Origin of the sequence: Brachybacterium huguangmaarense, from assembly GCF_025725725.1 — a bacterium.
Classification (GTDB): Bacteria; Actinomycetota; Actinomycetes; order Actinomycetales; family Dermabacteraceae; genus Brachybacterium; species Brachybacterium huguangmaarense.
In genome coordinates, this window is sequence record NZ_CP107020.1 from 1,882,669 (window position 1) to 1,995,795 (window position 113,127).

The following is a 113,127-nucleotide window of genomic DNA, read 5'->3' on the forward strand; positions in this document are numbered from 1 at the left end:
GGGCGTCGGAGCGGAGGGCGTCGGGGCGGCGTCCGTCGAGGCGGTCACAGCGGGATGTTCCCGTGCTTCTTGGTGGGCAGCGTCTCGCGCTTGGTGCGCAGCGCGCGCAGGGCGCGCACCACCTGGGTCCGGGTCTCCGACGGGTGGATCACGCCGTCGATCCAGCCGCGCTCGGCGGCGCTGTACGGGGTCGCGAAGCGCTCCTCGTACTCGGCCTGTAGGGTCGCGCGCTCGGCGTCGACGTCGCCGCCGTTCTCCGCGGTCGTGCGCAGCCGCTGGCGGTGCAGGATGTTGACGGCACCCTGGGCGCCCATCACCGCGATCTGCGCGGTGGGCCAGGCGAGGTTGATGTCGGCGCCGAGGTCCTTCGAGCCCATCACGATGTAGGCGCCGCCGTAGGCCTTGCGGGTGATGACGGTGACGAGCGGGACCGTGGCCTCGGCGTACGCGTACAGGAGCTTGGCGCCGCGACGGATGATGCCGCCGAACTCCTGGTCGGTGCCGGGCAGGAAGCCGGGGGTGTCCACGAAGGTCAGCACGGGCACGTTGAAGGAGTCGCACAGGCGCACGAAGCGCGCGGCCTTTTCGGAGGCGTCGATGTCGAGCGTGCCTGCGTAGTGCGAGGGCTGGTTGGCGATGATGCCCACGCTGTGGCCCTCGACGCGGCCGAAGCCGACGACGATGTTCTGCGCGAACAGCGGCTGGATCTCGAGGAACTCGCCGTCGTCGAGGACCGCCCGCAGCACCTCGAGCATGTCGTAGGGCTGGTTGGGGGAGTCGGGGATGAGGCGGTCGAGCGCCGTGTCCTCCGGCGTCGGGGTCTCGTCGAACGCCGCCGGGTAGGCCGGGGCGGGGGTCAGCGTGTTGGCGGGCAGGTAGGACAGCAGGTCCTTGACGTACTCGATCGCCTCGTCCTCGTCGGGTGCCATGTAGTGGGCGACGCCCGAGCGGGTCGAGTGGGCGCGTGCGCCGCCGAGCTCCTCGAAGCCGACGTCCTCGCCCGTGACCGTGCGGATCACGTCGGGGCCCGTGATGAACATGTGCGACGTCTTCTCGACCATGACGATCATGTCGGTGAGCGCGGGGGAGTAGACGGCGCCGCCCGCGGCGGGGCCCATCACGAGGGAGATCTGGGGGATCACGCCCGAGGCGCGGGTGTTGCGCCGCATCATGCCGGCGAACGCGGCGAGCGAGGCCACGCCCTCCTGGATGCGGGCGCCGCCGCCGTCGAGGATCCCGATGATGGGCACGCCCGTGGACAGCGCGAGGTCCTGGATCTTCTGGATCTTGCGGCCGTGCGCCTCGCCGAGGGAGCCGCCGAACACGGTGAAGTCTTGGGAGTAGACGCACACCTGGCGGCCGTCGATGGTGCCGTAGCCGGTGACGATGCCGTCGCCCTCCGGGCGTCGTTGCTCCATCCCGAAGGCATGGGACTGGTGCTGGACGAACCGGTCGGTCTCGACGAAGGAGCCCTCGTCGAGCAGGTCCGCGATGCGCTCGCGGGCGGTCTTCTTGCCGCGGGCATGCTGCTTCGCGACTGCGACCTCGCCGGCGGCGGCGACAGCGCGCTGCTCCCGGTCGGACAGGTCCTCAAGTCGCTGTGCCGTGCTCACGGGCCTCGGGGCGTCGGTCACCAAAGATCTCCTTCATCTCCGCGCCCGTGGTCGTGCCCGGGATGGCGGCGGTCGAACATCGGGATACTACGCTACCGGGGTCCTGCCGCCCGGCGGGGCGCCCTGGATGTCGGAGGAGGTCACCGCGCATGTCCGAGAACCGTTCCGCCCCCGTGCCGACCCTGCTGTGGCGCGAGCGCACCGGCTCGACGCAGGACGACGCGCGGGAGCTGCTCGCCACGGGCGCGGCGCGCGCTCCGCTCGCCGTGGCGACCGACGACCAGCGCGGGGGACGCGGTCGGCTGGGCCGCGCCTGGACCACGCCGCCCGGCGCGGGGCTCGCCCTGACCGTGGCCTGGAAGCCCACGACGCCGATCGAGCGCCGCACGTGGTACCCGCTCGTGACCGGGCTCGGCGTGATCGATGCGCTCGCCGCGTCGACCGGCCTCACGCCGCACGGCCGCGGGGGAGAGGGAGGCATCGGGCTCAAATGGCCCAACGATGTGCACGACTCCCGTGGGCGCAAGCTCGCGGGCATCCTGGTCGAGGCTGATCCGGCCGGCCGCCTGCTGATCGGGATCGGGATCAACCGGGCCGGCGAGGTGCGCGACGCCGACGGCCGGCCGGTCGAGGGCGCGGTCACCCTCGAGCAGCTGATCGGCCGGCCGCCGCAGGGCGCGCGCGAGCTCGCCCGACGGGTGGCGGACGCCGTCGCCGAGCAGCTCTCCCTTCTCGATGCCGCGGGGGGCGACGCGCTGGTCAGCGGCCAGGCGGACCGCTATCGTGAGACCTGTGTCACAACGGGTCTCGCGGTGCGGGTGACCGGCATCGGAGACCGGGAGGACGTCGTGGGGCGGGCCGCCGGCATCGACGCGGCGGGCCGCCTGCTGATCGAGGATTCGTCAGGGAGCACCCGCGCGGTCGACGTGGGCGACGTCCACCATGTCCGGCCTGCCGCCTCACCGCGCGACGCGGTGTGAGACGGGACGGAGCGAGCCGGGGCACGAGCAGGGCGCAGCGCACGACAGGACACGGCAGGACGAGGACTGACGGAAGGGGCGCGGTGACGACCGACAGCGGAGCACCCGGCGAGGGCGGCGGAGTCGAGGGGACGGCGGCACCCGATGCCGATCTCGAGGCGGCGCGCGAGCTCAACCGACGCTTCGCCGAGGTGCGCCGAGCGATCGGCGCGCTTGAGAAGGTCCTCCTGCAGGGCCCGCGCCGCTACTCGCGTCGGGACCTCGCGGATGACCAGGGAGTGCCCGAGCGCCTCACGGCCGTCTACTGGCGCTCCATGGGCTTCACGGCCGTGGACCGCGACACGGTCGTGTTCACTGACGACGACGCCGACGCGATCGGCGACCTCGCCGCGCTCGTCGAGAACGGGGAGATCTCCGAGCGCACGTTCGCCAACCTCTCGCGCGGCCTCGGGTACCACATGGGACGCCTGGCGATGTGGCTCACCGAGGCTCTCGTCGACGAGGCCAAGTCGTCTCGGGGCATGACCGATGCCGAGGCGCGCCAGCGCATGCTCGAGGTGATGCCGCAGTTCCTCGAGGTGTTCGAGAACCAGACCATGTACGCGTTCCGGCGCCAGCTCGCCTCGTACTCGGCGCGCGCCGGCACCGAGGTGCTCAACAGCGTCGGCGCCGACGAGCCCGACGAGCTGTTCCCGCTCCAGCGGGCCGTCGGCTTCGCCGATCTGGTCCAGTTCACCCGGCTGGCCCAGTCGCTGAGCGGCTCCGAGCTCGCGCATGTGATCGGCGACTTCGAGGCGGTGTGCCGCGACATCGTCTCGGTCGGGGGCGGCCGCGTCGTCAAGACCGTCGGCGACGAGGTGATGTTCCTGGCCGACACGCCCGAGGACGGCGCCCAGATCGCGCTGAGCCTCTCGGAGTCGATCGAGGCCGAGCCGGGCCTGCCCGACGTGCGCGTCGGTCTCGCATGGGGGCCCATGTTCTCGCGGTACGGCGACGTGTTCGGCCCGACCGTGAATCTGGCGGCCCGGCTCGAGGGAGTGGCGCAGCCCGGGAGCGTCATCGTGGACGCGTCGACCGCACGGGCCGTCTCCGCTGCGCTGCCCGGCTCCTTCGAGACGCTCGAGAGCCAGGTGCACGATCTCCACGGGATCGGCCCGGTCGAGGTCGTCGAGCTGCGGCGGGGCAACTCCGTCCCGTTGTCGCTCACGCTCTGAGAGGCGCTGTCGGTGGGTCTCTCACGGGGCTGGAGGGTGAGTCTTGTGGGGAGTGGCGACTGAGTCTCTGACGAGGAGACGGGCGGGTGTGCCCTGCCGGCTGATCGGGCACGGGCGGCGCCACCTCTCCGTCCCTTTCGTCCCTCACGACCTTCCGTCCCTCACGCATCGGGTCCGGGTGGCGGGTGGTCCTGGGTGTCGGAGTCGTCGTCTGTGTGCAGTGGGCTGGTGGCGGTGGAGTCTGGTGGACGGTCGGCGGGATCGCTCGTGGTGCTGGTCCTGTGGGCTTCGGGGCTCCTGGCCTCGACATCTGAGGGATCGTCGGTGTTCTCACGGGGCCCGGGGGGCGTGAGGTGGCAGGTGGTGCTCGCGCCGCCAGGGCTGGTCCAGGTCACGGCGGGTGTGCCGCCACTATCGCGGGTGGGGGTGACGGTCCAGCCGGCGTGGTCCTTGAGCAGATTGCAGCGGACGCAGAGTCCCTGCGCGTTCGCGTAGGAGGTGGCGCCACCGTAGGCGTGTGGGGTGATGTGGTCGATGTGGCGGACGGTGGCGTTGCACCACGGACTGGCACACGTCGACTCCCGCCACCGGACCATCTGCTCCAGCGGCGCGGGGAATGCCCGGGCGCGGGAGTCCATGGCCACCAGCTCACCCGTTCTGGGGTGTGTGTAGAGCCGTCTCATGACGGCGCTGGTGGTGGCGTCGGGGTGCTCGTCCCACCCCGGGTTGTTCTTGTACCCCGGCGGGCTCCCACGAAGAGTGTCGGTGACGATGTGGGCCGGGATGGGGCCGTAGCCCTCCAGGTGGGCGAGCTCTCCGCCCCCGTCCGGGGCCAAGAGTGCACGGTCGGTGATGACCACGCCGATGGTGATGCGGCGGCGACGGTAACGATCCGTCGAACGGTCGCTGTGGCCGGGGAAGTCAGGGGCACGCACCTTGTACGGGCCTGAGAGGTCCTGGTCGCCACCGTGGCCCGGGCCTGGAACGTCCAGATCGCGCGTGTCATCGAGCATCACGCCGCGTCCGTCCGTGTCGAGCACGGCCGCTCCACCGGGCAGCGAAATCCCCTCGAACTCGACATCAAGCAGTGACTCGCCCGGAGCGGAGGGATCGAGTGCCCTGTCGCCGCCGGTGATCGCGTCGACCAGGGCGTCAGCCTCGAGCGCCCGGACCCCATCGATCGACCCCTGAGCACGACGGGCCTCGGCCTCGAGACGAAGGGCTTTCATCACCGCGCTGGCATCCACGGCCCGCACGGTCGCGGTCACCGCGACCATGTGGTCTTCCAGCAGGCGCGTCCGCACACAGCGTCCCCGCGCCGCCCGCGCGGCACGGTGCCGGGCATCATCCGGGTCTCTCGCGTCACGTAGAGCACGGACTTCGGCACCTAGACGGCGTGTGCCCACACCGTTCAGGCGTGCAGGGTCCGCGGTCAGGGCCTCATCGATGGACTCGGCGACATCAGGGTCCACGTCATCGAGCGCGACCGCGATCGCCCGGGCCTGCTGCTCGGTGACCCGCCCCGAGGCGAGCAGGGCGAAGGTGCCGGGGAGCTGGGTGACCAGGCGCTGCGACGCGGCCAGAGACATCGACGACGCCGACGGCGAGACTCGGCGTGCCAGGCTCAGCTCCTGCGCGGCCGCGCGGCCCTGCTCCGCCGCAGGAACACCCCGTGCGGCGTCGGCGTCGGCGATCCGGGTCGCGGCCATCACCTGCCACGTCGCATCCAGAGCCGCGAGCGTGGAGCGAAGCTGATCGATCACCCCCACCACACCCAGGGCCTCCGCGACGGAGCCGGGTTCAGTGTCGGTCAGGGCATCCCGCATCGCCACGGGAGCCTCGACCGCCGCGAGAACGCCGGTGATGATCGACGCCACGACCTCCCGTGCCGCACCATCACGGCTGAGCGTCTTCGCTTGGGTCAGGACATCTGACAGGGCATCGCCAGCCGGGACCGCGGTGTCGCCATCAGGAGCGGGAGCACCTGAAAGCGGCCGGGTTCCCGAGGGCAACGACCCGTCATTGCGCGTCGATGCCGTTCCCTTGGCGGGCATCGACCCCGCGCCTTTGCCACCCAACGGAAGGTCACCCCCTCCCGACCGCGACAGCGCAGAACCATTCGCCCCCAGCGCCCGGGCGCGGTCATCGCGCCCCGGACCCTCGGCCCTCGAATGATCCCGCATCGTCGTCATGCCCCCTATTCTTCCGAGGGGGTCTGACAAACGGGACCCGACCCCGGAGCCCTTTTCGAGAATGTGGACAACTCTGCATGGGGAGGGAATGCGGGAACTTGATTATGTCGAGGTCGAGGTCGAGGTCGAGGTCGAGGTCGAGGTCGAGGTCGAGGTCGAGGTCGAGGTCGAGGTCGAGGTCGGAGTCGGTGCGGATGCCAGTGCCGCTGGCCCGCCCGTCGGTCGACGAATCCTCGCGGTGCGCGACGTCCCGCCGGGTGCGACGAACGGCCTGGGCTGTGACGACCAGCCGCGGGTGCGATGGACGTCGTGCGCACGGCGGTGGGGAAGCGAGCACCGGGAACGGAACGGCAGGTGCTCTCGCCCACGCCATATGACGGCACTCGGGTATGGGCGCCGGGTCACTGGACAGCGATACGGGCTCCGCTGTGCCTGGAGGATGCCCCGTCGTGCTCGCGCGCCGACGCGCCGACGGTTGGGGCAGAGACGTGGAGCGCCCCGCCAAAGGCGCGTTCGCCACGGCGCCGACGACGCCTGCCCGGGCGCTGCGTGGCGTCGGAGTCGGGGGCGCGAGATCGGCGGTGCACGAGGCCCCGCCGTGTGGCATTCCCGCGCCGCGCCCTTCATCGACATCGCCCTTGTCGGCGCTATGAACCCCGCCCGGCGCATCGAGATCGTCATGTCGGGTGGAATTCCTCGAGAATTCCACCCGAAAGTGCAGACTCGACGATCGTGCCGCCGCGCCTGGTGCCAGCACGGTCCTCTCCCGCCCGCACCTCGGCCCCCGGCGACACGCGGCCCGACTTCCGCCCGCGACTCCCGTCCGCGTACCCATCCGCCGTACCCCGCACACACCCTTCTCATCCCCCTCGCAGCGCGCGGGCCCCGCCACGCGGAGCACGACCTCGTACAATCGCCGCTGTGACACGACTACTACTCGTCGAGGACGACTCCGCGATCGCCGAGCCCCTCTCCCGTGCACTGGGCCGTGACGGCTACGAGGTGTCCCGCGCCTCGCGGGGCATGGACGCCCTCGCGCTCGCCTCGACCGGCGACCCCGTCGACTTCGTGATCCTCGATCTCGGGTTGCCCGACATCGACGGCCTCGAGGTGTGCCGGCGCCTGCGCAAGGGCGGCCTCGAGGCTCCCGTGCTCATCCTCACGGCACGCGCCGACGAGGTCGACGCCGTTGTCGGCCTCGACGCGGGCGCCGACGACTACGTCACCAAGCCCTTCCGGCTGGGCGAGCTGCAGGCCCGCATCCGGGCCCTGCTGCGGCGCAGCCAGAGCCTCGGGGAGGCCTCGGACAGCTTCGACGTCAACGGCGTCCAGCTCGACGTCTCCGCCCGCCGCGCCCACGTCGACGGCGAGGAGCTGTCCCTCTCGGCCAAGGAGTACGACCTGCTGACCGTGCTCGTCCGCGAGGCGGGCAGCGTCGTGACCCGCGACGACCTCATGCGTGAGGTGTGGGGGGCCGAGTGGTGGGGGTCGACCAAGACCCTCGACATGCACATCTCGTGGCTGCGCCGCAAGCTCGGGGACGACGCCACCAGCCCCCGTCGCATTACCACCGTGCGAGGGGTGGGCTTCCGGTTCGAGACCGGTCCCGAGAGCTGACCGGTGCGCCAGCGGATCCTGCAGGCGACCCTGATCACGGTCCTGCTCTCCACGCTCATGCTCGGGATCCCGCTCGCGGTGTCCTGGCTGAGCATCGTCCAGCGCGACCTCAGCAACACGGCCTGGGAGATCCGTCGGCAGACGGTCACCACGATCGACCAGCGCATCTCCCGCGGCCAGCCGGTCGACGAGGCCATGCTGCAGTCGATCGTGTCCTCTCCCGCCAACACCAACCTGCGCTTCCGCGTCACCGTCACCATGCCCGGCCAGGAGCCCATCTCCGCGGGCGCCCCGGCGGGCCGCAACGCCACGACCGCGTCCGGGCCCGGCCTGCACTCCGACATCGTCACCGTCGCGATCCCGCAGTCGGAGGCGCGCTCCCAGACCGCGAGCGCGTGGGTGCTCATCATCGTCGCGAGCCTGGCCTCCCTGTCGATCGGCGTGTCCGTGGCGCTGTGGCAGGCCCAGCGCATCTCCGCGCCGCTCGCACGCCTGACGCTGCGCGCGGAGGCGCTCGGCACGGGCCGCACGCGCGCCCCGTGGGAGGCGAGCGGGATCCCCGAGATCGACACCGTCGCCGAGCAGCTCGCCAACTCCGGCGCCCTGCTCAACGAGCGGCTCGAGGCCGAGAGCGCGCTCGCCTCGGACGCCTCCCACCAGCTGCGCACCCCGCTGACGGCGCTCTCGATGCGGCTCGACGAGATCCTCGCGACGAGCTCCGAGGAGTGGGTGCGCGAGGAGGCCCGCATCTCCCTCGAGCAGATCGACCGCCTCACCTCGGTGGTCCACGACCTCATCAACGCCCCGCGCTCCTCCCAGCGCCGGACCCCCGGCGTGGTCGAGCTGCGCAGCGTGCTGACCCAGCAGAGCGAGGAATGGTCGCCCGCCTTCCGCGCCGCGGGGCGCGAGCTGAACATCCAGGTGCCGCGCACCGCCGCCGTGTGGGGATCCATCGGCCCCCTCACCCAGGTCGTCGCGACCCTCGTGGAGAACTCCCTCGCCCACGGCGGCGGGCGCACCCAGGTCAAGGTGCGCCGCAACGAGCGCTCGACCGTGATCGAGGTGTCCGACGAGGGGGAGGGCATCGACCCGCGCCTCGGCAAGCGCGTCTTCGAGCGCTCCATCTCGGGCGCCAAGTCCTCCGGGACGGGCGTCGGCCTCGCCCTCGCGCGCACCCTCGTCGAGGACGACGGCGGACGCCTCGAGCTGCTCTCCGAGAGCCCGGCCGTGTTCGGGGTGTTCCTCATCTCCGCGCCGGGCGACGACGGCGACGACGCGGAGGACGCCGCTCCCGCCCGCCCGTCCGAGCAGGGGAGCGTGATGCCGCGCCGCCGCGGCCGCTCCGGGCGCACCGGCGGGTCCGAGCGCCCGCACCACCGCCCCTGAGACCGCGGCCGGCGGCGCGACGTCAGGACCAACTGCACCTAGACTGGCCGGGTGCCTGAGACCGCCCGCCCCGGGAGGATCGGCGTCGTCGGCGCCGGCCAGCTCGCCCGGATGATGATCCCCGCCGCCGTCGAGCTCGATCTGCCGCTCGCCGTGCTCGCGACCGACCCCGCCGAGAGCGCCGCCGCGGTCGCCGCCGACGTCCGCCTCGGCCACCACGACGACGAGCAGGCCGTGCGCGCCCTCGCCGCGAGCTGCGACGTCCTCACCTTCGACCACGAGCACGTGCCCCAGCCGATCCTGCGCGGCATCGAGGCCGACGGCGCGACCGCCGTGCGCCCGGGCGCCGCAGCCCTCGCCCACGCCCAGGACAAGCTCGTCATGCGCGAGCGCCTGACCGCGCTGGGCCATCCGTGCCCCCGCTGGTGGCAGGCCTCCGACATCGCCTCGCTCGACCGTGCCCTGGCCGAGGCGGGCGGACGCGCGGTCGTCAAGACCCCGCGCGGCGGCTACGACGGCCACGGCGTGCGCGTGATCGAGCGCGCCGAGCAGGCCCGGGACTGGCTCGAGAGCTCGGGGACCCTGCTCGTCGAGGAGCTCGTCGACTTCACGCGCGAGCTGTCCGCGCAGGTCGCGCGCCGCCCCGGCGGCGAGGCCGTCGCCTACCCCGTCGTGCAGTCCACCCAGGCCGACGGGATCTGCTTCGAGGTGATCGCGCCGGCCCCCGGGCTCGACGCGGACCGTCAGCGGGAGATCCAGCGCCTGGCCCTGGACATCGCCGCCGACCTCGACGTGGTCGGCATGCTCGCCGTCGAGCTGTTCGAGACCGCCGACGGCGCCGTGCTGGTCAACGAGCTCGCCATGCGCCCCCACAACACCGGGCACTGGGGCATGGACGGCGCCGTGACCGGCCAGTTCGAGCAGCATCTGCGCGCCGTCGCCGACCTCCCGCTCGGCGACCCCTCGCCGCTGGCCCCGTGGGCCGTCATGGTCAACCTGCTCGGCGGCGCGCGCGAGGACCTCGCCGCCGGCGCCGCGGAGGCCATGGCCCTCGACCCCGGCGTGAAGGTCCACCTGTACGGCAAGTCCGTGCGGGCCGGCCGCAAGGTCGGGCACGTGACCGTGACCGGCGCCGACCTCGACGAGGTGCGCGGCAGGGCCCGCCGTGCCGAGCGCCTCATCGTCGACGGCATCACCCCCCGACGCCCCCGCCCCGACCGAGGAGACCGCATGACCGTGACCGACCCCCGCGACCCGTCGACCGCCCCCGCCGTGGGCATCGTGATGGGCTCGGACTCCGACTTCTCCGTGATGCGCGAGGCCGCCGACGTGCTCGCCGACTTCGGCATCGGGCTCGAGATCGACGTGGTCTCGGCCCACCGCATGCCCGAGGACATGATCCGCTGGGGTCGCGAGGCCGCCGGCCGCGGCATCCGTGTGATCATCGCGGGCGCCGGCGGCGCGGCCCACCTGCCCGGCATGCTCGCGGCCGTGACCCCGCTGCCCGTGATCGGGGTGCCCGTCCCGCTGCGCCACCTCGACGGCATGGACTCCCTGCTGTCCATCGTGCAGATGCCGTCCGGGGTGCCGGTCGCGACCGTCTCCGTCGGCGGCGCCCGCAACGCGGGGCTCCTCGCCGCGCGCATCCTCGCCGCCGGCACCGACGAGGACTCCCTGGCCCTGCGCGAGCAGATGGTGCGCTTCCAGGGGGACCTGCGGGCGGGCGCGATCCGCAAGGGCGAGTCGTTGCGATCGTCCCTGTGAGCGTCCGGCACGGCCGATAGGCTCGTCACCATGCACGACGATCCCCCCCGGGGCGAGGCCCCCACGCCGCCGTCCGCCGCCTACCGCGTCGCGCCCGGCGCCGACGTCTCCGACGACGCGACCATCGGCGAGGGCAGCGCCGTCTGGCACCTCGCGCAGGTGCGCGAGGGCGCCGTCCTCGGACGCGACTGCATCGTGGGCCGCGGCGCCTACATCGGCAGCGGCGTACACATGGGCGACGCCTGCAAGGTCCAGAACTACGCCCTCGTCTACGAGCCCGCGCAGCTCGCCGACGGCGTGTTCGTCGGCCCCGCCGCCGTGTTCACCAACGACCACTACCCGCGCGCCGTCAACCCCGACCTCACCCCGAAGTCGGCCCACGACTGGGAGCCCGTCGGCGTGACCTGCCAGGAGGGCGCCTCGATCGGCGCCCGCGCCGTGTGCGTCGCGCCCGTGACGATCGGCGCGTGGGCCCTCGTGGCCGCCGGCTCGACCGTGATCCGGGACGTGCCGCCCCACGCCCTCGTCGCTGGCGTGCCCGCCCGCCGCATCGCCTGGGTCGGCCGCGCCGGCGAGCCGCTCGAGCCCGCCTCCGACGGCACCGACGCATGGGTGTGCCCCGCCACCGGCGACTGGTACGTGCCCGACGAGACCACGGGCGGCCTGCGCCGGGCCACCGAGGCCACCGGCGCCACCACCCGCGGCGCGGAGGAGACGCCCGAGGAGGGCGCCGACCACGGCGACGCGCCCGCCCCGAGCTCCCCGCGTGCGGCCGCCTCGGCCCTCGTCGAGCGCCTCACGGGGCGTGGCTCGGACCGCCACGCCGACCGCAGGACTGCAGGCCCCCTGAACGACACTCCTGGAGAGGACGCATGAACGACGACGCGATGATCCCCGCGGCCAGGCCGCTGATCGGCGACGAGGAGCGGGAGGCCGTCGACCGCGTGCTGCGCTCGGGCATGGTGGCCCAGGGCCCCGAGGTCGCCGCCTTCGAGCAGGAGTTCTCGGCCGAGCTCGCGGGCTCCCGCGAGTGCGTGGCCGTGAACTCCGGCACCTCGGGTCAGCACCTGGGCATGCTCGCCGCCGGGCTCCGGCCGGGCGACGAGGTCATCGTCCCCTCCTTCACGTTCGCGGCGACCGCCAACGCCGTCGCCGTCTCGGGCGCGACCCCGGTGTTCGTGGACGTCGACCCCGAGACGTTCTGCATGGACCCCGCGGCGCTCGAGGCCGCGATCACCGAGCGCACCGTCGGGATCCAGCCCGTGCACCTGTACGGCCACCCCGCCCCCATGGACGCGATCGTCGCGATCGCCGAGCGGCACGGCCTGTGGATCGCCGAGGACGCCGCCCAGGCGCACGGCGCCACGTGGCAGGGGCGCCAGGTCGGCACGTTCGGCGTCTTCGGCATGTTCTCGCTGTACCCGACCAAGAACATGACCTCGGGCGAGGGCGGCATGGTCGCGTGCGAGGACCACGAGCTCGCCCGCCGCGTGCGGCTCCTGCGCAACCAGGGCATGGAGGTCCAGTACGCCAACGAGGTCGCCGGCTTCAACAACCGCATGACCGACATCCACGCCGCGATCGGCCGCGTCCAGCTCACCAAGCTCGCGGGCTGGACCGCGCAGCGCCAGGCCAACGCCGCCTTCTTCGACGTGAACCTGCGCGGCGTCGTCACGCCCATGGTGCGCGCCGACGCGACGCACGTCTACCACCAGTACACGATCCGCGTCGAGGGCGCGACGGCCGCCGAGCGCGACGCCTTCGCCGCCGCCCTGCGCGAGGAGCACAAGGTGGGCTGCGGCGTCTACTACCCGACGCCCGTGCACCGCCTGCCCTCCTACGGGCTCGACCTCGACCTGCCGGTGACCGAGACCCTCGCCCGCGAGGTGCTGGCGCTGCCGGTGCACCCGAGCCTCACGGAGACCGACCGCGAGCGCATCGTCGAGGCCGTCAACACCGTCGCGAAGGCGGGAGCATGAGCGCGCCGCTGCGCGCAGGCCTCATCGGCCTGGGCATGATGGGCCGCCACCACGCCCGCAACCTCGCGGCCCTCCCGGACGTCGAGCTCGTCGCCGTCGCCGACCCGCAGGGCGACCCGCACGGCGCCGCCCCGGGCAAGGAGATCCTGCCCGACGCGGAAGCGCTCATCGCCGCGGGCATCGACTACGCCGTGGTCGCGGTGCCCACCGCCTTCCACCGCGACGTCGCGCTCACCTTCGCCGAGGCGGGCGTGCACTGCCTCGTCGAGAAGCCGCTCGCCTTCGACATCGCCGAGGCCGAGGAGATCGCGGGCGCCTTCGAGCGGGCCGGTCTGGTCGGGGCCGTCGGCTACATCGAGCGCTACAACCCCGCCCTGCAGGCCATGCGCTCCCGCATCGGGGACGGCCAGCTCGGCGAGATCTACCAGATCACGACACGGCGCCAGGGCGGCTTCCCCGCCCGCATCGCCGACGTCGGCGTGGTCAAGGACCTCGCGACCCACGACCTCGACCTCACCGCATGGGTCGCCCAGAGCCCGTACGAGTCGGTCGCGGCGTTCTCCACCCGCCGCAGCGGGCGCGAGTCCGAGGACATGGTCTCGGCGACCGGCCGCCTGCGCGACGGCACGATCACCAACCACCTCGTCAACTGGCTGTCGCCCTTCAAGGAGCGCGTCACCGTCGTCACGGGCGAGAAGGGCTCCCTGGTCGGGGACACCCTCACGGCCGACCTGACCTTCTTCGCCAACGCCGACGCCCCCACCAACGTGTGGGAGTCCATGGCCTCGTTCCGCGGCGTGTCCGAGGGCGACATGGTCCGCTACGCCCTCACCCGCACCGAGCCGCTGCGCACCGAGCACGAGGCGTTCCGCGACGCCGTGCGCGGCGACGCCTCGAACATCGTGACCATGCGGGAGGGCCTGCACACCGTGCGCACGGTCGAGGCGGTCCTCGCCTCGGCCCGCGACGGCCGCGTCGTCGAGATCGAGGAGCGCGACGCCCGGTGAGCCTCGTGCGGCGCCTCGCCCCCGCACTGCGGCACCTGCCCGGTGCGCGGGGCGCCGCGGCCGCGTTCGTCGCCGAGCGGGCCGCGCTCGGCACGGGCCCCGCCTCGGCGCGGACCGAGCGCACGATCGACCGGCTGCTCGCCGAGGCCGACCGGGCGCTCGACGGCGGCGACCTGGAGGTGGCCGCGGACCTCGCGACCAAGGCGCAGCTGCTCGCCTTCGCCCCGGCCCGTCTCGCCGCCCTCGCCCCCCGGCACGCTCCCGCGACCGACGACGCCGTCGTCGCCCCGTTCCGTCGCAGCGTCACGGGGCGCCTCCTGCACGGGCCCCTCCCGCTCCCGCTGCCGGCCCCGCCCCCGCCGGCCCTGTCCTCGTCGTCGGAGCCGGCCGCCGGGCACGACGGGCCGCTGCGCCTGCTCGTCGTCGCCTACCGCAACCTGACCTTCATCGAGCGGGTCCTCGTGCCGCTGCGCGCGCGCGACGACGTCACCGTCCAGGTGCTCGACCTCGAGGACCTGGACCTCGCCGCGACGCTGCGCGAGGGACCGCTCACGGCCGCCCGGCTGCGCGCCGCGCGCGACGGACGGCGCCTGGCCCCGCCGCCCGCGCTGGCCGAGGCCCTCGCCGCGTGCGACGCGGTGCTCGTCGAATGGGGCCACCGCACGCTCGCCTACATGTCGCTGCTCGAGGGCGTGGGCGCGGCCGCGCACGGCGTCCCGCTGCTCACCCGCGTGCACCGCTACGAGCTCGACACGCCCTACATCCATCTCGTGGACACCGCGCGCGTCGACGACTGGATCTTCATCGCGGGCCACATCGCCCGCCGGGTCCGCCACCAGCTCGGGCTCGCCGAGGACCGCGTGCACCTCGTGCCCAACGTGGGCGACCTCGACCGCTTCGCCGCGGCCAAGGAGGCAGGGGCCGAGCGCGTGCTCGTGCACGACGGCTGGGCCCGCCCCCGCAAGGACGCGGGCTTCGCCCTCGACGTGCTCGAGGCCCTGCACGCCGACGACCCGAGCTGGCGCCTGCTGCTCCTGGGACCGCCCCCCGGGACGACCGGCACCGACGACGCCGTCCGGGCCGCGCGGGCCCTGCGGGAGCGGGTCGCGGCCCTCGGGGACGCGGTCGTCCCGCTCGGCCAGCGCGACGACATGGACGCCGTGCTCGCGCGAGCCGGCTTCGTGCTGTCGACCTCGCGCTCGGAGGGCAGCCACGAGCTCGTCGCCGAGGCCGCCGCCGCGGCGTGCGTGCCCGTCGTGCGCGACTGGCCCGACGACGTCGCCTACGGCGGCGCGGCGAGCGTGTACCCGGGCCCCTGGGTCGTCGCCGATCGCGAGGAGGCCGTCGCCCGGATCCGGGCGCTCGCCGATCCCGCGGCGCGGACGTCCGCGGGTCGCGAGGCCCGGGAACGTATCCTGGCCGATCGTGACCCGGGACGGGTCATCGAGGAGTTCCTGCGCGTCGTGCGTGCCACGGCCGCGCGCTGACCGACCGCGCCGCGCGGCCGCCCGGAGGGAGGAGAGCGCTTGGACGCCGTCGTCCCCCTCCTGCTCGCGGCCTGCCTGGTCGTGCTGCCGGGCCTGGCCTCCCTGCTCATCGTGCGGGCCCGCAGCCCCTTCGTGATCGGCTACGCCCCGCCCGTCAGCTGCCTCATGCTCCTGGTGGCCTCCGCGGTGCTGTCCGCCCTCGGCATCCCCTGGCGGCTCGGGGCCGTGCTGCTCGTGCTCGCGATCATGGTGCTCGCGCTCGGCGCGGGCGCCCTGCTCTCGGGCCGCCTGGCCCACCGCGCCCGCACGTCCCGGCCCCGCCGGGCCGGTCGCCGCCCCGACGGGCGCCCCGGCGCGCGTGACGTGGTCGCCCGGGCCGTCGACCCCGACATCGACCCCGCGGACCCGCACGCCCTCGACGAGGCGCGCCGGCGCCGCCGGCGCCGCGCACGGATCGCCGCCGCCGTGCTGCCGCTCGGCGCGCTCGCGGGATCGGCCGCGGTTGTCGTGCCCGCCCTCGCTGGCATGGGAGGCATCGACACCCTCAACGGCTCGTACGACGCGTTCTTCCACTACTCCGCTCTCGCCTTCATCCGCGCCGACGGCGACGCCTTCCCGCTCACGGCGCTCGCGCCCATGTACGGCGGTGCGCAGGCCTACTACCCGACCACGTGGCACATGGTCGCCTCCCTCCTGCCCGGCGACGTGATCACGGCCGCCAATGCGGCCGTGCTCGTCACTCTCGGCCTCGTCGCGCCGAGCACCGCGGCCCTCCTGCACACGGTCGTGCCGCGCCGCCGCGACCCCCTCCCGCGCGCGCTCGCGATCGCCGCCATCACGTGCTCGAGCGCCCTGTTCCTGAGCCTGCCGGCGACCGCGCTCGTGTTCGGCCTGTGGCCCTTCGCCTTCGCCGTCGCGCTCCTGCCCGCCGCGGTCGGGGCGCTCGCCGAGCTGCTGCACCGCGGCGAGGTGGGGCTGCGGCGCCGCGGGGCGGCCGCGCTCGTCATCTGCGGCACCGCCTCGGTGCACCCCAGCATCCTCATCACCCTCGCCGTCGTGATGGGGGCGATCGCCCTGATCGCCGCGCTCGCGCTGCTCGAGACCCGCGGCCGGCGCGTGCTGGGGGCCGCGGCCCTCGCGGCGCTGCTGGTCGGCGGCTTCGGGGTGGTGCGCGTCGTCATCGCCCATCTCGCGCCGATGGCCGAGCTCACCCACCAGGAGCCGACCAACGCCCTGACCCCGCTGCTCGTGCTGTTGGGCGACCGTCCGCGCGTGCGGGCCCTGCCGTACGAGCCGCTGTTCATGCTGCCGCTGCTCGCGCTCGCGGCAGTGGGGGCCGTCCGCGCGGTGCTCCTGCGCAGCCGCGCGCTGCTGGTCGCGCTCGTGTGCGCGGTGATCGCGGTCGTGCTGACCTATGCCACCCAGTCCCACGTGCCGGCCCTCCGGGCGCTGTCGGCCCCGTGGTACGGCGCGCGCGAGCGCATCGCGCCCCTGTTCGCGATGTCGGTCATGGTGCTCGCGTGCGGCGGCCTGCTGTGGCGCCCCCACGGGCGCACGGGCGGCATGTCGGAGCGGACCTCGCGGCGCCTGATCGCGATCGTCGCGGCCGTGCTCGTGGTCGTGACCGTGATCGGCGCCGCGGTGCCCACGCGCGTGCGGCTCGTCGGATCGCTCGCCTACGGCGCCTGGGGGCTGCACCTCCAGCCCTACGTGACGGCCCCCGAGCGGGCCTTCATCGAGCGCGCCGCCGCCGAGCTGCCGCCGGGCGCGGTCGTGCTCGGCGACCCCCGGGACGGCACCCCGCTGTTCTGGTCGCTCGGCGGGGTCGAGGTCGTCTACCCCTCGCTCGCGGGCCCGCAGACCCTCGACGGGCGCCGGGTCGCGCGCTACGGGGACGAGTACCGGGAGGACGCCAAGGTGTGCACGTCGCTCACCGACCTCCACGTCGCCTACCTGTACCGCGACGAGTCGGCGCGCGACGGCGACTACTTCGGCACGCCCGAGGAGAACCTGCTGTGGCAGGGCCTGCGGACCATGCCCGCCGGCGACCTGCGGGTCGTCGACCGCTCGGGCGACTACGTGCTCTACCGCCTCGTCCTGCCCTGCTGAGAGCGCGCCTCAGCGGCGGCGCAGCCGGGTCGCGAGCGAGGCGCCCATGAACCGCAGCGGAGCCTCCCGGTCAAGCGCGTGGCCGAGCGCACGGGGCACGAGGGTCGACGGCCGGCCGTGGCGGCGCCGCGCGACCGAGCGGGCGATGAGCACCTCCGCGTCGACGGTCGGATCGAGGCACGCGTCGAGCAGGGAGCGCTCGGCGCGCGACAGCGGCGCCTCGCAGCCGGGGGCGGCCTCGAGCAGCGCCGAGCAGTGGGCGGCGAGCGCGGTCCGCTGATCGGCGCTCCACCACGCCGGATCGGGCCGGTAGTGGACGGCGCCGAAGACGTGGATGCGCAGGATCTTCACGGCGATCGCGCGGCGGGCCGCGGGGCGCAGGCGCGCGAACCAGGCGGCCTCGAGCAGGGGCGGCACGAAGCCGATCTGCTCGTCGATCGGCCGCACCTCGTAGGTCACGCGGTCGCCCGCGTCCTCGCCGATCACGTACGGCGGGCCGCCCGCGTCGTAGGCGGTCGAGGCCTCGGCGCACAGCCGGGTCACGAAGGCGACGTCGCCGCCGACCCCCGCGCCCTCGACGAGGCGCAGCCCGAGACGGTCGAGGGCCACGCGGTCCATCAGCCCGAGCGGCGCCGAGCGGTAGGCGAGGCGGTCGCGCACGAGGTCGGTGCGCCCGCGTCGCCAGGGGCGCACCGGCGGCGTGGGCACGATCGCCCCGGGCCGGCCGAGCGCGAGACGGGTCAGGACGAGCTCGGCGCCCGTGCGCTCGCGCACGGCGAGCCAGCTCGCGACGGCACCCGGCTCGAGCCGGTCGTCCGAGCCGAGGATCGACACCAGGCGGTGACGGCTCGCGGCCAGCCCGGCGTTGAAGGGACCGGAGGCCGAGCGGTGCGCGTCGCGGTGGTGCAGGAAGCGGACGGCGTCGCGGTGCTCCGGCGCCAGCTGCGCCCGCAGCGCCTCGGGCTCGATGTTGTGGGCGACGACGGTGAGGTCGGCGACGTCGCCGTTGCCCTCGAGGACGGAGGCGACGGCCCGGGCGAGGGGACGCTCGACGCTGTGGCAGGCGATCACGACCTCGACCCGGCCCTCGCCGACGGCCCCCTCGGCGACGGCTGCCGAGCGCCCGCCGGCCCGGGGCGCGCGCTGCAGCGCGGCGGCGTAGACCTCGCCGTAGCGTCGCCCGACGGTGGCCGAGGAGAAGGCGTGTCCGATGGTCGCCGCGATCTGCGCGGCGTCGAGGTCGCGCGTGGCGGCGTCGAGGTCCATGATCGCGTCCGCGTAGGCCACGGGGTCCTGCACGTCGACGAGGCGTCCCACGCTCGCGCGCACGTACTCGCCCTGGCCGCCCGTGGCGCCGAGCACGACGGGACGTCCCGCGACGAGGGCCTCGGCCGCCGAGACGAAGAAGTTGTCGGCCCGGGTGGGGCCGAAGAACAGGTCGGCGCCGCCGAGCTCGGCGCGCACCCGCTCGCCGTCGACGTTGCCGGGCAGCTCCACCCGGTCGTCGACGCCGAGGGCGCGGGCCCGCTCGAGCGTCGCCTCGCGCAGCGGGCCGTCGCCGAGCCAGGTGAGGCGGACGTCGACGCCGCGGGCGACGAGCTCGGCGACGGTCGCGACGGCCACGAGCGGGTCCTTGCGCTCGATGAGGCCGCCCGTCGAGACGAGCCGCAGCGTGCCGTCGGCCCGGTCGCGGCGCGTCGTGAGCGGCCCCGGCTCGACGATGCACGGCACGACCGTGGTGGGGGCCGCGCCGCGCACCGCGCGGATCGGCCGGGCGAGCAGCTCGCACACGGCCGTGACCGTGTCGGGGCGGCGCAGCAGGCGCACGAGGGCGGGCAGGGCGGCGCGCGCGGGGCCGCTCAGGCTCGCGGGCGTGGTCAACGCCGACCAGTGCTCGGTGTGGATCCAGGCGGCACAGGGGTGGCGCAGCACGAAGGGCAGCACCGACGAGAGCGCCATCGTGTGCACGACGTCGGCGCCGGCCACGGCGGTGCGCAGCGCGCGGGCGGCCCGTGCGATGGACCGGGGGTCCGAGACCGTCATCGGGATGCGCAGCACCTCGATGCCCTCGTGCACGAGGCGGCGCGTGCCGTCGTCGTCGGCGGGCGGCACGAGATGGACCAGGCGCACCTCGTCGACCTCGGGCAGGGCGGCGATCGCGTGCACGTCGCGCACCACGAAGGAGCCGCGTGCGGGCGCCCGGGTGGTGGGGAACCAGGTGGTGACGGCGGTGACCCTCACGGTCTCTCCTGTCTCGGGGCGGCGCCGCGCCGCGGGGGCACGCCGGCGCGGCGGGCGAGGCGGTCGACCGGCTCGGCCCAGCCGCGCACCTGGTTCTCGGCCGACAGCTCCCGGGCGGCCGCGTCGGCGTGGGCGGCCCAGCGTGCGACGTCCTCGGGGGTGAGCGCGTCGAGGGCCCTCGCGAGCGAGGGTGCCTCGAAGTCGTCGGTCACGAGCCCGAGGTCGTGCGCGCGGACCACCGCGGCCATCTCGGGCGAGGGGGAGACGACCACGGCCAGGCGCGCCTGGACGAAGTCGAACAGCTTGTTGGGCAGGGTGTGGGCGTAGTTGAACGACACCGGCGGGATCGAGAAGACGCCCACGTCGTAGTCGGCGAGCACGTCGAGCAGCTCGGCGTAGGGCACCGGGTCGAGCACCCGCACCCGGTCCCCGGCGACCGTGCGGGCGCGCTCGCGCAGCCGCTCGATGTAGGCGGGGTCGTTGCGCGTGAGGTACAGGTCGAGCGTGAGGGGCCCCGTGACGATCCCCATCGCGTCGATCGTGCGCTCGAGGTGCCGGTCGGGCAGGGCCGCTCCGGAGTGGACCAGCCGGATCGGATCGTGCACCGCGCGCGGGGCGGCGTCGCGGTAGGGCGTCGCGTTGGTGACGACGTGCACGTCGAGGCCGAACTCGCGCCGGTACTCCGCGGCGAGGCCCTCGGCGACCGTCGTCACCGAGTCGGCGCGCGTGACGTAGCGCCGGCACAGCCAGCGCACGTACGGCGCCACGAACAGGCGCCAGCGCGGCACCCCCTCCTTCTGCCGCGGCGCGTACTCGTGCAGGTCGGCGTGCACGCCGCCGTCGGGGTGCAGCGACAGGGCCAGCGGCACCGTCTCGGCGTCGTCGGCGAGCACGACGTCGAAGCGGCGGCCCGCGAGGCGCTCGCGGGCCCAGCGCACGACCTCCTGGCGCTCCTGGGCGGCGCGGAAGCGCCGCAGGATCAGCAGGGGGCGCGAGAGGCGCCAGTTGAGCAGCTCGTCGGGGATGCGCACGTGATCGACCACGCCCTCGGGGGCGGGCCCGTAGCCGCACGTCGTGACGTCGTAGTCGGGCGCGAACAGGCGCACCTGCTTGAGCACGCGGGCATCGCCCACGATCGGCGAGAACGACAGGATCAGCAGACGCGGGCGCGGGGCGCCGCCGGGGGAGGGCGCGGCGGTCATCGGGCGCCCTCCGCGGGGTCGAGGACGCGCCGGTACAGCGCGAGCAGCTGGTCGGCCTCGTGCTCCCAGACGAGGCCGGGCGCCGCGGCGTGCGCGTGGTCGCGGTAGGCCTCGGGGCTCTCGAGCAGGGACGAGAGGGTCGCGGCGAGGTCGGCGGGCTCGTCCTCCTCGAACACGCGGCCGACGCCGAGCGAGGTCACGACCTCGCGGATGTCGGGGAGGTCCGCGGCGGCGACCGGCAGGCCCGCCCGGATCGACTCGAACAGCTTGTTGGGCAGCGAGTACTCGTACGAGAGGCACGTGGGGCGCACGTGCACGACGGAGACGTCGCCGTCGGCGAGCGCGGTCGACACCTCGTCGGGGGCCACGGGCCCGACCCGGTGCACGCGTGCGGCGACGCCGAGGGCGTCCGCGCGCTCGCCGAGGGTGCGCAGGTAGGTCTCCTCGCCGTAGCCGAGCATGACCAGGTGCACGTCCTCGGGCAGCAGGGCGAGCGCGTCGAGCGTCTCCTCGAGGCCGCGCGAGGTGGTGATGCGGCCCCCGTACGCGATCACCCGGTCGTCCGGGGCGAGTCCGGCGAGCTCGCGCAGCCGGCCGTCCTCGGGGCGCGGGGGCGCGGCGGCCGGCGGGACGTTGCGCACGAGCGTCGGGGCGACGGGCAGGGCGTAGCGGCTCTCGAGCCAGCGCACGATCGAGGGGGAGACGCTGATGACGCCCGCGGCGCGCGCCACGCCGAGGCGCTCGATCGCGGCCTCGACGTGCGGGGCGAGCCAGCGGTCGCCGCGCACGTTGCGCCGCGTCCACAGCTCGTGGGCGTCGTAGACGATGCTCGCGCCCGTCAGGGCGCGGACGGCGAGCGCCGGTGCGAGCGTGTTGCCGTCGTTGGCGTGCACCACGTCGGGGCGCCAGGCCACGGCGTCGAGGACCGCGAGCACCCAGTAGTGGCCCAGCGCGAGGGAGCGGAAGGCGCGGTCGCCGAGGTCGGCGGCGCGGCGCACGAGGGCGCTCCGCAGCCGGGCCGCGGGCAGCCGGACCGCGGGCCGCCGGGACGCGGTCCGGCCGGCGTCGGGCACGACGGCCGGTGCCACGGTGGGTGCAGCCGTGGCGATGCCGGGGGCAGGGGCGCGGCGGCCGGCCGCGGCGACACGCGCCGTGAGCGGTGCGAGCGCGGGCGCGTAGGTGCGCAGCGAGAACTCGCGCTGACGCGACAGCTCGATCCCGTCGCCGACGTGCGTGAGGCCCGGGCCGTAGCCCGCCAGGTCGCGCGCGACAGCGATGATCCGGACCTCGGCCCCCGCCGCGCGCAGCGACGCGCACTCCTTGAGCACGCGGGCGTCGTTGTGGCAGTCGTTGTAGACGAGCACGGCCACGCGCGGGGGGCGCCCGTCGGCGGTCCGCAGCGGAGCGGGCCCGTCGGCACCGGAGGGCAGGGTCGTCACAGGATCTCCGTCCGCTGGTCGGTCAGGGCGTCGGCGAGGGGGTCCGCCTCGCGGGGGTCGGGGGACGCGGTCTCGTCGAGCAGCCCGGCCAGGGCCGCCTGCCGCGCGAAGTCGGGGGCCTGCTCGACGACCTCGTCGAAGGTGCCGTGCGCGACGAGCTCGGCGTCGCGCAGGAAGCACACCTGGTCGCTGTGGCGGATCGTGGCCAGGCGGTGGGCCACGACCACGACGGTCACCTGCCCGGCGAGCTCCTTGACGGCGTCGGTCACGGCGGCCTCGGTCGAGGTGTCGAGCGCGCTCGTGGCCTCGTCCATGAACAGCACGCTCGGGGAGTCGTAGAGCGCCCGGGCGATGCCGAGGCGCTGGCGCTGCCCGCCGGACAGGGCCATGCCGCCCTCGCCGACCGTGCCCCAGATGCCGTCGGGCCGCGACTCGATCACGTCGAGCAGCTGGGCCCGTCGCAGCGCATCGCGCACCCGCTCCTCGTCGATGTTCGCGTCCTCCCACGTGAGGGCGACGTTGTGTGCGACCGAGGAGTCGAACAGGGCGACCTGCTGGGGCACGTAGCCGACCCGGCGCCGCCACGCCCGGATGCACTGGGGCAGGGGGACGCCGTCGACGTAGAGGGTGCCCGAGGACGGCGTGAGCAGGCCCAGCATGATGTCCACGAGCGTCGACTTGCCCGAGCCGGACTCGCCCACGAGCGCGAGGGTCGAGCCGAACGGCAGGGTGAGCGAGATGTCGCGCACGGCGGCGGCCTCGGAGCCCGGGTAGGTGAAGGAGACCCCGTCGAGCACGAGCTCGTGGGTCTCGCCCGCGAGCTCGGTGCCGCTCAGGGTCTCGGTGTGGGCGGCGCGGTGGGCGCGGCCGGTGCGGATCTCCTCGAGCACGCGCTCGGCGTAGGGCATGTTCGCGCCCGTCTGGCCCATGATCGTCTGGAAGCGGGTGAGGGAGGGCACGAGGCGGAAGCCGGCCACCCCGAACAGGGCGAGCGAGGTGAGCGCGCCGGGCATGCCGTTCTGCGCGTAGCCGATGCCGGCGGCGATCGCGAGGCCGCCCACGAGGGCGATCTCGAGCACGTAGCGGGGGACCGAGCCGAGGAAGGTCTGGTCGGCGCGCGACTGCGATGCGCGCCGGCGCACCGAGAGCACGACGTCCTCGACCTCCTGCGCCTTGTCGCGCAGCGTGATCTCCTTGAGCGACTGGACCATCTCGGCGACCAGGCGCACCGAGCGGGTCGAGTAGGTGCGGTTGTCGCGGCCGGCGGCGACCGCACGGCGCAGCACCCAGCGGTAGAGCAGCACCACCACGAGCGCGAAGTAGACGCCCGCGACGAGGGCGACCATGGGCTGGGCGACGACGAGCACGACGAGCACCGCGACGAACGTCGAGACCTCGCCCATGAGCTGCGTGAACGGGACCAGCACGCCCGTCACCGTCGACGCGACGCCCACGTCGGTCGAGCGCACGAGGTCCGTCGAGTTGCGCTTCAGGCGGTCGGTCCACGGGGCGTAGAAGAAGGCGTCGAGCAGCTGCGCGCCGAGCGCCTGCTCGAAGCGCGCGAAGCGGCGGGTCGAGGCGCGCTGCACGCAGATCGCCGCGACGTCCTTGGCGATGATGAGCGCGCACACGGCCACGAGGGCGCCCGCGAACTGCCCCGGCGTGCTGAGCGTCCAGCCGACGAGGGGCACGTGCACCGAGCTGCCCGAGAGCATCGGCCCGAGCAGGAGCGCGAGCAGGCCGAGCGCCGCGATGTCGAGGAAGGCGAGGGAGCCGAGGATCGCCGCGAAGACGAGGATGAAGCGCGAGGAGCCCGGGGGCAGGACCGCGAGCAGCCGGCGGATGATGGTCAGGAGCGCCTTCACGTCGGCCATGCTACGGGCCCTCGGCCCGGTACAGTCGCTCGTGTCGCACCCGTGCCCGGAAGGTGGAGGACCCGTCGCGTGAAGATCCTGTCCGTCGTGGGCGCGCGCCCGCAGTTCGTCAAGCTCGCGGCGATCGCCGACGCCGCCGCCCGCCGCCCCGACGTCGAGCATGTGATCGTGCACACGGGACAGCACTACGACGCCGCCCTGAGCGACGTGTTCTTCGCCGATCTGCGGATCCCCGCCCCGGACGTGAACCTCGCCGTCGGCTCCTCGAGCCACGGCCGCCAGACGGGCGCGATGCTCGCCGCGATGGACGACGTGCTCGAGCAGCACCGCCCCGACTGGACCCTCGTCTACGGCGACACCAACTCGACGCTCGCGGGCACCCTCGCGGCCGTCAAGCTGCACCTGCCCGTCGCCCACCTCGAGGCGGGGCTGCGCTCCTTCAACCGGCGCATGCCCGAGGAGCACAACCGGGTGCTGACCGACCACGCGGCCGACCTGCTGCTGGCCCCGACCGAGTTCGCGCGCGGGCATCTGGCCGCCGAGGGCCTCGCGGCGCGCACCCTCGTGATCGGCGACGTCATGACCGACGTGTGCCTGCGCGTCGCCCGCTCGGCGGGCGACGCCGCGCCGCGCCTGCCCGAGGGCGTGGACCCCGCGGCCGACTACGCGGTCGCGACGCTGCACCGCGCCGACAACACCGACGACCCCGCGCGCCTGCGAGCCCTCGTCGAGGCGCTGCACGCCCTGCCGCTGCCGGTCGCGCTGCTCGCGCATCCGCGCCTCGTGGCGGCGGCCGCCGCGGCCGGGGTCGAGCTCGGCGGCGGCGCCGTGCACGTGTCCGAGCCCCTGACCTACCCCGACCTGGTCCACGCCGTGCAGCGCGCACGGGCCGTCGTCACCGACTCCGGCGGCCTCCAGAAGGAGGCCTACCTGCTGGGCGTGCCCACGACGACCGTGCGCACCGAGACCGAGTGGGTCGAGACCCTCGAGGACGGCTGGAACCGCCTGGCCCCCGAGCCCGGCGACCTCGCCGCGGCCGTCGCGCGCCCCCGCCCCGAGACCGAGCGGGACGCCGTGTACGGCGACGGGCACGCCGCCGAGCGCGCGGTCGACGCCCTCCGGGAGCGTGCCCGATGAGGCGCCGCCGCGCACGGCGCGGGGAGGGCCGGCCGCACGTCGTCGTCGCGACCCGCGTGTTCACGCCCGAGCCGGTCGCTGCGGCGTTCCGCGAGGAGGCCCTGGCACGCGCCCTCGAGGAGGCCGGGGCCGACGTCACCGTGCTCACCACGCGCGACCCCGCCGCCGCTCCCGCGGTCGACCGGGTGCGCCGGGTGTCCCGCCTGCCCGTCAAGCGCGACCGCAAGGGCCAGGTGCGCGGCTACGCCTCCTACCTCAGCTTCGACCTGCCGCTCGCGCTGCGCCTGCTGCTCGTGCGGCGCGTCGACGCGATCGTGAGCGAGCCGCCGCCCACGACGGGAGCGGTCGTGATGGCGCTCGCCGCCGTGCGCCGCGTGCCCTACACGTTCTACGCGGCCGACGTGTGGTCCGATGCGACCGACAGCGTCGGCGGCGTGCCCGGCCCGGTCCGCCGGGCCGTGCGTCTCGCCGAGACCCTCGTGTGGCGCGGCGCGGCGCGCGTGCTCACGATCTCCCCGGGCGTCGACCACCGGGTCGAGGTGCTCACCGCGGGCCGCGCGCGGACCGCCATGATCGGCAACGGCATCGACACCGAGACCTTCTGCCCCGACGGCCCCGACGCGGGCGAGGCGGGCCCCTACTTCGTCTACGCCGGCACCGTCTCGGAGTGGCAGGGCGCCTCCGTGTTCGTCGAGGCCTTCGCCGCCGTGCGCCACGAGCACCCGGACGCGCGCCTGCTGTTCTTCTCCGAGGGCAGCGGCCGCGAGGAGCTCGAGACGCACGTGCGCCGGCAGGGCCTGACGGGCATCGAGTTCCGGGACAAGGTGCCGCCGGCCGAGGTGGCCCGCCACCTGCGCGGGGCCGCCGCGGGGCTGTCGTCCATCACCCCGGGGCAGGGCTACGAGTTCGCCCTGCCCACCAAGATCTACGCCGCGACCGCGACGGGCACCCCGGTGATCCATGCGGGCGAGGGCGCCGCCCACGACCGTATCGCGGCCGGCGGCCTCGGCTGGGCCTGCCGCTACGACGCCGACGAGGTCGCGAGGGCGATGCGCGGCGCCCTGCGCGGTGAGAGCCGGCCGACGCGCGAGCATCTGCGGGCGTGGACGCTCGAGAACGCCTCCCTGCACGGGTGCGCGGCCCACGGCGCCGCCGAGGTGCTCGAGACCCTCCGCTGACGCGGCCCCGGGGGGCCTCAGCCCGCGTCGCAGTCGACCTCGATCAGGCGGGAATGGCTCGTGGAGAACAGCACCGTGCCGAGCGAGGGGTCGGCGCGGTTGATGAGGTCGTAGCCCGCGTGGTACTGGTACGGCAGGCGCTCGACGTAGACGTAGCGCACGCCGGCGTCGACGAGGGTGCGGCACGCCGCGGGATCCGTCGAGGCCGTCCCGACGGCCCGCAGGAGAGCCCGGTCCTCCGACGTCGTGGCCATGCCCGCCACCGGGAAGCGCACCGTCTGCCCGTCGAGGGCGTACAGGTGCGCCGCCCCCGAGAAGGGGCTCGCGAGCAGCGTCGCGTCGTGGTCCATGTGCGGCTCGACCCGCGCGAACTGCTCGAGCTCGTCGGCCTGGAGGAAGCGCCCGCGTCCGGGGTAGTCGAGCTGGGCGTTCATGCGCGCGTGGTCGAGCCGGGAGGGGATCGAGGCGCCCGCGATCGCGACCGCGATCACGACGAGCGCGACGGTGATCGCCGCGGGGCCCCGGCCGCGACGCTCGCGGCGCGTGCCCAGGAGGCGGGAGAGCACGGCCAGGCCCGGCACCACGAGCAGGCACGTGAGCATCGTCAGCGGCATCGAGATCCGGTCCTGGCCGCGGTAGAACAGGATCGACAGGTTCGCCGTCGAGTCGATCGCGGCGTCGTAGTAGAGGACCGCGACGACGAGCCACGCGACGCTCGCCCAGCGCGCCGGGCTGCGCCACGAGACGACGAGCCCGGGCCACCACAGCACGGCGAGCACGACCCCGAGGGCCATCGGCCACACCGTGAGCAGGCCGAGGGCGATCTCGCCGATCGCCTGCCACCACGGGACCACGAGCCCGCCCACGAAGTCCGTCACCATCGACGACAGCGGCGTCCAGGTGAGCAGCGCGACGGGCACGAGCAGGGCCAGGGGCACGAGCAGGAGCAGCATGCGACGGCGGCCGCGGGTCTCGGAGAGCGCCGTGGTCGCGGTCAGGACCGCGAGCAGGAGGAGGGCCATCACGGCGCAGTTGGGCTGGAGCAGGGCCAGGCCCAGGCCGCCGAGGGCAAGCACGGCGACGGCCGCGACCGCGGTCCGCACCGGCCGTGCGGCCGCGCCCCCTGTGCGCGCGAGGAGCGCGCGCCACAGCAGCACGGCGGCCGCGAGCAGCCCGGGCAGCATCGAGAAGCCCGTCAGGTTCGGGATGGCCGACAGGTGCAGCCATTCGTCGACCGGCGTGGCCGGGGCGAGCAGGGCGGCCACGGCCGCGGCGAAGGGACCCCAGCGGTGCTGGGGCCACAGCACGCGCGCGAGGATCGCGATCCCGAGCACCCAGGGCACGACGGCCAGGACCGCGGTCGCGCCGTTGAGCAGCACCGGGATGGGCGCGCCCGGCATGAGGCTCGCGAGATCGTGGAACGCCGCGGGATACGGGACGGCGCGTCCCTCGGTGTTGGAGATCGTGCCCAGGTGCAGCGAGGAGCCGTCACCGGTCGCGCGGATGTGCCGCAGCGCCGTCAGGTGGTACAGCGTGTCCCAGCGCTCGAGCACGCCGTCGGCGCGGCCGAACGCGACCGCGAGCGGGCCGAGCGCGATCACGGCGGCCCCCGCGAGCCACCAGCGGCCGTGGGGCACCCCGGCGATGAGCGGCGCCCGGGGGTCGACCCGCAGCCCGGCGGGCGCCTCGTCCACGCGCTCCGTGTCGCGGGTGTCGAGCCCAAGGCCGGCACGCCGCGCGAGGGCGGCGAGCAGGGCGAGCACGGCCATCGTGGCGAGGAACGGCAGAAGCGACCAGCGCACACCGAGCGCCGCCGCGCCGACGGCGCCCAGCCCCGCGCCGGCGGCGCCGAGGGCGGGGGCCAGGCCCAGCATGACGAGGCGGTCGGCGCCCAGCAGGCGCAGCACGAGGGCTCCGGGCACGACGGCGCACGCGAGCACGAGGGCGGCGCTCGCCACCAGCCAGAGCAGGTCCGTCATCGGGTCGACGGGACGGCGGTCATCGACGTCATGGGCTCAGCGCTGCCCGTCCGCCGGCTCGACGGGGGCGGCCTCGACGGGGGCGGCCTCGATGGGGGCGGTCTCGAGGGGCACGGGCGTGGACGGCGGGAGGGTCGGCGGGGCGAGGACGCGCTCGCGGTAGGCCGCGGGCGGCTCGGCCTCGTCGAGCGCGAGGCGCCGCGCGAGGTACGTCGTGCGCTTCTCCTCGTTCTTGGCGCGCGCCTCCTGGACGGCGATCATGCCCAGCAGCACCACGACCGTCGCGTACAGCAGCAGGTCCGCGCCACGGCCGACCCCCACCAGGTTCGCGAGGCGCGACATGAGGCTCGGGACCATCACGGCGAACACGGCGAACACCGCGAACGCGATCGTCAGCAGCCGGCGCACCGCGAGCTGCTTGGCGCCGCGCTTCATGACGAGCCACAGCGCGATGCCGAGGATGCCGGCGATCAGCAGCAGCTGGATCACGAGCGCGCGGCCTCCCGAGCCGCTCGGCCCGAGCGCGAGGAGCACGTCATGGGGGTCCATCGGGATCAGGCGTCCTGCCCGGCCCCGGTGGTGCCGTCGCCGAGGACGAGGCGGGGGGTGCCGCGCCAGGTGTCGGCGGAGGTGATGTTGCGGCCGTCGACGACGAGGCGCACGCCGGGCACGTCGGCGGGGCCGAGGTCGCGGTACTGGGGGTGGTCGGTCTGGACGATCACGAGGTCGGCGGCCTGGCCCTCGTGCCAGGGGGCGAAGTCGAACGCGGCGAGCTCGTCGTCGGTGTACAGGGGGTCGTGCACGGCGACCTGCACGCCGCGGCGGCGCAGCGCCTCGACGGTCGGGAACACGCCCGAGAACGCGGTCTCCTTGACGCCGGCGCGGTAGGCGGCGCCGAGGACCACGGCCCTCAGACCCTCGAGGGAGCCGAGCAGGTCCTCGGCGCGGGCGACCAGGCGCTCGGGCACGGAGCTGTTCAGGGTGCGGGCGGCGCGCACGGTCGCGGCGCCGGGGTCGGTCGACAGGTACAGGCGCGGGTAGACGGGGATGCAGTGGCCGCCGACGGCGATCCCGGGCCGGTGGATGTGGCTGTAGGGCTGGGAGTTGGAGGCCTCGATCACCTTGTAGATGTCGATCCCGTGGTCCTGGGCGAAAAGGGCGAACTCGTTGGCCAGGCCGATGTTGACGTCCCGGTAGGTGGTCTCGGCGAGCTTGGCGAGCTCGGAGGCCTCGGGGGAGCCGAGGTCCCACACGCCGTTGGGGCGGGGCAGGTCGTCGCGCGCGTCGAACTGCAGGGCGTCCTCGTAGAAGGCGCGCGCCCGCGCGGTGCCGGCGTCGGAGAACGCGCCGATCAGCTTGGGGTACTTGCGGAGGTCGGCGAAGACGCGTCCGGTCAGCACGCGCTCGGCGGAGTAGGCGACGAAGAAGTCCTCGGACTCGGTCAGCTGCGAGATCTCCTCGAGCAGGGGCACGTAGCGGCTGCGGGTCGTGCCCACCGGGAGCGTCGTCTCGTAGATCACGAGGGTGCCGGGGCGCAGGTGCTCGCCGATCGAGCGGGTCGCGGCGTCCATGAAGCGGAAGTCCGGCTCCCAGGTCTCGTCGTCGACGAAGACGGGGGCGACCACGACCACGGTGTCGGCGCCGACGATGGCCTCGGCGAAGTCGGTCGTGGCGCGCAGGCGGCCCGCGGGGACGAGCTCGGCGAGGTGCTCGGCGAGGTGGGCCTCGCCGGGGAACGGCTCGCGTGCGGCGTTGATCTCGGCGACCTGCCGCTCGTTGACGTCGACGCCGACGACGTCATGGCCGCTCAGGGCGTACTGGACGGCGAGCGGGAGTCCGATCTTCCCGAGGGCGACGACGGCAGTCTTCACGGCAGGGCACCTTTCCTTGTCGCGTCGGGCGCGACGGGACGGGGGAGGCCGGAGGCTGAGCATCCGGCACGTACCGACAGGCTATCCTCCAGTTCCGGGCGTGCGTCCCAGGTGCCCCGTGCATCAGCCCACAGCGGTGACGCGCCCTCGACACCCAGCGAGCCCCGGAGGATCCATGGACGAGGCCCCCGGCGCGGACCGCACCTGGTTCGTCATCCCCCTCTACAACGAGGGGACCGTGGTCGGCGAGGTGATCCGCGCCCTGCGCGAGCGCTACCCGCTCGTCGTCGCCGTCGACGACGGGTCCTCCGACGACTCGGCCGCGGTGGCCGCCGAGGCCGGCGCCGTGGTCGTGCGCCACCCCTACAACATGGGGCAGGGAGCGGCGCTCAAGACGGGCATCGACTACGCGCTGCGGGACGTGCACATGCGCCAGATCGTGACCTTCGACGCCGACGGGCAGCACCAGGTCGACGACGCGGCGGCCATGATCGCGCTGCGCGAGGCGGAGGACGTCGACGCCGTCCTGGGGTCGCGCTTCCTGGACCAGCGCACGCGGCCCGGGCTGCTCAAGCGCCTCGTGCTGCGCGGCGCGGTCTGGTACTCCAACCTCACGAGCGGGGTGCACCTCACCGACGCCCACAACGGGCTGCGGGTGCTCGGGCGCCACGCGTGCGAGGTCATCACGATCGAGCAGAACAAGATGGCGCACGCGAGCGAGATCGTCGAGGAGCTCGGGCGCCACGACCTCTCCTACCGCGAGATGCCCGTGCACATCCTCTACACCGACTACTCGCGCTCGAAGGGACAGAGCGTGCTCAACTCGGTGAACATCGTGATCGACATGCTCTTCCGCTGAGCCCCTGAGCCCCTGAGCCCGCTGAGCCCCTGGGCCGCCGAGCCCGCTGACGGGCCGGGTCCTCAGCCGGCCGCGGGCGCGGTCGCGGTGCCGTCCTCGATCGCGGAGAAGAACGCGGCGATCTCGTCGTCGTCCGTGAGGATCGCCACCCCGGAGTTCTTCGTGTGGTAGTTCTCGTCCTCGATCGGCATGGTCAGGGTGGTCGAGTCCGCCATCGCCCGGCGCATGGCAAGGCCCATCCGGCCCAGCGTGAGGATCCCGGTCGAGTCGTCGGTGCGCAGGGCGCCCGTGCCGGCCGCGGCCAGGCGCACCTGGGCCACCGGGTTCAGCAGCACGCCCGGGCTCATGACGCGGTGCAGGAGGGCGCCGACGAACTGCTGCTGGCGCTTCTGGCGCCCGAGGTCCGCGGTCGGGTCGAAGTAGCGGGCGCGCACGAAGGCGAGCGCCTGCTCGCCGCCCGTGTCGTGGCAGCCCTTGGTCATCTTCAGACCCGACTTGGGGTCCTCGACGTCCTGGTCGATGCACAGGTTCACGGTGCCGACCGCGTCGACGAGCCCGGAGACGCCGTCGAAGCCGATCTCGACGAAGTGGTCGATCGTGAGGCCCGTGAACTCCTCGACGGTCTTGACCAGCAGGGCCGGTCCGCCGAGCGCGTAGGCGGCGTTGAGCTTGTACCTGCCCTTGCCGGGCACGTCCACGAGCGTGTCGCGCGGCAGCGACACCAGGTAGCTGTTCCCGTTGGGGGCCTTGTGCAGCAGCATCATGGTGTCGGCGCGGCCGCCCTGGGTGCCGTCGTCGGCGACGGCCGTGCCCCCGCGCTGATCCGAGCCCGCGATCAGATAGGTCGTGCCGGGCGTGTCGGCGGCGCCCGAGAGGGCGTCCACGTGCTCGATCCGGGAGTTGGCCCACAGCCCCAGGCCGGTCACCCACGCCCCCGAGACGACCACGATCAGCACGAGCACGAACACGCCCAGGCGCAGCGGGCGCGGGATCCGCGACAGGCGTCCGGCGGTCGTCGAACGTCGCCGCCGGGGCCTCGGGGAGGAGCCGTCGGCGGAGCCCGAGGGCGTGCGGAGGCTCTCGGCCTCGGCAGGATCGACGGCGTCGGGCCCGGACGCCGCATGGTGGTGCACGCCGTGGGGCCGGGAGGAGGCGCTCGGCGAGGGCGCGGCGGGCTCGCTCGGCACGGGCCGGGCGGACCCGCCGGGGCGGGCGCGGTGGCGCGCGGGGCGGCGCGGATCGCCAGGCCGCGGGGAGCGGGGCTGGTCGCGTTCGTCCACGGGGGCACCTTTCGTCACCGGTGCGGGCCGTCGCCCGCTGGGGTGCGGACAGAGTACCGGCCGTGCCCGGCGGTCCCGCGGGCCGACCGTCCACGTGCGCAGAACCTTCACGGGCGCTCGCCTCGCGCGAGCTCGATCCCCCGTGCCGCTTCCGTAGACTGCTCACGCGCAGGTCGCGCCGACACCGGACTCAGGAGGCCCCGTGAGCATCGAGCAGCCCGCCGACACGTCCGCCCACCGGGGCGCGCAGACCTCACGCGTGGTCGCCGTCGTCGTCACCTACAACCGTGAGCACCTGATCGGCGAGTGCCTCGACGCGCTCGCCGCGCAGTCCCGGCCGCTCGACGCGATCGTCGTCGTCGACAACGCTTCCTCGGACGCCTCGGGGCGCATCGCGCGGGACCACGCGGCGGGCGCCGACGTGCTGGCCCTGCACCGCAACGTCGGCGGCGCGGGCGGCTTCGCGGCGGGGATCGCGCGCGCCCTCGAGCATCACGACGCCGACTGGGTGTGGGTCATGGACGACGACACGATCCCGTCGCCGGGGGCCGTGCAGGCTCTCGTGTCCGCGCTCGCCGGCTCTCCCGTGCGCCTGTCCGTGCTCTCCTCCCGCGCCGAGTGGACCGACGGGCGCGAGCACCCCATGAACCGGCCGCGCACGCGGCTCGGGGCCACCCGGGCCGAGCGCGCCGACGCGGCCATGGCCGCACCCGGCGCCCGGCCGATCCGCACCGCGAGCTACGTCTCGGCGCTGCTCAACGCCCAGGACGTGCGCCGCCTCGGCCTGCCGTGGGCCGACTACTTCATCTGGTCCGACGACTTCGAGCACACCGGGCGCCTGCTGCGCCACGGCCGCGGCGTCCACGTGCCGGGCAGCATCGTCGAGCACCGCACCGCGACCTTCGCGAACGCGCAGGCGTCCCCGGGCGGCCGGTTCTACTACGACGTGCGCAACCGGGTGTGGGCGCTCCTGCGCACCCGCTCCTTCACCGCGACCGAGCGCGTCGTCTACGGCGGCCGCACCGTGCTGGGCTGGCTCCTCATGCTCGTGCGCACGCGCGACACCGACCTGGTCGGGATCGGGGCCCGCGCGCTGCGCGACGCGCTGGCCCGCGGGCCGCGCCGCAGCGACGTTGTCCTGGCCGCGGATCCCGCCGCGGCCGCCGACGTGCGCCGGATCGAGCGCGCGGCCGGACGATGAGCCTCCCCGCGCCCGCGCCGAGCGGCCCCGAGCCCTTCGCGGTCCTCATGCCCCTGTGGGCGGGGGACCGGGCCGACCGCTTCCGGGCCGCCGCCGCCTCCGCGACCCTCGAGCAGACCCTGCGCCCCGACCTGCTCGTGCTCACGGTCGACGGCCCGCTCGGGGACGACCTCGAGGCCGAGGTCCGGCGCATCGAGGACGGCGAGCTGGGCCCGGCGCTCGTGCTGCGCCATGCGCGCCACCAGGGGCTCGCCGCCGTGCTGCAGGACGCGCTCGAGCAGACGCCCCACGAGGTGATCGCGCGGGCCGACGCGGACGACCTGTGTCGCCCCGAGCGCTTCGCCCGCCAGCTGCCCGCGTTCGTCGAGGGCGGTCTCGACCTGCTCGGCTCGGCGATGCAGGAGTTCTCCGACGAGGTGCCCGCGGGCACCGGCCCCACGCGCCGACGCCCGTGCACCCACAAGGAGATCCTCGCCTACCTGCCGCGCCACTGCCCGCTGAACCACCCCACGGTCGTCATGCGGAGGGAGACCGCGCTCGCCGCGGGCGGCTACCGCGAGCTGCCGACCGAGGACTACTGGTTGTGGGAGCGCATGATCCTCGCCGGCGCCCGCTGCGGGAACCTGCCCGACGTGCTCGTGGACTACCGCGTCGATCCCCAGCTGTTCGCCCGCCGCGGCGGCTGGCGCATGCTCGCCGCCGACCTGCGCATGCAGCGCATCATGGTCGCGGATCACGTCGTGGGTCCCGCCGCGCTCGTCCGCAACCTGATCGAGCGCACCGCCTACCGCCTCATGCCCGGCGCCGTGCGCCGCATCGCCTACCGCCTCCTCGTCGAGCGGAGGTCCTGAGAGGCACGCGCGCGGGAGGGGGTGACGTCCGCCCCACCTCGAACGAACCGCCCGCGGATGTCGGCGACGGCGCCCGGGGCGTGGGCTAGTGTTGTCGCGATCTGTGGACTCCATCGAAAGGCGAGACGCCGTGGCGAACCCTGACCTCCTGATCGTGGGCTCCGGCCTGTTCGGCCTCACGATCGCCGAGCGCGCGGCCGTCGAGCACGACGCCAAGGTGACCATCATCGACCGGCGCGACCACATCGGGGGCAACGCCTACTCCGAGCGCGACCCGGAGACCGGCATCGAGATCCACAAGTACGGGGCGCATCTCTTCCACACCTCCAACGAGCGCGTGTGGGAGTACGTCAACCGCTTCACGTCGTTCACCGGCTACGTGCACAAGGTGTACACGAACCACGAGGGCGTCGTGTACCCGATGCCCATCAACCTCGGCACGATCAACCAGTTCTTCTCCGCCGCCTACACGCCCGACGAGGCGCGCGCCCTCGTGGCCGAGCAGGCGGGGGAGCTCGCCGGCTCGGACCCGGAGAACCTCAACGACAAGGGCATCTCGCTCATCGGGCGCCCGCTCTACGAGGCGTTCATCAAGAACTACACGGGCAAGCAGTGGCAGACCGACCCGAAGGACCTGCCCGCCTCGATCATCTCCCGCCTACCCGTGCGCTACACGTACGACAACCGGTACTTCAACGACACCTTCGAGGGGCTCCCGACCGACGGCTACACGGCGTGGCTCGAGCGCATGGCCGACCACCCCAACATCGAGGTGCGCCTGTCGACCGACTACTTCGACACCCACCAGGGCCTCAACAAAGACGCCGTGCGCGGGCGCCTCCCCGTCGTCTACACGGGCCCCATCGACCGCTACTTCGACTACGCCCACGGCGACCTCAAGTGGCGCACGATCGACCTCGAGACCGAGCACCTGTCGACCACGGGCGACTTTCAGGGCACCTCGGTCATGAACTACGCCGACGCCGGGATCCCCTTCACGCGCATCATCGAGCCGCGCCACTTCCATCCCGAGCGCGACTACCCGACCGACCGCACCGTGATCCAGCGCGAGTTCTCCCGCTTCGCCGAGCGTGACGACGAGCCCTACTACCCGGTCAACGGCACCGAGGACCGCGAGACCCTGCTGGCCTACCGCGAGCTGTCCGCGGCCGAGCCCCGCACGATCTTCGGGGGACGCCTGGGCACGTACCAGTACCTCGACATGCACATGGCCATCGGCTCGGCGCTGTCCGTGGCCGACAACAAGCTGCCCGACCTTCTGCGAGCCTGAGGAGCACCGCGATGACGACCGCCCCCGCCACCTCCGCCGACGCGGCCCCTGCCGACGCCGAGCCCGAGCAGCGCGTCCTCCAGCGCCTGATCCTCCCGCTCGAGGCGACCCCCGACATCATCCCGCTGTACATCGAGCAGCAGACCGCGCGCTCGGGCTCCGTGGACTCGAGCTTCGGCCTCGGTGACGCGGATGCTCCGCAGACGAGCGCGCCCTCGGCGAGCGGCGGCCAGAGCGGGAGCCAGGTCGACGTCTCCGAGCTGTCCCACCGGCACAGCGTGAAGATCCCCGCGCACCAGATGCGCTCCTTCGGCACCTACTTCAACGCGTTCCCCGCGAGCTACTGGCGACGCTGGACGCCCGTGCGCAGCGTGCGCCTGAGCATCCGCACCTCCGGTCGTGGCCAGATCGTCGTCTACCGCTCCAACGCGCGCGGCTCGATCCAGCGCCAGGACTTCGCGATGGTCAGCGGCGACACCGAGAGCGTGTTCGAGCTGCCGCTCACGGCCTTCGGCGACGGCGGCTGGTACTGGTTCGACGTGTACGCGGGCGCCAAGACCTTCACGGTCGCGGGCGCCGAGTGGACGACCGACGCCGCGCTCGCCCGCACCCGCGGCACCTTCTCCATCTCGATGACCACCATGAACAAGGTCGAGTACTGCCTCGAGAACATCCGCACCCTCGAGTCCAACCCGGACCTGCGCTCGGTGCTCGACGTCATGTACGTGATCGACCAGGGCTCGGACCGCCTGGGCGACCACCCCGGGGAGCTCGGCGAGCTCGAGGAGTCCCTCGGCGCGCAGCTGCAGATCATCGAGCAGGGCAACATCGGCGGCTCGGGCGGCTTCTCGCGCGGCATGTACGAGACCGTCCAGGCGGGCACGTCGACCTACGTCGTCAACTGCGACGACGACATCGTGATCGAGCCTGAGTCGCTGCTCCGGCTCGTCACCTTCGCCGACTACGCGACCACCCCCACGATCGCGGGCGCGCACATGTTCGACCTGAACAACCGCAGCGTGCTGCACACGTTCGGCGAGGTCGTCGACCCGTGGCGGATCCAGCCGGCCCTCCCGCACGAGGACAACTCCCTGGGCCACGACTTCGCTCAGCACCCGCTGCGCTCGACCCCGTGGCTGCACCGCCGCGCGGACGTCGACTACAACGGCTGGTGGATGTGCCTGATCCCCGTCGAGGCCGTGCGCGAGATCGGCCTGTCGCTGCCCGTCTTCATCAAATGGGACGACGCCGAGTACGGCCTGCGGGCCAAGAAGGCCGGCTACCATACGGTGAGCCTGCCGGGCGCCGGCGTGTGGCACGTCAGCTGGGTCGACAAGGACGACCTCGTGGGCTGGCAGGCGTACTTCCACGAGCGCAACCGCATCATCACCGCGCTCCTGCACTCCCCGTACGCGCGCGGCGGCCGGGTGGTCCGCGAGTCGCAGTACATGGACGTCAAGCACCTCATCTCGATGCAGTACTACACCGAGGCCGGCCGTCTGCTGGCCCAGCAGGACGCCCTGCGCGGCCCCGCCCCGCTGCACGCCGAGATCGGCACCAAGCTGCCCGAGATCAGAGCGATGGCCGCGGGCTACGACGACTCCCAGGCCAAGAAGGACGCCGGGGACTTCCCCGAGATCCACGTCGACAAGCCGCCGCACCGCGGGCGCCCCTACGTCGAGCCGCGGCGCACCCGCCTGCCCGCGTGGACCGCCAAGACCCTCGTCACGCAGCTCGTGCGCCCCGTCAAGGAGCGCGCCGAGCGCAACCCGCAGACCGCGATCGCGCACCAGGACGCCCGCTGGTGGCGGCTGTCGCAGTACGACAGCGCCCTCGTCTCCAACGCCGAGGGCACCCAGGTCTCGTGGTACAAGCGCGATCCGCAGCGCGTGCGGGACATGCTCGCCGCCGCCGCGCGCACCCACGCGGAGCTCTTCCGGCGCTGGCCCGAGCTGCAGCAGGAGTACCGGGACGCCGCGAAGGAGCTGACGAGCTTCGAGGCGTGGGCGCGCACGTTCCGCGAGAACCCGGCCCCGGCGCGTCCGGGTCGTGACGACGCGGGCGCCTCCGCTCCCGCCGACGGCGGAGCCACGACCGCGTGAGCGCCGTGGACGGATCGCCGTCCGTCGGCCGCCTGACCCGGGACGAGCGCGCCGAGGGCTGGCGCGCGCCGGGACAGGACCACGGGTGGCTGAACCCCCTGTACGAGCGGTTCCTGCTGCGCCTGCTCGTCAAGAAGGAGCTGCGGGTCCGCTACCGCGGCAGCGTGCTCGGCATGCTGTGGAGCTACGTCAAGCCCGCCGTCCAGTTCGTCGTCTTCTTCATCGCCCTGGGCGTGTTCCTGCAGCTGAACAAGGGCATGCCCGCCTACGCCGTCTACCTGTTCTCGGGCATCGTCGTCGTCAACCTGTTCGGCGAGGTCTTCGGCAACTGCACGCGCTCGATCACCGGCAACCAGGCGCTCGTCTCGAAGATCTACCTGCCCGGCGAGCTGTTCCCGTGGTCGAGCATGATCGTGGCCCTCGTGCACTTCGTGCCCCAGCTGCTCGTGCTCGTCATCGGCGCCCTCCTGTACGGCTGGGTGCCCTCGCCCACGGCCCTCGTGGCCTTCGTGCTCGGCATGCTCATCCTGCTGCTGCTGACGATGGGGCTGGGCATGCTCGGGGCGGCGCTCAACGCCGCCTACCGCGACATCGAGAACTTCGTCGACCTGATCACGATGGTCGCGACCTGGCTCTCCCCGGTCATGTACCGCATCACCCTGGTCAAGGACTCCCTCGGCGACTCGATCTGGTGGTGGCTGTACGCCCTGAACCCGCTCACGATCGCCGTCGAGCTGTTCCACACCGCCTTCTGGCGCTACGGGCCGCTCGTCGTCGAGGGCGCCGTCGAGGACCCCTCCCTGATCCCGCCCGAGGGGCCCTTCGGCTACTGGTGGGTGGGCCTGCTGACCGCCGCCGCGGTCTTCGCGATCGGCACCGTCGTCTTCGAGCGGTCCAAGCGCCGCTTCGCCCAGGAGCTGTGATGGCACCCACCGGCAAGGACGTCCCCGGCACCACCCCCGCGCCCGACCTGACGCGCGAGATGGTCCGCGTCGAGCACATCACCAAGCAGTTCTCGATGCGCCACGACCACTCCCTCAAGGAGCTCGTGTTCTCGGCGCTCCAGCGCAAGAAGCTCGCCGACACCTTTACGGCGCTGCACGACATCGACGTGACCGTGCACGCGGGCGAGACCGTCGGGCTCATCGGGTTCAACGGCTCGGGCAAGTCGACCCTGCTCAAGACCATCTCGGGCGTGCTGTTCCCCGACCGCGGGCGCGTGCTCCTGCGCGGGCGCGTGGCGGGCCTGATCGAGGTCGGGGCCGGCTTCCACCCGGACCTGTCGGGACGCGAGAACGTGTATCTCAACGGCGCGATCCTCGGCATGTCGCGCGAGCAGATCGACGAGAAGTTCGACGAGATCGTCGCCTTCAGCGAGATCGAGGAGTTCATCGACACCGACGTGAAGTACTACAGCTCGGGCATGTTCCTGCGCCTGGCCTTCTCGGTCGCCGTGCACACCGAGCCGGACATCTTCCTCGTCGACGAGATCCTCTCGGTCGGCGACGAGCCGTTCCAGAAGAAGTGCCTCGCCCGCATCCGCGAGCTCCAGCACGCCGGACGGACCATGGTGATCGTCTCCCACGAGCTCGAGATGCTCGAGCGCCTGTGCACCCGCATCCTCGTGCTGCGCAAGGGGCAGATCATCTTCGACGGCGACCCGGTCGAGGCGGTCGCGACCCTGCGCGCGACCTCCTGAGGGCCGGCGCGGTCACGGCGCCGCGACGCCCTCGCTCGCGGCCTGCGCCGGGTCCACGCGGGCGGCCGGCCCCACCACGAGGCCGCCGCCGGCGAGCACGGCGAGCAGCGCGGCCGCCACGGCGCCTCCCGCGGCCCCGTCGGAGGCCACGAGCACCGCGCGCGACGCCGGCCCCTCGTCCGGTGCCGGGCCGCTCCACGGCCCGAGCGGCACGCCGAGCGCGTCCCCGCTCGCCCGCACCTCCTGCGCCCAGTCCCGCGTGAGCGGCGGCAGCGGCCCCGGGAAGCGCATCGACAGGGCGACGGCCTCGAGCGCGAGCACCTCGTCGGCGTCGAGCGCCGCCTGGCCCTCGGGGGCGTCGGTCGCGACCGTGCCGCCCGAGGGCGGCGCGGCGGCCGGAGCGGCCGCGGCGTCGTCGCGACCCGGCGCGACGTGGACCTCGAGGCCGAGCGACCACCCGGCGAGGGCGAGCACGAGCCGCTTCCAGTGCGCCGGCAGATCGAGCAGCAGGCCGTCCCCGGCCGCGAGGGCGACCTCGTCGGCCAGATGGTTCACGGACTTGATGACCCACGAGGCGAGCACGTGCCCGGACAGCTCCGTGCGGCCCTCCTCGCCGTACCAGACCAGGGCGGGCCGCGGGCCCGTCGCCTCGAGGGCGTCCAGGAGCGCGGCGGGCAGGGCGGCGGGAAGTGAACGGCGGGCGGCGGTCATCGGGGCTCCTCCTCGGGTGCAGGGACGTCGGGCACAAGGACGTCGGGCACAGGGGGGATCTGCACGCGGACCTCGACCCCGCCGAGCTCGCGTGCGATCGACTCGGCACCCAGGGCGGTGCGCAACCGCTCGGCGAGCTCGCCGGCGCGCAGGCACGCCTCGGGGCGGGCGGAGGCCGCGATCACGAGCATGGCGCCGTCGGCGGCCCGCTCGACGCGGGGCCCCTCGGCCCCCGTCTCGCCCGCCGGCGCGGCGGCGTCGCCCGCGCGCGGGGTGCAGGCCACGGCGATCGCCCGGGCGATGCGTTCGTCGTCGGGCTCGGGGGACATCGCGGCGACGGGCTCGGCGTCCCCGGCCAGCCCGAGCGCCTGCCACACGGACTCGAGGCTCGGGCGCCGGAACCAGTCGTCCGGTCCCGTGCGCACGAGCTCGCGCGCCGAGGACTCCCGCCGTCCCACTCGGTCGCCGAGATGGCGCACGATCGCGACCGGGGTGCCCGTGCTCTTGCCCTTGACCAGGTCGGCGGCGCCCGCGAGCTCGTCGGCGAGGGCCCGGACCGTGACGCCGAGCGGCCGCCCCACGGCGTCGGTGCCGCCGCGCAGGTCCTGCAGCACCTCGAGACCCGCGGCGCCGAGCGCGATGTCCGTCACGCCGGTGCGCCAGATCCGCGAGGCGGTGTCGGTGAGCACGACCGCCAGGCGCAGCCCGAGCCGCCGCTCGAGGCCGTGGCGGAGCGCGCGCGCCTCCGCGTCGGGGTCCTCGGGGAGCAGCAGCAGGCCGTCGGGGGAGTTGGAGGCGTCGATCCCGGCGGCCGCGAGCACCGGTCCGCTCGTCGTCTCCACGACGCTCGTGACCACGCTGCCGTGGCGGCGCCGCAGCACCGGGCGCACGGTCGCCGCCCGGATCGCCTCGGCCTTGCGCGACGGCTCGACGACGAGCCCGCGGCACTTCGAGACGATCTTCGCCGAGACGCACAGCACGTCGCCGTCGGCGGCCGGGGCGGGGGAGTCGGGGCCGAGAGCGGCCGCGAGCAGGGCCACCAGGTCGTCGCCGCGCCGGAGCTCCGGCAGCCCGGTCACCGGGATCAACGTCACCGGCGCCGGGCACGTCTGCTGAGAGGTGTTCATCTCGCCCTTCCTCGCCGGCGGACCCTCACCCGGGGCATCCTCGCACGTCGCGCCGGGGTCGCGGTCCTGCGGGGTCCCCGCGGGGCATCGATGCGGCCGCCGCGCGCTTGACGCCCCGGAGTTACACCGGTGTACTTTAGTGGAGCCCGACCGTCATCCCATGCCCTCACGAGGAGGTCCCCCGATGGACACCGACCGCCCGGACGTGGACATCCGCCGCGAGCTGACCCTCGTGGACCTGACGGCGATCACGGACGTCGACGAGCCCGAGGCGTCCTGGCAGGAGCGCGCCCTGTGTGCGCAGACCGACCCCGAGGCCTTCTTCCCGGAGAAGGGCGGCTCGACCCGCGAGGCCAAGAAGGTGTGCGTCTCGTGCGAGGTGCGCGCCGAGTGCCTCGAGTACGCCCTGCAGAACGACGAGCGGTTCGGGATCTGGGGCGGACTGTCCGAGCGCGAGCGCCGCAAGCTGAAGCGTCGCGCGATCTGACGGAGCGCTCCGCGCGCCGTCCCTCCCCCCTGCCTGTGATTCCCCCCGTCGTCACCGCCCTCGTCCTCGTCCGCGAGGGCGACGATCCGGCGACGGTGCGTGCCGTGCTCGACGCGCTCGCCCACCAGGAGCGCCGACCCGATCACACCCTCGTCGTGGCCCTCGGCCCCGACGCCCTTGATCTCCCCGACGCACCTGGCCTCGCCGACGCGTCCGACGCCGACGCCGTGGGCACGGCGACGAGCCCCGGCCCGGATCTCGCCGCGGCCACCGCGACCGTCCTCGAGACCCTCGACGCCGAGCGCGAGGACGAGGAGAACGATGCCTGCGCGGTCTCGTGGCTCTGGTTCGTGCCGGCCGCCTCCGTGCCGGGCCGAGGCGCGCTGGGCGCCCAGCTCGCGGCGATCGAGGCCGACGAGGCCGTGGCCGTCGTCGGCGCCAAGCGCCGGTGCCGCCGCCCCCTCCACGAGGACGCCGGACAGGAGGCGGAGGACCTGCCGCAGCCGCCCGTGCCCGGCCGGACCGCCGACGACGCCGACGGACTCGTCGACGTCGGCATCACCCTGACCCACGGCGCCCGCATCGTCTCGAGCGCCGGGGCCGGCGAGATCGACCAGGGGCAGGCGGACTGGCGCCGCGACGTGCTCGCCGTGGGGATCGAGGCCCTGCTCGTCGAGGAGAGCCTGCTGCGCCGTCTCGGCTCCTTCGACCCCGCCCTCGACGACCGCTGGGCCCCGATCGAGCTGTGCCACCGGGTATGGCGCGCCGGGCGGCGCGTCGAGGTCGTCGCCGCGGCCCGCGCGCTCGAGCAGGAGCACGCCGCCCCGGCGACGGCGCCCGAGGGGGACGAGAGGAGCGCGCGCGCCCGCACGGACTCGGCCCGCTTCCGCTCGCACCGCAGCGGCCAGCTGTCGACCCGCCTGGCGACCCGTCCGCTGCTCGCAGCGCTCGTGACGCTGCTGCTCCTGCCCGTCGTCACCCTCGCGCGGATGGCCGGCGCCGTCGTCACCCACCGCCCGCGCCGGGTGCTCGACGAGCTCGCCGCCGCCTGGCGCGCCGTGCGCCGGGCCCCCGGCGTGATGGTGCGCAGCGGCCGCGCCTCGCGCCGCGCCCGGGTGCCCCGCCGCTCCCTGGCCCCGCTGTACCTCTCGCGCCGGCAGACCGTGCGTCGCGACCTCGGGGCCGCCTGGACCGCCCTGATCGCCGACGACGAGCGCAGCCGGCGCATCCGCCGCACCACGTGGGGCATCGCCGGCACCAGCCACGGGACCCGCGACGCCGACTACGGGCGCCACACCGCATGGACCCTCGCGGTCGCCGTCGCGGCGTGCGCGCTGACCCTCGTCGCCCTGCGCCCCCTGCTGCGCGCCGGCGACCTGAGCGGGCCGGGGCTCCTGCCTCTCCCGTCGCAGTGGCGCGAGACCTGGCAGGCCGCATGGAGCGACTGGATCCCCGGCGGCCTCGGCGCGCGCGGCCCCGCCGATCCGCTCGTCCGGGTGCTCGCCCACCTGCCCCTGGGCGGCGACGTGCTCGTCGAGATCCTCGTCCTGGGCGCCCTCCCGCTGTCGGCGCTCGGCGCCTGGTGGGCGGCGGGAGCCCTCACCCGTGCGGTGGGAGCCCGGCTCGTGCTGAGCGCCGCATGGGCGCTGGCCCCCTCGTCGCTCGCGGCGCTCGCCGAGGGCCGCTGGCCCCTGCTGCTCGTGCACGTGCTGCTGCCGCCCTTCGCGCTCGCCGTCGCGCGGGCCGTCGGCCTGCCCCACAAGCGCTCCCAGGCGAGCGTCTCCGCGGCCGCCGCCGCAGGACTCCTGCTCCTCGTCCTCGGCGCCGTCCAGGCCGTGCTCGTGCTGCTCGCCGCCGTCGCCCTCGTGCTCGTCGCGCTCGCGGTGCCCGGGCGCCGGCTGCGACTGGGCTGGGTGCTGCTGCCCTCGCTCGCCCTGCACGCCCCCTTCGTCCCCGCCTACGTCGGCTCGCCCCGGACCCTGCTCGCGGTCGGCGGGCAGAGCGGCGCCCCGGCCTCCGTCCCGCCGCACGAGGCGCTCCTGGCCCTGTGGCCCTCCGCGCCGCCGTCGTGGACCGTGCTCGACGGCCTGCTCGGCGCGGACGCGGCCGCCCTCGCGCCCCTGCTCGTGCTCGCCCCGATCGCGCTCGCCGCGCTCGTCGCCCCCTTCCTGGCCGCGTCCGCCGGCCGGGTGGGGCGCCTCGGCCTCGTGCTGGCGGCGCTCGCGCTCGCGCTGGCGGCCCTGAGCGGGCATGTCGCCGTCGGCGTGACCGGCACCCGGAGCGTGCCCGCGCCGCCGCACGCCCTGCTGAGCGCGGCCCTGCTCGCCGTGCTGCTGGCCGCGGGCTGCTCCTTCGACGCCCTCGCACGCCGCGACGAGGGCGTCGGCACCGCGCGCCGGGTGCTCACGGTCACCGCCGCCGTCGTGTTCGCCGCCACCACGGCGGTCTCCGTGGCCGGCTGGGCGCTCGCCCTGGGCCCCTCCCTGCAGATCACGCGCGGCGCCGCGGACGAGATCCCGGCCGCGGCCGCCGACACCGGGCGCGACGCTGCTCGCCAGCGCACCCTCGTCCTGGGCGGCGCGGACGTCGACGACTCCGCGCAGGCCGTGCCCGTGCGCCTCGTCGTCGGAGGCGGCGACAGCGTGCTCGAGCACTCCGCGTTCGAGGAGGCGCGCCGGGTCGACGCCGTCGAGGGCGGCGGCACGCCCGACGACGACCCCGCCTCCCGGGCCCTGCTCGCGGCCTCGGGCGGCCTGATCGCGGGCGACGCCGACGCGGACGCCCTACGCACCCTCGCCGTCTCCTACGTGACCGTGCCCGGCGCCCCGGACGAGCACCCGGCGCTCGTGACCGCGCTCGACAGCTCCCCGCTCCTGGAGAAGGTGACCGCGAACTCCACGGGCTCGCTCTGGCGCGTGATCGACCAGCGGCCGCGGGCCGCCCTGAGCGGCGAGGAGGAGGACGACGTCCTCATCGCGAGCGACGTCGTCGACGCGCAGGGCCGGATCGCCCCCGACCCCGACGCCCCCCGCGTCGTCGTGCTCTCCGAGCGGGCCTCGGACGCCTGGAGCGCGCACCTCGACGGCCGCCGCCTCGAGACGCTGTCCGTCGACGGCTGGGCGCAGGGCTTCGTGATCCCCGCCGGAGCCTCCGGCACGCTCGAGATCGCCGCGCCGGACCCCTGGCGCACCGCCGAGCAGGTGGCGCTGTACGCGGCCGTCGTGCTCACCGCGCTCATCGCGGTCCCGTGGCGGGGTCGGGCCCCGCGGACCGGGAGGACGACATGAGCGCCCCCGCACCCCGGCGGCGCGTGCGCCCCGTGCTCGCCGTGCTCTCGCTCGTGCCGCTGCTCGGGGCCGTCGCCCTCGCCCACGAGGCCCCGGCGACCCAGCCCGAGGACGTCACCCGCGGCAGCGCCGCGGTGGCCCCCGCCGCCGTCCAGGACTCGTGCCCCGGGCCCCTCGCCATCCCCGACGAGCTGCTCGAGACCGGCGGCGACGCCGCCCTCGCGGTGACCGCGCCCACGGACGCCGTGGCCGTGCGCTCGGTCGCCCTCGAGGCCGACTCCTCGCTCCTGTTCGGCCACCTGAGCGCCTCGGAGACCGGACGCACCGAGGAGGGCGACGTGCCCGCCCCGCAGATCGACGTGACCGGCGTCGACGGCGAGACCCTTCAGGCGGACGCCGTCGCGGGCGACCTCGGCGCGTCCGTGCTCGGGGCCGACGGCGTCGACGGTCCCGCCCGCGTCGCGATCGCCGCCGCCGGCTCCCGGGCGGCCGTGTCCGACACCCTCCAGTCGACCACGACGCCCCAGGGGGACTACCGCTCCCTCGCGCTGTCGCGGTGCGCTCCCGCGGGAGTCGACGCGCAGTTCCTCGGCGCCGCCACCACGACGGGGTCGAGCGCCTCCCTCGTGATGACCAACGACTCCGAGCGGCCCGCGACCGCGTCGGTCCAGATCGCGACCGAGGACGGGCCGGCCGACATGAAGGGGCGCAGCACCGTCGTCGTCGCCCCCGGGACCACCGAGACCGTGCTGCTCGAGTCGATCGCGCCCGGCCTGACCGCCACCGGCGTGAGCGTGACGACCATCGGGGCGCCGCTCGCGATGCACGTCCAGTCCACCGAGCGCGACGGGCTCACACCCGGCGGCGCCGAGATCCAGACGCCCCTCCCGGCCGCCGCGAGGGATCTCGTCGTGCCGGGCGTGCGCGCGAGCGCCGGCCGCGACCCCGTCGCCGTCCTGCTCAACCCCGGTGGCCACGACGTGACCGCCGACCTCACGGCCGCCGGTCCCGACGGTCCGATCGACGTGGCCGGCGCCTCGGGCGTGACCGTGCCCGCTGGCGCCCTCGTCGAGGTGCCGCTCGGCGGCCTCGACGCCGCCGCGGGGGCGGACCTGACCGTGTCCGTGCACGGCGACGGCCCCCTGACGGCCGTCGTGCGCTCGAGCGTGGCCGGTGCCGACCTGCCCGGCGACACGATCGGCGCGCCCGTGGACTTCTCGCTCGCGCCGGCGGCCGGCGCGATCGGCGGCTCGGCCGTGCTCGCCCTGCCCGCCGAGGGACCGGCCGGCAGCCTCGTGCTCGCCGCCGACGAGGACACGACCGCGACGGTCATCCCCGTGGGCGCCGACGGCGGGGCGGGGACCCCGCGCACGGTCGAGGTGACGGCCGGGTCCTCCGTCTCGGTCGCCTCGAGCTCGTGGACGGGCACGACGGGGGCTCCCGCCGCGGTCGTCATCGTGCCCGACGAGCCGGGCGTCCTGCACGGCGCCTGGGTCCAGGCCCCCGACGCGCCCGGCGTCGGCCCCCTGCTGTCCTCGGTCCCCGTCGAGCCCGCCGCGACCGGGGAGGGCTCCCGGTCGGTCACGGCCGGCTGAGACCGGCCTCAGAGCTCCCAGGCCCCCGGGTCGACGTCCTCGGGATCCATCGACAGCATCGCCCCCACCTGCTCGGCGAGCACCTGGCGCACGAGCATCTCCAGGTCGCCCGGCAGGCTCGACCGGGTCTCGATCGGCCGGCGGTACAGCACCACGCGCGGAGGATGGTCGCGATCCGGCGGCACGTAGCGGCCGAGCGGCACGGACTGCATCTCCCACGGCGTCGGGTCGCTCGGCGGGATGTCCTCGACGGTGATCGCGAGATGCTCGAGGCGGCGGCCGAACCGCTCCAGGAGAGGGCTCGCCGCGCCGAGCACCGTGTCGTCGAAGCGCTCGCGTCGCGTGAGGTGCCCAGGCAGGTGCGGGGGGATCAGGTCCCCCCGGAAGCCGCGTCCGTGGCGGTCCCGCCGACGGGGCCGACCGGGGCGCCCCCCGCCGCCCGACCGCGTGATGCCGCCGCTGTGCCCTTCGCCTCGTGCCATGGTCCGACCCTATCGACCCGCGGACCCGTATCCTGCTTCCCGTGCCTGCTCGTGAATGCTCCCGGACCGCGTGCTCCCGGCCCGCCGTCAGCACGCTGACCTATGTGTACGCGGACTCCACCGCGGTCCTGGGCCCGCTGGCGGCGACGAGCGAGCCCCACACCTACGACCTGTGCCGCGAGCACTCCGCCGGGCTGACCGTGCCGCTCGGGTGGCGGGTGATCCGCGTGGCTGGCACCGCCGAGGGCACCGACGACCTGGTCGCCCTCGCCGAGGCGGTGCGCGCCGACCGGGAGGACCGGGACGCGCCGCGCCCGCCCGCCCGCCGCGACGAGCGGGCCGCGGAGCGCCGCACCGGCACCGACCGCCACCTGCACGTGGTCCGGAACCCCCATGCATGACGGGGCCGGGGATCGCGCCGCGAGCACCGACGTCCACGACCTGTCGGCGATCGTCACCTCCTCGGACATCCGCGGCGTCGCGGGCGAGCAGCTGACGGCCGCCGTGGCCCAGGCCCTGGGCGCCGCCTTCGCCGACCACCTCGACGCCGGCGACCTGATCGTCGCCCATGACATGCGCGTCTCCTCGCCCGCCCTCGCCGCCGCCTTCGCCGACGGCGCCCGGCTCCGCGGCTCGACGGTCGCCGTCGCCGGCCTGAGCGCGACCGACCAGCTCTACTGCGCCTCCGGGCTGCACGACGCCGCCGGGGCGATGATCACCGCCTCGCACAACCCCGCCGCCGACAACGGCGTCAAGCTGTGCCGGGCGGGCGCGCGGCCCGTCGGGCGCGACACGGGCCTCGACGCGATCCGGCGCGGAGCCGAGGCCTACCTGCGCGCCGGCGTCGTCGCGGAGCGCCCCGGCGGACGGCTCGAGCACGTCGACACCCTCGCGGACTACGTCGCCCTCATGCTGCGCCTGGTCCCGGTCCCGGCCCGTCGCCCCCTGCGCGTCGTCGTCGACGCCGCCAACGCGATGGCGGCCCTGACCGTGCCCGCGGTCACCGCGCACCTCGACGCCGTGACCGTGATCCCCCTGCACTTCGAGCTCGACGGCACCTTCCCCCATCACGCGGCCAACCCGCTGGACCTCACGACCCTCGAGGAGCTGCGCGCGGCCGTGCGCCGCGAGGGCGCCGACCTGGGCCTCGCCTTCGACGGCGACGCCGACCGCTGCGTCGTCGTCGACGAGACCGGCACCCCGGTCGCGCCGTCCGCGATCACGGCGCTCATCGCGACCGGCGAGATCGCCCGCGCCCGCGCCGCGGGCGAGGAGGCCCCGGTCGTGGTCGCCAACCTCGTCTCCTCGCGCCACGTGGGCGAGGCGATCGCCGCCGCGGGCGGACGCCACGTCCGTTCCGCGGTCGGACACTCGCTCATCAAGGACCTGATGGCCTCCCATCACGCCGTGTTCGGCGGCGAGCACTCGGCCCACTACTACTTCCGGGACTTCTTCGGGGCCGACTCCGGCATGCTCGCGGCCCTGCACGTGCTCGCCGCGCTCGAGGCGACCGACGAGCCCCTCTCCCGGCTCGTCGCGCTCCACCACCCGTATGCGACGAGCGGCGAGATCAACTCCCGCGTGCCCGACGCCGCCGCGGCCCGCGCCCGGGTCCGACAGGTCGTGGGCTCGTGCCCCGGCGTCGTGATCGACGACCTGGACGGCATGACCGTCACCCACTGGGGCGACGACCTGCCCCCCGCGGAGCGCTGGTGGTTCTCGCTGCGCTCCTCCCACACCGAACCGCTGCTGCGACTGAACGTCGAGGCCGCCGAGGAGGACACCATGACCAGAGTCCGCGACGAGGTGCTCGGCCTCGTGCGATCCGAGGACACGCCCGGCACCGAGGACGAGGCGGCCTCGCTCGCCGCCCGCAGCGGCGCCCCGACCGCCGCGAGCGCCGCCGACGTGCCCGCGTGGGTGCGCGCCGCGCTGCGCTGCCCCGTGTGCCGGGGCGAGCTGCGCGACGCCCCCTCGGCGCTGACGTGCACCTCGTGCGCGCGCACCTACCCCGTGAGCGACGGCATCCCGGTCCTGATCCCCGACTACGCCGAGCAGCCCCGGGACTGACGCCCGCGTCTCCCGGTCAGCGGCGGAAGGGGAGGACCGCGACCTGCGCGGCGAGCTCCTGCTCGCGCGCGAGGTCCTCGCGCAGCCGCTGCTCGTCGCGCCGCGACCGCTCGGCGAGCACCGCCCGCAGGAACTCCTCGGGGTCCGTCCCCACGGGCGGCGGGGGAGCGACGGAGGGGACCACCCGCTGCACGAGGTCCAGCGCGATGCGTCGCCGGGACTCCGGCGCCATCACCCCCGCGCGCGGGAGGAAGGCGCGGATGTCCTGCAGCAGCGTGAGCTCGAGGCGCCCCACATCGGCCGTGGCCGCCCAGGCGCGCAGCGTCGGCGGCACCTCGGGCCGCACGGGCAGGGGCGCCCGCAGCCGCTCCTGGAGCACGAAGGTGCCGGCGAGCAGGTCGCCGAGGCGCCGCGACCGGCGGTCCACGAGCGAGACGACGAGGGCGATCGCGCCCGACGTCGACCAGATCTCGAACATCGCCATCACCGCGCGCAGCAGGCTCTGCCGAGCGTGCACGGGGCCGCCGTCGTCGCGCACGACCCGTGTGCCCAGGGCGAGCCGCCCGAGCGAGCGGCCGTTCGTGAGCAGCTCGGTCAGCACCGGGTGGCCGATGAAGGCCGCGACGGTCACCGCGACCAGGCCCGCCGCGAGGTAGCCGTCGTCGAGCCCGAACGCCGAGCCGAGGCGGACGACCGCGTAGGTCCCGCCGATCGCGATGACCAGCTCGACGAGACCGTCGATCAGGAACGAGGCGAGGCGCACCGCGAACGAGGCAGGCCGCAGATCCAGCAGGACCGCCTCCCCCGTGACGAGGGCGTCGCGGGACGCCGCGGCGTCGGTGGTGCCCGGGATCGCGTCCATGCCGCCAGTGTCCCAGGTGCGCGCAGTCACCGGGCAGGTCCCCTGGTCGACGCGGGCGGGGGCGGGCACCGACTTTCGTCTGGGGCCCGCGTGCCGGGCCCCTGCCTACCCTGAAGCGGTGGACACCGATGCCGTCATCGCCGTCAACCAGCCGTCGTGGGACCGTCTCGAGGCGCTGGTGAGGACCCGCAGCCTGGACGCCGAGCAGATCGACGAGCTGATCGGGCTCTACCAGCGCACCGCGACGGACCTGTCGACCGTCCGCTCGACCAACCCCGACCCCGTGCTCACGGCCCGGCTGTCGATGCTGCTGTCGCGCGCGCGATCGCGCATCACGGGTGCGCGGACGCCCCTGTGGTCCCACGCCCGCGCCTTCGTGCTCGAGGACTTCCCGGCCGCCCTGTGGGCGTCGCGTCGCGGGGTGCTCGTGGCCGCGGCGGTGCTCGTGGCCGCGACCCTCGGCTCGGCGCTCGCGTTCGGGCTCGACGACTCCCTGCGGGCCTCGATCGTGCCGGAGCCCGAGCAGCGACGCCTCGCGACGCGCGAGTTCACGGCGTACTACTTCCAGGGGCAGGCGGGAGGCTTCGCCGCGAACGTCTGGACCAACAACGCCTGGATCACGGTGCAGGCCGTCGTCTTCGGCGTGACGGGCGTCTGGCCGCTGTGGATGCTCGTCCAGAACGGCCTGAACCTCGGGCTGACCGGTGCGGTCATGGGGGAGTACGACCGGCTCGGCACCTTCTTCGTGCACCTGCTCCCGCACGGCCTGCTCGAGCTGACGTGCGTGGTCATCGGCGCCGGCGCGGGGCTGCGCCTGTTCTGGTCGTGGCTGCGCCCGGGGCCCCTGCCGCGGCTGTGGGCCCTCGCGCGCGCGGGCCGCTCGCTCGTGACCGTCGCGATCGGGCTCGTGCCCGTGCTCCTGGTCAGCGGGATCCTCGAGGCCTTCGTGACCCCCTCGCCGCTCCCCGCCGCGCTGCGGGTCGCGATCGGCACCGGGGTCTGGGTCGTCTTCCTCGTCTACGTCGTCGTGCTCGGGCGCCGGGCGGCGTCGCGCGGCATCACGGGCGACCTCTCCGAGGAGGTCATCGGCGACTCCGTCGCCGTCGCCGCGTGAGCGGCTCCGGGCTCAGAGCCTGCCCGCCGCCTTGAGCGCGAGGTAGCCGTCGGCGAGGGCCTGGGGCAGGGCGTCGGGCACGTCGTCGATCACGTGGGCGCCGCCGCGGGTGAGGGCCTCGCCGACCGCCGTGCGCTCCGCGCGCGCGTGCTCGGCCGCGGCCGCCCGGTAGACCGCTCCCGCGTCGCCGCGCTCGTGCGCCATGGCCGCGAGCGCGGGGTCGGCCACCGAGGCGATGACGAGCGGGTGCTCGGCCGCGAGGCGCGCCGCGACGGGCACGAGCCCCTGGTGCACGGTTCCCGGCTCGACGGGCGTCACGAGCACGACGAGCGCCCCCTTGCGGGTGCGGCGGCGGATCTGGGCCGCCGCGAGCTCCCAGTCGGTCTCGACGAGGGCCGGGTGGACGGGGGCGGTCGCGGCGACCACGTCGTGCAGCACGGTGCGCACGCTCGAGCCGGTCACCGAGACGTGGGGGATGCGATCGATGCACAGCACGTCCACGCGGTCCCCGGCCTGCGTGGCCAGGGCGGTCAGCAGGAGGGCCGCGTCGAAGGCGGCGTCCAGGCGCGGCGCGTCGCCGAGGCGGGCGGCCGCGGTGCGCGAGGTGTCCACGACGATCAGCACGTGGCGGTCCCGCTCGGGCCTCCAGGTGCGCACGACCACGCTGCGTCGGCGCGCGGTCGCCCGCCAGTCGATCGAGCGCACGTCGTCGCCGTCGACGAAGTCCCGCAGCGCGTCGAACTCGGTGCCCTCCCCGCGCTGGTGCACGGCCGCGAGGCCCTCGATCTCCCGCAGCCGGCGCACGCGGGAGGGCAGATGACGGCGCGAGCCGAAGGGGTGCAGCGCCATCAGGGCGCCGCGCACGTCGAGGTCGGCGCAGCGCCGCGCGAGCCCGAGCGGACCGATCGCGGCGATCGCGACGGTGCGCGAGGCGTGCGCGCCGCGGCGCACGGGCACGTAGCGCTGGGAGATCGCGCGGCGCTCGCCCGCGGGGACCGTGATCCTCGCCCGCTGCTCGGCCAGCCCCGCGGTCGGGTCCCACGCGTCGCGCACGAGCAGGCGCGCACGCCGGGAGGACGGGTTGGTGATCAGCAGGCGGGCGTCGACCGCCCCGCCCAGGCGCACCTGGGCGGCCATGTCCCGGCGCAGGCGCAGCGAGCGCGGGGGCACCGCCGCGAGGGCGTCGCCGAGCACGAGCACGAGGAGCACGGCGAGGCAGACGAGCACCGTGATCCACGACGGCGCCACCACGAGGGGGAGCACGCCGACGAGCGCCACGAGAGCGGCGCGCGGGGTGGGCCAGATGCGCATCGGCATGCCTCAGCGGGGGACGGGGACGGAGGCCAGCGTCGCCGCGAGCACGGCGTCGACCTGCGAGCCCTCGAGGTCGGCCTCCGTGGTCAGGCGCACGCGATGGGCCAGGGTGGCCGGCGCCATCGTCTTGACGTCGTCGGGGGTGATGAAGTCGCGTCCCTGCAGATAGGCCCATGCGCGGGCGGTGCGCAGGAGGGCGATCGCGCCGCGCGGCGAGACGCCCAGGGAGAGGCTCGGGGAGCGGCGGGTGGCGCGCGCGACGTCGACGATGTACTCGAGCACGTTCTCCTCGGCGCGCACAGCCGTCACGTCCCGCTGGGCGCGTCGCAGCGAGGCGGGGTCGGCGACCGCGCGCAGCCCCGCGGCGGCGAGGTCCGCGGTGTCGAAGCCGCCGGCGTGGCGCCGCAGCACCTCGACCTCGGTGGCGCGCTCGGGCAGCGGCATCACGGCCTTGAGCAGGAAGCGGTCGAGCTGCGCCTCGGGCAGCGGATAGGTCCCGTCGAACTCGATCGGGTTCTGGGTCGCCACCACCATGAACGGATCGGGCAGCGGGCGGGGGCGCCCGTCGATCGTCACCTGGCGCTCCTCCATCGCCTCGAGCAGCGCCGACTGGGTCTTGGGCGGGGTCCGGTTGATCTCGTCGGCCAGCAGCAGGTTCGTGAACACGGGGCCTTCGCGGAAGACGAGGTCGCTCGTGGAGTTGTCGTAGACGAGGGAGCCGGTGACGTCGCCCGGCATCATGTCGGGCGTGAACTGGACGCGGCGCATCTGCACGTCGAGGGAGGCGGCGAGGGCCCGCACGAGCAGGGTCTTGGCGACCCCGGGCACCCCCTCGAGCAGCACGTGCCCGCGGCACAGGAGGGCCACCACGAGGCTCGTCACGGCGGCGTCCTGCCCGTCGACCGCCTTGTGGATCTCGCCGCTCAGGGCGACGAGCCCCTCCCGGCTGCGCTCGTCGGGGTCCGGCGCGGCGGCCTCGGGCGTGGTCGGTGCTGTCATCGGTCGATCTCCTTCTCGAGACGGTCGAGGTCGTCGGCGAGGCGCACGAGCTCCTCGTCGGTGCGGACGGGGGTCTCGCCCAGCAGCTCGCGCAGGGCGGCCGGGCTGCGCCCGACGAGCGGCGCGGCGGCGGCGACGAGCGCGTCGAGGGACTCGCCGCGCCGGATCCCCAGGCGGGAGGCGAGGCGCACCGCGGTGGCCGAGCGCAGCGAGCGCGCGGCGCTCTCGCGCGCGCCGGCCCGGTGCATCAGACGGGCCCGCCCGGCGGTGAGCTCCTGGGCGCGCACGGTCACGGGCAGCGGCTCGACCACGACGGGGCCGCCGCGCCACATGAGCGCCACGAGCAGCACGAGCACGCACACGGCGAGCCACAGCCCGACCGGCCCCATCCAGTCGGGCAGCCGCTCGAACGCGCCCGGCTGGGTCGAGGCCATCGGATCCGCGGCCGAGGGCAGGTACCACACGACGTGCCCGTCGCCGAGCGCGTTGAGGGCGACGGCGGCGTTGTCGGCGCCGCCCACCCCGGCGTTCGTCAGGTAGCGGGCGCTGCCCAGCACGGTCACGTCGCCGCTGCGCATGATGCTCGCGCCGGCGCCGGTGCGGAAGCAACCGCGGGCGGTCTCGGGCCCGGAGTACACGATGGCCGGGGCGACCTGGTCGCCGTCGGCGTCGAGGGCGACCGGCCCGGGCCGCACCGTCCGGGCCGCGAAGGACGCGTCGGAGCACTCCGCGTCGGCGCTCAGGCGCGCGTCCTCGTCCTCGACGGTGCCGGTCGGGCGCACACCCGGGGCGAGCACCGCGAGGCCGCCGAAGTCGGGGGTCACGAGCACGAGGCGCCCGTCGCCCGCGTCGAGGGCCTCGCGCAGCGCCTCGAGCTGGGGACGGTCGAGGGTGGAGGGGGCGGTCACGAGGACCGTGTCCCCGGAGCGCAGCGCCGCGGCGGCCTCGGCCGTGCGCCGCTCGGTGCGCACCGTGGCACCGCCGTCGCGCAGCACCGTGACCACCGCCTTGGAACCCCCGGGAGCGGGGGAGGAGGGCTCGAAGGGCGCGTCGCGGTAGGCGCCGCGGGCGAGCGCCGCCCCGAGGGCGGCGACGAGGGCGGCGATCACGACGATCACCGCGATCGTGCGGGAGCGACGGTCGCCCGTCGCCGGTGCCGGTGCAGGTCCTGGTGCCGGGGCGATGCCCTGCTCGGGGGCGAGGGCGGGCGCGCTCACAGCGTCTCCAGCACGGCGCGGTCGGGCGAGGCCTGGGCGACGTACTCGGCCAGGCGCACCGCGTCGTCGGCCTGCTTGGCCGTGGCGGGTCGCCACGAGTAGGCGGCCGTGTCGAAGGCGCGGGCCGCGAGCGCGAGACGGTGGCGCAGCTCCGGGAACGCCGAGGCGGCCCCCTCGGCCGCCTCATGGGCGGTCATGCCGTCGGTGAGGTCGAGCAGCGTGCGCTCGGCGAGGTCGCGCACGAGGGCGCGGAACGCCAGGACCACGGCCTCGTCCGCGCGGGCGTCGTCGCGCGCATGCTCGGCGCGCACGCGCAGCTGGGCGGCGGTGAGGGCGGGCTCGGCGTCCAGGGCGGTCTCGGCCCGCACCACGGCGCGGCGTCGGATGCGGCCGGTGCGGCGCAGCACCAGCACGGCGAGCACGACGATGACGGCGCCGAGGGCGATCGCGATGGCGAGACCGGCGGTGCGTCCCGAGCCGGCGCCGTCGACGAGCGAGGAGACCCAGTCCTGCAGGAGCCCCAGCAGCCAGTCGATGATGCTCCCGCGGCGGTGATACTCCCCCTTGGACAGCTCCTCGAGGATCCGCCGCCGCGCCTCGTCGGGGTCGACGTCGTTCACCAGGGCCCTCCGCCGTGCGTCGCGGCCCCGCTCGGCGCCGTCGCGGCGTCACGGGCGTCCCGCGACCGGCGGGTCAGCTCGACGTCCCACGACTCCCAGCGCATGCGCTGGTCGGCGTAGAGCGCGGCCATGCCCGCGGAGCGGAAGGGCTCGCTCAGCACCGAGGCCACGTAGGCGCCGAGCATCGTGAGGACGAGCAGCACCGCCATCGCGAGCACCACGAGGCCCGGGCCGCCCGCGAGCAGGATGGCGACGTACGCGACGACGGCGACGATGCCGAAGGCCGACGCGAGCACCTGGGTGAGCACGTAGACGAGCAGGACGAGGAGCGCGCCCACGCCGAGCACCCGCCACCGGCGCCGGCCCCGGGTCAGCACGAGCGAGCGGCGGATCGCGCCGAGGGCGCCGAGCTTCTCGACGACGAGCGCGGGCGCCGTGAGGGCCGTGCGCATCCAGATCACGACCGAGCCGGCCAGGGCGAGCACGAGGGCGAGCAGGACGGGCACGATCGTCCACCAGTGCGCCTCGTCGGTGAGCAGGAGCGGCAGCAGGCCCAGGCCGACCAGCACGGCCCACAGCACGAGGGTCGCGACGGCGATGACCAGGCCCGCGAGCACCGCGGAGATTCCGTGGCGCCGGATCGTGCGCCACACCGCGGCGTCGGCCAGCGGCGTGCCGGTCGCTTCGCCGATCGCGAGCGCCGAGAGGGCGATCGTCACGAGCTGGGCGGCGACGAGCGAGACGAGGCCGGAGGCGAGCGAGGCGCCCAGGGTCACGAGCACCTCGCCGTCGCCCGGCCCGGTCACGGTCGCCCCGGCGGAGCCGTCCATGCTCGCCTGCACCTGGCCGGCCATCGGCAGGATGGAGGCGCCCGACAGCGCGGTGGTCAGGACGAAGGAGATCGCGTACACGACCGCGGCCACGAGCAGGCTGATGCGGGGCCTCAGCCGGTAGATGCGGGTGGCGGCACCGAGGATCTCGCCGACGCCGAGGGGGCGCAGCGGGAACAGCGGGGTGCGGGCCACGAGCTCGCGCTGGAGCGGGCCGGGGGCCGTCGGGCCGCCCGGGGCCGGGGACGCCGCGGCCGTGCCGACGGCTCCGCTCTCCTCGCCGTTCGTGCCCGGTGCGGTCCACGGGTTCGTCATGGCACCTCTCCCGTCGTCTCTGGTGGCGTCGTCCCTGCTGGCCGGAACACGGCCACCGTACGGGCCGCGCTCGCCGCCGCAGACCCGACGGAAGTCGATGATCGCCGCTCCTCACGGCGCGTCCCCGGGCGGGGCCCGACCCTCCCGGGGTCCGGGGCCCGGCGGAGCGGCCCGTGGGTGCGCACCCCCGGGCCTGCGACACGTCGAGCGGGCACGGTGGCACAATGTCGGCATGACGACGCCTTCACGGATCCTCGTGGTCGATGATGACGTGGCCATCGCCGAAATGGTGGGGATCGTGCTGCGCGGCAAGGGGTTCGAGGTCGTGACCGCCGCCGACGGCGCCTCCGCCCTCGACGCCGTGGACCGGATGCACCCGGACGTGGTGCTGCTCGACCTCATGCTCCCGGGCATGGACGGGATCGGCGTGTGCCGCGAGCTGCGCAAGCGCTCCGGCGTCCCGATCATCATGCTGACCGCGCGCACGGACACCGCCGACGTCGTCGAGGGCCTCGAGGCGGGCGCCGACGACTACCTCACCAAGCCGTTCGAGCCCGACGAGCTCGTCGCGCGCATCAAGGCCCGGGTCCGGCGCAGCGAGGCCCCCACCACCGAGCGCCTCGCCATCGGGGACCTCACGATCGACGTCGACGGTCACGAGGTGCGCCGCGGCCACGAGCTGATCTCCCTGACCCCCCTCGAGTTCGAGCTGCTCGTCCAGCTCGCCCGCAAGCCGTGGCAGGTGTTCACGCGCGAGGTGCTGCTGCGCGAGGTCTGGGGCTATCGCCACAGCGCCGACACGCGCCTCGTCAACGTGCACGTCCAGCGGCTGCGCGCCAAGATCGAACGGGACGTCGACAACCCGCAGGTGATCCTCACGGTGCGCGGCGTCGGGTACCGGGCCGGATCCGCGGGGTGATGCCCGGCCCGCTCCGGCGGCGCGTGCGAGGACTCCCTCTGCGCCTGGCGCGGGCCCTCGACCCGCGCGGATGGTCGCTCGCCGTCCGGGTGGTGTCGGTGACCGTGCTGCTGTCGACCGTGGCGATCCTCGCGGTCGGCGCGTACCTGTCCTCCGTGATCACCGACGGGCTGTTCGAGCAGCGTCGGGACCGGGTGGTCGCGGAGTCGCTGAGCGCGCGGGAGGGCCTGCGCGACAGCCTGCAGGAGGCCTCGGGCCGTACCGCGACCCAGCGCCTGGACGCCGTGACCCAGTTCGTCCAGACGGCGCGGGCCGGCAGCGGCGTCGGCGCCGACCGCGAGATCGCGATCGTGCCCGTCGGCGCCGAGGGCAGCGTCTCCCAGATCAGCACCGATCCGTCCCTCCAGGAGCTCGTCGACGCCGACTTCTCCGCCGCCGTGGGCCGCTCGCCCGACCGGATCAGCTACAAGAGCGTGGCCATCCCCGGCGACGGACGCGACGAGCCCGGGCTGCTCCTGGGCACGCGCGTGACGGTCGCCGGCGCGGGCAGCTACGACCTGTTCCTGCTGTACTCCCTCGAGCCCGAGCAGGAGACCCTCACCTTCATCCAGCGCGTGATCGCGGGGGGCGGCCTCGTGCTGCTCGCCCTCATGGTCGGCATCGCGATCGTGGTGGCGCGCCTCGTGTCGACGCCCCTGCGTCGCGCCGCGCTCGCCGCCGAGCGCATCGCGACGGGGGACCTGTCCAGCCGCGTGGTCGTCTCCGGCGCCGACGAGCTCGCGCGCGTGGGCACGTCCTTCAACGAGATGGCGGAGATCCTGCAGCGCCAAGTCTCGGACCTCACGGAGCTCTCGCGCGTCCAGCAGCGCTTCGTCTCGGACGTCTCCCATGAGCTGCGCACGCCGCTGACCACGATCCGGATGGCCGCCTCGGTCCTCCACGACCAGCGCGGCTCCTTCTCCCCGGACGTCGAGCGGACCGTCGAGCTGCTGTCGACGCAGGTGACCCGCTTCGACTCCCTGCTCGAGGAGCTGCTGGAGATCTCCCGCTTCGACGCGGGCGCCGCCGTGCTCGAGGCCGTCGACACCGACCTGGGCGATCTCGCCCGCCGCGCGATCGCCGACGTCGGCGCGCTCGCCGCGACCCGCGGCTGCGAGATCCGCCTCGAGTGCGGTCCCGGTTCCCTGCACGCCGTCGTCGACCCCCGCCGGATCGACCGGATCCTGCGCAACCTGCTCACCAACGCCCTCGAGCACGGCCCGGGCAGACCCGTGCGCGTCGAGGTCGCCGGCGACGCGGACGCCGTCGCGGTCGTCGTCCAGGACTCCGGTCCCGGCATCTCGCCGCGCGACGCGGCCCGGGTCTTCGACCGCTTCTGGCGCGCCGACCCCTCGCGCGCCCGGACGATCGGCGGCACCGGGCTGGGCCTCGCGATCTCGGTCGAGGACGCCCATCTGCACGACGGCTGGCTGCAGGCCTGGGGGCAGGTGGGCGCCGGCGCGGTGTTCCGCCTCACCCTGCCCCGCCGCCCCGGGGCCACGCTCGCCCGCTCCCCGCTCCCGCTCGAACGGGCGCTCGGGCCCGACGCCCCCTCGGGCATCCCCTCCGGGCTCGCCGCCCCGTCCGACCCCTGGGCGCCCGCGGAGACGGCGACACCGACCGGCCTGCCCGACCTCGGCGACCACGACCCCGCAGGAGGAGAGCATGCCCGCTGACCGTCCGTGCCCTGCGCGCCGCGTCGTCCTCCGCCTCGGGGCGGCGGGCGCGGTCGCGGCGACCGCCGCGTGCGCCCGGATCCCGCGCAGCTCCTCGGTCGACTCGACGCCCGTCGGCGATGCGCAGGACGTCGGCGCGCCCTACGTGCAGCCGCGCCCGCCCGCCGACGGCGCGAGCCCCGTCGAGATCGTGACGGGATTCGTGCAGGCCGGCGTCGGCATCGACGACGACTTCGCGGTCGCCCGCTCCTATCTCACGGCCGACGCGCGCCGGAGCTGGGAGCCGACCGCCGCCGTGACGGTGTACTCGGGGGGCCAGGAGTTCGACGCCGCGTCCACCGGCACCGGGAGCGTCAAGCTGTCCGTCGAGGCCGTGGCCCAGGTCGACGCCCAGGGCGTGCGCACCGTGCTGGCCGCGACCTCGGCGCGGGAGATCGACATCGCCCTCGAGCAGGTCGACGGGCAGTGGCGGATCAGCCGCCCGCCGGCCGGGATCTTCCTGTCCGAGCAGGCCTTCGAGATCCTGTTCACCCCGGGGCGGCTGTACTTCCCCGAGCCCCGCCGGCGCCACCTCGTGCCCGACGTGCGCTGGGTGACCTCGCAGGGGCAGGCGGCGGCGCTGCTCCGCCAGCTCGGCGGCGGCCCGGCCCCGTGGCTCGCCGCGGCGGTCGCCTCGGCCGTGCCCGCCGCCCTCGGGACCGAGCGCAGCACCGTCTCGACGGACCGTCTGGGCGCCGTGCAGGTCACGCTCCCGGCCGCGATCGCGGCGATGGACCGCCAGGAGCGCGCCGTCGCGCTGGCCCAGATCACCGCGACCCTGCGCTCCCTGCCGCTGCTGGGCGAGGCGAGCCTCGTCTCCGGCGGTGAGCAGCTCGTGGTCGACCCGGCCCTCGAGCTCGCGCGGGCCCTGCCCGGTCACCGGCCGCTCGGAGCCGGGGCCACCGGGATCGTCACCCTCGCCGAGGGCGGCGCCGCGCCCGCGCCGCTCGTCCCCGACCTCGCGGCGACCGCGCTGCGCGACCCGGCGCTGTCGTCCGCGGGCGTGCAGGCCGCCGCGCTCGCCGACGACGGCCACACCCTCCTCATCGCGACCACCGACTCCTCGGCGCCCGTGCGCACGGTCGCACCCGGGACCGTGCTCGCGGGGCCGTGCATCGACGACCTCGGCTACGTCTGGACCGCCCCGCGGGACACGAGCGGCGCCGTCGAGGCCTTCGTCGGCGCCGACGTCTCACGGGACGTGCGGCTCGACGCCCCCTGGCTCGTGGGACGCGAGCCGGTCTGGCTGCACCTGGCCCCCGACGCGACCCGGCTGGTGGTTCTCTCGGACGGCCCGGACTCCGCGCGGATCGACCTGTGCGCCGTCGCCCGGGACGCCCAGGGCACGCCGACGGCGCTCACCGAGCCGGTGACCGTGCCGACGGGCGCCGCCGACCTCACGAGCCTGGTCCAGGCCACGTGGTACGACGAGGTCGCCGTGATCCTGCTGGGCGCGGACGCCGACGGGGCGCCGCGCGCCGTCGTGGACGACCTGGCCACGGGCGCCGAGAGCCTGCCCGCCCCGCCCGTCGGCACCACCCGCCTGGCGGGCAGCGCGACGGCCGGGGTCATCTTCAGCTCGACCGACGAGCCGTCGCTGGCCCGCAGCGACGGCTCCACCTGGAGCTTCCTCTCCGAGCCCGCGAGCTGCCCCTCGTTCTACTGAGCGCCGCGGCGCCCGCCGGCCCTCCCCACGCCGGGGTCGTCCACCGGGGCCGACGCCGCGCCGCGCACGCTGCTGTGATCGGACCATGACGGACGGGGCCGAGGAGCAGGGCACGGCGCGAGGGATCTGCGCGACGCTGCGCACGGCCCTGATCCGCGCCGCGCGCGACACCGCCGGGCTCGTCGTGCCGATCGTGTGCCCGTGCGGCGTCGAGGGGACGATCCCGTGCGCCCGGTGCGCCGCGAGCCTCGCGGTCGCCCCACGACGGGTCGAGGCCGTCTGCTCCGCGCTCCAGGTGCTCACCGCCGCCGACGCCCGCGGCGGGACCGCCGACTTCTCACCCCTGCTGCCGGTGCTCGCCCTCGGCGAGCACACGGGCGATCTGCGCCGGCTCGTCCTGGCCTGGAAGAACGGCGGCCAGCTGTGCCTCGCGCGACCCTTCGGCCGGGCCCTCGCACCCGCCCTCGGACGCCTCGCAGCCGGCGCGGGGACCGCCGTGGGGACCGGCACGGCGGCCGTGGCCGGGACCGGGGGAGAGGGCGGCGTCGCGGGCCTCGCCCTCGTGCCGGTGCCCTCGAGCCTCGCGCACCGGCTGCGTCGCGGCGAGGACCACACCGCGATGCTCGCCGCCGAGATCGCACGGGAGGCGGGCGGCGAGGTCGTGCGCGCCCTCGCCCTGGGCGGCGGCACCCAGGCCGGCAAGGGCGCGCGCGAGCGCCGCGCGGGGCGCCGGGACCGGATGCGGGTGCGGCGGGCGGGGCGCGAGCCGCGGCAGGCGGTCCTCGTCGACGACGTCGTGACCACCGGGGCCACCCTGCGCGGCGCGCGCGACGCCCTGCTCGCGCACGGCTGGAGCGTGCACGGCGCCCTCGTCCTCGCCGCGGCGCGGGTGCCCGGCGGCGCCGTCGAGGTGCCCGGGACGGGCGCGGCGGACGAGGGTGTCCGGAACCTGGGAAGAAGGTGAGACGCACACCACAGGGCATGGCATGCTGGTCCTTCCAGCAGATGCCCTCGAGCTCGAGGAGGTGCCCTTCCATCCCACGCCACGCGGCCGGGCGGACGAAGCGGCCGCGACCCGAGTCAAGGAGGAAACGTCATGGAGATCAACGTCGTCGGACGCCATATGGATGTCCCCGACCGCTTTCGTCGCCACCTGGAGGACAAGCTCGACAAGGTCACCCAGCTCGCGCCCGCGGCGCTCAGGGTGGATGTCGAGGTCTCCCAGGAGAAGAACCCGCGCCAGAGCGAGCTGAGCGACCGCGTGGAGCTGACCGTCCACGACCGCGGCGCGGTGATCCGCTCCGAGGCCCGCGCCGATGACCTGTACGCCGCCCTCGACGTCGCCTACGGCAAGCTGCTCGAGCGCCTCCGCCGCGCCCGGGACCGCCGCAAGGACCACCGCCGCGGCCGTGAGCGCTCGCACTCCGCTCCCGAGACCGTGCGCACGATGACTCCCGCCGAGGGCATCGAGACGATCGGCGCCACCGCCGGGGACGAGACGACCGTGGAGGCCGTGCTCGGCGTCGACGGCGAGAGCCCGATCGTGATCCGCGAGAAGCGGCATGCCGCGACCCCCATGTCGATCGACGACGCGCTCTACCGGATGGAGCTCGTCGGCCACGACTTCTTCCTGTTCATCGACGAGGGGACCGGCAACCCCAAGGTGGTCTACCGCCGCAAGGGCTGGGACTACGGCGTGATCGAGCTCGAGGCCGGCGCCGCCGAGCCGCAGGAAGCCGACGCCTCCTGACCCGTCCGGGACGACCGACACGGCCGCGCGGACCCGGCACGGACCGGGCCGCGCGGCCGTGCCGTGTCCGGCGGCGCCCGACGCCCCGACCGTCGGAGGGCGCTGACCCCGACCGTCGGAGGGCGCTGATAGGTTCCGGCGCGTGGCACGGAAGGGGCAGATCCCGCCGTGCGCGCGCCGTCCGCGACCCGAGGAGACCTCATGCCCGACCGTGTGACCTGGGCGCAGGCCCGCCGCATCGCCCTGCGCAGCCAGGGCATCGGACGCGGCCGCCGCGAGGCGGCGCCCGACCGCCGGTCGAGCCGCGAGGCCCTGCGTCGCACGATCGCCCGCACCCACCTGCTCCAGATCGACTCGGTCAGCGTCTTCGCCCGCGCCCACCACATGCCCGTCTTCACCCGTGCCGGGCGCTGGGACCCCGCCGTGCTCGACACCGCCTCCGCGCCGGGGCCGCGCCGCCTGCTCGTCGAGTCCCTCGCGCACGAGGCCGCCTACACGACCCTGCCCGTGCACGACCTGCTCGCGTTCCGGCGCCGCCGAGCCGCCCGGAAGGACTGGGGCGCCGTGCGCCGCGCTGCGGGCGCCGACCCCGACGTGCTCGCGGGCATCGAGCGCACGATCGCCGAGCACGGCCCCGTGAGCGCCGCCGCCGTCTCGCGTCTGCGCGGCGACGACCGCAAGCCCGAGCAGGGATGGGGATGGCGACGCACCGACACCCAGTGGATCGTCGAGTACCTGTTCCGCAGCGGCCGCCTGGACTGCGTGGGCCGCAACGCGGCGTTCGAGCGCCTCTACATCCTCGCCGAGGACCGTGCGGCCGCGCCGCTCGAGCTCGACGTCGGCGCGTTCGAGCCCGATGCCCCGGACGAGGACCCGGCGGCGGTGCTCGAGCTGGCCCGGCGCGCCGCGGCGGCCCTGGGCATCGCCACGCCCGCCGACATCGCCGACTACTTCCGCCTGCCGCAGCGCGAGGTCGCCCCCGCCCTCGCGACCCTGCGCGCGAGCGGCGAGCTGCGCACGGTGGCCGTCGGCCACCCCCGCGGTGACCGGGAGATGCTGCGCTGGCACGAGGCGCCCTCGGCGGCGCCCGTCGCCGCCGAGGCCCTCGTGAGCCCCTTCGACCCCGTCGCCTTCTTCCGCCGGCGCCTCGCAGAGCTGTTCGACGTCGAGTACCGCATCGGCATCTACACGCCGCGCGAGCAGCGCACCCACGGCTACTACCCGCTGCCCTTCCTGCTCGGTGACCGCTTCGAGGCCCGCGTGGACCTGCGCGCGGACCGCGCCCGCGGCGTGCTCGAGGTGTGCGAGGTCCATCGCGAGCCGCTCGTGCACCTCGGCCGGCGCCACCGCCCCGAGCCTGCGGCCGTCGCCCGGGCGCTGGCCCGAGAGCTCGAGCGCGCGGCCGCCTGGCAGGGCCTCACCGCGATCGAGGTCAGGCCCCTCGGGGACCTCGCGCCCGGGCTCGCCGCCGCCCTCACCTGAGAGCGGTGCCCGGCGCCGTCGTCCGGAGCGGCGCAGACCCTCCCGGGGCGATGAGGCACACGCGCCGTAGGATGGACCGCGGCCCGTCTGCCACACTGGACGGCGCATCCGGGCGCGTGGACCTGCGCCCAGCTGGACACCACCGGCCGCAGCGGCCGGTCCGACGATCCGGGACGGGCCCTGCCCGGCCCGCGAATGGGGAGCACGAGTGGTCAACCTCTTCGACACCATCCTCCGCGCCGGCGAGGGCCGCGAGCTGCGCAAGCTCGAGTCCTTCGCCAAGCGGGTCTCGGCGGCCGGCGACGCCTTCGCCGACCTGAGCGACGCCGAGCTGCGCGAGGAGAGCGACCGCTTCAAAGAGCGGCTCGAGGACGGGGAGACCCTCGACGACATCGCCGTCGAGGCGTTCGCGGTGGTCCGCGAGGCCGCCGACCGCACCCTGGGCCAGCGCCCGTACGACGTGCAGGTCATGGGCGGCTACGCCCTGCACCGCGGCAAGATCGCCGAGATGAAGACCGGCGAGGGCAAGACCCTCGTGGCCACCCTGCCCGCCTACCTCAACGCGCTCGCGGGCAAGGGCGTGCACATCGTGACCGTCAACGACTACCTCGCGAGCTACCAGAGCGACATCATGGGCCGCGTGTTCCGCGCCCTCGGCCTCACGACCGGCGTCATCACGGCGGGCCTGACCCCCGAGGACCGCCGCGAGCAGTACGCCGCCGACATCACCTACGGCACGAACAACGAGTTCGGCTTCGACTACCTGCGCGACAACATGGCGGTCTCGGCGGCCGAGAAGGTCCAGCGCGGCCACTTCTTCGCGATCGTCGACGAGGTCGACTCGATCCTGATCGACGAGGCCCGCACCCCGCTCATCATCTCTGGGCCCGCCTCGGGGGACGCCAACAAGTGGTACGCCGAGTTCGCGAAGGTCGCCCAGCTGCTGCGCCGCGACCGCGACTACGAGGTCGACGAGAAGAAGCGCACCGTCGGCGTGCTCGAGGCCGGCATCGACCGGGTCGAGGACCACCTGGGCATCGACAACCTGTACGAGTCGCTCAACACGCCGCTCATCTCCTTCCTCAACAACTCCATCAAGGCCAAGGAGCTGTTCAAGCGGGACAAGGACTACGTCGTGCTCAACGGCGAGGTCATGATCGTCGACGAGCACACGGGGCGCATCCTCGCCGGCCGTCGCTACAACGAGGGCATGCACCAGGCGATCGAGGCCAAGGAGGGCGTGGCCATCAAGGCCGAGAACCAGACGCTCGCCACGATCACCCTGCAGAACTACTTCAAGCTCTACGAGAAGCTCTCGGGCATGACGGGCACCGCCGAGACCGAGGCCGCCGAGTTCATGAACACCTACAAGCTCGGCGTGATCCCGATCCCGACCAACCGGGAGATGGTCCGCAAGGATCAGGCCGACAAGGTGTTCCGCACCGAGAAGGCCAAGTTCGACGCCGTCGTCGACGACATCGTGTCCCGGCACGACCGCGGTCAGCCCGTGCTCGTGGGCACCACGAGCGTCGAGAAGTCGGAGTACCTCTCGACCCTGCTGACCAAGCGCGGCGTCGACCACGAGGTCCTCAACGCCAAGAACCACGCGCGTGAGGCCGCGATCGTCGCGATGGCGGGCGCCAAGGGCGCGGTCACGGTCGCCACCAATATGGCCGGCCGCGGCACCGACATCATGCTCGGCGGCAACGTCGAGTTCATGGCGCACGCGGAGCTCGAGCGGCGCGGGCTGGACGCCGAGCAGGATCCCGAGGGCTACGAGAGCGCGTGGGACGCGGCGATCGAGCAGGCCGAGAAGGACGTCGCGAGCCAGCACGACGACGTCGTCGAGCTCGGCGGCCTGTACGTCCTGGGCACCGAGCGCCACGAGTCGCGCCGCATCGACAACCAGCTGCGCGGCCGCTCGGGGCGCCAGGGCGACCCGGGGGAGTCGCGCTTCTACCTGTCCCTCCAGGACGACCTGATGCGCCTGTTCAACTCCGGCGCCGCGGAGACGCTGCTCGCGCGCGGCGGCGTCGACGAGTCGATCCCGCTGACCGGTCGCATGGTCTCGGGCGCCATCCAGCGCGCCCAGACCTCGATCGAGTCGCGCAACTTCGAGATCCGCAAGAACGTGCTCAAGTACGACGACGTGCTGACCAAGCAGCGTCAGACCATCTACGGCGAGCGCAACCGGATCCTCGACGGCGAGGATCTCGAGCCCCACGTCGAGCGCTTCATCGACGACGTCGTGGGCGGGTTCGTGGACAACGCGACCGCGCGCACCAACCCCGAGGACGTCGAGCTCGAGGAGCTGTGGGGCGCCCTGCGCGCCGTGTACCCCGTCTCGATCACCCCCGAGGAGCTGATCGAGGAGGTCGGCGGCAAGGAGAACCTGTCGGCCTCGCGCCTGCGCGAGGAGATCATGGACGACGCCCGCCTCGCGTTCGAGCGGCGCACGGAGGAGCTCGGCGAGGACGCGATGGCCCAGCTCGAGCGGCGCGTGCTGCTCAACGTGATCGACCGCCGCTGGCGCGAGCACCTCTACGAGATGGACTACCTCAAGGAGGGCATCGGCCTGCGCGCGATGGCCCAGCGCGACCCGCTCGTCGAGTACGAGCGCGAGGGCCACCTGATGTTCAACGACATGATCGCGGGAATCAAGGAGGACGCCGTCGGCTACCTCTTCAACCTCGACGTGCAGGTCTCCCAGCCCACCTCCGTGGTCCCGCAGGCCGTCGCCGACCTCGTCAAGGCCGCCGGCGGCGCCGGCGCCGCGCCGCTCGCGGATGCCGACGGCGCCCCGGAGGGGGACGGAGCCGACGGAGCCGGGGAGGACACGGACGACCGGGCCCGGGCCGGGGCTCCCGTCATCTCCGCCAAGGGGCTGACCGACGGCGTCAAGGCCGGGGACCTGCAGTACTCGGCCGCCACGGTTGAGCAGAATGCCCGACCGGCGTCGCGGGCCGAGCGCCGTCGCCAGGAGCGCGAGGAGCGCCGCAAGCGGACGTGACGACGCTCGGGCGCCGGGATCGCCATGTCCGAGGAGGGCGGGGCGTCCGCGGTGTCCGGCGGGACGCGGGGCGTCTGCGAAGGGGACGCAACAGAGCCTGCGGTCGCGGTGACCGACGGCCGGTGTCTCGTCTCGGTGCCGCGCGAGAGACGAGGAGGTCGTGATGGCCCGCAGACGAATCGACTGTGACGGCGAGGTCTTCGAGGTGTCGTCCGGCCCGCAGGGCACGACCCATGACACGTGGATCTCCGGCCCTCACGACGGGTACGGTTTCAGCTCGTCGAGCTCGAGCGGGCGTTCGCCGACCCCTGCCGAGCACGTGGAGAGCACCCGCGACTTTCTCGCGCTGATCGACCGCGACACCGGTTACATCGAGGACTGAGCCGACGGACGCGCAGCTCGCGGAGCTCATCCGATCTCGAGCACGGTGACCTTCCAGCCGCGCGGGCGCAGCTCCCAGCGCATGGCGATGAAGCGTGCGCGGCCGGTCTCGAGCAGGACGGCGCTCGCCTCGACCGTCGTCTCGTTGACGACACATGTGCGCACCCCGCGCAGCACGACCCGGGAGGGCAGTGCTCGCACGGCGCTCGCGCTCGTGGCCCGCAGACGGCGTGTGAGGTGCGCGCGACGCTCGAGCATCGTGGTGATCTCCGGTGTGACCAGGCGGGACAGGGTGGCCACGGGACGCTGGTCGCGGATGATCTCGACCGCGAAGCGGGCGACGGACTCGACCATGCGCTCGGCGGTGCGGGGATCCTCGAGGGGAAGGGGAACGCCGCTCGTGTCGGCGGCGACGGGACGCTGATCGGTCGCGGTCATCTCGGCTCCTGGTGGGATGCGCTCTCGGTGGCGGGGAAGCCGGCCGGGACGGTGAGCCGCTGTCCCGGTTCGATGTGGTCGGGATCGGCCCCGATCACGGTGCGGTTGGTCTCGTAGAGGATCGGCCAGGCGGCGGCCACGTCCGCGTCGGCGTCGGGCGCCGGTCCCAGCAGGTCGTCGGTGATGTCCCACAGGCAGTCGCCGCGCTCGACGACGACGATGCGCGGTGCCTGCTCGGGCCTGGCACGCCCGGGGGCCTCGGCCCGAGGCGGCATGGCCGCGTCCGACGACGTGGGGGCCTGCCCGGCATCGGGGGCCTGCCCGGGGTCGGGGGCGGGCTGCGCCCAGCCGAGAGGCGGAAGGTCCGAGCCGTCGGGCTGAGAGGGTATGGACGGGGACGGGGACGGAACTGTCGCGTCGTCCCTCTCGTCGCCGCCCGTCTCGTCGCCGTGCTCGTCGTCTGCGGGGAGAGCGGGGGCCGTCGTGCCGAGCAGGGCTGCGGAGAGAGCGGCGTGGTCGGCCAGGAGCCCGGGCGCGCGGATCGCCGCGGTGCCCGCGGTGTCGTCGAGCACGCTGCCGGCTCCGGGGTCGGCGACGGCGGCCACGGCGGGCGGCGCCGCGTCCGCGGCCGGCTCGGCGTGGGCGACGGCCACGGACAGCCCGGAGGCGGCCGAGGCCACCATCGCCGACGCGGCGATCCGGCGCGCGAGCGACGGGGCGAGCGTGCCCAGCAGCGTGAGACCCCTGCGGCCCGCGGCGCCACGGCCTCGTGATACCAGGACGACGGTCGCGAGAGTGCCGATCACGGTGAGGTAGGCGCATGCGAGCGCGGTCGCCGCGGTGAGGACGGCGAGGAGTCCGAGGAGCAGCGCCGGCTCTCCGGTGAGCGCCCCCGCCGTCACGCCGGTGCGGGCGGCCGCGGCCGCCGCGATCACGGAGCCTGCCGCGGCGAGCAGCGTGCCGGCCACGGTCGCCGTCGTCCGCGCGAAGACCGACGCGGCCGTCTCGGACGCACCCCGGGATCCGTTCATCCTGCCCCACCCCCATCGTGTCGTTTGATGCAGTTTGATGTCATGTGATGTTGAATGGACCCTAGCCGCGCGTGATCGTGTGCACAAGAGGGCTGACGGCTCGGGGCATCGATCGGACACCTCGCCGCCGACGGGGACACACCTGGTCGCCGCTACAGTGAACGCGTGTCGATGGACGGGATGTTCGAGGATCTCGAGGGGCGCCTCGCGCATCTCGAGGATCAGCAGATGCGGGCGACCGCCGAGGACCTCGCCCGGGCCGAGCGGAGCCAGGTGGCGCTCGTCGACCGGCTCCGCGCCGCCGAGGGGCTGCCGCTCGTCGTGCATCTCACGGTGGGAGGCTCCGTCGAGGGACCGGTCGCGGAGATCGGCCGCACCTGGATGATGCTGGGCCGCGAGCACGATCGTGGGGCGCGCGCGGTGATCCCGCTCGCCCAGGTCACGTCGATCGAGGGACTGCCCGCCCGGGCACGACCCGCTCCGGCCTCTCCGCTGGGCGCACGACCGCTCACCTCGGTGCTGCGCCGGATCGCCCGCGACCGCTCCCTGGTGCGGGTGCAGACGCCCTCGGCGACGCTGCCGGGTCGACTCGCGAGCGTCGGGGAGGACTTCGTGGACATCGTGTCCCTGCCGACGGGGGAGCGGGGCGCGGTGGCGGGCGGCGGCATCTCGACGATCCCCCTCGCCGCGATCGTCCTCGTCTCGCTCGACTGAGGTCGCGAGTCAGGCCGCGGCTCCGCGCCTCGCGGGCGCAGCGGTCAGCTCAGCGGTTCTGCCCGGCCTCGAGAGCGCGTTCGGCGGCCAGCTGACGTTCGGTCTCGGCGTAGCTGCGCTCGATGTACGCCTCGATCTCGGACTGCTCGACCCGCCACTGGCCGCGGCCCCCGACCTTGATCGCGCGCAGCTCGCCCGATCGCACGAGCGCATAGGCCTGGGAGGCCGAGATCGACAGCATCTCGGCCACGTCGGACAGGGGTACGAAGCGAGCGGGCATCACGGTCCTCATCGGCTCGTCGCGGGGAAGCGGCTCGAGCCATTGTGCCACCGTGCGACCGGCTCCACCCCGCGGGCCCCTGCCGCAGTGGACGGCACGGCCGATATCCACAGCCGGGCCCCTCACCGCGCGCCGGCGGCCGTCGTGGCCTAGTCTGCCCCGTACGGCACCGCACAGGGCCGTGCCGAGTTCGGGGGGACATCGGGGTCTCCTTGTCGACCATCGAGGAGGCACCGTGACCGCCGCCGCCCTTCGCCTGCGCCGTCCCCGCTGGCGCGACCCGCGCCTGCTCATCGGCATCGTGCTCGTGCTCGTGAGCGTGATCGCCGGGATGCTGCTCCTCTCGCGCCTCTCGGCGACGACCACGGTGCTCGTGGCACGCGGGGACGTCGTCGTCGGCGACATCCTCGAGGCCGACGACTTCACGACCGCCGAGCTGCGCCTCGGCGAGCAGGTCGCCCGCTACGCGGACTCGCCGGACGACATCCCCGACGGCGCGGTTGCGACCGCCACCGTGCACGCCGGCGAGCTGCTGCCCCTCAGCGCGATCGGGCAGGCCGACGGCGTCGAGCTGCGGCCCGTCGTGGTCGCGGTCGACAGCGCCGTCGCGGCCTCCGTCGGTCCGGGCGCGCAGGTCGAGCTGTGGACGACGCCGACCGGGACGTCGACCGATGCCCGCGCCACCTCGACCCTGCTCGTCGAGGACGGCGTGGTCCGCTCGGTCGACGAGGGCAGCTCGCTCGGGATGCGCTCGATGACCATCGAGGTGCTCGTGGCCGCCGACGACGTGCCGGCCGTGCTCGAGGCGCTCGCCGCCGACGACCGGCTCGACGTGATCGCGGTCCCCGGCGCCCGCGGGGCCACGCCGTGATCGACGTCGTGCTGTGCGCCTCGGGGAGCGACGAGGTCCGCATCGTGCACGGGATCGCCCAGGAGCACGCCCGCGACCTGCGCGTGGTGCGGCGCTGTGCCGATCTCGCCGAGACGCTCGGGGTCGTCACGGCCGGGCTCGGGGACGTCGTGCTCATCGATCTCGCCGTGCGGGGCCTCAGCCGCGACGCCCTCGCCGACCTCATGGACGCGGGCGCCGCCGTCGTCGGCATCGCGCACCCCGGGGCGGCGGGCTCGACCACGCTCGGGCTGCGGCACGTCGTGGACGCCGATGCGCCGGTCGCCGACGTGGCCAGGACGCTCCTCGCGGCCCTCGACCCCGAGGAGCCGGCTGCCGACGCAGGGGTGCTGCCTGACGGCGAGACGGACGGCCCGCGCGGCCGGATGATCGCCGTCTGGGGCCCGCTCGGCGCCCCGGGGCGTTCGACCCTGGCCGCGAACCTCGCCCATGAGGCGGCTCTCGGAGGCACCTCGACGATCCTCGTGGACGCGGACACGTACGGCTCCGCGCTCGCACAGATCCTCGGGATCCTCGACGAGTCGCCCGGCCTGGTCGCGGCGTGCCGGGCGAGCAGCCGCGGCACCCTCGACGCCGAGGCGGTGGCCGCGCTGGTCCCCGACGTGCATCCGCAGCTGCGCTTCCTGAGCGGCATCGGGGTGGCCGCCCGCTGGCCCGAGGTGCGCGACAGCTCGCTCGAGGGGGTGTGGGACGCGCTGCGGGCGGCCGGCTCCCTGATCGTCGTGGACGCCGGCTTCTGCCTCGAGGAGGACGAGGAGCTCAGCTACGACACGATGGCTCCGCGCCGCAACGCCGCGACCACGAGCGCCCTCGCGCACGCCGACGCCGTGGTCGCCGTGGTCGGCGCGGACCCGGTCTCGATCACGCGCCTGCTGCGGGAGGCGGAGAGGCTCGGCGAGCTGGGGGTCGACCGGCCCCACGTGGTCGTCAACCGCCACGCATCTCCCGTCCCGGTCGACCGGGTGCGCGAACTCGTGGCCTCACGCCTCCCGGTCGCCTCGGTGACCGTGCTGCCGGACGATCCCGCCACCTGCCGGCGAGCGGCCTGGGACGGGTCGCTGCTGTCCGAGGCGGGCCCGCGCACGCCGCTGCGACGGGCCGTGAAGGACCTCGCCCTCGCGCTCGCCCTCGCTCTCGCCGCCGACGGCGTGGAGGAGTCGGCGCCCGAGGTCGCCGCCTCCGCGCGCGTCGGGCCGCGCGTCGGGCGCTGAGCAGGTCAGGACCCGGCTGGCGGGTACCTCCGGACGGCCTCGTCGCACCTATGCCGCGACCCCCGTGCCCCGAAGCTGACGTCGGGCGCTGGAGTGATCCCCCGTGCGCTGCATCGGACGCCGCGCCCCGCTCCCGCATCGCCCGTCATGTCGGGAGATCATCGTCGGAAGATCGAGATCGCCTTTTCGGGCGGAATTCCACGAGAATTCCACCCGAAAAGGCGATCTCGATGACGGGCACTGCGACGGACACTCGGGACATGGATCGTGACGCGCATCGGGACGCGCGTCGTGACGGACATCGGGTCGCGCATCTGGACGCGCACTCGACGCCTCCCGAGTCACCACGGACGCCCGGCACACGGTCCCGTCGCGCCACCGTGACAGGATGGCGCCCATGAGGATCTACGTGCCCCTGCTCCCCGCCGACATCGAGGTCCTGCGCCGTGCCGAGACCCCGGCAGGACGCCTTGCGCTCGCGAGCGGACGCCCCGCATGGGCCGTCACCCCGGCGGCCCGCGACGACCGGGCCGGAGAGGATCTCGACGACCTCGAGTACGACGCGCTCCAGGACGCCGTGTACGCGGATCTCGAGGATCCCGCGCGGCGCTCGGCGTCGGGCGCGCGCCGCCTGGGCGTTGTCGCGGGCGACGTCTCCGACCAGGCCGTCGCCGACGCCTCGCCCACCGGCGGCGCGTTCGGCGTCGTCATGGCCCGCGGCGAGGAGCTGCGGATCGCGAGCCTGCACGTGACCGAGCAGGGCGCCGCCGCGATCCGCGCCGACGACACCGACCCGGCGCTGCTGTGGTTCGACGTCGCGGAGCTGCCCGCGGCGCTCGACTACCTCGCCGAGCCCGCCGCGTAGTCGGCCGCGCTGCGCTCCTCGAGGGCGAGCACGCGCGAGACGTAGGGCAGGGCCGCCTGCTCGATCTTCCGACCCAGCAGCGGCACCTTCGCCACGAGCTCGCCGTCGATGCGCATCTCGGCGCCCGCCTCGCCCTCGGGCGTGAGCGCGACGTCGCCGGTCATGCTCGCGGGCGCCCCGGCGACCTCGAAGGCGATGCTGCCGCGCCGCGACCCGTCCGCAGCGGGCGCCTGCCACGTCTGGGTCTCCCGGATCGTCACGGTGGTCCCGACGAAGCGACGCATGAGGTCCGGGATGCCGTCGGTGGGCATCTCGATGGACGTGGTCACGGTGAACGCGTCGGCCGGATCGCCCTGCACGGTCGCGGTCGCCTCGTGCGCGTGCAGCACCCGGGCGCGCACGTCCGCATAGGCGGGGTCCGCGTACATGCTCGCGACGTCGGCGACCCCGAGCGGCAGGTGCAGCGTCTCGGACAGGTGCATGGCAGGGGTTCCTCTCGTGGTGGCGGGACGGACCGGTGGCGCCGCGGCGCGGCGGGCCCGTCGTGCGTCCGACCCTAGTGCCCGCGCGCCCCTATCCTGGGATCATGCCGAGCCTTGCGAAGTTCCTCTCCGACGCGCCCGGGCACGACGAGCGTGCCGCCGAATGGCTGCAGCTCCTGGTGGGGGACTGGAACCTCATCTCCGACCTCATGCGCGCCGACCTCGTGCTGTGGGTCCAGCGGGAGGGCGAGGCGGTCGCGGTCGCGCATTGCCGCCCGTCGACCGGCTCGACCGTCTACTACGAGGATCCGGTCGGGGGGCGTGCCACGGCCGAGAGCAATCCCGACCTGCTGGCCCTGCTCACCGGGCAGACGGACTCCGCGCCCGTGCGCCGCGTGCAGCGCGAGGGGCGCGAGGCCGAGCTGTTCATGGTCCCGGTCCGCAAGGACGGCCGCACGATCGCGGTCGTCACCGTCGAGTCGCCGCTCCCGACCTCGGCGCCCTCGGAGTCGGAGTCCCGCTTCACGGAGATGGGCCGGCGCCTGCTGCGCATGGTCGCGGCGGGGGCCTTCCCGATCGCGGGCGCCCCGATCCCGCCGCGCCGCGGTGCACCGCGCGTGGTCGACGGCATCGTCGAGCTCGACGACCAGGGGGTCGTGCTGTGGGCCTCCCCGAACGCCCTCTCGGCGTTCCACCGCTTCGGGGTGGCCGGCGAGATGGTCGGCACCACGCTCGCGGAGCTGTCCACGGCGGTCCTGCAGTCCCGGGCGCCGGTCGACGAGTCCCTCCCGCTCGTGCTCATGGGCCGTGCCGCGTGGCGCAGCGACATGCAGGCCCGCGGGGGCACCCTCTCGCTGAGGGCGGTCCCGCTCACGCAGGGCGGGGTCAGGACCGGTGCGATCGTGCTCGTGCGCGACGTGACCGAGCTGCGTCGCCGCGAGCGCGAGCTCATGACCAAGGACGCGACGATCCGCGAGGTCCATCACCGGGTCAAGAACAACCTGCAGACCGTCGCCGCGCTGCTGCGCCTGCAGTCGCGGCGCATGACGTCCCCCGAGGCGCGCGCCGCACTCACGGAGGCGATGCGGCGCGTCTCGACGATCGCGCTCGTGCACGAGTCGCTCCTCCAGGGCAGCGAGGAGGCCGTGTTCTTCGACGAGGTGATCGACCGCTGCCTGCGCCTCGCGGTCGACGCCGCGAGCGCGTCGGTGCGCCGGGTCGACGCCGAGCCCATCGACGGCGCGCCCCAGGTCGAGGTCCGCACCGAGCGTATCGGCAAGGCCGGTACGGTCAACGCGGAGGAGGCCACACCGCTCGCCCTCGTGGTCACCGAGCTCGTGACCAACGCCGTCGAGCACGGGCTCGCGACGACCGGCGGGACCCTGACGGTGCGCAGCGAGCGCACGGGCTCGCACCTGGTGATCCAGATCGAGGACGACGGCATCGGGATGGGCGACGCCAAGCCCACCGGGCTGGGCACGAACATCGCCTCGACCCTCGTCCAGGGCGAGCTGGGCGGCACCCTGACGTGGGACAGCATGCCCGAGGGCGGGACGCGCGCGACCCTCGACGTCTACCTCGACCCGATCACCGTCTGACGGCTCGGCGGCCGCCGCCGAGGAGCGGGCATGACGAAGGCCGGCCCCCGCGGGGACCGGCCTTCGAGCGCAGCGGGGTCAGCCGGCGCGACGGGCGCGCGCGGTGCGGCGCTTCAGCGAGCGGCGCTCGTCCTCGGACAGGCCGCCCCAGACGCCCGAGTCCTGGCCGCTCTCGAGGGCGAACTTCAGGCAGGTGGTCATCACGTCGCAGCGCTGGCAGACCGCCTTGGCCTCCTGGATCTGTGTGATCGCCGGTCCGGTATTGCCGATCGGGAAGAACAGCTCGGGATCCTGTGTGAGGCATTCTGCGCGGTGGCGCCAGTCCATCGAAACTCTCTCTTTCCAGAGCATCCCGCCGGACTCCCGAAGGGTGCCGGCACAATGCGGTTCGTCCCGCAGGACGTGTGCAGAAGGGTCATCGCCGATGCGTGAGGAGACCTGTCCTCGGCGCCATCGGGCCGTGATCCATTGTCCCCAGCGGCGTGAACGCGCGACAAGGGATTGTGCGGCCCACTTCGGTGGCACTTCCCACACCACGCACCCTTGCGCCCTCGGACGCGCCGCCCGCACGAGCCCGCGACCCGCGAGGGGCGGAGCCCGGAGGGTCCCTGCCGGGCCGATACAGTGCACGTCATGACCCGGTCCGAGCCCGATCCCGCTCCCTCGTCCTCCCGCCCTCGCGCCGCCGCGGTGGGCCTGCTGGCCCTCGAGGCGCTCGCTCTGCTCGCGATCGCCTCGCTCGCCCTGCTCGACGGGGCGCGCAGCACGGGCGAGCTGCGGACCTTCGCGATGGGCCTCGCCGCGTTCCTCGCGATCTTCGCCGTGCTGGTCGGCGCGGCGGCCCTCTCGGTCATGCGCGAGCGGCGCTTCGGCATCGGCTTCGGGATCACCTGGCAGCTGTTCCAGGCCCTCGTCGGCGCCTCGCTGCTGCGAGCCTCGCTCTATGCGGCGGGCGTGTTCGCGCTGGTCACGGCGATCCTCACGTTCGTGCTGCTGTTCCAGCTGTCCCGGACGACGCCGACGCCGCTCGAGCGGGACTGATCCCGCCGAGCGGCGCCGACCGCGGGGCCGTGGGCGCGTCCGGGTCTACTCGTCGGCGGCCGCGAGCGCCTGGGCGGGCGCGGTCCGTGCCGCGCGGCGCCCGGGCAGCACCGAGGCCGCCCAGCCGGCGAGCACGGCCAGCACGAGCACGGCGGCGATCTGCACCCACGGGATCGTGATGGTCACCGGGAACGCACCGCCGAGGATGCACCAGATCCCGGCCACGCCGTAGACCCCGCCGAGCACGATGCCGAGCACGGCTCCGATGAAGGCGAGCAGCACGCCCTCCCAGCCGAGCATCGAGCGCATCTGGCCGCGCGTGGTCCCGAGCGCGCGCAGGAGCGCGTTCTCGCCGCTGCGCTCGATCACGCCGAGGCTCAGCGTGTTGGCCACGCCCACGAGCGCGACGAGCACGGCGACCGCGAGCAGGGCCAGCGTGATCCCCAGCAGCACGTCGAGGACCTGCCCGTAGGTCTCCCGCTCGACGCCGTCGAAGTCGGCCTGCGCCTCGACGAAGCCGTCCTGGGCCAGGACGTCCTGCACGTCGCCGGCGACCGTCATGGCGTCGGCGTCGCCCCGTTCGGGCGAGCCCGGAGCGGCGAAGCGGGCGAGCACGACGGGCTGGACCTGGTCGCCGGCCAGGGCGTGGAGCGTCGCGGGCGTGGTCAGCGACAGGTGGAGGTTGCCGTCGACGTGCACGGTGACGGTCACCGTGGCGCCGTCGGCGCCGGTCAGCTCGAGGCGCTGGCCGTCGCTGACGCCGAAACGCGTGGCCCGGTCGGTGCCGAGCACGATGACGTCGTCGTGGAGCTCGGGGGCCAGGTCGTCGCGGTTGGAGACCGCGGCGATCTGCTCGGGGCTTGCTGCGTACAGCGTCATGTCCTCGGCGGCGTGCACGTCGACGTCGGCGCGGGCGGCCGTCTCGGTGGCGGCGATCCCGCGTACGTCCCCGATGCGGGTGGCGGCGTCGGCGGGCAGCGCCGCGCCGGTGATCACCGCGTCGATGGGGCGGGCGTCGGCGAGGTCCCGCGCGAGCGAGACGTCCGCGGTGCGGGCCCCGACGGACATCATGGTCATGAGCGTCGTGCCGATCACGAGCGCCGCGATCGTGGCGGCGCTGCGGCCCGGGTGACGGCGCGTGGTCGCCGCGGCGAGCCGCGCGGGCGTGCCGCCGAGGCGGCCGACGACGGCGCCCACGGCCCGGGCCAGCGGACCGGTCAGGGCGACGAGCAGGAGCAGCAGGCCGACGAAGCTGACGATGCCGCCGATCACGCCCAGCACGATCCCCATGCCCGCCTGGCCGGAGCTGGACAGGGCGGCCCCGCCGACGAGCGCCCCCAGGCCGAGCACGAGGGCGACGACGCCGATGCCCTCCCGGACGCCGAAGCGACGGGCCGCGGCCGGGGGCTCGGGGCGGAGCGCCTGCAGCGGCGCCACGCGCGTGGCGCGCCGTGCCGGCAGGACGCCGGAGACGAGCGCGAGGACCACGCCGACCACGAGCGGGAGCACGATGGACAGGACCGTCACGGGCACGGCGAGCACGCCGGGCAGCCAGCCGAGGCCCCAGACCCCGAGCAGCACGGCCTGGACGAACAGGTGCCCGAGCACGGTGCCGAGCGCCGATCCGACGAGCCCGACCAGGAGCGTCTCCCGGGTGACGATGCCCGCGACCTGACGGCGCGAGGCCCCCAGCGTGCGCAGCAGGGCGAGCGAACGGGTCTGCTGGGCCAGGGTGACGGTGAAGGTGTTGGCGATGACCACGGCCGTCGTCAGCAGGGCGATCACGACGAAGACGACGAGGATCGCGCCGAGGAACGCGAAGCCCTGCATCATGCCCTGGACCTGGTCCTCGATCGCCTCGGCACCCGTGCGGACCGCCAGGCCCGAGGTGCTCGCGGCCGCGGCCACCGCTGAGGCGTCCTCGCCCGGTGCGACGGAGGCGAACCAGGTGTTGGTCATCTGCTGGGTCGCGTCGCCGAACACGAGCCCAGCGGCCGCCGCGGAGACATGCAGGCCCGACATGCCCATGCCGAGGGCCTGGGCGGTGGTGGGCGCGGTGATGCCCGTGACGGTGAAGGCCGGGTCGCCCGCGGACGGGTCCGTCCCGGCGAGCTGGTCACGCGGGATGGTGATGCGGTCGCCGACCTCCGCGCCCAGGCTGCGGGCCGTCGAGTCGTCGAGCACCACCTCGTCGGCTGCGGAGGCGGCACGGCCGGAGGCCAGGTCCAGGGGCTGCACGGAGGCGGGAAGCTCGCCGGTGATCTGCACGAACGCGGGCCGGGCCGGGTCGGGTCCGGTGACCTGCGCGTAGGAGGTCAGCACGGGCGTGACGTCCCGGGCGCCGGGGATGTCGGGAGCCTGCGCCCCGTACTCCTCGGTGCTCGCGACGAGGTCCACCCCCGCGTAGGTCTGCTCGGCGCTCGCGCGCAGCGAGGCGGTCACGAGGCTGCCGGCGAGCACCATGACCGTGACGAAGGCGGTCGACAGGGCGATCGCGATGATCGCGGCGACGTGGCGCCGGGTGGGGGTCAGGCGCACCCGGCGACGCTGGGCGGCGCGGCTCATCGGCCCGACTCCTCGGCCCGGTGGGCGGGGGCCGCGGCGTGCTCGAGGCGCTCGTCGGCGATGATGCGGCCGTCGGCCATGGTGACGATGCGGTCGGCGCGCTCGGCGGCGTCCCGCTCGTGCGTGACCATCACGACGGTCTGCCCGAAGCGCTCGACGCTCAGGCGCAGGAAGTCGAGCACCTCGTCGGTGGTGGCGGTGTCGAGGTTGCCGGTGGGCTCGTCGGCGAAGACGACGGCCGGGGAGGTGATGAGGGCGCGCGCGATCGCGACCCGCTGGATCTGGCCGCCCGAGAGCTGGGAGGGGAGGTGGTCGAGCCGATCGGAGAGCCCGAGGGCGCCGACGACCGTGTCGTGCCACTCGCGGTCCACCCGCGCCCCGGCGAGGTCGAGCGGGAGCAGCAGGTTCTGCTCGGCCGTGAGCATGGGCAGCAGGTTGAAGCTCTGGAACACGAAGCCGATCCGCTCGCGGCGCAGACGCGTGAGCGCGTTGTCGGACAGGCTCGTGATCTCGGTGCCGTCGATGCTGACGCTGCCGCCGTCGACCACGTCGAGGCCGGCCAGGGAGTGCAGGAGGGTCGACTTGCCCGAGCCGGAGGGCCCCATGATCGCGGTGAACTCCCCGCGGGCGAGGTCGAGGTCGACGCCGGCGAGCGCCCGGACGGCGCTCTCGCCGCTGCCGTAGGTGCGGGTCAGACCGCGAGCGCTCACCGCGGCCGGGCGGGCGGCGGGATCCGGCTGCGGCTCCTGCGGGGCGGTCGAGAGGCGGGTGGTGGCGGACATGTCGCTCCTGGAGGGGTCGGGACGGGGGAACGTGACCACTGTCCCGCGACCGGGGACGGCGGGGCATCGGCCGGGAGGTCCTCCCGGGTCGCGCGAGGTGCGACCGACGGCGGAGGCCGGGTCATCCCCGGGGATGACCCGGCCTCCCGGGATGCTGGCCGATGGTCACTCGCCGGGCGTGACGAGGCCCGTCTCGAAGGCGATGATGACGGCCTGCACGCGGTCGCGGGCGTGCAGCTTGGCCAGGACCCGCCCCACGTGGGTCTTGACGGTGGCCTCGGCGACGAACAGCTCGGCCCCGATCTCCGTGTTCGACAGGCCCTTGGCCATGAGCCGCAGCACGTCGGTCTCGCGCTCGGTGAGGGTCTCGAGGACCGTCGCGTCCTTCTCGGCGGCCGGGGTGGCGGCGACCATCTGGGACAGCAGCCGCCGGGTGGCCGAGGGGGCGATCACGGCGTCGCCGCGGTGCACGGTGCGGATGGCGCCGAGCAGCTCCTCGGGCTGGGCGTCCTTGAGCAGGAACCCGCTCGCGCCCGCGCGGATGGCGGCCACGACGTAGTCGTCGAGGTCGAAGGTGGTCAGCACGATGATGCGCGGGGCACGGCCCTCGGGCGCCTGCTCGAGGATCCGTGCGGTGGCCTCGATGCCGTCCATGCGGGGCATGCGCACGTCCATCAGCACGACGTCGACGCTGTGAGCCCGCAGCTGCTCGACGGCGTCGGCGCCGTCGGCGGCCTGGAGGACCACCTCGAGGTCGTCCTGGGAGTCGATCACCATCGAGAAGCCCGCCCTCACGAGCGGCTGGTCGTCGACGAGGGCGATGCGCAGGGGGCCGGGGCGGTCGGGAACGGTGGTCATGTCGGCGGTCCTTGTCGGGTGGGGGCGGCGGGGGTCGGGAGGGGAGCGAGGGCGGCGCCGGGGGCGGGCCGGGGAGCGCGAGGCCGGGTCGGCGTCGCGCCGAGCGGGATGCGCGCGGACACGCGGAAGCCTCCCGCGGGCAGGGGGCCGGCGGCGAGGGTGCCGCCGTGCAGGGTCACGCGCTCGCGCATCCCGGTGAGCCCGTGGCCGTGGCCGTCGGAGTCCGGGTCGGTGCCGCGCCCGTCGTCGGTCACGTCGATCGCGAGCCGGCCCGGGGTGCGATGCACGGCCACGCGCGCCTTCGCAGCTGGACCGGCGTGCTTGAGCACGTTGGTCAGGGCCTCCTGGACCAGGCGGAACATCGACAGACCGAGGGCAGGCGGCAGGTCGGCGAGGTCGCCGGTGAGGTCCGCCTCGACCGTGAGCCCGGTGGCGCGCACGCGTGCCAGCAGCTCGGGCAGCGTGGTCAGGTCCGGCTGGGGGCCGAAGCTCGTCTCCTCCTCGTGGCGCAGCACGCCCAGCAGGGAGCGCATGTCGGCGAGGGCGGCACGGCCGGTGGTGCCGATGGTCTCGAGCACCTCGGCGGCCTTCTCGGGGCGCTGGGAGGCGATGAACCGTCCGCCGTCGGCCTGGGCGATGATGACCGACAGCGAGTGGGCGACGACGTCGTGCATCTCGCGGGCGATCCGGGCGCGCTCGTCGGCGACCGCGAGGGCCGCGCGCTGCTCGCGCTCGCGCTCGGCCTGCTCGGCGCGCTCCCGGGCCAGGCGCACCTGGTCGGCCCGGGCGTGCTGGTAGCGGCCCAGTGCCCACGTGCCGGCGACGGCCACGAGGCCGACGCCGAGGCTCATGACGAAGGTGATCGCAGTCTCGAGCGAATCCCGGTAGTCGGAGGAGAGGTACAGGGAGGCGAAGCCGCCGGCCTGGAGGAGGGCGCCGACGGCCGCGGCGACGAGCGCGAGGCGGCCCGTGCGCACGGAGCCGTGGGCGGTCGCGCAGAACAGCGCGTAGAAGATCATGGCGTCGCCGAGCACCGCCGTGGACTCCGACCCGAGATGCAGGGCCCCGAGCAGGAAGTGGAGCACCGCGAGGATGCCGATCAGGAGGGCCGAGAGGCCCGGGCGGGTGCGGCCGAAGGCGCCCAGGGCGACCATCGGGACCGTGAAGACCCACCAGAACTCGATCGTGCCGCCCACCACGCCGGCCAGCAGCAGGAAGACGGCGGCGCCGCCGAAGATCACGCCGTCGACCTCGCCCGGGTGCTCGACCACCCAGCGGAAGGGGTCCCGGCGCGGGCGCGGGGACGGCGGGGCGGACAGGCTCATGGCTCGAGCGTATCGCCGCCCTGGAGACCGCCGCCTCCGCCCGCGGGCGGACGTGACGGGCCCGGCGTCCCCCTGGGAACGGACCCCGGCGGCCGCGTGCGGACGGGGCGGGTCAGTCGGCGACGAGAATGCTCGGGCCCGTCGCCTCGAGCAGCCCGGGCGCGTCGTGGCGCACGCTGCCCACCTCCGGGCCGACGGGTCGCAGCGCGAGGTCGGTGTCCGGGAGCAGATGGGCGTCGTCGAGGATCCAGGCCTGGGCCTCGGCCGCGTCGTCCATCTGGGGTGACAGCCACGCGTCCACCTGATCGCGACGGAGCATCACGGGCGTGCGGCCGTGGAGGTCGGCGAGGACCTCGTGGCTCGACGCGCGCGTGATGACGGTCGCGGTCAGCAGCCAGCGGCCGTCCTCGCTCGCCGCGGGGCCCGCGTGGTGTCCGTGGCCCTTCCACCAGGAGACGAGCGCCGCCATGTAGAGGGTCGAGCCGTCGGCCGCTGCCACGTAGTAGGGCTGCCTGGTCGTCGAGCCGGCGGTGCGGCGCCACTCGTAGTAGCCGTCCATCGGCACGATCGCCCGGTACCGGGACAGGGAGCCGCGGAAGGAGGGCTTGGAGCGCAGGGTCTCGCGCCGGGCGTTGAAGGTGCGCGCGGAGGCCGACTCGTCGGTCGCGAAGGAGGGCAGCAGTCCCCAGCGGGCCACCCGGAGGGCACGCAGCGCCGCACCCGAGGTCCGGTCGATCGACTCGGTGACCACATAGATCGGTGTGGTCGGCGGGATGTTCCAGCGCGGCCGGATCGTGGGGTCGGCGAGGTCGACGGTGTCGAGGTCGTCGACGAGCGGCTCGATCTCCTGGTAGAACGCGAAGCGTCCGCACACGGCTCAGTCGTCGCGGGACTCGGGGGAGGTGGCGTCGGAGCGCGTGGGATGCGAGCCGCCCCGCTCGCGGCCGACCGAGCCGGTCAGACGGGAGTCATCGCCCGTGTACGCCTCGGAGTCGCGGTGGAGGTTCTCCAGGCGCAGGTCGCGGCCCGCGTCGACGACCTCCTCGTACTTCTGCTCCTTCTTCTCGGCGCCCTTCTCGCCGCGCAGCGGCAGGACGAGGGAGTCCTCGGCGGGCTTGCCGGCGGTGAGCTCCTTGGCGCGCTCGAACTCCGCGTCGACCTCGGCGCCCATGACCACCACGATGTTCATGACCCACAGGGCGAACAGGATGGCCATGAGGCCGCCGATCGCGCCGTAGCTCGAGTAGCTGGCGAAGGTGGACAGGTAGATCGAGAGGACGACGGCCGCGACCGCGATGCCGACCACGGCGAAGACGCCCCCGGGGGAGATGAGGCGGAAGGGCTTCTTGACGTTCGGCGCGGCCCAGTAGACGAGGGAGATCACGAGGATCAGCAGGATCACGATGACGGGCCACTTGACCCATGTCCACACCGGCAGGAACGTGTCGGAGAGGAAGTCGAGGGCCCCGGTGGCGCCCACCCGGCTCGCGATGGGGCCGGCGACCGAGTCGACCAGGGTGCGGTTGAGCAGGAGCGAGACCATGATGAGGAGGATCCCGACGATGAAGCCGAGGGTCACGCCGAGCATCGAGCCGTTGAGCTTGATCGCGTTGCGGCCCTCGGGGATGTCGTAGATCTGGTTGGACACACGCGAGAAGGCCTTGACGTAGGCCGAGGCCGACCACAGGGCGGTCGCGATGCCGATGATGAGGGCGATCGTGCCGCCGGTCGCCGAGCCCATGAGCTTGTCGAGCGTGGCGTCGACGAGTGTGTTCAACGCCTGGGGGTCGTCCATCGACTGTCCGAGGCCGGAGCGCGCGATCCCGTCCTTGAGGACGCCGGAGATCTGGTCCTGGATGCCCGACAGCAGCAGGGTGGCGAGGGAGAAGACCGCCAGCAGCGTCGGCGCGAGGGACAGCACGAGGAAGTACGTGAGCTTGGCGGCCTGGTCGGTGCCCTGATCGCGCGAGAACTCGCTCAGCACCCGCTTGGCCATGTACTTCCATCCGCTGCCCGTGAGCTTGGGGTCGTTCGCGGCATCGTCCTTCGTCGCTGTGCGGGGCATCGCGGCCTCCTGTCTGAGATGCAAGTGCGGGGAAGATCGGGGACATCGTCCCACGTCCGCGGGGCCGACGCCCCGATACGGCGAACGCCCGGCCGGAGCAGCCGGCCCGGCGTTCGCCGTGAACGCGTGCGCGGTCAGCTCGAGCGCACGTCGTCCGCCGCTCCCTTGGCGGAATCGACGACGTCCTCCGTCTGGGACTGCCCCTCGCTCTTGACGTTCTGGGCGCTCTCGACGGCCGAGTCCTTGATGGTGGACGCCGCCTCCTGCGCCGGCTCCTTGAGGTCCTCGGCGACGGCACGCACCTGCTGCTTCGCCTCGTCCAGGACCGGCTCGGCCTTTTCCTCGACGCGCGAGGCCGCTCGCTTCTCGGCATCGCTGACGGGCAGCAGCGAGGCGACCAGCATGCCGGCGCCGAGGGCGATCAGGCCGGCGGCCAACGGATTGCCCTGGGTGCCGCGCTTGACCTTCGAGGGCACCTGCTGGGCCGTGGCCGAGGCGTCGTTCGCGACCGACTGCACCGTGTCCCGCGCGCTCGAGGCGGCGTCCGACGCGCGGGTGCCCGCGTCGTCGGCGCTGCCCATGATCCGCTCGCGGACGGTGTTGACCTTGTCCTTGACCTTGTCCGTCTGCCGCTGAGCGATGTTCGACGGGCTGACCTTGTCCGTGACGGCATCGACGTCCGTCGACAGGTTCTGACGGGTGCGCTCGATCTCGGCGCGGATCTCTTCGGGGCTCTGCTGTGTCATCGTGCTTCCTTCGATGGGGTGACGGCTTCCGGAATCTTCTTGAGGGAGTCGGTGGTCTGGGGAACCCCCTCGATCTGGTCGAGGCTCTTCTTGCCGGTGATCGCGAGGACGGCGGCGACGATGCCCCACAGCACGGCGACGATCACGGCCGACCACGCATAGCCGACGGCGGTGCCGCCGATCGCCGCCCACAGCGCGATGGACAGGAACAGCAGGACGAAGTGCCCGGCGACGCCCGCCCCGCCCAGCAGTCCGGCTCCTCGCCCCGCCTTCTTGGCGGATTCCCTGAGCTCGGCCTTGGCCAGCGCGGTCTCCTGGCGGATGAGCGTCGAGAGGTCGGTGCTCACCTGTGACAGGAGCGTGCCCAGCGACTCGTCCTGGGCGCGCCGCTCAGCCTCGGTCGCAGGTGGCGTGTACTCGGTGCTCACGGCCGGCCGCCTCGAGGATCGGGGATCTCGTTCCAGGCGACCGGTTGGTCGGCGACCGCCGGGATGTCAGGACGCGGCGGCACGGGTGGCACCGCGGCGTCCCCGTAGCCGTAGGCGGCGTCGGGGGAGCGGTCCGTCGGGGGACCCGCGGGCGCGTTCAGGGCATTCGCGGAGGTCGTTCGGTCAGCGGCGCCCTGGCCGTCGTCCTGCGTGCGATTGTCGACCACGCTCCGCGTGAGACGTCCTGCCACCAGGCCGAGGCCCGCCGCGATGCCCAGGAAGGCGAGCGGTCGGCGTCGGGCGAAGCTCTTGACCTCCTCGAGCACGTCACCGGGCTCGTGATTCTCGAGCCACTGCGCGGCCGCTCCGGTGCGCTCGTTGATCTGTCCGGCGAGCTCCGTGACCAGGCCCTGATCCGGCGTCTGGCCCTGTGCCACGCGGCCGAGGTCGTCACTCAGGCTCCGCAGGGCGCCACCGGCGCGGTTCAGTTGGTCGGAGGCCTGGGAGTTGAGGCTCGAGGTGGTCTCGTCGAGCAGCTTGCGCCCTTGTCGGACGGTGTCGTCCTTCACGGAGGCCGCCTCGTCCTTGGCCGTCTCGGCGACGGAGCGTCCGGCCTCGCGGGCGTCCCCGGCGACGTCCTTCGCCGCGTCCTTGGCCTGATCCGCGGTGCTGTCGTCACCCTGATCCGGCGTGGGGGGCAGCTCGTCGGTGCTCCCGACGACCGGGGCCGGGGGCGGAGGGACGACGGGCCCCGGTGGCGGGGGCACGGCAGGGGCCGCAGGGTCGGTGTCCGAGGCGTCACCGGGCATTCCGGAGCCGTATCGGGACGGGGGGTAGGGATCAGTCATGGCTGTCTCCTTCCGAGAGTGCGGGCGGTCTCGCGGGTGCGAGGCGCCGCGCGGGATGTGGTGCGTGGGCGGCACGGTGATGCCGTCCGGGTCGATGGGCACCGGTGTCGACGACGTGATCGCGGCGCGGCGGTGTGCACCACGTCACATCCGTGTGGTTCGACGATACTCGGCGCTCCCGGCAGGAGCGACGGCGGGGCGCTCGGAGTTGAACGACGATGGTGATTGTGGTGGGGGCTCTCATTCCGAGATGGACGGGAGTCTCGACCGCTCGAGCCCACGGACGGCCTCGAGGTATCGGCGGGTCGACCCGCTCTCCCTGTGGTCGACCAGCCCGCTTGTCCACAGCGAGGGACCCGGCCGCGCAGAGGGCGCCGAGGCCGTCTAGAGTGACCCCCATGCGAGACGTGCGTCACAGGGGGTGATGTGCGAGGGGAGCTCGGGGGGAGGTCCGCGCGTGGACGCACTGTCCGTCATCGAGGCCGAGGCCCGGGAGCTGATCCGCCGCCGCGGTCTGGACTCCCAGGCCGACCAGCTCGAGCCGCTCATCCGTGACGTGGTCGAGGACTACGAACACCGCGCGGCGCAGGGCGCCGTGCCTCCCCTGCGCGACGAGGAGTCCGTCGTGGCCTCGGTCGCGGCTCGGATCGGCGGCTTCGGACCGCTTCAGGAGTTCCTGGACGACCCCGCCATCGAGGAGGTGTGGATCAACTCGCCGAGCGAGGTCTTCGTGGCCCGCAATGGCCGCAGCGAGCTGACCCCGCTCGTGCTGTCGGACGACCAGGTGCGCAGCATCGTCGAGCGGATGCTGGTCAGCTCCGGACGCCGACTGGACTTGTCGAGCCCGTTCGTCGACGCGCTCCTGCCGGACGGGAGCCGCCTGCACGTCGTCATCCCCTCCGTCACCCGGCGCCACTGGTCGGTCAACATCCGCAAGTTCGTCGCCCGCGCCCACTCCCTCGAGGACCTCGTCGCACTCGGCTCTCTGCCCGCGCATGCGGCCGCATTCCTCGACGCCGCCGTCGCGGCGGGTCTCAACCTGATCGTGAGCGGCGCCACGGGAGCCGGGAAGACCACGTTCCTGAACTGCCTCGCCAGCTCCGTGGGCCCTCGCGAGCGCGTCGTCACGATCGAGGAGGTCTTCGAGCTCGACCTGCGCCTGCGCGACGTCGTCGGCATGCAGACGCGCCAGCCCAATCTCGAAGGGACGGGCGAGATCTCGATGCGGCGCCTCGTGCGGGAGTCACTGCGCATGCGCCCGAGCCGCATCGTCGTCGGCGAGGTACGCGAGGCGGAGAGCCTCGACATGCTCATCTCCCTCAACAGCGGCCTGCCCGGCATGGCCTCGCTGCACGCGAACTCCGCGCGCGACGCCGTCACCAAGCTGTGCACCCTGCCGCTGCTCGCCGGGGAGAACGTGTCGAGCCAGTTCGTGGTGCCGACGGTCGCCTCCTGCATCGACATCGTCGTCCACCTGGACATCCTCGCCACCGGAGTGCGCCGCGTGCGGGAGATCGTGGGCCTGCCCGGTCGGGTCGAGGAGGGCGTCGTCGAGATCTCCGACCTGTTCCATCTGCGCGGTGATCGCCTCGTCCGCGGCGACGGGTTCCCGCCTCACGTCGAACGGTTCGAACGTGCCGGCCACGACGTGGCCGCCCTGCTGGGGAGGGCCGCCGCATGAGAGCCGGGGCGCTCATCGGGCTCCTGCTCGGGCTCGGCCTCCTCGCGATCTGGGTGTCGGCCTGGCAGACCGAGTCCATATCGTCATCGTCCCGCCGCACCGTCGTGGACAGCTGGATGGACCGGCTTCGCGACGATCTGACCCGGGTCGGCCTGGCGACCGTGCCGCCGGGAGCGGTGCCCGCCGTCTGCATCGGGCTCGGCCTGGTCGTGGCCGCCGCGGTCTACTCCTTCTCGACGGCCTCGGTGATCGCGCTGGCCCTCGGCATCGCGAGCGCCCTCATGCCGCTCGTGCTCATCCGCTCCCTCGCCTACCGGCGGCGCGTCCAGCTGCGGGAGGTGTGGCCCGAGGTGGTCGACCACGTGAACTCGGCGATCAGGGCCGGCTTGTCGCTGCCGGAGGCGCTCGTCCAGGTGGGGCGCACCGGGCCCGAGGAGCTGCGTCCGCCGTTCGTCGACTTCGCCCACGACTATCAGGCCAGTGGCGACTTCGGAGCCAGTCTGGACCGTCTGAAGGTACGGCTCGCGGATCCGGTGGGGGACCGCATCATCGAGGCCCTGCGGATCACGCGGGATGTCGGCGGCACCGATCTGGGCGTCCTGCTCCGCACCCTCTCGGCCTTCCTCCGGGAGGACGCCCGCACCCGTGCCGAGCTCGAGGCGCGCCAGTCGTGGACCGTCAACGCGTCCCGGCTCGCCCTCGCGGCGCCGTGGATCGTGCTCGCGCTCATGTCGACGCGCCCGCCGGCGGCCGAGGCCTACGACTCGACGGCCGGGCTCGTCCTGATCGTCGCGGGCGCCGCCGTCTCGCTGCTCGCCTATCGGGTGATGATGCGCATCGCGCGTCTTCCCCAGGACGAGCGGGTGCTGCGATGACCCTCGACCACCCCCTCGCCATCGGAGCCGTCCTCGGGCTGCTGCTCGGCCTGGGCCTCGTCCTGCTGATCCTCGACAACCCGTGGACGCGTCGGCGCGACCTCGCCGCCCGGATCGACCCCTATCTGCGACGGGGCACGGCACGCAGCAGCCTGCTCGCCCCGGGAGCACCGACGACCGGTGCCGCGTCGGTGCTGCGCGTGCTCGCCGGTCCTCTGGCCGACCGGGCCATCGGCCTGCTCGAACGTCTCACCGGCAACGCGGCGCAGCTCGAGCGACGCCTGCGGCTCGCCGGCCGCCGGGGGAGCGTCGAGGGGTTCCGGGTCGAGCAGGTGGTCTGGGGCATCGGCGGCGGCGTGATCGGGCTCGTGCTCGCCCTGGCCGCGGTCACCATGCGCGGCGCCTCGCCCGTGCTGGGCCTGGCACTCATCGTGCTGGGCGTGGTCGGCGGCGTCGTCGCCCGCGACTATCTGCTGTCCTCGGCGATCTCGCGTCGCGGCGCGCGCATGGCCCGGGAGTTCCCGACCGTCGCCGATCTGCTCGCCCTCGCCGTCGCCGCGGGGGAAGGGCCCGTCGCGGCGATGGAGCGCGTCGCGCGCACGAGCCGCGGCGCGCTGCCCGCGGAGTTCGCGGCGACCGTCGCCGAGATCCGGGCAGGGGCGACGGTGAGCCAGGCCCTCATCGGCCTCGGCGACCGTACGCCGCTCGACGCGCTCGGCCGCTTCGGCGAGGGCGTCGCCGTGGCGATCGAGCGCGGCACCCCACTCGCCGACGTGCTGCGCGCCCAGGCGCAGGACGCCCGCGAGGCCTCCAAGCGCGACCTCATGGAGATCGCCGGGCGACGCGAGATCGCCATGATGATCCCGGTCGTCTTCTTCATCCTCCCGCTCGTCATCGTCTTCGCGGTCTTCCCCGGCATCGCCGTCCTCGACATCTCCCTGTGACGCGCGCTGCTCATCACGACCCCATCCCGATCCCCATCCGAAGGAGAACACCATGACCATCCACCGCGACACCCTGATGCGCCGCCCCATCCGTGCGGGGCGACATCTGGCGAGATCCCGCCCCCTGATCCGCGTGCTCTCCTCCGATCGCGGCGACGTGCCCGGCTGGGTGATGATCACGCTCGTGAACAGCACCGAGAGACCCGTCTGCGACCAGTGACCGCGCGAGAACGTCAGCTGGCGGTGCCAGACTCCCGGCCATGGACGACCCGACCCGCTCCACGCCGTACCCAACGACGAGCCCGGCAGCGCCGCTTCCCGGATACGAGCGGTTCTTCGCGTTCGAGTCGATGCAGACCACCGTGAGCACCGTGACCATCGGCTACCGGCTCACGCTGCGGGGCGTGACGCCGATCGAGACGATGCCGAGCACCCGGGACGAGTCCCTGCCCGAGTACTCGATCCGTGTGACCCTCGGTGACCACGAGGTGGTGCTCACGGTCGACGAGTGGGGCGGCCGCGGCGAGGAGCTGGACACGTGGCTGCGCGACTGGATCGTCGAGCGGGTCAGCTGGACGCGAGCCGGCGTCGCGAGCGGGCGGTCGCGGAAGGATCCGGGCTGGTTGAGGGTTCTACGGGAGCAAGCGCCCTGGCGGTGACGCGTGCGGCCAAGACTCAATCAGCCCTACCCCTTGCGCACCCTATTTTAGGGTGCTAGTCTTGAGGCACGAGGTCAGGGGAACAGCCCCAGACCAGGACCGACTAGGAGTCGATCATGAACGAGCAGACCTTCACCACCAAGCAGGACGCGATCGAGCAGCTCATCCTCCCCGCCCTCGAGGTCCCCGGCGTGTCCACCGTCGCCGACTACGACGTCGACGCCATCGCTGACGAGGTCCTCGGCGACTACGAGCAGGGCTACGCCCAGCAGGTCGACACGGACGCCTTCTGGGAGATCGTCGCCAAGCACGAGAACGCCTGACCACCCACCAGCGCCCCGGCCCCCATCGCGGAGCCGGGGCGTCCCTGACCATGGAGGTATCCATGAAGACCACACCCACCCCCGACAGCCGCTCCTCTGCCGAGCAGCACGTCGCCGAGCCCCGCATGACCGGCGGCGAGCTGATGACCATCCGCGACTGGCTCGGCCTGACCGGCGACGTCCTCGCGAGCATCCTCGGCGTCGACCCCCGTACCGTCCGCGCCTGGGAGTCCGGCAAGTACCGCATCCCCGACGGCGTCCGCGAGGACATCGAACGGATCGAGGCCGACACCGCAACTGCGGTCGGGGAACTCGTCGACGCCCTCAACATCGCGCGAGACCCAGCCGTGGTCGTCTACCGCACCGACGCCGAGCTGCACGATGCCCGCCCCGACACCAGACACCTCACGGCCCGCTGGTGGCGGCACGTCGTCGCCCGCGCCGCGCAGGAGGTCCCCGGCATCGAGATCGGCACCCGCGCCGAGCTCGACACCACGGCGTGACCCAGAGCCGCTACCGATGACGACCCCCGAGCCGCGCCACGGCTACCTCGACGAGTGGGACGGCCGACTGATCTGCCACGAGTGCGGCCGCGGCTACCTCCACCTCGCGACCCACGCCCGCGCAGCCCACGACCTCACGGCCGCCGAGTACCGCGAGCGCCACGGCCTCGGCATGTCGACCAGTCTCGTCGCGTCCTCCGTCGCGGCCGACATGCGGGAGCGTGCCTCCCGCCCCGAGGTGCTCGCCCGACTCGCAACCGTCCGCGACCCCGATGCCCTGGCGGCGCACCGGGGTCGGCAGTCGTGGAGGCCCGAGGTCGTCCGCAAGGCCGTCGACCGCGGCGCATCCACCCGCGTCCCCGTCCCCGACGCACTGGTCCGAGGGATGCCGCCGTGGGAGGACCTCCTCGCATGGACCAGCTCAGCACACGGGATCATCGCCCAGGGCTACGCCGTGCGCGCCCTCGCGGACGCCTGCGGCCGATCCCAGGCCACCGTCGCCCAGCGGCTGCGACGCCACCCGCGCACCTGACGGACTACGCTCAACCCCACCACGACGGGGGAGGCAGCTCATGTGCGGGAGATTCGTGCTCGAGATCGACGAGGCAGGGCTCCTGCATGCGTACGTCGCCACCAAGGGAGGTGACGGCAGGGACTGGACGCCCACATACTCGATCGCCCCGTCCACCATGGCCCCGGTGATCCGCGAGCACGTCGACGACGACGGGCAGACCGTCAGGATGGTCGAGCCCGCACGGTGGGGCCTGCAACCGTCATGGGCGAAGGACAAGGGACCGAGGCCGATCAACGCGCGCTACGAGGGCGTGACGAGCAACGGCATGTTCCGCAGCGCGTTCGCGTCCCAGAGGGTCGTCGTGCCGATGAGCGGCTACTACGAGTGGGTCGAGACCGAGACAGGGAAGCAGCCGTACTACGTGCACCCCCGCGAGGGCGGTCTCCTGCACGCGGCCGGTCTCGCCGCCGCGCGCAGGGAGGGTGAGGGCTGGGCGGTGACGTTCACGATCATCACCCGGGAGGCGCGCGACGCCGCCGGCCAGGTCCACGACCGGATGCCCGCCTACCTCCCCGACGACTTGCTCGCCGACTGGCTCGCCCCCGGGAAGCTCGAGCAGGTCGAACGCGAGCACCTGCACTCCGAGCTCGGCGCGGCATCCGAGACGATCGCGCGTGACCTCGTCACCCACCCCGTCGACCGGAAGGTCAACAGCACGCGGGCCGCGGACCGGTCAGACGCGTCGCTGATTAGGCCGGTCGAGTTCGGGTGATGTTAGTTGCCTGAGCTAGGTGACCGGACTCCACCTTCCCTGGGGCACCACCCTTTTTTCACGCTAGAGCGACCCCGTGGGATCAACTCTCGGTGATCTCGAATACCAATTCTCCGGCGTGTAGGATGGGGATTACGAAGGGGTCCCCGAACACGCGCTGAGTCAAATCTGCGACGGCCTGTCGAATGTATGGAAGCAACGCCATGACGGCGACGCGATTCACAAATTCCTCCGCGGCCCCCTTCGATACTGCAATATTTTCCGTGAAGGTGTAGGTCGCGGAGGCGTCCACGATTACGACGCCTATTCCCATATCCATTCTGGTGCGCAGTCGGGCACTAAATTCGCGGTCGCTGACTATGTGCTTCAAATAAAACTCTGGCTCTGCATCCGTCGGCAACTCCGACTCGCTTGACCAGTCCTCGTTTATCACGGCAGAGAGCTCGTAGAAATTCACTGACTCGAGGTTTGCTCCGGCGTCGAGCATTTGTACTGCCGACTCAAAGTGAATTGTCTTGGCAGGGTCGCTCATGCGTGCGCCACCGACTTCTCGACCCACGACTGAGCTTGATACCGCACGCGAAGTGAATTTCTGCGGCCGTGCTCTATGGGAATCACGCGGCCTCGCGTGGCCCCACGAGACCACCCTTCGTTTCGCTTCGCATAACGCCATCGGGCTAATGCGCCGTTGAGGGCATCCACCATGTCTGCAGGGAGAGGGTGGGGCAATTCTTCCGCCAGGCACACACCGTTCTTGCTTGCCCATTCGTACACTTCTACCCAGCGCCAAATCGGCGAGGCCGAGATCCGATCAAAGGGGGCAGGGAAGTGGTCGCGGCGTTTTCCAGCTGACCAGAGACGTACCGACTCGCGGCTGGCTCCAAGCCTTTCCGCTATGTCGCTCGTGCTAACCAGATCGAGGCCAATGCGAGCGATGTGCCCGCCGATCGCGTTCACGTCTGCGTTGATTCGAGCCCAGGCGTCAATGGCTGAGCCCGCCTCGATCTCGACTTCAAGTTCGATCGCTCCATGGATTGACGCAGGGAGCGCCACGTACGGCAGCTCTTCGAGTGCTTTCATCTGACGCTCGTCGTCCAAGCTGACCCCGTGCAAGATGAGGTTGACTTCGTATGCGGTCATCGTTGCCTCCACTCTCCGATCTTCGCACACGTGTTGGCGCTTGCCAACGTGGGGACTACCACTGAGCTCTGCTGGGCGCGCACCCGTGTGCGCACTTGCGTGACTGCTTCCAGATGGCGCGCGCGGTGTTCCGGCCGGTGGCGTAGACGGTGATCTTGCAAGGGACCTCATCGTCCGTGCAGTGCAGGAACCCGGCTGGGTGCGCACGCGGACCGGCCTCCGAGTAGTTCCATCCGAACTCGCGGCAGAGAACCCTGACGCACTTCTTGGCGTCCGGGTCCTGCGGCAAGCCCCCCATGGTCCTCCGATCGCCGATCCGAAGGCAGTGTACGCGATGACCTCGCGTGGGGGAGCGGGGCGCAAATGCAGGAAGTGCCCCCACCCAGACCGTGAGGTCCAGGCGGGGGCACTTCTTCATGCGGTGCGTGCGCGGCGGCGGGCGGTCAGCTCGCGGGACTCGTCACTGTCGGAGAGGGCGCACATGTCCCTCGCGGTGATCGACGACCAGACCGCCCCGCACTCGGGGCACTCGAAGTGGCCGTCGGGCTGGTCCCAGTCAGGCCGGCTCATCATCGACTGACGCATGGGTCGCGCGGACGTCCGCGTCGGTCAGCGGGGCCGGTGTGCTCACGGGGTGATCGTCCTTGGGCCGCTCCTCCTGGGCGGGCAGAGCAGCCAGCCACGGCAGGTAGAGGCGGAGCCACGCGTCGACGACCGGGAGAGCCATGACCCGCTGGATGGCACCGAGCACCAGGAGGGCGGTGCCGACCCAGCCGACGGCGAGCGCGGGGTCCTCGCCGGCTGCAGCCTGGTAGATCAGCGGTGCCATGCCGGCGAACGCGACGACGGCCCACAGGACGGTGCGGAGGACTGCCCGCCACGGGTGGGCGACCTGGGTGGCGACGCCGGTGTCGGCGCGGTGGGTGTGGGCGGTGGTCATGGTCGTGCCTTTCGGTGATGGGTGAGGGTGATGCCGATGGCGCACCAGGCGAGCGCCGGCGTGTAGATCAGGACGCGCGGGCCGCGGGGGAGGTCCAGGACGATGCCCTCGGCGAACGCCCACCCGGTGGCGGCGACCATCGCGAGCATCCCCATCAGCAGGAACCTCGTCTGTGTCGGCTGGGTCTTCCACCAGTCGATGGCGCGGGCCGCCTGGATGAGCACGTAGACGGCCAGCGCGATGTTGAGCACACGGATCGCGTCGAACGGGTCGATCATTCGTCCTCCTCGCTGGGCAGGGGCTTGAACGTGGGTCGAGGGGGCGGCGGTGGCGGCTTCTGCTGCCAGATGTGCGCCTCGAGCAGGTTCACGTGGTCAGACAGGATCTCGAGGTATGCCTCGACGTGCCGTAGTCGACGCTGCTGGGAGTCCCGATCCCTTTTCAGGCGGTCCAGCTCGCGGGACATGTGCTCCGGCAGAGACGCCGTCCTCCCCGACCGGGCCACGTACACCGATCCGATGAGCCCGATGAACGCAACCACAGCGCCGGGGCCGATCAGGGACGACCACTCCATCAGTCCTCCTCACGGTGCACGGGCAGGTCGGGCTGGCGGGTGACGGTCCACAGGGCCAGGCCGGTCAGGAGGTAGGTGCCGGTGGAGATCCAGTCCGACCCGGTACCACTGCCCATCGCCCACGCCCACGCGTACCCGAGGCCCCAGATCACCCACATGCCGCCGACTGCGGCGATGGCCCACAGCCACCGGGCGATGATCGCGGACCACACGCACAGGAGGCCCACGAGGATCCATGCGACGCCGAGTAGCGCCTGCGACACGTCGAATGTTTCGAGAACGCCGCCGCGAGGGTTGGGTCCGTCAGCACCGTGGGCTGCGCCGTACGCCCAGCCCCGCCAGATCGCGCCGATACCGAGCAGCAGCACCATCCAACGGCGGGCCGTGCTGGTCCTCCCCCTCGACACTGGTGGTCTCGTCATGGAGTCACCTCCCCGGGTGTGGCGCGGGGCCGGTGCCGGGCCTCACCGGCCCCGCGCTCGGTCACTGGATTCCCGCGGCGTGCTTGCGGGCCAGGGCGATGCCCCGGTCGGCGGCGGTAAAGCCGGCGTCGAACGTGTTGATGAACCGCTGGATGCCGCGGGACAGCTCAGGCCCCCAGATGCCGCGGTCCACGGTCACGCCCACGTACGCCTCGAGGCACCGCACGAGCTTCGACGCGTTCCCCTTGTGGTCGGGGTCGTGATCCCAGACCTTCGGGACGATCGCGTTGCCGATCTGGGCGGCGGTGCGCACCTGGTCGGAGATCTCGTCATCCACCGGCAGATCGAAGTACGCGTAGAGCGCGTGGAGGTCGCCGAGCCCGAGACGACCGTCCTGCGGGCGACCTTGCCGGATCTGCACCTTCGTGTGCGTCGCGACGCCGTACCGGCCATCGACGGCCAGGGGGATCGCGGTGTTGATCTCCTCGACGACCTCGTTGACCTCGGAGCCTACGAGCCGCGCGAACGTCGTCACGCCGGGGAAGCCGTCGACGACCAGGCCCTGCGATCGCTGGAAGTCCTTGGTGCGGGCGACGGTCTTGGCGGTGATGTACCGCACCGAGCCCACGCCGAGGGCCTTGTTGATCTGGAGCGCGTCGTCGGCGGAGATCCCGAAGAACGGCACGTGGAAGCCATCCAGCCGCCACGAGCCGCCGCCGATCATGTAGCCGCGGCGGTTGGAGTAGTAGCCACCACCGTCCGCCGTCGAGCCGCCCCGGTTGGAGGTGTTGCCGCCGGCGAGCGCCGGGTTGGACGAGGACACGATGAGCACGCATGCGTCGGTGTGGGCGGTCGCGCCGTTGTGCAGGACGATCCCGGCAGCGCCGAGCGTCGCCGAGCGGGGCCCGCGGTACCGGCCGACCTCGCGGGAGTAGTTGCGGAGGACGCCGGTCGAGGCTGTGTCGAGGGTGCCGCCGGCCTGGCCGGTCTCGATCATGCCTGCCGCGTGGGCGTCGACGCACCACGGCTCGGGGCCGCGGCCGCAGCGCTTGGAGTACCAGTTGCGGTTCGAGCCGGGCGGGACCTCCCACGGCCCCTGCTTGAGCTGGGCACGGTTGAAGTCGAGGTAAAGCGCGCGGCCGTCGGCGTAGGTCTTCATCAGGCGACCTCCCCGTCGTTGTCGGTGCCGAGGTCGGGGGCCTCGGTCAGGTCGATGTCGTCGTCTCCGACCTCGACCGGGTCGGCGGGGATCTCGGCCGGGTCGATGTTCAGTTCCTCGGGCGAGAGGTCCGGGTCGACGGGCAGGTCATCGGGATTGGTGGTCACGGGGTGCCTCCTCAGGGCATGCGAAAGGCCCCGACCGTGTGGGCGGGGCCTTGATGGGTGGATGGGTCAGGCGGTGGGTGCGGGCGGGTAGAGCGCGTCGGCGACCGTCGTCCATGCCTCGGCGACGACGTACGTGATCGCTCCGTCGTCGACGGCGGCGTGCCCGCAGTCGGAGCACGTGGCATCCGCGACCGTGGGGTTTGTCGCGACGTGTGCGAGGAAGTGCGCGACCACGGACGAGGGGTCGATCAGGGCCTGCGCGGCCAGGCGGCCGGACGGCCCCTCCTCCTGAGCCTTCGCCGAGGCGGCCTGACGGATCGCGGCCTCGGTGCGGGCCCGCATCGTCGCGTTCTGGGTGGTTCGAGAGACACCGATGAGGGTCATGAGAGCTCACTTCCTGTAGGTGATGTCGATGGATGCGTTCTGTCCGCGGACGTAGTGGTCGAGGTTGGTGGAGTCGGTCGACAGCCCGAAGCCTCGGTACGCACCCGAGCGGAAGCCCGCGCACATCGCGGCGTCGGTGATCGTCACCGAGTACGCGCCACCGGCCCTGACCTTCACTCCCGCGACCACCGTGTTCAGCCCCGCAGCACCGGACGGGAACGAGCTGTTGCCGTGGAGGCGGACCTCAGCGATACCGCCAGCCGATGCGTAAGTGTGGGAGATCGTGAAGTTCAGGATCACCTTCTCGACCGTGGACCCCGACAGGGCCCCAGTCATGTCCGCGAACAGCCACAGGCCCTCACGGTTGCCGTACGAGGAGTACTGCCCCTGCACGGCGTCGCCGCTGGACTTCAGGCCGTTCTGGCCCCGCCGGTACGTGCCGACGGCCGTGTGGTCACGGTGGAGCGAGTACCGCTGGATCGTCGCCGGTGGCGGCGTGCTGCCCGACCCGGACCCCACTTCCTTCGCGTCCTGCCACGCGGCACCGGTGTACTCGATGGCAAGGCCAAGGTCCTCGACGACGAGCTCCACAGGGCGAGTCCCCTCGGACGACACCTGGTGGTAGTCCTCAGGGCACTCGGTACGGATGATGAACGAGTAGCCCTTCGGTGCTGCGAGATCCTGAGTCGTCACGATCCGGGACATCGGCGCGAGACGGTCGATCGCGGAGTTCAGTCCCGAGCACTGCGACAGCGTCTGGAACTGGCTCACGTCCGTCACCGGCATCGGAGCCCACTCCAAGTAGCCCCGCACCCACGCCGCCTTCGAATACCCCGCGATGGGGATCGGCGACGACGTGACCCGGTACGTGCGACCCGGCTGCAGCGTCACCGGAAGCTCCAGGACACGGGTCCTGGACTTCCTGATCTCCGTCCACGGCAACGACCGGTAGCCGCGCCCGATGATGCCCTGGGGCAGCGCCGCCAGACGGTCCTCGAGCGACGTCCCGTCGACCGACAGGGACCGCGCCTCGACGTCCTGGAGCACGGCGTTGCCGTCACCATCGATGGTGGCCCCACCGATCGTGAGCAGCTGCGTGCCAGAGGGTCCGATGCGGACCATCTCGTACTCCGCGCCGTCAGGGTCGACGCCCCAGAGGATCAGGCCTTCGGACGTGAGCTCGAGACGCTGGCCCTCGGCGTCGGTGCGGAACTTCCCCGACGTGATCAGCGTGGCCGCGAGCTCCGCGATCACCGCGGAGTCGATCTGCGCGCCGTTGGTGCGCAGGTTCTGGATGTACGCCTCCTGGATGGAGGCAGTCGCCGCCGCGATCTTCTGCGCCACGAGCTCGTTGAGGTCCGCGGCCGTCGCCACGAGCTGGGAGACGTTGATCTTCACGAACGAGCCGACGGCGGCCGCGATGTCCTCGGCGTCGATCTGCCCGGCGGCGATCTTCTTCGCCGAGAAGATGTTCGCGAACAGCTTGTCGACCACGGCGGTCGCGATGTTCGCGGTCCCGGCGGTGAGCTTGGCGACGTCGAGCGCCGCGATGACCTCGGAACGGATCAGCACGGGCTTCCACGCCGAGCCGTCCCAGGTCCACTGCCCCTTGACGTTCCGGGTCGCGAGCGCGTCGACCTGCATCCACGTGTCGCCGGCCACGACACCCGGCACGGACGCCGATGCCGCCGACGTCGACCAGCGGGTCGCGTTCTTCCCGTTCGCCGACGCCGTGATCTCCGACGTGATCTGCCCGCGAGCCGCGGCGAGCGCGTCGGCGGCGTCCTGCTTTGCGGCGTTGGCCTTCGTGGAGGCGTCCTCCGCGGCCCGCTGAGCGATCAGCGCGTCGGCGGCGTCCGCGGCTGCCCGCGCGGCGTCCACGGCCGCCTGGCGGGCCGCCTCGGCCTTCTGCGTGGCATCGGTGCCGGACGCGGCGATCGCGTCGGCCTTGGCCTGGTCGGCCTTGGTCTTCGCATCGGCGGCCGCCGCGTTCTTGGCGGCGGTCTCCGCGGCCGCGGCCTTCGCCGTAGCATCCGCAGACGCCGCAGTGATAGCGGCCTGCTTCGCAGCATCAGCCTTGGTAGTCGCGTCCGCCTTCGCGTCCGCGAGCGCCTGGTCCGCCTTGGCCTTCGCATCCGCGGCAGCGGCAGCCAGCGCCGCGGCCTTCGCCGCATCTGCCTTGGCCTGGGCGTCCGCGGCCGCCGCGGTGATCGCGGCCTGCTTGGCGGCATCGGCCTTCTGCTGGGCGTCCGTGGCCGCCGATGCCTTCGCGGCATCGGCCTTCTGCTGGGCATCGGTCGCCGCGGCGGCGAGCGCGTCGGCCTTGGCCTGGGAGGCCTTGGCCGTGGCGTCCGCCGACGCGGCCGTGGTGGCCGCGGTCTTCGCGGCGTCCGCCATGGCCTGCGCCTGGGCGGGTGTGGCCTTGGAGTCCGCGGTCTGCTGGGCCTTGGTCGCGTCGGTCTGCGCCTTGCCGGCGGCATCCTGGGCGGCCTTGAGCGCCGGGTACGCGTCCGTGATGTCCACGAGCCGCAGCTCGTCGAGATACACCGTCTGGCCGGCGTTGGCGGCCTGGTTGTAGGCCGTCGGCTGCGCGCAGTAGTACCGGAAGCGGACGGTCCCCTCGGGCGCGGTGACCGTCCACGAGGGCCGCACGAGCTTCCCGTTCGGCACGGTGATCGCCGCCGAAGCCTGCAGGGGGTAGGAGATGCGAGCGTCGGTCTTGTCCCACGCCTCCAGCTGGATCGTCCACGCCGACCCGGAGTCCGAGAACACCGACGCGGCGAGCATGTAGGTGTGCCCCGGGATCACGTCCACGAACCCGTACGCGCCGAAGTTGTTGCCGTTGGTGCCGGGAGCGGTGTACCGGATCGCCCAGGCGCCGTCGGTCGCGTGCTCCTGCACGCGCTCGATGCGCCCATTGGACAGCGCCGGCACCGGCCCCTTGCCCCGCTCGAAGCTCGGATCATCCCAGACGGTCGGTCCCTTGGCGAGATCCGACTTCATCTGGTCGGCCGTGGCCTGCGCGGTGACCGCGGCATTGAACGCGTCGCGGGCGTCGAGCACCCCCTTGTCGGCGGTGCGCTGCGCGGCTTCGGCCGTGGACTGCGCGGTCGCCGCGGCCGCCTTCGCAGCGTCCGCGGTGGACTGGGCGGTGACGGCCTTCGTGTTCGCGGCCGCGGCAGACTGCGCGGCGGCCTTGATGTCGGAGTCCTCGACCTCGACCCACGCCGACTGGCCCGGCACCCACACGCGCGTGCTTGCGTCGCTCGGCTTGACCCAGAGGTTCGACGACGAGCGGTCCGCCGCCGGCGGCTCCGTCTCGGAGTAGATCACGCGGCCCTTGGAGTCCGCGATCCCCGCGGCCTGCAACGCGGCCTGCGACGCCGCCGACGCGGCCTGCACCGCGGCATCCGCGGTCTGCTGCGCCGACACCGCCTGATCCCGCGCGGCCGCGAGATCACTCACGAGCCCCGACAGGTCACCCGACACGCCACCGAGACCATCGGCGAGCGCCTGGTCGAGCTCGGCGAGGTCATCCTCGAGGGCGGGCAGGCGCACGTCCCGGAGCTCTGCGACCGCGGTCTCGCCGGCGGCGATCCGCTCGACGGAGGATGCGAGGTCGGTTTCGAGCTGCTCGGCACGCTCGGTCGTGTCGTCGAGCTCGACGACGAAGTGCCGCACCGACCGCTTCTCGCCCGCCGCGTCGATGAACGTCGAGTCGCCCGTCGGGCCCATGTCCTTCACACCGTGAGGGACGGTGTCGCGCTCACGCACCTGCTCGAGCTGCTTGCGGCGCAGGTCGGCGAGCGCGCGCTCGGGCGAGGGGCGCAGGTTGATGCGCTTCACCATGTGAGCTCCTCTCCGAGCTGGTCCTCCTGGCATTCGACCGTGACCGTGCTGTTCGTGAGGTCGTACTTCGCGGAGATGATGCGGAGGGTGTAGGTCCCGTCGGGGATGTTGAGCCAGCCGGTGAGGGTGGCCTCGACGGCGTCTCCGACGTTCCAAGATCCGATCGGGGACTCGGCGGTGGACTCGACGGTGAACGTGACCTGGTCGATGCCCTGGGATGCGAGGGTCGAGGTGGCCTTGGAGCGGAGCAGGTCGAGGTTCTCCGTGTCGGTGTCGCTGATCGTGGTCTCGAGCAGCGGCATGTACTCGGGGATCGTCTTGGCCTCGGCGATCTGCAGGGCGATGCCAGCTCCCTCACCGGCGCCCGTGGCGTACACGCGGTGCGCGAGGCGGGTGGCGTTCGAGGTGACCTCGACGTTGGCGATGGGGGACTGCTGGGCGGTGGAGTCCCAGAGCACCTGGGCGGTCTGAGGGATGGTTGGTTGGCCCTCGGTGCCGGTGCAGAGCACCCACTCGAAGCGGGTGCGGTTGGAGCCTGCGACGAAGCGGGGGCGGAGCATGACGTCGGGGCCGCCGATGACCTCGGTGATCTCGGTGATCCGTTTCCACGCGAGGTTGTTCGCGACGTTCCATCCCTCGTAGGTGCGCTGACGGACGGCGGGCTCCTCCGGCGGGATCACGATCGGCAGCCAGCCGGCGCGCTTCGACGTGGCGGCCGTGATGATCCGTCCGACGATCGAGCCGAGGGACACGCCCGACCAGTCGAGGACGGAGAGCTTGAGCGCCTCCTCCTGCCCGGGACGGAAGTCGCCTGCGAGGACCTCGCGATGCGAGAGCAGGGCACCGATGCCACCGGCCGAGATCTCGAGCTTCCCGGTCTTCGGAGTGTCCTTGACGGGCTTGTCGATCGGGCCGGCCGCGATCAGGGTCTCTTCGATGTACTCGTCCTCGTAGGACACCAGGAGAGCGCCCGCCCAAGGCGACCACCAGGAGCGCTCCACGCCGACGAGCTCGGACCGGTTGCAGGTGGCCGACATCGACTCGATGTCGTTGAGTGGGATCTCGGTGCTGCCGGTGCTGTGCGCGATCGAAGGGCCGACGATCCCGGTCATGGTCTGGCCGAGGTAGACGCGCCAGGTCACCAGATCATCCCGATGTCGACGACCTCGAAGCGGTTGCCCGGGCGCTTCTCCGTGCCACCGCCGACGTGGATGATGGGCTTGCCACCGTTGACCGCGACGCGCCGCTTCACGCTGATCGTGTGCGTCCCCTCGAGCACCCACTCCGACGCGGTGTACGTCTTCGTGTCGCCGATCGTGTCGACCACCATCTCCGGAGCGAAGAACAGCGTGGAGTCCAGCCAGATCTCCCACACGAACGACGACTTCGCGTCGGAGGCCGCTGTCTGGGACAGCCGGAAGTCGAGCAGCCTGTCCGTGGGGAGGCTGATGTTCCCGGAGTACACGACCTGAGCGGTCGTGCTCGAGGAGAGCACACCCCGGTAGGCCGTGGAGTCGACCCAGCGGAGCAGGCGACCCATGGACGCGCCGAACAGCATCGCGTAGCCCCGGTCCAGGACAGAAGCGGGAGCGCCTGTCGTCGCCGTGATGCCCGCCGGGACCGTGCGCTTGCCGATCAGCGCCGACCCCGCTGGGACCGACGCGCCGATCCGGACCGCACCATCGACCCCGACGTACAGGAAATCGGTGCGCGAGCCCGTCGCGGGCGCGGGGTTGGTCGGCACGGTCGTCGCGTCGACGGGCACCAGCACGGCCCGCGCGTCACCCGTCGGGATGTAGACGACCCCGGCGGCGACGGCCCACTTCATCGACGACGTGCCGGTGACCTCACAGCCACGCACGATCAACGGAGCCTGCGCCCGGTACAGAGACCAGATCACACGCTGCAGGCCCTCCGGGGTGGTGCCATCGCCCTCGGCGTCCGGGGCCAGACCGAACGGGTAGCCCATCGGGGGCCTCCTCACATGTAGGTGTCTCGGTGGTGCACCTCGCACCACCCGTCCCCGCCCTGCAGCGGAGAGAAGTCAGGGGAGACGGATCCGCCCGGCGGGATCGACGACCACTGCCGCACCGTCGCGCGGTGCGTGACGTTGGTGCCGCCGATCCAGACGGACCCAGCCATCCGCACCTCGAGCGGAGCGCCCCGGTTGATCGGCCACGGCCACTCGACCGTGCGCCCGGCGACGGTGATCCGAGCGCCACCCGGGAAGTCGCCGACGACGAGGTACGTCGGCCAGGCCTCGACGTTGCCGCCGTTGAAGACCGGGTCGTTCGACGTGATGCCCGTCCCGTAGTTCAGGACCCCAGCCGGGGAGAACAGCGGGTAGCGCAGGCCGATGCCCGTCCCGATCGGATGCAGGAACGTCACCCGTTCGTCGCCGTACAGCACAGGGTCAGGTGCCGTCAGCGGCACGGACAGACCGAACGTCGACGGCGACACCCGGGACGGCAGGATCTCGCCCGTCCGCTCCACGACCGCCTCGAGCGCCGGCACACCCGACTCCTCGACACGGAGCGTCGCCGACTCTCCATCAGCGAGCAGCGCCGACAGGCGCCGCTTCTCCACGTTCGCCGCCTCCCACGACTCCGCGTGGACCCGCAGAGGCAGCTCCAGCGTCCTCGGCGAGCGTGTGCGTGTCGTCGGAAACGAGCCGTGGCCGGCCCGCTCCTGGTTCTCACCGCGCATCGTGTAGCCGCCGACCCAGCCCTTGATGTCCCCGTTGAGCCAGTACTCGCGGTTCGGATCAAGCTCCCGCGACGACGCCGTGAGGACGACGTCGCCGCGGGAGTCGGTCAGCATGAGCGACTGCACGATCAGTCTCCGATCTCAGATAGCTGGGCGTGCAGACGGCGCAGGATCTCGTCAGCCAGGCGGTCGACGTCGGCTTCGGACAGCTGCGTGGCGGTGATCGGGATCGTGATGTCCCGGCCACCCTTCCCACCTGCCTCGAGCATCTGGATGATCGAGGCGCCCTGCTTGCCCGGGAAGATCGGCTCAGGCGTGCCCGAGGCGTTGTTCACGAGCGTGTAGCCGGGCTGGAGCCAGCCACCCTTGTCGTAGAGCATCGGCTTGACCGAGGATCCGGCACCGCCGGCGCCGGGGACGATCCCACCGGACGCGAAGTGGCCGAATCCCGGATTGCCCCAGAGCCCCGAGTACATGACCTTCCACCGGGAGTGCGACGCGTGCAGCACCGAGTTCCCGCCAGCGTAGAGGCCGATATGGCCGGGCCAGTGGACGATGTCGCCAGGGATCGCCTGCGACTTCGAGATCTTCTTCGACGCCCCGTACTGCGCGTTCGCAGTGCGGGGGAGCCGCGTGTTCAGAGCCTGCTGGTATGCCCAGAGCACGAGACCCGAGCAGTCGAAGGTGTTCGGCCCGGCAGCGCCCCACACGTAACGGGCGCCGAGCTTCGTCGCGGCCTTCGCCACGGCGCCCGAGCGGGGCCCGGGCGGGATGTTCCCGACCGACCCGCCGCCACCGTCACCGGCACCGGGAGACAGCAGCGAGCCGACGACGTCGCCAAGAGCCGTCGCGATGTTCCGCGGCACGGCCTTGACCATGTCGGAGAACACGCCGGCATCGGGGATCCCGGACAGGGCACCGTCGACGAGCTTCTTGAGCGCTCCCGACGGGTCGGTCACGATGTCGGCAGCGAAGCCGGCGGCGTCCTTGACCCACTCGATGGTGTCGTTGCCCCAGTCCTTGACCTTGTCGATGATGCCGCCCTTGGCGTACCCACCGGACACGACCTGCGAGAACGGCACGCCCTGCTTGGCGAGCTCGTTGGTCCGGAGGAACGCGGCGCGGGACGCCGGGTCCCGAAGCCCCTCGGAGACGAGGACACCCTCGCCGCGGCGCGCAGCGATCAGCTGATCGTCACCGTCCTGCATCCGGGACGACCCGGGCAGGATCCCGCTGAACAGACCACCACCGGCGAACCCGGGTGGCAGGCTCACCGCCGGCAGGCGGACGCTGGCGGGCAGCTTCATCGTGTCCGCGACCTTGTTGAAGTTCGCCCGCAGACCCGAGTTGTAGACCGTGTCGATCACGAACTTCACCGGCGCGCGAGCGGCGTCACGAACCTTCTCCCACGCGCTCTTGATGCCGTCCTTCATCAGGGTGAACGCCGCCGAGATCTGCCCGGTGACCCGGTCGATCGTCGGCTTCACGGTCCCGAGGAACCACACCAGGACCGGCTGGATGATGTTGACCCGGACCAGCATCCACGCGTGCGCGAGGGCATCCTTCATCGTGGAGAAAGCGCCCTTGATCCGCTCGATCACCGAGGAGATCGTCGGCCACGCCGTCCCGAGGAACCACAGCACGACCGGCTGGATCACGTTCATCCGGATGTAGCCCCAGGCGTACGCCAGAGCGTCCTTGAGCACCGAGAACGCGGTCTTCACCCACGTGATGACGTTCGAGATGATCGGCCACGCCGTCCCCTGGAACCAGGCGACGACGTTGGCGATCGCGATCTGGATCCCGGCCCACACGGGGGTGATCACGTTCTGCCACAGCCAGGAGAAGATCGGGGCGACGACGTTCTGGAACAGCCACATCCAGGCCTGCACCTGCGTCATCACGACGGCGATCACTGCTGCGATCGCGATCTGGATGGCCGTCCAAACCGGGACGATGACGTTCGTGTAGAGCCAGGTCGTGATCGTGGCGATCGCGTTCCAGACCCCGGAGATGACACCCCACAGGACCTGCGCGGCCGCCGGCACTGCGACCGTCAGCACCCACTTCAGGGCGTCGAGGATCGGGAAGACGACGCTGTTGAACACGAACGTCACGACCGCGCCGATCGCGGTGATCACGGGCGACACGACGTTGCCGTAGAGCCACGTGAACGCGGGACCGACGACGTTGGACAGCAGCCACCCGATGGCCGTCAGCGCGGGCCCGAGGACGTTCCCGTACAGCCACAGAGCAGCCGCCCCGATCCCGGCGAGCGCCGGTCCGACGTAGTCGGTCCACAGGCGCATGAAGATCGGCGCGAGCACGGTCGCCACGAAGTTCCAGAGGTCGGACAGGGCGGGGAGGATGACCCCGGTGACGACCTGGGCGATGAAGCTGCCGATGCCCTTGAAGAGGTTCCAGACGCCGGAGAGGTAGCCACCGGCCTGCTCGCCGACCCAGCGGAGGGTCTCGACGAACTGGCCCAGCCCCTCGCCCGAGCCGCCGAGGCCGGACAGGGCGCCCTTGACGCGGTCGACGGCACCGACGATGCCGTCCCACACGCCCGTCCCGATGTCCTTGACCTTGAGCAGGAGTCCGAGGATCGGATTGTCGCCGGCATCGCCGGTCTGCCACGCCGTGGTGACGGCGTTCCAGCCGTCGACGAGGTTGGTCTTCACGGCCCCGCCGACGTCCACGATCGTGTCGTGGATCGAGATGAGGGCCCCGATGATGGGGTTGTCCTCCTCGAGGCCGAAGATGCCGCCGTGGAAGTCGCCGGTCGCGACGACCTTCACGGCCTCCCAGACACCGCCGAGCACCTCGATCAGGCCGTCGAGGACGGCCTTCCCCGTCTCGGTCTTCGTGAAGAACCACGTCAGCGCGGAGACGGCCGCGCCGATCGCCAGAGGGATCCAGCCGATCGCGGCGGCCGCGGAGCCGATGACGCCGACCAGTGCGCCGATGGCGCCGACCACGGCGGTTCCGCCGAGATAGGTCAGGGCGGCGCCGACGCCGGAGAGGATCGGTACGAGGTTGTCGCCGATCCAGGAGCCCACGGACTGCAGCACGGGCCACAGGTGGTCCTGGAACCACTCGGCGACGGAGATCGCGGCGTCCCGCAGGTTCAGCAGCACGTCGACGGCCGGGGAGTCTTCCTCCCAGCCGAAGACGTTGCGCAGCGCGTCGGTGAAGTTCCCGCCGACGAGGAGGTCGTACAGGCCCTTCGCGCCGGTCGTGAACGCCTTGAAGAACGGGTCGGCGGCCTTCGTCGCGGCGTCGATCCAGCCGGTCACGCTCCGCAGCGCGGGCGCGATCAGAGGGAAGACACCCTCGAGCATCGCGGCGCCGAACCGCGAGACCGCGGCCTTCATGTTCGCGAAGGACCCGCGGACCGTCTCGCCCGACTTCAGTGCGGCGCCGCCGAGGTTCTTCTCCATGGCGTCGCGGAAGACCTCGAAGGAGACCTGCCCCTTGGAGCCGAGCTCCTGGGCCTCGCCCGCGGTGATGCCCATCTGCTCGCCGACCATCTGCCAGATGGGGATGCCGGACTCGAGCAGCTGCATCGCGTCGTCGCCCTGGAGCTTCCCCTTCGAGGCGACAGACGACCAGATCAGGCCCATGTCCCCGATGTCGCGCTTGGCGATCGTCGCGGAGTCCGCGACCAGCGACAGGGTCCGGGTGAGGTCCTTGCCGGGCTTGATGCCGGCGGCGGTCATGGTGGCCGCGACCGAGGCCGCGTCACCCATCGCGAACGCGGTCCCCTTGACCGAGTCGAGGGCGGAGGCCATGACGCGGTCGACGTCCTGCGCGGACATCTTGAGGCCGAGCAGAGACGCCCGGGCGTCCTCGATGTCGGCCAGGCGCTTGAAGCCGCCTGTGGCCGCGGCGCCGAGCCCACCGGCGATGCCGGCGCCGAGCCCCACCGCACCCCACTTGAGGCCCTTCCCGAGGCCCCCGAGGAGCGCCTCGCCGCGGGACTGGATCCGCGCGCCCTCCTTCGAGATCTCCTCGCGGACGCTCGCGAGCGTCGACTTCACACGCTCCTTGACACCCGCGGTGTCGCCCACGCCGTCCCAGAGACGACGCCACAGCGGCACCGCCTTGGTGGCCTCCTGGCCGGCGTCCTCGACGGCGGCGCCCAGCTCGGCCTGCGCGCGCGCATGCTCCTCCGCCGCGGACGCCGCCTGCGCCTGCGCGGTCTTCGACTCGGTGATCGCCGCCTTGAGGGCGGTCTCCTCGTTCGACGTCTTCTGCGCCGAAGCGGCCTGCCGGGCACGGGCGGCCTCGACCTTCGCGGCCGCCGCGGCGACATCGGCGTCCGCGGACGTGGACTTGCGGCGTGCGTCGGCGAGGTCGTCCTCGGCCTTGGACAGGTCCTCGGCCGACGTCGACACGTCCTGCCGCTTCGCGGCGAGGTTCTGCTCGGCCCTCTGGACCTCGCTCGAGCGCGTCGCAGCGACCGTGCGGCGCTTCTCCAGGTCGCCCTCAGCCTTGACGACCTGAGCGGTCGCGGTGGACTCCTGGGCGCGGGCGGTCATGATCCGCTGCTTGGCGCGCCCGACCTCGTCTGCCGCCTTCCGGGCCGACGCGGCCTGCTGGTCGGCGCTCGACTTCGCGGCCTTCTCGACCTTCTCGAGCTGCTCGACCAGCGGGTTGAGGTTCGTCTTCCGCGCCTCGGCCGACATGGAGTCGGAGAGGGCCTTGCCACCCTCGATGCCAGCCTCGCGAGCGGCGTCCTTCACGCCCTTGACGAGGGGGGCGGCGAAATCCTTCATCCGCGGCAGCACGTCCACCCATGCCGCATCGGATCGGGCCATCGCCGCCACCCCCTATTCAGTTGTGTCGGGCGGCGGCGCCGGGTCGCCCCAGAGGCGCTCCATGTTCGAGCGGATCTCCCGGGTCTCGGCCTCGTCGACCACGTCCCCGTCGGAGAACTTCGCTCCGGCGGCGGCTGGTGAGGGGAAGAACTCCGGCTCGATCGCCGGGGCCCCCTTCTCGCGGAACAGGTTCGCGAGGTTCGTGTTCAGCACGCGGAGCTGAGACGACACGTCGTGCATCAGCACGTGCTCGTCACGCCAGGCATGCCCCCGCTCAGCGCGGTACGCGGGCGCGTCCAGGGGCAGGTGCTCGACCATCACCCGGAGCTGCCGAAGCGAGGTGCGCCCCTGGAAGTACTCGCGCAGAGGATCCCGCGGCGCGTACGCCTGCAGGAGCGACGCCTCGACCGCCTCCGGGTGCTCCCCCAGGAGGCTCAGGACCGAGAGATGCGCACCTTGTCCGCTTTTCCCCGGTACTCGGCGCCGACGTTCTGGAACAGCAGCATCAGGTCCTCGACGTCGTTGCCGCCCTTGATGAACTTCTCGTACTGCTCGCCGAGGAGGATCCGGGCGATCTCGTCCTCGTCATCGGCGTCGTCGAGCTCGGCGCGGAGCTCCTTGGGCATGAACGCGGGGTGGGGGAACGAGTACTCGATGTCGTCGTTGCCGACGAACGGGTACTGGCCGCCCTTGGTTCCGACGGCCTCCTCGTAGGCGGGGCGGACCTGGTTGAGGCGCACGAGACGGCGCTTGCTGGACTTCGACATGGTGGTTTCTCTCCTTGTGCTGGTGGTGCTGGTTGGTGAGCCGACGCGCGCCGCACCAGCGGGCGACGCGCGCCGGCGATCAGGGGGAGGGCGGCCGCTCAGCCCTCCGTGAGGAGGCCCCGGTAGAACGGGCCGTCGGAGGCGCGGCGCAGCGTCTTCCCGGTCGCCGGGTCCTTGTAGAGCCCGAACGTGAACTCGAAGCCCTCGGCGTCGGTGCGGTTCAGGGTCCGCTCACCGAGGTTCGTGACCTTCACGCGGTACGCCTGCTCGACGCGGTACTTGATCTGGTCGCCCGTGCCGTCCTGCGACAGGAACAGCAGCCGGTAGAACGGCGGATCCGCGACCTCACCGAACTCGTAGTCCCACGCGTCGGTCTTCTTCGCCGGCCACTCGGAGACGGGCAGGCCGTGCAGCAGGGCGTTGACCCACGAGTTGGCCTCACCGAACGTGACGCCGATCGTGCGGGTGATGGACTCGATGTCGGAGCGGACCGGGTCGAGATCCTGGACCATGTTCGTGTCGTTGCTCGAGACGTCGTTGCCCTGCTTCACGCCATCGGTCGTGATGTAGCCCATCTGCCGGAAGTAGGCGGGCAGGGGCGTCGGCTCACCGGCCGCGGTGAACAGCTCGGCGAGCGGCGCCGCGGAGTAGTCCGCGATCGCGAGCATCTGGTTGCCGTGCTTGGTGACGAGCCGGTTGTCGGTCTGCAGGTTGTCGGTGACGTACGGAGACATGTCGGGGGATTCCTTCCACGGGGAGTAGCCCGCCACCGAGCGGTGACGGCCTGGATGCGCGAGGACGCGCGGGGATTACTTGGTGGGCGCCGGCTGCGGGCGGACCGTGATGTCGAACGTGGCCACAGCCCGCTCGATCGCGACATCACCGAGCGGGAACTCGGCGAACTCGGCAGTGCACTGCACGTCGTCGACGTACGCGGTGGTGTCCGACTCCGAGGGCAGCGTGAACATGAAGACCTCGAGGTCCTGGACCAGCGACCCGAGATCCGCGACCGTGCCCGCCATCGCCTCGATGTCGAAGCTGTACGTCTTCGAGAAGCCGTCCGACGGCGGCCCGGGCAGCCGGTCCACGAAGATGCACGGCACGTGGGGCCCCCAACCATCGGCCGGGCGCCGCGAGAACACGTCGAGCCCGGTCCGGTCGGTCAGGTACTTCACCAGCAGGCGCGAGGTGTTGGGCCAGACCCCGATGACCTTCATCGGGTGGCCCGCGCGGCACGCGCCAGGATCCGGGACTTCCCGTACCGGCCCCCACCCCGCTCGATCTCGTTCGCTTTGTCGTGCCGGGCGACGACCCGCGAGTACGGGCGGCGGAAGCCGCGCGCCTTCGTGCCAGGGCGGACTCCGTCGACCACGTCGATCGACGCAGCGAACTCCGGCAGCCCCTGCCGGGCCGCCAGCGCCTTCGCGCGCGACGCGATCCGCGACGCGCGCAGGTGGATGCTGCGCCGCACCGCCGGGGTCTGCACGGCCTCCTGGATGATGCGCCGAGTGTCCAGCTCCATGCCGCTCACCCCTTCGGCTTGTTGATGAAGAACTCGGTGTGGTCGAGCACGCCGCCGACGTACGTCTGCGGCTCGCCCTCGACCTGGAAGACGGTGCCGTTCCAGGCGATCTCGTCGTGCTCGCGCACCAGGGCCGTGACGGGCCCGGACACGTGGTAGCGCGTCGTGATGACCTTCTCCTCGCCCGAAGACTCCTGCGAGCCCGCCGGCGTCACCCCGTACCCCTCGAGCTCGTGCTCGACGCTGGTGGTGGCCGCTACGCCGTCGGCGTCCGGCGCGCCGACCGTCACCCGTTTGAGGACGAGCGTCTGGGCGTGCATCGAGTCGTCGAACCATCCCCAGCTCATCGGTACGCCTCCGGCCAGACGGGGAACAGCCGATCGAACGGCTGCGCGTCGGGGAACGACCCGATCGGTGCGGCCTGCGCGCGGGCGTCCGGGTCCAGGATGTCGATCATCCACGACGCGTAGTCCCACGGGTTCCGCGGGTTGCCCGCCGCGTCGAGCGTGACCGACCGCGACTCCGACCCCGACGTGACCTGCCACGACCGGGCCCCCGGGAACGGGGGCCCACCGAGGATCGGCAGCACCATGTAGGTGACGACGTCGACGAGGTCCTGCTTGGCGAGCTTGCCGCGCTCGAGGCGGTCCGGCACGCTCGGCCATCGGCGGATGATGTCGCGCTGCACCGAGGCGATCAGCGCCTCCGCACGCGTCCGCTCCGCGACGGTCAGGGGACGCCACGGTGCGGCGATCTGCTCGGGCGTCGCCCAGGACTCATCGCTCACCGTGGCATCCCCTCTCGTCACTTCGCGGTCTTGGCGGCCGCCGTGCGGCCGCTGGCGGCCTTCGCGGCACCCGCGTCGGTCGCACCCTCGGTGTCGGTCGACGCGGCCGCGTCAGCCTTCTCTTGGGCGTCCGCCTCGGCCTTGGCCTTCTCGGCGGCCTCCTGCTCGACCTTGGCCTTCTCGGCGGCGACGTCGGCGACCTCGACGATCAGGCCCGTGTTGGACAGGCGCGTGATGTCGGCGGCCGGCACGCCGTCGGGGAGGACCGCGCCCTTGTACAGGTAGCGGTCCTGGCCGAACAGCTTGACGACGACGCACGCCGCCTTGACCTTCCAGTGCTTCGACTTCGCGGGCATGATCAGATCTCCGTTCCGGTGATGCGGATGGCGGCCTTGGGCTCCATGACGACGGGCACGGTCACGCGGCGAGCGCGCACCGTGTACTTGTCCCGCTTTTCGTCTCGGATCGACTTGACCTCCAGGCCGTCGAGGGAGGAGTAGCCGGGGGACGCGATCTTCTCGTCGGCCATGCCGCCGAGCTGGTCACGGTCCACGAGGATCGGGTCGGTGAACGGCGCGTGGGTCGACGTCGTCCAGGTGAGCCCCATGTAGTCGGGGATGACACCCGTCAGCGCGTAGTTCTGCGACTCGCGCGGCACGAGGTCGCTCTTGATGAGCGACGCGGCGACCTTCGCGAACTGCAGCGGCTTGAGCGCGACCACGGAGTAGTCGTAGCTCTCGGCCTCGTACTTCTCCTCGGCGGTGGCCTTGGCGAGCAGCACGGACTCGATGATCGCGTTGGCCGAGGACCAGGGTGACGACACGTAGGTCTCGGTGACCTTCGAGGCGATGACACCCAGGGCAAGGCTGTCGACCTTGCGGATCATGCCGTTGGCGAGCTTCCGCAGGGCCTTGTCGACGGGGTTGATCAGCAGGCGCGTGATCGCCTCGTCGGTGACGTCGGAGTCCTCGCCCCACTTCTGGACTCGCGCGGTGGCGAGCTCCCCGACGGTCATGACCGTCTTGGGGTACTCGGCACCGGGAGCGATGGCCTCCGGATCGTCGGCGGGGAAGATCTCCTCGCCGGTCTCGTAGAGGATCGCTCCGCCGACGGCCTGGTAGCGGCCGGCGAGCAGGTAGTCGGCGATGAAGCGATGGTCGAGGATCGTCTCGAGCCGCTTGCGCAGGAGCGCCGGGGACTTCATCAGGTGGTGGATCTCGGTGGTGGTGAGGTCGGTCCCGACCTTCACCGGGGCGCCGGGGTACGTGTACATGCGGCCCTCCTCAGCGATCGAACTTGGTCTGGACGGGTGCGCCGGCGGCCGCCGCGGCGAGCGCGATGCCGACGGGGTTGGTGTCCCCGGTGGCGGCCTTGCCGTCGGCGGCGGCGGACACGCTGTCTCCGGCGGCGATCGCGGACGCGGCGGTGGGCCGCTGGACGCCCCCGGAGTAGACGGTGACGGGCTCGCCCGCGGCGGCGTCGAACCCGGCGACGCCGACGACCTTCGCGGAGTCCGCGGCGGCGTGCGCGACCGCGCGGTCCCCGACGATCTCGACGAGGCGGCCACCGATGACGTCCGACTGCGCGGTGTACGTGACCGCGGAGCCGGGGGTGAACAGGGGGACGTACTCGGCCATGGTCAGGCCTCCTTCTCGGTCTGGGGCCAGGCCCGGTTGTAGAGGTCCTCGTCCGTGGCCTCGTTGACCCCGCCCGTGAAGCCCTTCGCGGCGAGGGGGATGGTGCCGGGGGCGAGGGTGTTGAGCACCGCGGCGGCGCCCTCCTCGTCGGCGGTGAGCTGCGCGAGCCAGTGCTCCCGGCGGGCGGGCGCGACACGGCCGTCGTTGATCGCGGAGTCCACGATCTGGGCGCGACGGTCGGCGACCTGCTG

The 113,127-nt window shown here is 73.3% G+C and carries 106 protein-coding genes and 1 pseudogene (2 of these 107 cut by a window edge); 48 read left to right on the forward strand and 59 right to left on the reverse strand.

Features of this window, described 5'->3' with window-relative positions; genetic code table 11:
- On the reverse strand, positions 1-48 hold the beginning of the coding sequence (locus tag BRM3_RS08420; RefSeq protein ID WP_263592884.1) for a hypothetical protein. It extends 270 nt beyond the left edge of the window; the window shows 48 of its 318 coding nt (coding positions 1-48); the start codon lies at positions 46-48; the stop codon falls past the left edge of the window.
- Entirely contained in the window at positions 45-1,634 is a 1,590-nt protein-coding gene (locus BRM3_RS08425) for an acyl-CoA carboxylase subunit beta (RefSeq protein WP_263592885.1), read from the reverse strand. Before BRM3_RS08425 ends, BRM3_RS08420 begins: the two co-directional genes overlap by 4 nt.
- A 128-nt stretch (positions 1,635-1,762) precedes the next feature.
- On the opposite strand from BRM3_RS08425, the gene BRM3_RS08430 reads away from it, so the two are divergent.
- Together BRM3_RS08430 and BRM3_RS08435 are read left to right on the forward strand one after the other, a co-directional pair.
- On the forward strand, positions 1,763-2,593 hold the full coding sequence (locus BRM3_RS08430; RefSeq protein ID WP_263592886.1) for a biotin--[acetyl-CoA-carboxylase] ligase: 831 nt from the start codon (positions 1,763-1,765) through the stop codon (positions 2,591-2,593).
- 83 nt (positions 2,594-2,676) lie between these two features.
- Positions 2,677-3,807: an adenylate/guanylate cyclase domain-containing protein gene (locus tag BRM3_RS08435; RefSeq protein ID WP_263592887.1), complete on the forward strand. Its 1,131-nt coding sequence runs from the start codon at positions 2,677-2,679 to the stop codon at positions 3,805-3,807.
- Positions 3,808-3,968: 161 nt separating this feature from the next.
- Here the strand turns inward: BRM3_RS08435 and BRM3_RS08440 are convergent, their stop codons facing one another.
- Positions 3,969-5,861: an HNH endonuclease gene (locus BRM3_RS08440; RefSeq protein ID WP_263592888.1), complete on the reverse strand. Its 1,893-nt coding sequence runs from the start codon at positions 5,859-5,861 to the stop codon at positions 3,969-3,971.
- A 1,059-nt stretch (positions 5,862-6,920) separates the two neighbouring features.
- Between BRM3_RS08440 and BRM3_RS08445 the strand changes: the two genes are divergently transcribed.
- From BRM3_RS08445 to BRM3_RS08480, 8 genes and pseudogenes are all read left to right on the forward strand, one after another.
- The gene (locus BRM3_RS08445) at positions 6,921-7,616 is read left to right on the forward strand and encodes a response regulator transcription factor (RefSeq protein WP_263592889.1); all 696 of its coding nucleotides are present in this window, start codon (positions 6,921-6,923) and stop codon (positions 7,614-7,616) included.
- 3 nt (positions 7,617-7,619) lie between these two features.
- Entirely contained in the window at positions 7,620-9,002 is a 1,383-nt protein-coding gene (locus BRM3_RS08450) for an ATP-binding protein (RefSeq protein WP_263592890.1), read from the forward strand.
- A 51-nt stretch (positions 9,003-9,053) separates the two neighbouring features.
- Positions 9,054-10,766 (forward strand): 5-(carboxyamino)imidazole ribonucleotide synthase, encoded by a 1,713-nt coding sequence (locus tag BRM3_RS08455; protein ID WP_263592891.1) that lies wholly within the window; start codon positions 9,054-9,056, stop codon positions 10,764-10,766.
- Between the two features lie 30 nt (positions 10,767-10,796).
- Positions 10,797-11,432: pseudogene (locus BRM3_RS08460) on the forward strand (acyltransferase); the annotation flags it as partial.
- Positions 11,433-11,638: 206 nt separating this feature from the next.
- Entirely contained in the window at positions 11,639-12,745 is a 1,107-nt protein-coding gene (locus BRM3_RS08465) for a DegT/DnrJ/EryC1/StrS family aminotransferase (RefSeq protein ID WP_263592892.1), read from the forward strand.
- Positions 12,742-13,752 (forward strand): Gfo/Idh/MocA family protein, encoded by a 1,011-nt coding sequence (locus tag BRM3_RS08470; protein WP_263592893.1) that lies wholly within the window; start codon positions 12,742-12,744, stop codon positions 13,750-13,752. Before BRM3_RS08465 ends, BRM3_RS08470 begins: the two co-directional genes overlap by 4 nt.
- Positions 13,749-15,239, forward strand: a complete 1,491-nt coding sequence (locus tag BRM3_RS08475; protein WP_263592894.1) for a glycosyltransferase — start codon at positions 13,749-13,751, stop codon at positions 15,237-15,239. The genes BRM3_RS08470 and BRM3_RS08475 overlap by 4 nt, the downstream gene beginning before the upstream one ends.
- A gap of 39 nt (positions 15,240-15,278) precedes the next feature.
- Positions 15,279-17,348 carry a DUF6541 family protein gene (locus BRM3_RS08480; protein WP_263592895.1) on the forward strand — a complete coding sequence of 690 codons (2,070 nt, stop codon included), beginning with the start codon at positions 15,279-15,281 and terminating at the stop codon, positions 17,346-17,348.
- Between the two features lie 9 nt (positions 17,349-17,357).
- Here the strand turns inward: BRM3_RS08480 and BRM3_RS08485 are convergent, their stop codons facing one another.
- Genes BRM3_RS08485 through BRM3_RS08500 form a run of 4 tightly spaced genes read right to left on the reverse strand, consistent with a single transcriptional unit; the run spans position 17,358 to position 24,104 of the window.
- Positions 17,358-19,589, reverse strand: coding sequence for a glycosyltransferase (locus BRM3_RS08485; protein ID WP_263592896.1), 2,232 nt, complete (start codon positions 19,587-19,589; stop codon positions 17,358-17,360).
- Complete coding sequence (locus tag BRM3_RS08490; protein WP_263592897.1) at positions 19,586-20,791, reverse strand: glycosyltransferase family protein; 1,206 nt, start codon at positions 20,789-20,791, stop codon at positions 19,586-19,588. Before BRM3_RS08490 ends, BRM3_RS08485 begins: the two co-directional genes overlap by 4 nt.
- Complete coding sequence (locus BRM3_RS08495; RefSeq protein WP_263592898.1) at positions 20,788-22,230, reverse strand: glycosyltransferase; 1,443 nt, start codon at positions 22,228-22,230, stop codon at positions 20,788-20,790. Before BRM3_RS08495 ends, BRM3_RS08490 begins: the two co-directional genes overlap by 4 nt.
- On the reverse strand, positions 22,227-24,104 hold the full coding sequence (locus BRM3_RS08500) for an ABC transporter ATP-binding protein (RefSeq protein WP_263592899.1): 1,878 nt from the start codon (positions 24,102-24,104) through the stop codon (positions 22,227-22,229). The genes BRM3_RS08495 and BRM3_RS08500 overlap by 4 nt, the downstream gene beginning before the upstream one ends.
- A 69-nt stretch (positions 24,105-24,173) precedes the next feature.
- Here BRM3_RS08500 and wecB point away from each other — a divergent pair, with 69 nt between their 5' ends.
- Both wecB and BRM3_RS08510 read left to right on the forward strand, forming a co-directional pair.
- Positions 24,174-25,241 (forward strand): non-hydrolyzing UDP-N-acetylglucosamine 2-epimerase, encoded by a 1,068-nt coding sequence (gene wecB, locus BRM3_RS08505; protein ID WP_263592900.1) that lies wholly within the window; start codon positions 24,174-24,176, stop codon positions 25,239-25,241.
- Positions 25,238-26,419 (forward strand): glycosyltransferase family 4 protein, encoded by a 1,182-nt coding sequence (locus BRM3_RS08510; RefSeq protein WP_263592901.1) that lies wholly within the window; start codon positions 25,238-25,240, stop codon positions 26,417-26,419. The genes wecB and BRM3_RS08510 overlap by 4 nt, the downstream gene beginning before the upstream one ends.
- Before the next feature lie 17 nt (positions 26,420-26,436).
- Here BRM3_RS08510 and BRM3_RS08515 read toward each other — a convergent pair whose 3' ends face one another.
- The 3 genes from BRM3_RS08515 to BRM3_RS08525 are packed head-to-tail and all read right to left on the reverse strand — an operon-like array spanning position 26,437 to position 30,269.
- Positions 26,437-28,398, reverse strand: a complete 1,962-nt coding sequence (locus tag BRM3_RS08515) for a DUF6541 family protein (RefSeq protein WP_263592902.1) — start codon at positions 28,396-28,398, stop codon at positions 26,437-26,439.
- A 36-nt stretch (positions 28,399-28,434) separates the two neighbouring features.
- The gene (locus BRM3_RS08520) at positions 28,435-28,947 is read right to left on the reverse strand and encodes a DUF2304 domain-containing protein (protein WP_263592903.1); all 513 of its coding nucleotides are present in this window, start codon (positions 28,945-28,947) and stop codon (positions 28,435-28,437) included.
- 5 nt (positions 28,948-28,952) lie between these two features.
- Complete coding sequence (locus tag BRM3_RS08525; RefSeq protein ID WP_263592904.1) at positions 28,953-30,269, reverse strand: nucleotide sugar dehydrogenase; 1,317 nt, start codon at positions 30,267-30,269, stop codon at positions 28,953-28,955.
- Positions 30,270-30,444: 175 nt separating this feature from the next.
- Here BRM3_RS08525 and BRM3_RS08530 point away from each other — a divergent pair, with 175 nt between their 5' ends.
- Entirely contained in the window at positions 30,445-31,128 is a 684-nt protein-coding gene (locus BRM3_RS08530; RefSeq protein WP_263592905.1) for a glycosyltransferase family 2 protein, read from the forward strand.
- A gap of 62 nt (positions 31,129-31,190) precedes the next feature.
- Here BRM3_RS08530 and BRM3_RS08535 read toward each other — a convergent pair whose 3' ends face one another.
- Positions 31,191-32,408, reverse strand: a complete 1,218-nt coding sequence (locus BRM3_RS08535) for an LCP family protein (protein ID WP_263592906.1) — start codon at positions 32,406-32,408, stop codon at positions 31,191-31,193.
- A 202-nt stretch (positions 32,409-32,610) separates the two neighbouring features.
- On the opposite strand from BRM3_RS08535, the gene BRM3_RS08540 reads away from it, so the two are divergent.
- The 6 genes from BRM3_RS08540 to BRM3_RS08565 all read left to right on the forward strand — a co-directional run bounded on the left by BRM3_RS08540 (position 32,611) and on the right by BRM3_RS08565 (position 39,552).
- Positions 32,611-33,609 (forward strand): glycosyltransferase, encoded by a 999-nt coding sequence (locus tag BRM3_RS08540; protein ID WP_263592907.1) that lies wholly within the window; start codon positions 32,611-32,613, stop codon positions 33,607-33,609.
- Positions 33,606-34,460, forward strand: a complete 855-nt coding sequence (locus BRM3_RS08545) for a glycosyltransferase (RefSeq protein ID WP_263592908.1) — start codon at positions 33,606-33,608, stop codon at positions 34,458-34,460. Before BRM3_RS08540 ends, BRM3_RS08545 begins: the two co-directional genes overlap by 4 nt.
- A gap of 130 nt (positions 34,461-34,590) precedes the next feature.
- A complete protein-coding gene (glf, locus tag BRM3_RS08550) occupies positions 34,591-35,751 on the forward strand; it encodes a UDP-galactopyranose mutase (protein ID WP_263592909.1) in 1,161 nt (386 codons plus the stop codon).
- Positions 35,752-35,762: 11 nt separating this feature from the next.
- Positions 35,763-37,853, forward strand: a complete 2,091-nt coding sequence (locus BRM3_RS08555; RefSeq protein WP_263592910.1) for a glycosyltransferase — start codon at positions 35,763-35,765, stop codon at positions 37,851-37,853.
- A 5-nt stretch (positions 37,854-37,858) separates the two neighbouring features.
- A complete protein-coding gene (locus BRM3_RS08560) occupies positions 37,859-38,776 on the forward strand; it encodes an ABC transporter permease (protein ID WP_263595431.1) in 918 nt (305 codons plus the stop codon).
- The gene (locus tag BRM3_RS08565) at positions 38,776-39,552 is read left to right on the forward strand and encodes an ABC transporter ATP-binding protein (protein ID WP_396126893.1); all 777 of its coding nucleotides are present in this window, start codon (positions 38,776-38,778) and stop codon (positions 39,550-39,552) included. Before BRM3_RS08560 ends, BRM3_RS08565 begins: the two co-directional genes overlap by 1 nt.
- Before the next feature lie 12 nt (positions 39,553-39,564).
- Here BRM3_RS08565 and BRM3_RS08570 read toward each other — a convergent pair whose 3' ends face one another.
- Complete coding sequence (locus BRM3_RS08570) at positions 39,565-40,263, reverse strand: TIGR03089 family protein (RefSeq protein WP_263592911.1); 699 nt, start codon at positions 40,261-40,263, stop codon at positions 39,565-39,567.
- On the reverse strand, positions 40,260-41,390 hold the full coding sequence (gene cofE, locus BRM3_RS08575) for a coenzyme F420-0:L-glutamate ligase (RefSeq protein ID WP_263592912.1): 1,131 nt from the start codon (positions 41,388-41,390) through the stop codon (positions 40,260-40,262). Before cofE ends, BRM3_RS08570 begins: the two co-directional genes overlap by 4 nt.
- A 184-nt stretch (positions 41,391-41,574) precedes the next feature.
- Here cofE and BRM3_RS08580 point away from each other — a divergent pair, with 184 nt between their 5' ends.
- The 3 genes from BRM3_RS08580 to BRM3_RS08590 are packed head-to-tail and all read left to right on the forward strand — an operon-like array spanning position 41,575 to position 46,759.
- Positions 41,575-41,877 carry a WhiB family transcriptional regulator gene (locus BRM3_RS08580; protein ID WP_318152398.1) on the forward strand — a complete coding sequence of 101 codons (303 nt, stop codon included), beginning with the start codon at positions 41,575-41,577 and terminating at the stop codon, positions 41,875-41,877.
- Positions 41,878-41,912: 35 nt separating this feature from the next.
- A complete protein-coding gene (locus tag BRM3_RS08585; RefSeq protein ID WP_263592913.1) occupies positions 41,913-45,164 on the forward strand; it encodes a hypothetical protein in 3,252 nt (1,083 codons plus the stop codon).
- Positions 45,161-46,759: a DUF5719 family protein gene (locus BRM3_RS08590; RefSeq protein WP_263592914.1), complete on the forward strand. Its 1,599-nt coding sequence runs from the start codon at positions 45,161-45,163 to the stop codon at positions 46,757-46,759. Before BRM3_RS08585 ends, BRM3_RS08590 begins: the two co-directional genes overlap by 4 nt.
- Positions 46,760-46,767: 8 nt before the next feature.
- Here the strand turns inward: BRM3_RS08590 and BRM3_RS08595 are convergent, their stop codons facing one another.
- Positions 46,768-47,241, reverse strand: a complete 474-nt coding sequence (locus tag BRM3_RS08595) for a metallopeptidase family protein (protein WP_263592915.1) — start codon at positions 47,239-47,241, stop codon at positions 46,768-46,770.
- Positions 47,242-47,282: 41 nt separating this feature from the next.
- On the opposite strand from BRM3_RS08595, the gene BRM3_RS08600 reads away from it, so the two are divergent.
- Positions 47,283-47,642, forward strand: a complete 360-nt coding sequence (locus BRM3_RS08600; RefSeq protein ID WP_263592916.1) for a DUF3499 domain-containing protein — start codon at positions 47,283-47,285, stop codon at positions 47,640-47,642.
- Positions 47,635-49,311 (forward strand): Trm112 family protein, encoded by a 1,677-nt coding sequence (locus BRM3_RS08605; RefSeq protein WP_263592917.1) that lies wholly within the window; start codon positions 47,635-47,637, stop codon positions 49,309-49,311. Before BRM3_RS08600 ends, BRM3_RS08605 begins: the two co-directional genes overlap by 8 nt.
- Before the next feature lie 16 nt (positions 49,312-49,327).
- Here the strand turns inward: BRM3_RS08605 and BRM3_RS08610 are convergent, their stop codons facing one another.
- Positions 49,328-50,173: an RDD family protein gene (locus BRM3_RS08610; RefSeq protein WP_263592918.1), complete on the reverse strand. Its 846-nt coding sequence runs from the start codon at positions 50,171-50,173 to the stop codon at positions 49,328-49,330.
- 118 nt (positions 50,174-50,291) lie between these two features.
- On the opposite strand from BRM3_RS08610, the gene BRM3_RS08615 reads away from it, so the two are divergent.
- On the forward strand, positions 50,292-51,287 hold the full coding sequence (locus BRM3_RS08615) for a stage II sporulation protein M (RefSeq protein ID WP_263592919.1): 996 nt from the start codon (positions 50,292-50,294) through the stop codon (positions 51,285-51,287).
- Between the two features lie 12 nt (positions 51,288-51,299).
- Here the strand turns inward: BRM3_RS08615 and BRM3_RS08620 are convergent, their stop codons facing one another.
- Genes BRM3_RS08620 through BRM3_RS08640 form a run of 5 tightly spaced genes read right to left on the reverse strand, consistent with a single transcriptional unit; the run spans position 51,300 to position 56,582 of the window.
- Positions 51,300-52,598, reverse strand: coding sequence for a DUF58 domain-containing protein (locus BRM3_RS08620; RefSeq protein ID WP_263592920.1), 1,299 nt, complete (start codon positions 52,596-52,598; stop codon positions 51,300-51,302).
- Positions 52,599-52,607: 9 nt separating this feature from the next.
- Complete coding sequence (locus BRM3_RS08625) at positions 52,608-53,600, reverse strand: AAA family ATPase (RefSeq protein WP_263592921.1); 993 nt, start codon at positions 53,598-53,600, stop codon at positions 52,608-52,610.
- Positions 53,597-54,817 carry a DUF4350 domain-containing protein gene (locus tag BRM3_RS08630; protein WP_263592922.1) on the reverse strand — a complete coding sequence of 407 codons (1,221 nt, stop codon included), beginning with the start codon at positions 54,815-54,817 and terminating at the stop codon, positions 53,597-53,599. Before BRM3_RS08630 ends, BRM3_RS08625 begins: the two co-directional genes overlap by 4 nt.
- Positions 54,814-55,437, reverse strand: a complete 624-nt coding sequence (locus BRM3_RS08635) for a DUF4129 domain-containing protein (RefSeq protein ID WP_263592923.1) — start codon at positions 55,435-55,437, stop codon at positions 54,814-54,816. The genes BRM3_RS08630 and BRM3_RS08635 overlap by 4 nt, the downstream gene beginning before the upstream one ends.
- Positions 55,434-56,582 (reverse strand): glycerophosphodiester phosphodiesterase, encoded by a 1,149-nt coding sequence (locus BRM3_RS08640; RefSeq protein WP_263592924.1) that lies wholly within the window; start codon positions 56,580-56,582, stop codon positions 55,434-55,436. The genes BRM3_RS08635 and BRM3_RS08640 overlap by 4 nt, the downstream gene beginning before the upstream one ends.
- 232 nt (positions 56,583-56,814) lie before the next feature.
- Here BRM3_RS08640 and mtrA point away from each other — a divergent pair, with 232 nt between their 5' ends.
- The 8 genes from mtrA to BRM3_RS08680 all read left to right on the forward strand — a co-directional run bounded on the left by mtrA (position 56,815) and on the right by BRM3_RS08680 (position 67,545).
- Positions 56,815-57,501: an MtrAB system response regulator MtrA gene (gene mtrA, locus BRM3_RS08645; protein WP_263592925.1), complete on the forward strand. Its 687-nt coding sequence runs from the start codon at positions 56,815-56,817 to the stop codon at positions 57,499-57,501.
- Positions 57,502-57,524: 23 nt separating this feature from the next.
- Positions 57,525-59,216, forward strand: coding sequence for an MtrAB system histidine kinase MtrB (gene mtrB, locus BRM3_RS08650; protein WP_263592926.1), 1,692 nt, complete (start codon positions 57,525-57,527; stop codon positions 59,214-59,216).
- The gene (locus BRM3_RS08655; protein ID WP_263592927.1) at positions 59,206-60,921 is read left to right on the forward strand and encodes an LpqB family beta-propeller domain-containing protein; all 1,716 of its coding nucleotides are present in this window, start codon (positions 59,206-59,208) and stop codon (positions 60,919-60,921) included. Before mtrB ends, BRM3_RS08655 begins: the two co-directional genes overlap by 11 nt.
- An 85-nt stretch (positions 60,922-61,006) precedes the next feature.
- On the forward strand, positions 61,007-61,885 hold the full coding sequence (locus BRM3_RS08660) for a ComF family protein (RefSeq protein ID WP_263592928.1): 879 nt from the start codon (positions 61,007-61,009) through the stop codon (positions 61,883-61,885).
- A gap of 132 nt (positions 61,886-62,017) precedes the next feature.
- The gene (hpf, locus tag BRM3_RS08665; RefSeq protein ID WP_263592929.1) at positions 62,018-62,671 is read left to right on the forward strand and encodes a ribosome hibernation-promoting factor, HPF/YfiA family; all 654 of its coding nucleotides are present in this window, start codon (positions 62,018-62,020) and stop codon (positions 62,669-62,671) included.
- A gap of 201 nt (positions 62,672-62,872) precedes the next feature.
- The gene (locus BRM3_RS08670; RefSeq protein WP_263592930.1) at positions 62,873-64,153 is read left to right on the forward strand and encodes a winged helix-turn-helix domain-containing protein; all 1,281 of its coding nucleotides are present in this window, start codon (positions 62,873-62,875) and stop codon (positions 64,151-64,153) included.
- A 208-nt stretch (positions 64,154-64,361) separates the two neighbouring features.
- Positions 64,362-67,163: a preprotein translocase subunit SecA gene (secA, locus tag BRM3_RS08675; RefSeq protein ID WP_263592931.1), complete on the forward strand. Its 2,802-nt coding sequence runs from the start codon at positions 64,362-64,364 to the stop codon at positions 67,161-67,163.
- Positions 67,164-67,323: 160 nt separating this feature from the next.
- Positions 67,324-67,545: a hypothetical protein gene (locus tag BRM3_RS08680; RefSeq protein WP_263592932.1), complete on the forward strand. Its 222-nt coding sequence runs from the start codon at positions 67,324-67,326 to the stop codon at positions 67,543-67,545.
- A 26-nt stretch (positions 67,546-67,571) separates the two neighbouring features.
- On the opposite strand, the gene BRM3_RS08685 is transcribed toward BRM3_RS08680, so the two are convergent.
- Together BRM3_RS08685 and BRM3_RS08690 are read right to left on the reverse strand one after the other, a co-directional pair.
- The gene (locus BRM3_RS08685; protein WP_263592933.1) at positions 67,572-67,982 is read right to left on the reverse strand and encodes an Rv3235 family protein; all 411 of its coding nucleotides are present in this window, start codon (positions 67,980-67,982) and stop codon (positions 67,572-67,574) included.
- Complete coding sequence (locus tag BRM3_RS08690; RefSeq protein WP_263592934.1) at positions 67,979-69,013, reverse strand: LysM peptidoglycan-binding domain-containing protein; 1,035 nt, start codon at positions 69,011-69,013, stop codon at positions 67,979-67,981. Before BRM3_RS08690 ends, BRM3_RS08685 begins: the two co-directional genes overlap by 4 nt.
- 165 nt (positions 69,014-69,178) lie before the next feature.
- Here BRM3_RS08690 and BRM3_RS08695 point away from each other — a divergent pair, with 165 nt between their 5' ends.
- Positions 69,179-69,727 carry a hypothetical protein gene (locus tag BRM3_RS08695; protein ID WP_263592935.1) on the forward strand — a complete coding sequence of 183 codons (549 nt, stop codon included), beginning with the start codon at positions 69,179-69,181 and terminating at the stop codon, positions 69,725-69,727.
- 49 nt (positions 69,728-69,776) lie between these two features.
- Here BRM3_RS08695 and BRM3_RS08700 read toward each other — a convergent pair whose 3' ends face one another.
- Positions 69,777-70,007, reverse strand: a complete 231-nt coding sequence (locus BRM3_RS08700; RefSeq protein WP_263592936.1) for a helix-turn-helix domain-containing protein — start codon at positions 70,005-70,007, stop codon at positions 69,777-69,779.
- A 235-nt stretch (positions 70,008-70,242) separates the two neighbouring features.
- On the opposite strand from BRM3_RS08700, the gene BRM3_RS08705 reads away from it, so the two are divergent.
- The 3 genes from BRM3_RS08705 to BRM3_RS08715 all read left to right on the forward strand — a co-directional run bounded on the left by BRM3_RS08705 (position 70,243) and on the right by BRM3_RS08715 (position 72,993).
- The gene (locus BRM3_RS08705; protein WP_263592937.1) at positions 70,243-70,878 is read left to right on the forward strand and encodes an SAF domain-containing protein; all 636 of its coding nucleotides are present in this window, start codon (positions 70,243-70,245) and stop codon (positions 70,876-70,878) included.
- Positions 70,875-72,128 carry an AAA family ATPase gene (locus BRM3_RS08710; protein ID WP_263592938.1) on the forward strand — a complete coding sequence of 418 codons (1,254 nt, stop codon included), beginning with the start codon at positions 70,875-70,877 and terminating at the stop codon, positions 72,126-72,128. Before BRM3_RS08705 ends, BRM3_RS08710 begins: the two co-directional genes overlap by 4 nt.
- 397 nt (positions 72,129-72,525) lie before the next feature.
- A complete protein-coding gene (locus BRM3_RS08715; RefSeq protein WP_263592939.1) occupies positions 72,526-72,993 on the forward strand; it encodes a DUF6912 family protein in 468 nt (155 codons plus the stop codon).
- On the opposite strand, the gene BRM3_RS08720 is transcribed toward BRM3_RS08715, so the two are convergent.
- Positions 72,969-73,475: a DUF2505 domain-containing protein gene (locus BRM3_RS08720; protein WP_263592940.1), complete on the reverse strand. Its 507-nt coding sequence runs from the start codon at positions 73,473-73,475 to the stop codon at positions 72,969-72,971. The genes BRM3_RS08715 and BRM3_RS08720 overlap by 25 nt on opposite strands.
- A 104-nt stretch (positions 73,476-73,579) precedes the next feature.
- Here BRM3_RS08720 and BRM3_RS08725 point away from each other — a divergent pair, with 104 nt between their 5' ends.
- Positions 73,580-75,073, forward strand: a complete 1,494-nt coding sequence (locus tag BRM3_RS08725; RefSeq protein ID WP_263592941.1) for a sensor histidine kinase — start codon at positions 73,580-73,582, stop codon at positions 75,071-75,073.
- 78 nt (positions 75,074-75,151) lie between these two features.
- Here the strand turns inward: BRM3_RS08725 and BRM3_RS08730 are convergent, their stop codons facing one another.
- A complete protein-coding gene (locus BRM3_RS08730; protein ID WP_263592942.1) occupies positions 75,152-75,400 on the reverse strand; it encodes a WhiB family transcriptional regulator in 249 nt (82 codons plus the stop codon).
- Between the two features lie 306 nt (positions 75,401-75,706).
- Here BRM3_RS08730 and BRM3_RS08735 point away from each other — a divergent pair, with 306 nt between their 5' ends.
- Entirely contained in the window at positions 75,707-76,114 is a 408-nt protein-coding gene (locus BRM3_RS08735) for a hypothetical protein (RefSeq protein ID WP_263592943.1), read from the forward strand.
- A 45-nt stretch (positions 76,115-76,159) separates the two neighbouring features.
- Here BRM3_RS08735 and BRM3_RS08740 read toward each other — a convergent pair whose 3' ends face one another.
- From BRM3_RS08740 to BRM3_RS08780, 9 genes are all read right to left on the reverse strand, one after another.
- Positions 76,160-78,679 carry an FtsX-like permease family protein gene (locus tag BRM3_RS08740; RefSeq protein ID WP_263592944.1) on the reverse strand — a complete coding sequence of 840 codons (2,520 nt, stop codon included), beginning with the start codon at positions 78,677-78,679 and terminating at the stop codon, positions 76,160-76,162.
- Positions 78,676-79,461 (reverse strand): ABC transporter ATP-binding protein, encoded by a 786-nt coding sequence (locus BRM3_RS08745; RefSeq protein WP_263592945.1) that lies wholly within the window; start codon positions 79,459-79,461, stop codon positions 78,676-78,678. Before BRM3_RS08745 ends, BRM3_RS08740 begins: the two co-directional genes overlap by 4 nt.
- Before the next feature lie 165 nt (positions 79,462-79,626).
- Positions 79,627-80,319: a response regulator gene (locus BRM3_RS08750; protein ID WP_263592946.1), complete on the reverse strand. Its 693-nt coding sequence runs from the start codon at positions 80,317-80,319 to the stop codon at positions 79,627-79,629.
- The gene (locus BRM3_RS08755; RefSeq protein WP_263592947.1) at positions 80,316-81,644 is read right to left on the reverse strand and encodes a sensor histidine kinase; all 1,329 of its coding nucleotides are present in this window, start codon (positions 81,642-81,644) and stop codon (positions 80,316-80,318) included. The genes BRM3_RS08750 and BRM3_RS08755 overlap by 4 nt, the downstream gene beginning before the upstream one ends.
- A 112-nt stretch (positions 81,645-81,756) precedes the next feature.
- Complete coding sequence (locus BRM3_RS08760) at positions 81,757-82,518, reverse strand: SOS response-associated peptidase (RefSeq protein ID WP_263592948.1); 762 nt, start codon at positions 82,516-82,518, stop codon at positions 81,757-81,759.
- Positions 82,519-82,521: 3 nt separating this feature from the next.
- Positions 82,522-83,709, reverse strand: a complete 1,188-nt coding sequence (locus BRM3_RS08765) for a YihY/virulence factor BrkB family protein (protein WP_263592949.1) — start codon at positions 83,707-83,709, stop codon at positions 82,522-82,524.
- Positions 83,710-83,843: 134 nt separating this feature from the next.
- Positions 83,844-84,455 carry a DUF3618 domain-containing protein gene (locus BRM3_RS08770; protein ID WP_263592950.1) on the reverse strand — a complete coding sequence of 204 codons (612 nt, stop codon included), beginning with the start codon at positions 84,453-84,455 and terminating at the stop codon, positions 83,844-83,846.
- On the reverse strand, positions 84,452-84,883 hold the full coding sequence (locus BRM3_RS08775) for a phage holin family protein (RefSeq protein WP_263592951.1): 432 nt from the start codon (positions 84,881-84,883) through the stop codon (positions 84,452-84,454). Before BRM3_RS08775 ends, BRM3_RS08770 begins: the two co-directional genes overlap by 4 nt.
- Complete coding sequence (locus tag BRM3_RS08780; protein WP_263592952.1) at positions 84,880-85,731, reverse strand: hypothetical protein; 852 nt, start codon at positions 85,729-85,731, stop codon at positions 84,880-84,882. Before BRM3_RS08780 ends, BRM3_RS08775 begins: the two co-directional genes overlap by 4 nt.
- 457 nt (positions 85,732-86,188) lie before the next feature.
- Between BRM3_RS08780 and BRM3_RS08785 the strand changes: the two genes are divergently transcribed.
- The 9 genes from BRM3_RS08785 (at position 86,189) to BRM3_RS08825 (ending at position 92,002) form a co-directional block, all read left to right on the forward strand.
- Positions 86,189-87,412, forward strand: coding sequence for a CpaF family protein (locus BRM3_RS08785; protein WP_263592953.1), 1,224 nt, complete (start codon positions 86,189-86,191; stop codon positions 87,410-87,412).
- Positions 87,409-88,287, forward strand: coding sequence for a type II secretion system F family protein (locus BRM3_RS08790; RefSeq protein ID WP_263592954.1), 879 nt, complete (start codon positions 87,409-87,411; stop codon positions 88,285-88,287). The genes BRM3_RS08785 and BRM3_RS08790 overlap by 4 nt, the downstream gene beginning before the upstream one ends.
- Positions 88,284-89,231, forward strand: a complete 948-nt coding sequence (locus BRM3_RS08795) for a type II secretion system F family protein (RefSeq protein WP_263592955.1) — start codon at positions 88,284-88,286, stop codon at positions 89,229-89,231. The genes BRM3_RS08790 and BRM3_RS08795 overlap by 4 nt, the downstream gene beginning before the upstream one ends.
- 52 nt (positions 89,232-89,283) lie before the next feature.
- Entirely contained in the window at positions 89,284-89,451 is a 168-nt protein-coding gene (locus tag BRM3_RS08800) for a hypothetical protein (RefSeq protein WP_263592956.1), read from the forward strand.
- Between the two features lie 40 nt (positions 89,452-89,491).
- Positions 89,492-89,890, forward strand: a complete 399-nt coding sequence (locus tag BRM3_RS08805) for a hypothetical protein (RefSeq protein ID WP_263592957.1) — start codon at positions 89,492-89,494, stop codon at positions 89,888-89,890.
- 116 nt (positions 89,891-90,006) lie between these two features.
- Positions 90,007-90,213 (forward strand): hypothetical protein, encoded by a 207-nt coding sequence (locus BRM3_RS08810; RefSeq protein WP_263592958.1) that lies wholly within the window; start codon positions 90,007-90,009, stop codon positions 90,211-90,213.
- A gap of 62 nt (positions 90,214-90,275) precedes the next feature.
- Positions 90,276-90,716, forward strand: a complete 441-nt coding sequence (locus tag BRM3_RS08815; RefSeq protein WP_263592959.1) for an Aca2/YdiL-like domain-containing protein — start codon at positions 90,276-90,278, stop codon at positions 90,714-90,716.
- Positions 90,717-90,732: 16 nt separating this feature from the next.
- Positions 90,733-91,248, forward strand: a complete 516-nt coding sequence (locus tag BRM3_RS08820; RefSeq protein WP_263592960.1) for a MucR family transcriptional regulator — start codon at positions 90,733-90,735, stop codon at positions 91,246-91,248.
- Between the two features lie 40 nt (positions 91,249-91,288).
- Entirely contained in the window at positions 91,289-92,002 is a 714-nt protein-coding gene (locus BRM3_RS08825) for an SOS response-associated peptidase (protein ID WP_263592961.1), read from the forward strand.
- A gap of 82 nt (positions 92,003-92,084) precedes the next feature.
- On the opposite strand, the gene BRM3_RS08830 is transcribed toward BRM3_RS08825, so the two are convergent.
- The 25 genes from BRM3_RS08830 to BRM3_RS08950 all read right to left on the reverse strand — a co-directional run.
- Positions 92,085-92,534, reverse strand: coding sequence for a hypothetical protein (locus BRM3_RS08830; RefSeq protein ID WP_263592962.1), 450 nt, complete (start codon positions 92,532-92,534; stop codon positions 92,085-92,087).
- The gene (locus BRM3_RS08835) at positions 92,531-93,142 is read right to left on the reverse strand and encodes a hypothetical protein (RefSeq protein WP_263592963.1); all 612 of its coding nucleotides are present in this window, start codon (positions 93,140-93,142) and stop codon (positions 92,531-92,533) included. Before BRM3_RS08835 ends, BRM3_RS08830 begins: the two co-directional genes overlap by 4 nt.
- A gap of 556 nt (positions 93,143-93,698) precedes the next feature.
- A complete protein-coding gene (locus tag BRM3_RS08840; RefSeq protein WP_263592964.1) occupies positions 93,699-94,082 on the reverse strand; it encodes a hypothetical protein in 384 nt (127 codons plus the stop codon).
- Positions 94,079-94,360 carry a hypothetical protein gene (locus BRM3_RS08845; protein ID WP_263592965.1) on the reverse strand — a complete coding sequence of 94 codons (282 nt, stop codon included), beginning with the start codon at positions 94,358-94,360 and terminating at the stop codon, positions 94,079-94,081. Before BRM3_RS08845 ends, BRM3_RS08840 begins: the two co-directional genes overlap by 4 nt.
- Positions 94,357-94,656: a hypothetical protein gene (locus BRM3_RS08850; RefSeq protein ID WP_263592966.1), complete on the reverse strand. Its 300-nt coding sequence runs from the start codon at positions 94,654-94,656 to the stop codon at positions 94,357-94,359. The genes BRM3_RS08845 and BRM3_RS08850 overlap by 4 nt, the downstream gene beginning before the upstream one ends.
- On the reverse strand, positions 94,656-94,919 hold the full coding sequence (locus BRM3_RS08855; protein ID WP_263592967.1) for a hypothetical protein: 264 nt from the start codon (positions 94,917-94,919) through the stop codon (positions 94,656-94,658). The genes BRM3_RS08850 and BRM3_RS08855 overlap by 1 nt, the downstream gene beginning before the upstream one ends.
- 220 nt (positions 94,920-95,139) lie before the next feature.
- A complete protein-coding gene (locus BRM3_RS08860; RefSeq protein WP_263592968.1) occupies positions 95,140-96,237 on the reverse strand; it encodes a peptidoglycan-binding domain-containing protein in 1,098 nt (365 codons plus the stop codon).
- Positions 96,237-96,404: a hypothetical protein gene (locus tag BRM3_RS08865; RefSeq protein ID WP_263592969.1), complete on the reverse strand. Its 168-nt coding sequence runs from the start codon at positions 96,402-96,404 to the stop codon at positions 96,237-96,239. The genes BRM3_RS08860 and BRM3_RS08865 overlap by 1 nt, the downstream gene beginning before the upstream one ends.
- A gap of 66 nt (positions 96,405-96,470) precedes the next feature.
- Entirely contained in the window at positions 96,471-96,788 is a 318-nt protein-coding gene (locus tag BRM3_RS08870; protein ID WP_263592970.1) for a hypothetical protein, read from the reverse strand.
- A gap of 6 nt (positions 96,789-96,794) precedes the next feature.
- On the reverse strand, positions 96,795-100,637 hold the full coding sequence (locus BRM3_RS08875; RefSeq protein WP_263592971.1) for a hypothetical protein: 3,843 nt from the start codon (positions 100,635-100,637) through the stop codon (positions 96,795-96,797).
- Positions 100,631-101,779 carry a hypothetical protein gene (locus tag BRM3_RS08880; protein WP_263592972.1) on the reverse strand — a complete coding sequence of 383 codons (1,149 nt, stop codon included), beginning with the start codon at positions 101,777-101,779 and terminating at the stop codon, positions 100,631-100,633. Before BRM3_RS08880 ends, BRM3_RS08875 begins: the two co-directional genes overlap by 7 nt.
- A complete protein-coding gene (locus tag BRM3_RS08885) occupies positions 101,776-102,606 on the reverse strand; it encodes a hypothetical protein (RefSeq protein WP_263592973.1) in 831 nt (276 codons plus the stop codon). The genes BRM3_RS08880 and BRM3_RS08885 overlap by 4 nt, the downstream gene beginning before the upstream one ends.
- Positions 102,607-102,617: 11 nt before the next feature.
- Positions 102,618-103,469, reverse strand: coding sequence for a phage tail family protein (locus BRM3_RS08890; protein WP_263592974.1), 852 nt, complete (start codon positions 103,467-103,469; stop codon positions 102,618-102,620).
- Between the two features lie 2 nt (positions 103,470-103,471).
- Positions 103,472-108,163 carry an NlpC/P60 family protein gene (locus BRM3_RS08895; protein WP_263592975.1) on the reverse strand — a complete coding sequence of 1,564 codons (4,692 nt, stop codon included), beginning with the start codon at positions 108,161-108,163 and terminating at the stop codon, positions 103,472-103,474.
- A 12-nt stretch (positions 108,164-108,175) separates the two neighbouring features.
- Positions 108,176-108,394: a hypothetical protein gene (locus BRM3_RS08900; RefSeq protein WP_263592976.1), complete on the reverse strand. Its 219-nt coding sequence runs from the start codon at positions 108,392-108,394 to the stop codon at positions 108,176-108,178.
- A 203-nt stretch (positions 108,395-108,597) separates the two neighbouring features.
- Positions 108,598-108,930, reverse strand: coding sequence for a hypothetical protein (locus BRM3_RS08905; protein ID WP_263592977.1), 333 nt, complete (start codon positions 108,928-108,930; stop codon positions 108,598-108,600).
- Between the two features lie 98 nt (positions 108,931-109,028).
- Positions 109,029-109,664 carry a hypothetical protein gene (locus BRM3_RS08910; protein ID WP_263592978.1) on the reverse strand — a complete coding sequence of 212 codons (636 nt, stop codon included), beginning with the start codon at positions 109,662-109,664 and terminating at the stop codon, positions 109,029-109,031.
- A gap of 75 nt (positions 109,665-109,739) precedes the next feature.
- Complete coding sequence (locus BRM3_RS08915) at positions 109,740-110,147, reverse strand: hypothetical protein (protein ID WP_263592979.1); 408 nt, start codon at positions 110,145-110,147, stop codon at positions 109,740-109,742.
- A complete protein-coding gene (locus BRM3_RS08920; RefSeq protein WP_263592980.1) occupies positions 110,144-110,452 on the reverse strand; it encodes a hypothetical protein in 309 nt (102 codons plus the stop codon). Before BRM3_RS08920 ends, BRM3_RS08915 begins: the two co-directional genes overlap by 4 nt.
- A 5-nt stretch (positions 110,453-110,457) precedes the next feature.
- Positions 110,458-110,799: a hypothetical protein gene (locus tag BRM3_RS08925; protein ID WP_263592981.1), complete on the reverse strand. Its 342-nt coding sequence runs from the start codon at positions 110,797-110,799 to the stop codon at positions 110,458-110,460.
- Positions 110,796-111,239 carry a phage Gp19/Gp15/Gp42 family protein gene (locus BRM3_RS08930; protein WP_263592982.1) on the reverse strand — a complete coding sequence of 148 codons (444 nt, stop codon included), beginning with the start codon at positions 111,237-111,239 and terminating at the stop codon, positions 110,796-110,798. Before BRM3_RS08930 ends, BRM3_RS08925 begins: the two co-directional genes overlap by 4 nt.
- Positions 111,240-111,256: 17 nt before the next feature.
- Entirely contained in the window at positions 111,257-111,595 is a 339-nt protein-coding gene (locus BRM3_RS08935; protein ID WP_263592983.1) for a hypothetical protein, read from the reverse strand.
- A gap of 2 nt (positions 111,596-111,597) precedes the next feature.
- The gene (locus BRM3_RS08940; RefSeq protein WP_263592984.1) at positions 111,598-112,512 is read right to left on the reverse strand and encodes a phage major capsid protein; all 915 of its coding nucleotides are present in this window, start codon (positions 112,510-112,512) and stop codon (positions 111,598-111,600) included.
- Positions 112,513-112,522: 10 nt separating this feature from the next.
- Positions 112,523-112,876: a DUF2190 family protein gene (locus BRM3_RS08945; RefSeq protein WP_263592985.1), complete on the reverse strand. Its 354-nt coding sequence runs from the start codon at positions 112,874-112,876 to the stop codon at positions 112,523-112,525.
- A gap of 2 nt (positions 112,877-112,878) precedes the next feature.
- Positions 112,879-113,127, reverse strand: partial view of a head maturation protease, ClpP-related gene (locus BRM3_RS08950; RefSeq protein ID WP_263592986.1) — the end only. 972 nt of this gene lie beyond the right edge of the window; 249 of the gene's 1,221 nt are visible here — the last part of the coding sequence; its start codon lies beyond the right edge, outside the window; its stop codon occupies positions 112,879-112,881.

What these genes read in the sequence shown, in the direction of transcription:
- BRM3_RS08530 (WP_263592905.1), top strand. Translation starts at nt 30,445, where the DNA reads ATGGACGAGGCCCCCGGCGCGGACCGCACCTGGTTCGTCATCCCCCTC.
- BRM3_RS08905 (WP_263592977.1), bottom strand. Translation starts at nt 108,930, where the DNA reads ATGTCGAAGTCCAGCAAGCGCCGTCTCGTGCGCCTCAACCAGGTCCGC.
- BRM3_RS08870 (WP_263592970.1), bottom strand. Translation starts at nt 96,788, where the DNA reads ATGACCCTCATCGGTGTCTCTCGAACCACCCAGAACGCGACGATGCGG.
- BRM3_RS08730 (WP_263592942.1), bottom strand. Translation starts at nt 75,400, where the DNA reads ATGGACTGGCGCCACCGCGCAGAATGCCTCACACAGGATCCCGAGCTG.
- BRM3_RS08545 (WP_263592908.1), top strand. Translation starts at nt 33,606, where the DNA reads ATGAGCCTCCCCGCGCCCGCGCCGAGCGGCCCCGAGCCCTTCGCGGTC.
- BRM3_RS08580 (WP_318152398.1), top strand. Translation starts at nt 41,575, where the DNA reads ATGGACACCGACCGCCCGGACGTGGACATCCGCCGCGAGCTGACCCTC.
- BRM3_RS08935 (WP_263592983.1), bottom strand. Translation starts at nt 111,595, where the DNA reads ATGCCCGCGAAGTCGAAGCACTGGAAGGTCAAGGCGGCGTGCGTCGTC.
- BRM3_RS08720 (WP_263592940.1), bottom strand. Translation starts at nt 73,475, where the DNA reads ATGCACCTGTCCGAGACGCTGCACCTGCCGCTCGGGGTCGCCGACGTC.
- BRM3_RS08515 (WP_263592902.1), bottom strand. Translation starts at nt 28,398, where the DNA reads ATGACGGACCTGCTCTGGCTGGTGGCGAGCGCCGCCCTCGTGCTCGCG.
- BRM3_RS08805 (WP_263592957.1), top strand. Translation starts at nt 89,492, where the DNA reads ATGGACGACCCGACCCGCTCCACGCCGTACCCAACGACGAGCCCGGCA.
- BRM3_RS08790 (WP_263592954.1), top strand. Translation starts at nt 87,409, where the DNA reads ATGAGAGCCGGGGCGCTCATCGGGCTCCTGCTCGGGCTCGGCCTCCTC.
- BRM3_RS08810 (WP_263592958.1), top strand. Translation starts at nt 90,007, where the DNA reads ATGAACGAGCAGACCTTCACCACCAAGCAGGACGCGATCGAGCAGCTC.
- BRM3_RS08625 (WP_263592921.1), bottom strand. Translation starts at nt 53,600, where the DNA reads ATGACAGCACCGACCACGCCCGAGGCCGCCGCGCCGGACCCCGACGAG.
- mtrA (WP_263592925.1), top strand. Translation starts at nt 56,815, where the DNA reads ATGACGACGCCTTCACGGATCCTCGTGGTCGATGATGACGTGGCCATC.
- BRM3_RS08520 (WP_263592903.1), bottom strand. Translation starts at nt 28,947, where the DNA reads ATGGACCCCCATGACGTGCTCCTCGCGCTCGGGCCGAGCGGCTCGGGA.
- BRM3_RS08835 (WP_263592963.1), bottom strand. Translation starts at nt 93,142, where the DNA reads ATGACCGCATACGAAGTCAACCTCATCTTGCACGGGGTCAGCTTGGAC.
- BRM3_RS08840 (WP_263592964.1), bottom strand. Translation starts at nt 94,082, where the DNA reads ATGACCACCGCCCACACCCACCGCGCCGACACCGGCGTCGCCACCCAG.
- BRM3_RS08765 (WP_263592949.1), bottom strand. Translation starts at nt 83,709, where the DNA reads ATGCCCCGCACAGCGACGAAGGACGATGCCGCGAACGACCCCAAGCTC.
- BRM3_RS08850 (WP_263592966.1), bottom strand. Translation starts at nt 94,656, where the DNA reads ATGGAGTGGTCGTCCCTGATCGGCCCCGGCGCTGTGGTTGCGTTCATC.
- BRM3_RS08715 (WP_263592939.1), top strand. Translation starts at nt 72,526, where the DNA reads ATGAGGATCTACGTGCCCCTGCTCCCCGCCGACATCGAGGTCCTGCGC.
- BRM3_RS08910 (WP_263592978.1), bottom strand. Translation starts at nt 109,664, where the DNA reads ATGTCTCCGTACGTCACCGACAACCTGCAGACCGACAACCGGCTCGTC.
- BRM3_RS08640 (WP_263592924.1), bottom strand. Translation starts at nt 56,582, where the DNA reads ATGACGAACCCGTGGACCGCACCGGGCACGAACGGCGAGGAGAGCGGA.
- BRM3_RS08940 (WP_263592984.1), bottom strand. Translation starts at nt 112,512, where the DNA reads ATGTACACGTACCCCGGCGCCCCGGTGAAGGTCGGGACCGACCTCACC.
- BRM3_RS08945 (WP_263592985.1), bottom strand. Translation starts at nt 112,876, where the DNA reads ATGGCCGAGTACGTCCCCCTGTTCACCCCCGGCTCCGCGGTCACGTAC.
- BRM3_RS08820 (WP_263592960.1), top strand. Translation starts at nt 90,733, where the DNA reads ATGACGACCCCCGAGCCGCGCCACGGCTACCTCGACGAGTGGGACGGC.
- BRM3_RS08570 (WP_263592911.1), bottom strand. Translation starts at nt 40,263, where the DNA reads ATGACCGCCGCCCGCCGTTCACTTCCCGCCGCCCTGCCCGCCGCGCTC.
- BRM3_RS08825 (WP_263592961.1), top strand. Translation starts at nt 91,289, where the DNA reads ATGTGCGGGAGATTCGTGCTCGAGATCGACGAGGCAGGGCTCCTGCAT.
- BRM3_RS08500 (WP_263592899.1), bottom strand. Translation starts at nt 24,104, where the DNA reads ATGGCCGACGTGAAGGCGCTCCTGACCATCATCCGCCGGCTGCTCGCG.
- BRM3_RS08925 (WP_263592981.1), bottom strand. Translation starts at nt 110,799, where the DNA reads ATGAGCTGGGGATGGTTCGACGACTCGATGCACGCCCAGACGCTCGTC.
- BRM3_RS08440 (WP_263592888.1), bottom strand. Translation starts at nt 5,861, where the DNA reads ATGCCCGCCAAGGGAACGGCATCGACGCGCAATGACGGGTCGTTGCCC.
- BRM3_RS08725 (WP_263592941.1), top strand. Translation starts at nt 73,580, where the DNA reads ATGCCGAGCCTTGCGAAGTTCCTCTCCGACGCGCCCGGGCACGACGAG.
- BRM3_RS08845 (WP_263592965.1), bottom strand. Translation starts at nt 94,360, where the DNA reads ATGATCGACCCGTTCGACGCGATCCGTGTGCTCAACATCGCGCTGGCC.
- BRM3_RS08620 (WP_263592920.1), bottom strand. Translation starts at nt 52,598, where the DNA reads ATGCGCATCTGGCCCACCCCGCGCGCCGCTCTCGTGGCGCTCGTCGGC.
- BRM3_RS08920 (WP_263592980.1), bottom strand. Translation starts at nt 110,452, where the DNA reads ATGGAGCTGGACACTCGGCGCATCATCCAGGAGGCCGTGCAGACCCCG.
- BRM3_RS08755 (WP_263592947.1), bottom strand. Translation starts at nt 81,644, where the DNA reads ATGAGCCTGTCCGCCCCGCCGTCCCCGCGCCCGCGCCGGGACCCCTTC.
- BRM3_RS08590 (WP_263592914.1), top strand. Translation starts at nt 45,161, where the DNA reads ATGAGCGCCCCCGCACCCCGGCGGCGCGTGCGCCCCGTGCTCGCCGTG.
- BRM3_RS08915 (WP_263592979.1), bottom strand. Translation starts at nt 110,147, where the DNA reads ATGAAGGTCATCGGGGTCTGGCCCAACACCTCGCGCCTGCTGGTGAAG.
- BRM3_RS08555 (WP_263592910.1), top strand. Translation starts at nt 35,763, where the DNA reads ATGACGACCGCCCCCGCCACCTCCGCCGACGCGGCCCCTGCCGACGCC.
- BRM3_RS08510 (WP_263592901.1), top strand. Translation starts at nt 25,238, where the DNA reads ATGAGGCGCCGCCGCGCACGGCGCGGGGAGGGCCGGCCGCACGTCGTC.
- BRM3_RS08465 (WP_263592892.1), top strand. Translation starts at nt 11,639, where the DNA reads ATGAACGACGACGCGATGATCCCCGCGGCCAGGCCGCTGATCGGCGAC.
- BRM3_RS08750 (WP_263592946.1), bottom strand. Translation starts at nt 80,319, where the DNA reads ATGACCACCGTTCCCGACCGCCCCGGCCCCCTGCGCATCGCCCTCGTC.
- BRM3_RS08470 (WP_263592893.1), top strand. Translation starts at nt 12,742, where the DNA reads ATGAGCGCGCCGCTGCGCGCAGGCCTCATCGGCCTGGGCATGATGGGC.
- BRM3_RS08430 (WP_263592886.1), top strand. Translation starts at nt 1,763, where the DNA reads ATGTCCGAGAACCGTTCCGCCCCCGTGCCGACCCTGCTGTGGCGCGAG.
- BRM3_RS08735 (WP_263592943.1), top strand. Translation starts at nt 75,707, where the DNA reads ATGACCCGGTCCGAGCCCGATCCCGCTCCCTCGTCCTCCCGCCCTCGC.
- BRM3_RS08770 (WP_263592950.1), bottom strand. Translation starts at nt 84,455, where the DNA reads ATGACACAGCAGAGCCCCGAAGAGATCCGCGCCGAGATCGAGCGCACC.
- cofE (WP_263592912.1), bottom strand. Translation starts at nt 41,390, where the DNA reads ATGAACACCTCTCAGCAGACGTGCCCGGCGCCGGTGACGTTGATCCCG.
- BRM3_RS08490 (WP_263592897.1), bottom strand. Translation starts at nt 20,791, where the DNA reads ATGACCGCCGCGCCCTCCCCCGGCGGCGCCCCGCGCCCGCGTCTGCTG.
- BRM3_RS08610 (WP_263592918.1), bottom strand. Translation starts at nt 50,173, where the DNA reads ATGGACGCGATCCCGGGCACCACCGACGCCGCGGCGTCCCGCGACGCC.
- BRM3_RS08670 (WP_263592930.1), top strand. Translation starts at nt 62,873, where the DNA reads ATGCCCGACCGTGTGACCTGGGCGCAGGCCCGCCGCATCGCCCTGCGC.
- BRM3_RS08795 (WP_263592955.1), top strand. Translation starts at nt 88,284, where the DNA reads ATGACCCTCGACCACCCCCTCGCCATCGGAGCCGTCCTCGGGCTGCTG.
- hpf (WP_263592929.1), top strand. Translation starts at nt 62,018, where the DNA reads ATGGAGATCAACGTCGTCGGACGCCATATGGATGTCCCCGACCGCTTT.
- BRM3_RS08605 (WP_263592917.1), top strand. Translation starts at nt 47,635, where the DNA reads ATGCATGACGGGGCCGGGGATCGCGCCGCGAGCACCGACGTCCACGAC.
- BRM3_RS08690 (WP_263592934.1), bottom strand. Translation starts at nt 69,013, where the DNA reads ATGAACGGATCCCGGGGTGCGTCCGAGACGGCCGCGTCGGTCTTCGCG.
- BRM3_RS08815 (WP_263592959.1), top strand. Translation starts at nt 90,276, where the DNA reads ATGAAGACCACACCCACCCCCGACAGCCGCTCCTCTGCCGAGCAGCAC.
- BRM3_RS08895 (WP_263592975.1), bottom strand. Translation starts at nt 108,163, where the DNA reads ATGGCCCGATCCGATGCGGCATGGGTGGACGTGCTGCCGCGGATGAAG.
- BRM3_RS08685 (WP_263592933.1), bottom strand. Translation starts at nt 67,982, where the DNA reads ATGACCGCGACCGATCAGCGTCCCGTCGCCGCCGACACGAGCGGCGTT.
- BRM3_RS08780 (WP_263592952.1), bottom strand. Translation starts at nt 85,731, where the DNA reads ATGACTGATCCCTACCCCCCGTCCCGATACGGCTCCGGAATGCCCGGT.
- BRM3_RS08700 (WP_263592936.1), bottom strand. Translation starts at nt 70,007, where the DNA reads ATGCCCGCTCGCTTCGTACCCCTGTCCGACGTGGCCGAGATGCTGTCG.
- BRM3_RS08800 (WP_263592956.1), top strand. Translation starts at nt 89,284, where the DNA reads ATGACCATCCACCGCGACACCCTGATGCGCCGCCCCATCCGTGCGGGG.
- BRM3_RS08860 (WP_263592968.1), bottom strand. Translation starts at nt 96,237, where the DNA reads ATGAAGACCTACGCCGACGGCCGCGCGCTTTACCTCGACTTCAACCGT.
- BRM3_RS08660 (WP_263592928.1), top strand. Translation starts at nt 61,007, where the DNA reads ATGACGGACGGGGCCGAGGAGCAGGGCACGGCGCGAGGGATCTGCGCG.
- BRM3_RS08745 (WP_263592945.1), bottom strand. Translation starts at nt 79,461, where the DNA reads ATGTCCGCCACCACCCGCCTCTCGACCGCCCCGCAGGAGCCGCAGCCG.
- BRM3_RS08885 (WP_263592973.1), bottom strand. Translation starts at nt 102,606, where the DNA reads ATGGGCTACCCGTTCGGTCTGGCCCCGGACGCCGAGGGCGATGGCACC.
- BRM3_RS08595 (WP_263592915.1), bottom strand. Translation starts at nt 47,241, where the DNA reads ATGGCACGAGGCGAAGGGCACAGCGGCGGCATCACGCGGTCGGGCGGC.
- BRM3_RS08830 (WP_263592962.1), bottom strand. Translation starts at nt 92,534, where the DNA reads ATGAGCGACCCTGCCAAGACAATTCACTTTGAGTCGGCAGTACAAATG.
- BRM3_RS08565 (WP_396126893.1), top strand. Translation starts at nt 38,776, where the DNA reads ATGGCACCCACCGGCAAGGACGTCCCCGGCACCACCCCCGCGCCCGAC.
- BRM3_RS08655 (WP_263592927.1), top strand. Translation starts at nt 59,206, where the DNA reads ATGCCCGCTGACCGTCCGTGCCCTGCGCGCCGCGTCGTCCTCCGCCTC.
- BRM3_RS08740 (WP_263592944.1), bottom strand. Translation starts at nt 78,679, where the DNA reads ATGAGCCGCGCCGCCCAGCGTCGCCGGGTGCGCCTGACCCCCACCCGG.
- BRM3_RS08875 (WP_263592971.1), bottom strand. Translation starts at nt 100,637, where the DNA reads ATGGTGAAGCGCATCAACCTGCGCCCCTCGCCCGAGCGCGCGCTCGCC.